Source organism: Bacteroides sp. AM44-19 (assembly GCF_003603395.1).
Lineage (GTDB): Bacteria > Bacteroidota > Bacteroidia > Bacteroidales > Bacteroidaceae > Bacteroides > Bacteroides uniformis.
In genome coordinates, this window is sequence record NZ_QTNB01000013.1 from 1 (window position 1) to 115,343 (window position 115,343).

General features: G+C 46.9%; 91 protein-coding genes, 3 tRNA genes and 3 pseudogenes. 46 read left to right on the forward strand and 51 right to left on the reverse strand.

All coding sequences use genetic code 11. The annotated features are described in order from the left end of the window. Positions 1-53: 53 nt before the first annotated feature. The 7 genes and pseudogenes from DW947_RS16160 to DW947_RS16190 form a co-directional block, all read right to left on the reverse strand. A pseudogene (locus DW947_RS16160) lies at positions 54-263 on the reverse strand (DUF4141 domain-containing protein); the annotation flags it as partial. Between the two features lie 11 nt (positions 264-274). Further along, a complete protein-coding gene (locus tag DW947_RS16165) occupies positions 275-2,788 on the reverse strand; it encodes a TraG family conjugative transposon ATPase (RefSeq protein WP_118107966.1) in 2,514 nt (837 codons plus the stop codon). After that, positions 2,785-3,120: a DUF4133 domain-containing protein gene (locus tag DW947_RS16170; RefSeq protein ID WP_009291848.1), complete on the reverse strand. Its 336-nt coding sequence runs from the start codon at positions 3,118-3,120 to the stop codon at positions 2,785-2,787. The genes DW947_RS16165 and DW947_RS16170 overlap by 4 nt, the downstream gene beginning before the upstream one ends. A gap of 10 nt (positions 3,121-3,130) precedes the next feature. Further along, positions 3,131-3,427, reverse strand: coding sequence for a DUF4134 domain-containing protein (locus DW947_RS16175; RefSeq protein WP_004308755.1), 297 nt, complete (start codon positions 3,425-3,427; stop codon positions 3,131-3,133). 170 nt (positions 3,428-3,597) lie between these two features. After that, positions 3,598-4,227: a hypothetical protein gene (locus DW947_RS16180; RefSeq protein WP_118107968.1), complete on the reverse strand. Its 630-nt coding sequence runs from the start codon at positions 4,225-4,227 to the stop codon at positions 3,598-3,600. A 2-nt stretch (positions 4,228-4,229) separates the two neighbouring features. Next, on the reverse strand, positions 4,230-4,631 hold the full coding sequence (locus DW947_RS16185) for a DUF3408 domain-containing protein (protein ID WP_118107970.1): 402 nt from the start codon (positions 4,629-4,631) through the stop codon (positions 4,230-4,232). Position 4,632: 1 nt separating this feature from the next. Further along, a complete protein-coding gene (locus tag DW947_RS16190) occupies positions 4,633-5,415 on the reverse strand; it encodes a ParA family protein (protein WP_118442029.1) in 783 nt (260 codons plus the stop codon). A gap of 565 nt (positions 5,416-5,980) precedes the next feature. On the opposite strand from DW947_RS16190, the gene mobA reads away from it, so the two are divergent. From mobA to DW947_RS16230, 6 genes are all read left to right on the forward strand, one after another. Beyond that, the gene (gene mobA, locus DW947_RS16200; RefSeq protein WP_117610787.1) at positions 5,981-6,403 is read left to right on the forward strand and encodes a conjugal transfer protein MobA; all 423 of its coding nucleotides are present in this window, start codon (positions 5,981-5,983) and stop codon (positions 6,401-6,403) included. Continuing rightward, positions 6,388-7,656, forward strand: a complete 1,269-nt coding sequence (gene mobB, locus DW947_RS16205; RefSeq protein WP_117610788.1) for a conjugal transfer protein MobB — start codon at positions 6,388-6,390, stop codon at positions 7,654-7,656. The genes mobA and mobB overlap by 16 nt, the downstream gene beginning before the upstream one ends. Before the next feature lie 18 nt (positions 7,657-7,674). After that, complete coding sequence (gene mobC / locus DW947_RS16210; protein WP_117610789.1) at positions 7,675-9,684, forward strand: conjugal transfer protein MobC; 2,010 nt, start codon at positions 7,675-7,677, stop codon at positions 9,682-9,684. 58 nt (positions 9,685-9,742) lie between these two features. After that, a complete protein-coding gene (locus tag DW947_RS16215; RefSeq protein ID WP_117610790.1) occupies positions 9,743-11,080 on the forward strand; it encodes an ATP-binding protein in 1,338 nt (445 codons plus the stop codon). A 273-nt stretch (positions 11,081-11,353) separates the two neighbouring features. Beyond that, entirely contained in the window at positions 11,354-12,676 is a 1,323-nt protein-coding gene (locus DW947_RS16225) for a DUF3945 domain-containing protein (protein WP_119958569.1), read from the forward strand. A gap of 25 nt (positions 12,677-12,701) precedes the next feature. Then, the gene (locus DW947_RS16230; RefSeq protein ID WP_117610793.1) at positions 12,702-14,789 is read left to right on the forward strand and encodes a type IA DNA topoisomerase; all 2,088 of its coding nucleotides are present in this window, start codon (positions 12,702-12,704) and stop codon (positions 14,787-14,789) included. A 97-nt stretch (positions 14,790-14,886) separates the two neighbouring features. Here the strand turns inward: DW947_RS16230 and DW947_RS16235 are convergent, their stop codons facing one another. The 13 genes from DW947_RS16235 to DW947_RS16305 form a co-directional block, all read right to left on the reverse strand. Then, entirely contained in the window at positions 14,887-15,405 is a 519-nt protein-coding gene (locus DW947_RS16235; protein WP_117610794.1) for a dihydrofolate reductase family protein, read from the reverse strand. 406 nt (positions 15,406-15,811) lie between these two features. Then, a complete protein-coding gene (locus DW947_RS16245) occupies positions 15,812-17,884 on the reverse strand; it encodes a bifunctional DNA primase/helicase (protein ID WP_117610795.1) in 2,073 nt (690 codons plus the stop codon). Beyond that, positions 17,847-18,275 (reverse strand): helix-turn-helix domain-containing protein, encoded by a 429-nt coding sequence (locus DW947_RS16250; protein ID WP_007482646.1) that lies wholly within the window; start codon positions 18,273-18,275, stop codon positions 17,847-17,849. Before DW947_RS16250 ends, DW947_RS16245 begins: the two co-directional genes overlap by 38 nt. Before the next feature lie 35 nt (positions 18,276-18,310). Beyond that, positions 18,311-19,213, reverse strand: a complete 903-nt coding sequence (locus DW947_RS16255; RefSeq protein ID WP_117610796.1) for an RteC domain-containing protein — start codon at positions 19,211-19,213, stop codon at positions 18,311-18,313. 31 nt (positions 19,214-19,244) lie between these two features. After that, positions 19,245-20,087, reverse strand: coding sequence for a helix-turn-helix domain-containing protein (locus tag DW947_RS16260; protein WP_117610797.1), 843 nt, complete (start codon positions 20,085-20,087; stop codon positions 19,245-19,247). 30 nt (positions 20,088-20,117) lie between these two features. Further along, entirely contained in the window at positions 20,118-20,669 is a 552-nt protein-coding gene (locus tag DW947_RS16265; RefSeq protein WP_117610798.1) for a hypothetical protein, read from the reverse strand. A 10-nt stretch (positions 20,670-20,679) separates the two neighbouring features. After that, positions 20,680-20,877, reverse strand: a complete 198-nt coding sequence (locus tag DW947_RS21905; protein ID WP_117610799.1) for a hypothetical protein — start codon at positions 20,875-20,877, stop codon at positions 20,680-20,682. A gap of 56 nt (positions 20,878-20,933) precedes the next feature. Next, positions 20,934-21,683 (reverse strand): hypothetical protein, encoded by a 750-nt coding sequence (locus DW947_RS16275; RefSeq protein WP_117610800.1) that lies wholly within the window; start codon positions 21,681-21,683, stop codon positions 20,934-20,936. Between the two features lie 51 nt (positions 21,684-21,734). Next, a complete protein-coding gene (locus DW947_RS16280) occupies positions 21,735-22,511 on the reverse strand; it encodes a PoNe immunity protein domain-containing protein (RefSeq protein ID WP_117610801.1) in 777 nt (258 codons plus the stop codon). 83 nt (positions 22,512-22,594) lie between these two features. Beyond that, complete coding sequence (locus DW947_RS16285) at positions 22,595-23,359, reverse strand: hypothetical protein (RefSeq protein WP_117610802.1); 765 nt, start codon at positions 23,357-23,359, stop codon at positions 22,595-22,597. Positions 23,360-23,429: 70 nt separating this feature from the next. Then, on the reverse strand, positions 23,430-24,401 hold the full coding sequence (locus DW947_RS16290; RefSeq protein ID WP_117610803.1) for a hypothetical protein: 972 nt from the start codon (positions 24,399-24,401) through the stop codon (positions 23,430-23,432). Positions 24,402-25,123: 722 nt separating this feature from the next. Next, positions 25,124-26,230 (reverse strand): tyrosine-type recombinase/integrase, encoded by a 1,107-nt coding sequence (locus DW947_RS16300; protein WP_165859473.1) that lies wholly within the window; start codon positions 26,228-26,230, stop codon positions 25,124-25,126. Positions 26,231-26,325: 95 nt separating this feature from the next. Then, complete coding sequence (locus tag DW947_RS16305; protein WP_007845701.1) at positions 26,326-26,940, reverse strand: TetR/AcrR family transcriptional regulator; 615 nt, start codon at positions 26,938-26,940, stop codon at positions 26,326-26,328. A 778-nt stretch (positions 26,941-27,718) separates the two neighbouring features. Here DW947_RS16305 and DW947_RS16315 point away from each other — a divergent pair. Further along, a complete protein-coding gene (locus DW947_RS16315; RefSeq protein ID WP_057281715.1) occupies positions 27,719-30,256 on the forward strand; it encodes a beta-mannosidase in 2,538 nt (845 codons plus the stop codon). A gap of 46 nt (positions 30,257-30,302) precedes the next feature. On the opposite strand, the gene DW947_RS16320 is transcribed toward DW947_RS16315, so the two are convergent. Further along, complete coding sequence (locus DW947_RS16320; protein WP_117963301.1) at positions 30,303-33,416, reverse strand: ATP-binding protein; 3,114 nt, start codon at positions 33,414-33,416, stop codon at positions 30,303-30,305. Positions 33,417-33,596: 180 nt separating this feature from the next. Then, the gene (locus DW947_RS16325; protein ID WP_057282053.1) at positions 33,597-34,301 is read right to left on the reverse strand and encodes a NigD-like protein; all 705 of its coding nucleotides are present in this window, start codon (positions 34,299-34,301) and stop codon (positions 33,597-33,599) included. 182 nt (positions 34,302-34,483) lie between these two features. Between DW947_RS16325 and DW947_RS16330 the strand changes: the two genes are divergently transcribed. The 4 genes from DW947_RS16330 to DW947_RS16345 all read left to right on the forward strand — a co-directional run bounded on the left by DW947_RS16330 (position 34,484) and on the right by DW947_RS16345 (position 41,232). Then, entirely contained in the window at positions 34,484-35,032 is a 549-nt protein-coding gene (locus DW947_RS16330) for an RNA polymerase sigma factor (RefSeq protein WP_005831669.1), read from the forward strand. Then, complete coding sequence (locus DW947_RS16335; RefSeq protein WP_117963299.1) at positions 35,033-36,358, forward strand: porin family protein; 1,326 nt, start codon at positions 35,033-35,035, stop codon at positions 36,356-36,358. It abuts the gene before it with no gap. A 176-nt stretch (positions 36,359-36,534) separates the two neighbouring features. After that, positions 36,535-38,997, forward strand: a complete 2,463-nt coding sequence (locus tag DW947_RS16340) for a beta-glucosidase (RefSeq protein WP_117963297.1) — start codon at positions 36,535-36,537, stop codon at positions 38,995-38,997. 30 nt (positions 38,998-39,027) lie between these two features. After that, positions 39,028-41,232, forward strand: a complete 2,205-nt coding sequence (locus tag DW947_RS16345) for a glycoside hydrolase family 3 N-terminal domain-containing protein (RefSeq protein ID WP_117963295.1) — start codon at positions 39,028-39,030, stop codon at positions 41,230-41,232. A gap of 68 nt (positions 41,233-41,300) precedes the next feature. Here DW947_RS16345 and pflA read toward each other — a convergent pair whose 3' ends face one another. Both pflA and pflB read right to left on the reverse strand, forming a co-directional pair. Beyond that, complete coding sequence (gene pflA / locus DW947_RS16350; protein ID WP_005832493.1) at positions 41,301-42,026, reverse strand: pyruvate formate-lyase-activating protein; 726 nt, start codon at positions 42,024-42,026, stop codon at positions 41,301-41,303. Between the two features lies 1 nt (position 42,027). After that, positions 42,028-44,256, reverse strand: a complete 2,229-nt coding sequence (pflB, locus tag DW947_RS16355) for a formate C-acetyltransferase (RefSeq protein WP_005832491.1) — start codon at positions 44,254-44,256, stop codon at positions 42,028-42,030. Between the two features lie 554 nt (positions 44,257-44,810). Between pflB and DW947_RS16360 the strand changes: the two genes are divergently transcribed. The 3 genes from DW947_RS16360 to DW947_RS16370 all read left to right on the forward strand — a co-directional run bounded on the left by DW947_RS16360 (position 44,811) and on the right by DW947_RS16370 (position 46,666). Then, positions 44,811-44,895: transfer RNA gene (locus DW947_RS16360), tRNA-Ser, on the forward strand. 221 nt (positions 44,896-45,116) lie between these two features. Continuing rightward, on the forward strand, positions 45,117-45,992 hold the full coding sequence (locus tag DW947_RS16365) for a helix-turn-helix domain-containing protein (protein ID WP_117963293.1): 876 nt from the start codon (positions 45,117-45,119) through the stop codon (positions 45,990-45,992). Between the two features lie 41 nt (positions 45,993-46,033). Continuing rightward, complete coding sequence (locus DW947_RS16370; protein WP_005831576.1) at positions 46,034-46,666, forward strand: helix-turn-helix domain-containing protein; 633 nt, start codon at positions 46,034-46,036, stop codon at positions 46,664-46,666. Positions 46,667-46,704: 38 nt separating this feature from the next. On the opposite strand, the gene DW947_RS16375 is transcribed toward DW947_RS16370, so the two are convergent. Continuing rightward, positions 46,705-48,618, reverse strand: a complete 1,914-nt coding sequence (locus DW947_RS16375) for an LruC domain-containing protein (RefSeq protein WP_005831574.1) — start codon at positions 48,616-48,618, stop codon at positions 46,705-46,707. Positions 48,619-48,924: 306 nt separating this feature from the next. On the opposite strand from DW947_RS16375, the gene DW947_RS16380 reads away from it, so the two are divergent. Both DW947_RS16380 and DW947_RS16385 read left to right on the forward strand, forming a co-directional pair. After that, positions 48,925-49,926: a beta-ketoacyl-ACP synthase III gene (locus tag DW947_RS16380; protein WP_005831570.1), complete on the forward strand. Its 1,002-nt coding sequence runs from the start codon at positions 48,925-48,927 to the stop codon at positions 49,924-49,926. Positions 49,927-50,067: 141 nt separating this feature from the next. Then, a complete protein-coding gene (locus tag DW947_RS16385) occupies positions 50,068-51,570 on the forward strand; it encodes a glutamine synthetase family protein (RefSeq protein ID WP_005832480.1) in 1,503 nt (500 codons plus the stop codon). Between the two features lie 61 nt (positions 51,571-51,631). Here the strand turns inward: DW947_RS16385 and DW947_RS16390 are convergent, their stop codons facing one another. The 7 genes from DW947_RS16390 to rho form a co-directional block, all read right to left on the reverse strand. Next, positions 51,632-53,326, reverse strand: a complete 1,695-nt coding sequence (locus DW947_RS16390) for a B12-binding domain-containing radical SAM protein (RefSeq protein WP_005831566.1) — start codon at positions 53,324-53,326, stop codon at positions 51,632-51,634. A 460-nt stretch (positions 53,327-53,786) separates the two neighbouring features. Further along, positions 53,787-53,860 (reverse strand) — tRNA-His (locus tag DW947_RS16395). 90 nt (positions 53,861-53,950) lie between these two features. Beyond that, positions 53,951-55,096 (reverse strand): CapA family protein, encoded by a 1,146-nt coding sequence (locus DW947_RS16400; protein WP_005831561.1) that lies wholly within the window; start codon positions 55,094-55,096, stop codon positions 53,951-53,953. A gap of 7 nt (positions 55,097-55,103) precedes the next feature. Beyond that, a complete protein-coding gene (gene folD, locus DW947_RS16405) occupies positions 55,104-55,985 on the reverse strand; it encodes a bifunctional methylenetetrahydrofolate dehydrogenase/methenyltetrahydrofolate cyclohydrolase FolD (RefSeq protein ID WP_005831560.1) in 882 nt (293 codons plus the stop codon). 11 nt (positions 55,986-55,996) lie between these two features. Continuing rightward, positions 55,997-57,319 carry a signal recognition particle protein gene (ffh, locus tag DW947_RS16410; RefSeq protein ID WP_005831559.1) on the reverse strand — a complete coding sequence of 441 codons (1,323 nt, stop codon included), beginning with the start codon at positions 57,317-57,319 and terminating at the stop codon, positions 55,997-55,999. Between the two features lie 193 nt (positions 57,320-57,512). Then, complete coding sequence (locus tag DW947_RS16415) at positions 57,513-58,979, reverse strand: sulfatase (RefSeq protein ID WP_005831557.1); 1,467 nt, start codon at positions 58,977-58,979, stop codon at positions 57,513-57,515. Between the two features lie 133 nt (positions 58,980-59,112). Further along, on the reverse strand, positions 59,113-61,152 hold the full coding sequence (gene rho, locus DW947_RS16420) for a transcription termination factor Rho (protein ID WP_005832474.1): 2,040 nt from the start codon (positions 61,150-61,152) through the stop codon (positions 59,113-59,115). Positions 61,153-61,444: 292 nt separating this feature from the next. Here rho and DW947_RS16425 point away from each other — a divergent pair, with 292 nt between their 5' ends. Further along, positions 61,445-62,278: a 4Fe-4S binding protein gene (locus DW947_RS16425; RefSeq protein WP_025834852.1), complete on the forward strand. Its 834-nt coding sequence runs from the start codon at positions 61,445-61,447 to the stop codon at positions 62,276-62,278. A gap of 3 nt (positions 62,279-62,281) precedes the next feature. On the opposite strand, the gene tilS is transcribed toward DW947_RS16425, so the two are convergent. Then, the gene (tilS, locus tag DW947_RS16430; protein WP_117963305.1) at positions 62,282-63,550 is read right to left on the reverse strand and encodes a tRNA lysidine(34) synthetase TilS; all 1,269 of its coding nucleotides are present in this window, start codon (positions 63,548-63,550) and stop codon (positions 62,282-62,284) included. A 346-nt stretch (positions 63,551-63,896) separates the two neighbouring features. Here tilS and feoB point away from each other — a divergent pair, with 346 nt between their 5' ends. The 4 genes from feoB to DW947_RS16450 all read left to right on the forward strand — a co-directional run bounded on the left by feoB (position 63,897) and on the right by DW947_RS16450 (position 67,389). Then, positions 63,897-66,368, forward strand: coding sequence for a ferrous iron transport protein B (gene feoB, locus DW947_RS16435; RefSeq protein WP_117963303.1), 2,472 nt, complete (start codon positions 63,897-63,899; stop codon positions 66,366-66,368). Continuing rightward, positions 66,368-66,583, forward strand: coding sequence for a hypothetical protein (locus DW947_RS21910; RefSeq protein WP_369739527.1), 216 nt, complete (start codon positions 66,368-66,370; stop codon positions 66,581-66,583). The genes feoB and DW947_RS21910 overlap by 1 nt, the downstream gene beginning before the upstream one ends. Before the next feature lie 68 nt (positions 66,584-66,651). Further along, a tRNA-Cys gene (locus DW947_RS16445) sits at positions 66,652-66,723 on the forward strand. 129 nt (positions 66,724-66,852) lie between these two features. Further along, positions 66,853-67,389 carry a TlpA family protein disulfide reductase gene (locus tag DW947_RS16450; protein WP_005831535.1) on the forward strand — a complete coding sequence of 179 codons (537 nt, stop codon included), beginning with the start codon at positions 66,853-66,855 and terminating at the stop codon, positions 67,387-67,389. A gap of 74 nt (positions 67,390-67,463) precedes the next feature. Here DW947_RS16450 and DW947_RS16455 read toward each other — a convergent pair whose 3' ends face one another. The 7 genes from DW947_RS16455 to DW947_RS16485 form a co-directional block, all read right to left on the reverse strand. Continuing rightward, positions 67,464-68,201: a class I SAM-dependent methyltransferase gene (locus DW947_RS16455; RefSeq protein WP_022402010.1), complete on the reverse strand. Its 738-nt coding sequence runs from the start codon at positions 68,199-68,201 to the stop codon at positions 67,464-67,466. Then, entirely contained in the window at positions 68,198-68,383 is a 186-nt protein-coding gene (locus DW947_RS16460) for a hypothetical protein (protein ID WP_008664928.1), read from the reverse strand. Before DW947_RS16460 ends, DW947_RS16455 begins: the two co-directional genes overlap by 4 nt. Before the next feature lie 29 nt (positions 68,384-68,412). Further along, the gene (locus DW947_RS16465; RefSeq protein ID WP_119958570.1) at positions 68,413-68,790 is read right to left on the reverse strand and encodes a VOC family protein; all 378 of its coding nucleotides are present in this window, start codon (positions 68,788-68,790) and stop codon (positions 68,413-68,415) included. Positions 68,791-68,839: 49 nt separating this feature from the next. Next, entirely contained in the window at positions 68,840-69,985 is a 1,146-nt protein-coding gene (locus DW947_RS16470; RefSeq protein WP_044468423.1) for a DUF4468 domain-containing protein, read from the reverse strand. A 39-nt stretch (positions 69,986-70,024) separates the two neighbouring features. Then, entirely contained in the window at positions 70,025-70,759 is a 735-nt protein-coding gene (locus DW947_RS16475) for an MBL fold metallo-hydrolase (protein WP_057097809.1), read from the reverse strand. An 82-nt stretch (positions 70,760-70,841) separates the two neighbouring features. Continuing rightward, on the reverse strand, positions 70,842-71,546 hold the full coding sequence (locus tag DW947_RS16480) for a pirin family protein (RefSeq protein WP_117963291.1): 705 nt from the start codon (positions 71,544-71,546) through the stop codon (positions 70,842-70,844). A gap of 99 nt (positions 71,547-71,645) precedes the next feature. Further along, the gene (locus DW947_RS16485) at positions 71,646-72,647 is read right to left on the reverse strand and encodes a 2-hydroxyacid dehydrogenase (RefSeq protein ID WP_005831522.1); all 1,002 of its coding nucleotides are present in this window, start codon (positions 72,645-72,647) and stop codon (positions 71,646-71,648) included. A 235-nt stretch (positions 72,648-72,882) separates the two neighbouring features. Between DW947_RS16485 and DW947_RS16490 the strand changes: the two genes are divergently transcribed. Next, complete coding sequence (locus DW947_RS16490; protein WP_005831520.1) at positions 72,883-74,208, forward strand: OmpP1/FadL family transporter; 1,326 nt, start codon at positions 72,883-72,885, stop codon at positions 74,206-74,208. Between the two features lie 80 nt (positions 74,209-74,288). Here the strand turns inward: DW947_RS16490 and DW947_RS16495 are convergent, their stop codons facing one another. The 5 genes from DW947_RS16495 to DW947_RS16515 form a co-directional block, all read right to left on the reverse strand. After that, complete coding sequence (locus DW947_RS16495) at positions 74,289-75,569, reverse strand: hypothetical protein (RefSeq protein WP_009038185.1); 1,281 nt, start codon at positions 75,567-75,569, stop codon at positions 74,289-74,291. Between the two features lie 176 nt (positions 75,570-75,745). Continuing rightward, positions 75,746-76,873, reverse strand: coding sequence for a glycosyl hydrolase family 18 protein (locus tag DW947_RS16500; protein ID WP_009038186.1), 1,128 nt, complete (start codon positions 76,871-76,873; stop codon positions 75,746-75,748). A gap of 12 nt (positions 76,874-76,885) precedes the next feature. After that, positions 76,886-77,821, reverse strand: a complete 936-nt coding sequence (locus DW947_RS16505; RefSeq protein WP_057097813.1) for a hypothetical protein — start codon at positions 77,819-77,821, stop codon at positions 76,886-76,888. A 27-nt stretch (positions 77,822-77,848) separates the two neighbouring features. Then, positions 77,849-79,639, reverse strand: coding sequence for a RagB/SusD family nutrient uptake outer membrane protein (locus DW947_RS16510; protein WP_005832449.1), 1,791 nt, complete (start codon positions 79,637-79,639; stop codon positions 77,849-77,851). Between the two features lie 15 nt (positions 79,640-79,654). Then, positions 79,655-82,888, reverse strand: a complete 3,234-nt coding sequence (locus DW947_RS16515; RefSeq protein WP_016274293.1) for a SusC/RagA family TonB-linked outer membrane protein — start codon at positions 82,886-82,888, stop codon at positions 79,655-79,657. A gap of 622 nt (positions 82,889-83,510) precedes the next feature. Here DW947_RS16515 and DW947_RS16520 point away from each other — a divergent pair. The 3 genes from DW947_RS16520 to queF all read left to right on the forward strand — a co-directional run bounded on the left by DW947_RS16520 (position 83,511) and on the right by queF (position 85,448). Next, the gene (locus tag DW947_RS16520) at positions 83,511-84,191 is read left to right on the forward strand and encodes a queuosine precursor transporter (RefSeq protein ID WP_005831504.1); all 681 of its coding nucleotides are present in this window, start codon (positions 83,511-83,513) and stop codon (positions 84,189-84,191) included. A 113-nt stretch (positions 84,192-84,304) separates the two neighbouring features. Then, positions 84,305-84,961: a 7-cyano-7-deazaguanine synthase QueC gene (queC, locus tag DW947_RS16525; protein ID WP_117959265.1), complete on the forward strand. Its 657-nt coding sequence runs from the start codon at positions 84,305-84,307 to the stop codon at positions 84,959-84,961. A gap of 31 nt (positions 84,962-84,992) precedes the next feature. Then, positions 84,993-85,448: a preQ(1) synthase gene (queF, locus tag DW947_RS16530; RefSeq protein WP_008664917.1), complete on the forward strand. Its 456-nt coding sequence runs from the start codon at positions 84,993-84,995 to the stop codon at positions 85,446-85,448. Between the two features lie 355 nt (positions 85,449-85,803). Here queF and eno read toward each other — a convergent pair whose 3' ends face one another. After that, a complete protein-coding gene (gene eno, locus DW947_RS16535; RefSeq protein WP_117963285.1) occupies positions 85,804-87,084 on the reverse strand; it encodes a phosphopyruvate hydratase in 1,281 nt (426 codons plus the stop codon). Positions 87,085-87,448: 364 nt separating this feature from the next. Between eno and DW947_RS16540 the strand changes: the two genes are divergently transcribed. From DW947_RS16540 to DW947_RS16575, 8 genes are all read left to right on the forward strand, one after another. Then, positions 87,449-89,755 (forward strand): TonB-dependent receptor, encoded by a 2,307-nt coding sequence (locus DW947_RS16540; protein WP_009038190.1) that lies wholly within the window; start codon positions 87,449-87,451, stop codon positions 89,753-89,755. Positions 89,756-89,798: 43 nt separating this feature from the next. Then, positions 89,799-91,202, forward strand: coding sequence for a DUF4374 domain-containing protein (locus DW947_RS16545; RefSeq protein WP_005831492.1), 1,404 nt, complete (start codon positions 89,799-89,801; stop codon positions 91,200-91,202). Positions 91,203-91,237: 35 nt separating this feature from the next. Further along, positions 91,238-92,419 carry a PepSY-associated TM helix domain-containing protein gene (locus tag DW947_RS16550; protein ID WP_005832435.1) on the forward strand — a complete coding sequence of 394 codons (1,182 nt, stop codon included), beginning with the start codon at positions 91,238-91,240 and terminating at the stop codon, positions 92,417-92,419. Between the two features lie 196 nt (positions 92,420-92,615). Then, a complete protein-coding gene (gene nrfH / locus DW947_RS16555) occupies positions 92,616-93,206 on the forward strand; it encodes a cytochrome c nitrite reductase small subunit (RefSeq protein ID WP_005832432.1) in 591 nt (196 codons plus the stop codon). 192 nt (positions 93,207-93,398) lie between these two features. Continuing rightward, positions 93,399-94,880, forward strand: a complete 1,482-nt coding sequence (nrfA, locus tag DW947_RS16560) for an ammonia-forming cytochrome c nitrite reductase (protein ID WP_009038191.1) — start codon at positions 93,399-93,401, stop codon at positions 94,878-94,880. 129 nt (positions 94,881-95,009) lie between these two features. Next, positions 95,010-96,254: a cytochrome c biogenesis protein ResB gene (locus tag DW947_RS16565; protein WP_005832426.1), complete on the forward strand. Its 1,245-nt coding sequence runs from the start codon at positions 95,010-95,012 to the stop codon at positions 96,252-96,254. Further along, positions 96,251-97,042: a cytochrome c biogenesis protein gene (locus DW947_RS16570; RefSeq protein ID WP_009038192.1), complete on the forward strand. Its 792-nt coding sequence runs from the start codon at positions 96,251-96,253 to the stop codon at positions 97,040-97,042. The genes DW947_RS16565 and DW947_RS16570 overlap by 4 nt, the downstream gene beginning before the upstream one ends. A gap of 7 nt (positions 97,043-97,049) precedes the next feature. Next, positions 97,050-98,330: an alginate export family protein gene (locus DW947_RS16575; protein ID WP_117963283.1), complete on the forward strand. Its 1,281-nt coding sequence runs from the start codon at positions 97,050-97,052 to the stop codon at positions 98,328-98,330. A 1-nt stretch (position 98,331) separates the two neighbouring features. On the opposite strand, the gene DW947_RS16580 is transcribed toward DW947_RS16575, so the two are convergent. Together DW947_RS16580 and DW947_RS16585 are read right to left on the reverse strand one after the other, a co-directional pair. Beyond that, positions 98,332-99,021: a Crp/Fnr family transcriptional regulator gene (locus DW947_RS16580; protein WP_005832420.1), complete on the reverse strand. Its 690-nt coding sequence runs from the start codon at positions 99,019-99,021 to the stop codon at positions 98,332-98,334. Between the two features lie 52 nt (positions 99,022-99,073). Further along, complete coding sequence (locus DW947_RS16585; RefSeq protein WP_005832417.1) at positions 99,074-99,712, reverse strand: Crp/Fnr family transcriptional regulator; 639 nt, start codon at positions 99,710-99,712, stop codon at positions 99,074-99,076. 182 nt (positions 99,713-99,894) lie between these two features. On the opposite strand from DW947_RS16585, the gene hcp reads away from it, so the two are divergent. After that, positions 99,895-101,544, forward strand: coding sequence for a hydroxylamine reductase (gene hcp, locus DW947_RS16590; protein WP_117963281.1), 1,650 nt, complete (start codon positions 99,895-99,897; stop codon positions 101,542-101,544). A 35-nt stretch (positions 101,545-101,579) separates the two neighbouring features. Here hcp and DW947_RS16595 read toward each other — a convergent pair whose 3' ends face one another. Next, positions 101,580-102,455 (reverse strand): PfkB family carbohydrate kinase, encoded by an 876-nt coding sequence (locus DW947_RS16595; RefSeq protein WP_005832412.1) that lies wholly within the window; start codon positions 102,453-102,455, stop codon positions 101,580-101,582. Between the two features lie 114 nt (positions 102,456-102,569). Between DW947_RS16595 and DW947_RS16600 the strand changes: the two genes are divergently transcribed. Together DW947_RS16600 and DW947_RS16605 are read left to right on the forward strand one after the other, a co-directional pair. Further along, positions 102,570-103,658, forward strand: a complete 1,089-nt coding sequence (locus DW947_RS16600) for an MBL fold metallo-hydrolase (RefSeq protein WP_310591726.1) — start codon at positions 102,570-102,572, stop codon at positions 103,656-103,658. Between the two features lie 75 nt (positions 103,659-103,733). Next, entirely contained in the window at positions 103,734-104,567 is an 834-nt protein-coding gene (locus tag DW947_RS16605; protein ID WP_005832407.1) for a DNA-formamidopyrimidine glycosylase family protein, read from the forward strand. 179 nt (positions 104,568-104,746) lie between these two features. Here the strand turns inward: DW947_RS16605 and DW947_RS16610 are convergent, their stop codons facing one another. Both DW947_RS16610 and DW947_RS16615 read right to left on the reverse strand, forming a co-directional pair. Next, positions 104,747-105,322: a DUF4251 domain-containing protein gene (locus DW947_RS16610; RefSeq protein ID WP_008664890.1), complete on the reverse strand. Its 576-nt coding sequence runs from the start codon at positions 105,320-105,322 to the stop codon at positions 104,747-104,749. 125 nt (positions 105,323-105,447) lie between these two features. Continuing rightward, the gene (locus DW947_RS16615) at positions 105,448-106,173 is read right to left on the reverse strand and encodes an RDD family protein (protein ID WP_005832400.1); all 726 of its coding nucleotides are present in this window, start codon (positions 106,171-106,173) and stop codon (positions 105,448-105,450) included. A gap of 100 nt (positions 106,174-106,273) precedes the next feature. Between DW947_RS16615 and DW947_RS16620 the strand changes: the two genes are divergently transcribed. The 10 genes and pseudogenes from DW947_RS16620 to DW947_RS16665 all read left to right on the forward strand — a co-directional run bounded on the left by DW947_RS16620 (position 106,274) and on the right by DW947_RS16665 (position 115,293). Beyond that, positions 106,274-107,236, forward strand: coding sequence for a stage II sporulation protein M (locus DW947_RS16620; RefSeq protein WP_005832397.1), 963 nt, complete (start codon positions 106,274-106,276; stop codon positions 107,234-107,236). Beyond that, positions 107,217-108,161 carry a hypothetical protein gene (locus DW947_RS16625; RefSeq protein WP_005832395.1) on the forward strand — a complete coding sequence of 315 codons (945 nt, stop codon included), beginning with the start codon at positions 107,217-107,219 and terminating at the stop codon, positions 108,159-108,161. The genes DW947_RS16620 and DW947_RS16625 overlap by 20 nt, the downstream gene beginning before the upstream one ends. A 9-nt stretch (positions 108,162-108,170) precedes the next feature. Next, positions 108,171-108,785: a DUF4129 domain-containing protein gene (locus DW947_RS16630; protein WP_009038199.1), complete on the forward strand. Its 615-nt coding sequence runs from the start codon at positions 108,171-108,173 to the stop codon at positions 108,783-108,785. Then, on the forward strand, positions 108,782-110,005 hold the full coding sequence (locus tag DW947_RS16635) for a DUF4350 domain-containing protein (RefSeq protein WP_117866752.1): 1,224 nt from the start codon (positions 108,782-108,784) through the stop codon (positions 110,003-110,005). Before DW947_RS16630 ends, DW947_RS16635 begins: the two co-directional genes overlap by 4 nt. 11 nt (positions 110,006-110,016) lie before the next feature. Further along, on the forward strand, positions 110,017-110,991 hold the full coding sequence (locus tag DW947_RS16640) for an AAA family ATPase (RefSeq protein WP_005831454.1): 975 nt from the start codon (positions 110,017-110,019) through the stop codon (positions 110,989-110,991). Next, on the forward strand, positions 110,988-112,298 hold the full coding sequence (locus DW947_RS16645) for a DUF58 domain-containing protein (protein WP_005831453.1): 1,311 nt from the start codon (positions 110,988-110,990) through the stop codon (positions 112,296-112,298). Before DW947_RS16640 ends, DW947_RS16645 begins: the two co-directional genes overlap by 4 nt. 156 nt (positions 112,299-112,454) lie before the next feature. Further along, positions 112,455-113,354, forward strand: a complete 900-nt coding sequence (locus DW947_RS16650) for a helix-turn-helix domain-containing protein (RefSeq protein ID WP_005831452.1) — start codon at positions 112,455-112,457, stop codon at positions 113,352-113,354. Between the two features lie 44 nt (positions 113,355-113,398). Next, entirely contained in the window at positions 113,399-114,181 is a 783-nt protein-coding gene (locus DW947_RS16655) for a Cof-type HAD-IIB family hydrolase (protein WP_009038203.1), read from the forward strand. A 39-nt stretch (positions 114,182-114,220) separates the two neighbouring features. Further along, positions 114,221-114,805, forward strand: a pseudogene (locus DW947_RS21915) (Crp/Fnr family transcriptional regulator). Between the two features lie 64 nt (positions 114,806-114,869). Beyond that, a pseudogene (locus DW947_RS16665) lies at positions 114,870-115,293 on the forward strand (GNAT family N-acetyltransferase). Positions 115,294-115,343 lie beyond the last annotated feature (50 nt).

The following is a 115,343-nucleotide window of genomic DNA, read 5'->3' on the forward strand; positions in this document are numbered from 1 at the left end:
TACCTAATAGCTTGCCAATGCTATATTTATTATATCGCCTATACGGGCGCACCATCGTAATATTTTTTACCCTGCTGGAAAATCTTCTGCGCTTCCATGAAGCCGTCCAGCGTGTTCTTGGCAGTGGTGGAAGTCTGCACTATCTGCTTGGTGGTGTTGATGATGCCCTGTGCCAAGTTGCCGGGGTCTGACACCACCCACTGTGCGGATGCCTTGCCGATGAAGCAAAGGCATACCGCCATAAGGAGAATTGTTCTTTTCATGTTCCTAATTTTTAAGTTGTTGATGATTGGGGATTACGTTTGCTTTCTGCAAGCCGCTTGATAGCCAGTTCAAGGTTGCCGCCCAGCTTGTCGGCAAGTGCGAACAGTTCCATTTTCTCGCTTTCCTCTGTCGTGAAGGTGTAATATTCTTCCAATGAAACTTCTGTGGCATATACCGCCGACTGCGTGCCGCCCAGCGAGAAGAAAACTTCCTTGTACTTCCGTCCGGGGTGGTTCGCCATGTTGATAGACAATATCTGCGAACGCTCCTTGTCGGTCAGTCCCAAGAGGTTCTGTATGCTGTCGAACTTGTTGAGATATTTTCTTTGGTCTAACAGTATTTTGCAGTCCGAGTTATTGATGATACTCTCTTTCACGATAGGGGAAGAAATAATATCTTCAATCTCTTGCGTGACTACAATCGCTTCCCCGAAATATTTTCGGACGGTTTTGTAGAGGTAGCGGATATAGTCTGCCATGTTCGCCGATGCAATCGCTTTCCACGCTTCCTCGATTAGTATTAACTTCCTTATTCCCTTTAACTTGCGCATCTTGTTTATAAAGGCTTCCATGATGATGATAGTCGTTATCGGGAATAAAATCTTGTGGTCTTTGATGTTGTCCAACTCAAAGACTATGAAGCGTTTATGCAGTAAATCCAGCTCCTTGTCGGAGTTCAGTAAATAGTCATATTCGCCACCCTTGTAATATGGTTCAAGCACGTTCAGGAAGCCCGCAATGTCAAAATCCTTTTCCCTGACGTTCTTCTGTTCAAGCTGTCGGCGGTAATTATTACGGATAAATTCGTAAAATGTATTGAAGCAGGGCGTTACCGAACGGTCTTTGCCTATCAACTCGATATAGGCACTTACCGCATTTGACAACGCCACTTCTTCCGACCGCTTGGGGGCTTCATCGTCCCGTTTCCACAGGGTGAGTATAAGGGTTTTTATACTTTCTTTCTTCTCGATGTCAAATACCCCGTCCTCGACATAGAAAGGGTTGAACGCTATCGGGTTTTCGTTGGTGTAGGTGAAATAAATCCCGTCCTCGCCGTGCGTGCGGTTGTGGATAAGCTGGGACAGCCCCAAGTAGCTGTTACCCGTATCTACCAGCAGCACGTGCGCACCCTGCTCGTAATACTGGCGCACCATGTGGTTGGTGAAGAAAGACTTACCCGACCCGCTCGGCCCAAGTATGAACTTGTTGCGGTTGGTGGTGATGCCTTTCTTCATGGGCAAATCCGATATGTCGATATGCAGCGGGCGACCGCTCACCCTGTCCACCATTTTGATGCCGAACGGCGAAAGCGAACTCTTGTAGTTCGTTTCTTCCACGAACAGGCAGAGAGCCTGCCCCAAGAACGTGTAGAAACTTTCCTCTGCGGGGAAGTCCGCTTCGTTTCCGGGTATGCCCGCCCAAAAGAGCGTGGGCGTATCGACCGTGTTGTGGCGTGGCTTGCACTCCATTAGCGCAAGCTGGCTTCCCACATCGTTGCGTATGCGTTTGAGTTCGTCCCGGTCGTCACTCCATGCCATAACGTTGCAGTGGCAGCGTACCGAGATAAGCCCCTTGCTGTGCGCTTCGTTCAGGTACTCGTCTATCCATTCCTTGTTCACTTGGTTGGCACGGGAGTAACGGGAGAGCGATTGCATGTTCCGGGCGGTCTGCTCGAAGTTCTTCAGGTTTTCGGCGTGGTCGTCTATGAAGATGAACTGGTTATAGACGTGGTTGCACGACAACAGCACGCCCACCGGGGCGGCGAATGACAGTCGGCAGTCGCTCCGGTCAGTGGACAGCTTCTCAAACCGTGTGTCCGTCCCGACCTTTCCGGGCAAATCTTCCACGTCCGAAAGCGTGTGCAGGCACAGTATATCGTCCCCGACACGCATTTCTTCCGGGTACAGCCCGATGTCTTTCAGGCAGGTGGTATCTGTCTGCGATAGCGAGAAGTATTTCTCGATGATGCCCGCCTTTCCGTCCTGCCCGGTGATTTCCGATGCCGCCAGCCGGGTAAGGGTGACAAACCCGCTGTCGTTCATAATCCTTTCAAACTGCCCGACCGCTTCGATGAACTTTGCCGCCGCTTCCTTGTCGGCTATCTCCTGCGGTACAATCCTGCCCCGGCATAGGGTGGAGAAGTCGCTCTGTCGGCGGCTTCTCTCCCTTGTCGTCTTTGTCAGGAACAGGTAGCAGTAATGGTTCAGGAACGGGCGTTCATTGAAGTGCCGTTCAAAGGAGCGGCTTAAAAAACTAAGCTCGTCCCTTTCGGTGTCGGGCTGGTAGTTCTCCTTGATGAAGAAGTCCTGCTTGTGTACTATGGAGTAGTCGGGCAGCACCTTGATTGCCTTGTACCATGCCGAATGTATGGCTTCGTACTCGGCACTGGTGACGGTGAACAGTTCGGGCAGTTCCACCCTGAAAGCCACCGTTATGTCCGCATCCTTTGAAATGATGCAGCCGTTCTCCACCGCCAAAAGTGGAAATTTCCTTTCCAGCGTGGTAGCCTTTAATGTATTCCTCATGTTCTTTCTTCCTTTCTTCTTTTGTAGGTGAATAATCGGGGTAACGCCTTTCGGCTGATAATGAAGCGTGGGTGTCTTTTGCGGGCGGCAGCTTTCATCAGCCCGTGCGTGCCGTACCGTGCGTTGAGCCGGAACGTCTGCCACACGAGCAGCAGCGAAGCCGACACGATGAAACCGATACATAGCCACTGGTTCACGCCTGCCATGAACAGGACGATGAACACCACGAAGACGGCGAGCAAGCCGCCGCAAAAGATAAAGAGGTACTGGCTTTTTAACCCCTTGAACTCCACGGGCTTCCCGATACCCCTGTTTACCGGATATTCAGACATAGCCGCCGTTTTAGAGGAAGAACGAGCGCAGGATAGTGGCGGCTACGATAAGGAAGATGCACGCCCCGAACCAACTGGCGGCGGTCTTTGAGGTATCGGGGTCGCCGCTTGAAAACTTGTTATAGACTTTTACCCCGCCAATCAAGCCGCATACCGCCCCGATTGCGTACACCAGTTTTGTTCCGGGGTCGAAATACCCGGTGATTAGGTTCGTGGCTTCGGTGATGCCCGCCTGCCCGTTTCCTTGTGCGTAGGCACTTACCACGGCGGCAAGTATAGCCGCCGACAAGAAGATTTTCTTTCTCATTGTGATTTGTTTTTAATGCCGGGCGGCGGGTGGATAGTCCGCCTTTCCCGGCTGGTGAATAATTTGAAATTTTAGTGGTCGGGGATAGTCCCGTTTGTCTGTTTGGTTTTCAGGTTGCCAATCAACCGTAATCCCGCTGTTTCATGCTGTCAGGCTTATACATTATTATATTACAGGAAATCGTTCATGTCGAACGCTTCGTGTTCCTTGCTTTTATTGTCAGCTTCGGCAGGGACAGCAGCCGCAGCCAGTTCCGCTTCGTTGCGTCCCAGCAGTTCCGCCACCTTTGCCAGCCCGCCGTTGATGTTCTCCACCACCGCATCGTAGAGGTTCGTTCCCTCAATCCTTGCCAGTGTCCCGGCGGCTTGCCGCTGTTCCGTTTCGGTGGGGGTATCGGCGTTCGCCGTGCGTACCGCTTCGCCCAGTTCGTCAAAGCTCACGCCCGTAGCCCGCCCGGTATCATCGTCACCGTCCATGTACCCGGCTATTTCCTCGTCCTCGTAGTCGGGTTCGTCATTCTCGTAACCGGGCGTTTCTTCCGGCAGTCCGTCAGCCTGCGGCGCAAAAATAGTATCATTTTCAGCCGCTTGCGGGAGGTGTCCCGATTTGTCCTGCGCTGTCCCGATTAGTCCACCCTTGTATCGGCTTTCACCTATCAGCGTGTAGCCTGAAACCCCGTTTCGTGGAAGCGGCGCATCATCCGTTCTGCCCGGTGATGTCCGGCTGTCCGTGTAGCGATACCACAGCCACAGGGCGATGTAGTACACCAAAAGCCCGGTAAGTATGCAATAGATTACCATAGTCAGACAGGCTTTTGGAAGTGGCTTTCGTACAGGGTGTTTATCTCGTCTTGGTACTGCTCGAAGTGGCGCAGCAGAATGTTTTCCACGTAGCTGCTTACCGTCACCTTTCGCCCGCCTATCACCGTCACGATACGCATCAGCTTCTCATGCGTGGTTCGGCTCACGTACAAGGGTTGTCGGTCTGCCAGTTCCACTTTCTGAAAGTAGGTTTCCCGGTAGTCGCCCGAACCGCCCTTGCGCTTGCGGGGTGTCGGTTTCTCTACTTGCACCGTTTCTGTTTGTGTTTCTTGCGGTACATCATTCGTCTTATTATTATCTTGTTTACTGGGGACACCCTGCGAGATAAGTTCCCGCATAAAATCCTCGTCTATCTTCGGCATCCCGCCGCTTTGCTTTGCCATATCATTGTAATTTGATGTAGTACGTTATTTCGGTTATCAGTTCTTCCAAGTTGCTTCCCCTCACCAGCGGGCGGCTGGCGGGAAAGAGCGTGGAGCGGAACACCGCCTTTTTATCCGCCACCAGTTCCTTTTTGTAGCGTTTGGTGTCGGGGATAAAGGTTTTCATCAGCGGCAGTTCCAGTTCCTTAATGGTCTTGTCATAGGCGGCGTAGAGGTCTGTTTTCTCCCGCCCGTCCACCATGTTCCAAAAGAGGTACAGCCCGGCAAGTCGGCAGGCTTCATTCCTCACCAGCAGTTTTTGGATAGCCATTGCGAACGACAGGCTGCTTTCCAGCACCACCTTGTCGGCTGAAATGGGGGTGAAGATGTAGTCCATGCCCGCAAGGGAGTTTATCACGCCCTCGCTGTTCACCGTACCGGGCAGGTCGAAAAAGACAATATCCGGCACGTGTCCGGCGGCTATATATTCGTCAGCCGTTGCAATCGCCTTTTCGGGCGAACTGCACAGTACCGGGTAGGCTTTCTTCCCCAGCCGGGTGAACTGTTCATACGCCATGCGCTTGTAATCTTCATCCGCCCCGACCTGCTCGGCATCCCGCTTGCGCATCCCGGCAATGGAGTGCTGGGGGTAGTCGCAATCGACCACCGCCACATTGTAGCCTTTGAGGTAGTATAGGTAACTCGCCGCCAGCACGGTAAAGGTGGTTTTGCCGACCCCGCCCTTTTGTGTGGAAAAGGCGACATAAAGGGGTGTTTTCTCGTTTTCCATATTGCTTTCGTTCATTATTGGTTGATAGATAGATTTATTTATTGCTTTCATTCATTCTTTCCATATTGCAATCTTGAAATATTGAAAGACTGTTTTATTTCAATCTTGTTTTCCTGCTTTCATTCTTTCTTGAAATATTGAAATCCTGCAATCATGCTTTCTTGAAATCATGCTTTCAATCATTCTTTCCTGATTGGAATATTTCTTTCAATCTTGCTTTCAATCTTGAAATCCGATGCAAAAAAAGGGAGAAAAAACGTCCCCTGAAAACCTTGTCCCGATTTGTCCTGCACTGTCCCGATTTGTCCATCAACTACCTATTTTACAGCATTATAAATCACCGTTACTTTGCAGCGGAGTAACGAACCGCTGGGGGCAGGGGTGTAAAATCAGGCTGGTGCATAACCGGGCTTACCGTTTCACGCTAACCCCAATCCGTCACGGACGGATTTCGATTTTCGTCAGAAAATAGCAAGGTGTGTTCTATGGCACATAGAACCGTTTTCCGTGCCTGAAAACGCCTTGCCCCTTGCGGGGGTAAAAATCACTCCGAAGTCGTAATTTTTTAATTGAAAGAAGCATGGAAACAAGAAAACCTAACAAGGGCGGTCGCCCCGCCCTCGCAGACCCGGCGAAGCATCGCCATGTCCTTTACCTGAACGACCGGGAGAACGCCCGCTTCCTCTCGCAGTGGGAGCAGTCGGGCGTTACGAGCAAGTCCCGTTTCATCGCCGCCCGGCTGTTCGGCGAGCCGTTCCGGGTGGTGAAAGTGGACAAATCGGCAGTAGAATATTGTGCCCGGTTGACCGAATTTTACGCACAATTCAGAGCGGTAGCGGTCAATTACAACCAAGTGGTAAAGGCTCTGAATAGTAACTTTTCGGAGAAAAAGGCACTGGCTTTTCTCTATAAACTGGAGAAAGCGACCACCGAATTGGCGGCACTGAACCGCCAAGTTATTGCATTAACCAATGAATGCAGGGAACTATGGTTGCCAAAATAAGCACGGGCGGCAATATGTTCGGCGCACTGGCGTACAACCAAAACAAGGTGGACAGCGGGGAAGCAAAGGTGCTTTTCTCCAACCGGATGCTGTTAAGCGAGGACGGGAATTTCTCTATCGGCGAGTGTATGCGCAGCTTTGAAATGCAGATGCCCGTCCAGCTATCCACCAAGAAGCCGATACTTCATATTTCCATAAACCCGCACCCGGAAGACGTGCTGACCGACCGGCAGCTTTCCGACATTGCCAAAGAGTATATGCGGAAGTTGGGCTATGGCGACCAGCCTTATTTGGTGTACAAGCATACCGACATCGACCGCCACCACATCCACATCGTGGGGTTGCGGGTGGACGAGAACGGCAAGCCGCTGAATGACAGGTTCGAGCATCGGCGCAGCAAGCAAATCACCCGTGAACTGGAGCAGAAATACAACCTGCACCCGGCAGAACGAAAGGAACGTGCCGAACGCCCGGAACTTAAAAAGGTGGACTATGCCGCCGGGGACGTGAAGCACCAAATCGGCAATACCGTGAAAGCGGCTTGTTACGGCTACCGCTTCCAGTCGTTCGGGGAGTACAAGGCTTTGCTTGCCGCTTACAACGTGTGCGCCGAGGAAGTCAAAGGGGAGATAAACGGCAAGCCCTATCAGGGCATAGTCTATTCCGCCATGAATGACAAGGGCGAAAAGGCGGGCAACCCGGTAAAGGCTTCCCGCATCGGCAAGTCGGTAGGTTATGAAGCGGTGCAGCGCAGAATGGAGAAATCGGGCGAAGCAATCAAGAACGGGAAACTGAAAGAGCGCACCCGGAAGATTGTAGCCACTGCCATGCAGACCGCCCGCAGCCGCAAGGAACTGGAACAGCAGCTAAAAAAGCAGGGCATTGACGTGGTATTCCGTCAGAACGACAGCGGGCGCATCTATGGCGTTACGTTCATCGACCATGACAGCCGTGTGGTGCTGAACGGTTCACGCTTGGGCAAGGAGTATTCGGCGAACGTGTTCAACGAACGCTTTTCGGGCGAAACCGGAAAGATGCACCAGCCCGAATTGTCAGCACCGCAGCAAGACCAATCCACGCATCAGGAACAACCGGGCTTCACTCCGAAATCCGACATCGTTTCGGGCATGGCTTCCGTGCTGGGTGCTTTCGGCGGTTTGCTGGGCGGCGGTGCATCAGGCGGTGACGAGCCGCAGGACACCGCCCGCCAAAAGAGAAAGAAGAAAAAGAAGCGCACAAGGCGTATCGACTAACTAAAAAACATTACAATCATGCAACAGGAAGATGATTTGAGAGGGCTTGCAAGGGTCATGGACTTTATGCGGGCTGTCAGTATTCTATTCGTGGGAATAAACGTGTACTGGTTCTGTTACTCCACCTTGAAAGAATGGGGAGTGACGTTTGAGGTGATAGACAAGATACTGTGGAACTTCCAGCGCACCACCGGGCTGTTCTCGTCCGTTCTTTGGACGAAACTTTTTGCGGTGGTGTTCCTCGCCCTGTCGTGTATCGGCACTAAGGGCGTGAAAGAGGAAAAGATAACGTGGACGAAGATACATTGCAGCCTTGCGGCGGGTGTCGTGTTGTTTTTCCTGAACTGGTGGCTGCTGGAACTTCCGCTGCCACATACGGCGGACACTGTGTTTTATATCGCCACGCTGTCGGCGGGCTATATCTGTATGCTCATGGCGGGTACATGGATGTCCCGGCTGTTGAAGAACAACCTAATGGATGATGTCTTTAATACGGAAAATGAAAGTTTCCAGCAGGAAACAAGGCTTATCGAGAACGAGTATTCGGTAAATCTGCCTACCCGGTTCTACTATAAGAAGAAATGGAATAACGGCTGGATAAATGTTGTGAACCCGTTCCGTGCCAGCCTTGTGTTGGGTACGCCGGGCAGCGGCAAATCGTATGCAGTGGTAAATAGTTACATAAAACAGCAAATCGAGAAAGGTTTTGCGCTCTACTGCTATGATTATAAGTTTCCCGATTTATCGGAAATCGCTTATAATCATTTGCTTAACCACTTGGACGGGTATAAGGTAAAGCCCAAATTCTACATTATCAATTTTGACGACCCACGCAAGAGCCACCGATGCAACCCGATAAACGCCAGTTTCATGTCGGACATTGCGGATGCCTACGAAGCAAGCTACACGATAATGCTTAACCTCAATCGAAGTTGGATAAGCAAGCAGGGCGACTTCTTCGTGGAAAGCCCGATTATTCTTTTGGCGGCTATAATTTGGTATCTCCGTATCTATCAAGGCGGTAAGTATTGCACGTTCCCCCATGCCATTGAACTGCTGAACAAGAAATACGCTGATGTTTTCACGATTTTGCGCAGCTATCCTGAACTGGAAAATTATCTTTCCCCGTTCGTGGATGCTTGGGAATCAGACGCTCAAGAGCAGTTGCAGGGGCAGATTGCCAGTGCGAAAATCCCGCTTTCAAGGATGATTTCACCCGCCCTTTACTGGGTAATGACGGGGGATGATTTTTCACTCGACATCAACAACCCGAAAGAGCCTAAAATTTTGGTTGTCGGCAACAATCCCGACCGTCAGAATATCTATTCGGCAGCACTGGGCTTATATAATTCCCGTATCGTGAAGCTGATAAACAAGAAAGGTCAGCTTAAAAGTTCGGTGATAATAGACGAGTTGCCAACGATTTATTTTCGTGGGCTTGACAATTTGATTGCGACCGCCCGAAGCAACAAGGTTGCGGTTCTGCTGGGCTTTCAGGATTACAGCCAGCTTACCCGTGACTACGGGGACAAGGAAAGCCGTGTGATACAAAATACTGTGGGCAACGTGTTCAGCGGTCAGGTAGTCGGTGAAACGGCGAAAATCCTGTCGGAGCGTTTCGGAAAGGTGTTGCAGAAACGGCAGAGCATGACAATCAACCAGCGGGAGAAGTCCACCTCGATAAGCACCCAAATGGACAGCCTGATACCCGCCAGCAAAATATCCAACCTCACGCAAGGTATGTTTGTGGGTGCGGTGGCGGACAACTTCGATGAACGGATAGAACAGAAGATTTTCCACTGTGAAATCGTGGTGGACAATGAAAAGGTGAAGCGGGAAACCGCCCGTTACGTGAAGTTGCCGCAGATTATCGACTTCACCGACAAGGACGGCAACGACCGGATGCAGGAGGAGATACAAGCCAACTATGACCGCATCCGTCAGGAAGTCCGGCAGATTGTCGAGGACGAGATAACCCGGATTAAGAACGACCCGGAACTATGCCACCTTATAAAAGAGGAAGAATAACCGATATTCTTTCCTGACAGACAGTATTTTTACTAATTTTGCAGACAAAGAAATGATTATGAATGAAAACCAAAATACGGAATGGAAAGAAAGCTGGCGTGACGAGTATCTGAAATGGATATGCGGCTTTGCCAACGCCACAGGCGGCAAGATATATATAGGTATGAATGACAACGGTAAGGTAGTCGGCGTTGCCGATGCCGACAAACTGCTGGAGGATATACCGAACAAAGTGCGTGACGTGCTGGGTATCATCGTGGACGTGAACCTGCTGGAAGAAAACGGGCTGAAATATATCGAGATTGACGTACCGCCTTATTCCAATCCTATCAATTACAAAGGTCAGTACCACTATCGCAGCGGCAGCACGAAACAGGAGTTGAAAGGTGCGGCGTTGAACCGTTTTATCCTGCAACGTACTGGCAGGCATTGGGACGAGTTTCCCATAGAGTGGGCAGGCATAGAGGAACTTTCCCCCGGCGCATTGAACCGTTTCCGCAAGGAAGCGGCGAGAAGCGGGCGTGTGGACGAAGATGTGTTGAAAGATACTACCGAAAATTTGCTGCACGATTTGAGGCTGATTGACACCCAAACCAACCGTCCGACCCGTGCCGCCTTGCTGTTGTTCCACCCCGACCCGGAACGCTTTGTAACCGGGGCTTATATCAAGATAGGTTTCTTCCGGGATGATAAGGGTAACTTGGAGTTTCAGGACGAGGTTCACGGCTCTTTAATGGAGCAGGTGGATAAGGCAATGGATTTGATAAAGACCAAATACCTGATTTACCGCATTTCATACGAGGGCATTTCCCGGCGTGAAACACCGCAGTTCCCGGTGGAAGCTGTCAGGGAATCACTGATGAATTGTGTGGCACATAAAGACTATGCCAGTGCCGTACCCATTCAGATTAGCGTGTTCCCCGACCATATCACCTTTTGGAACGCCGGGCAGTTGCCGGAAAGCTGGACGACCGAAAAACTTTTTGAAAGCCACCCGTCCTCTCCTTATAATCCGCTAATCGCCAACGCCTTTTTCAGAAGCGGGGACATTGAAAGCTGGGGACGTGGCTACAAGCGTATCTTGGAAGCCGTCAGCGCATACAAGTTGTTACCGCCCAAACTTGAAATGTTAAGCGGTCTGATGATTACCTATTATACCGATATACGTTCGCAGCTATTGGCGCAGCGGGTGGATGAAAGGTATATTTCAGTTGTCGAGTATGCAGCCAATAACGGACGTGTCACGAACTCGGACGTACAGAACATTTTGGGGGTAAGCAAGCCGACAGCATCCCGCATACTCCAACAAATGAATGGTTGGCTGGAAATGCAGGGTAAAGTGGGAAAAGGAACTTATTATGTTCCTAAATGGCTCACTAACGTATCGCAGGCATAATGCAAATTTTAATAAGCCGTTGATTATAAGGCATAAGGTCTATAATTAAATGGCTCATAAATGGCTCACCCAAAGAGAGTGATTAACTTCGCTCTCTTTTTTTATGCCCTTTTCAATTCTGCAACCAATGGTTGCGGAATTTCATCCCACCCGGACAAATCGGGACAGCGCAGGACAAATTCGGACAGTCCTTGCCGCCCGTCCAAATATAGCATATTTAGTCGCTACCTTTGGGCGGGACTATTCCCGTAACCACTAAAATTCCAATTATTTATGGCAAACAGAATGACCCCGCCCGCAGAGGGGCAGGAAAAAGACGTGCTGCTGGTCTTGGATAAACAGCAGGGAAAGGTGAGTGCCGTTAAGGGTATCGACAAGGACGGCAATTTGCAGACCGTGCCACCCACTACCGGACACGGCGGCGAGTTCATGCAGGTGGACAAGAACAGCGATGTGTTCAGCAACTTCATTTCCAACTTCTACCGCAAGTATCAGGACACTTCCGGGCTGGAGCTGTTCAGCGTCAAGGCTTCCGAAGCGGAGCGGGACGCAAAGGCAATCGAGGACAACCACCGCAACCCTACACCGGAGGGCGACAAGCGGGCTGAAATGCTTCGAGTTCCGAAGCCCGACTTCCACGAGTTCAAGCAGGGTTACCGCTTCGACCCGGCAAAAATCGACTGGGAGAACCTGAAAAAAGTCGGCATCACCGCCGACACCCTGAAAAACACGAAGGACTTCGACCGGGTGATGCGTGGCTACAAGTCCCGCAACACCTACACCGTTTCGGGGACGGTGGGCGGCTTCTACCTCAAACCTACCGATGTCAAGCTCTCTTTCTATCAGGCAAAGGACGGTGCGGTAGTACCCAAGCTGCACGGCGTGCAGCAGGACGAGAAACTGTTGCAACGCCCGTTCCATGAACACGGGTTCACCAAGCAGGAACAGGGCAACTTGCAAGGCACTGGCAACTTGGGCGGCATCGCTGAAATCAAAGACCCGAAAAGCGGCGAGCAAATCCCCGTGTTCGTCAGCCGGGACAGGTACACGCACGAACTGGAGTATATGCGGGCTGACAAGTGGAAATGCCCCGATACAATCTGTAACGTGCAAGTCAGCCCGGAACAGAAAGCCGCCTTTGAAGCCGGGCAAGCGGTGAAAATGGAAAACCTGCAATTCAGGGACGGCACGAAGCGCAGTGCCTATTTGCAGGTCAGCGCGGTGGAGCGTGGCTTGGAGTTCCTGCCCCGTGCCGCCGTCCAGTTCTTGCAGCAGGGGCAGCAGCCCGGAGAGCAGCAGGTAGCCGGGTTAAAGGACGGCAAGGGCGTTGAGTTCAACGGTCATGTACAGCCCGGCGCACAGGGCAAATCCCCCGACAAGGTGCAGCCGAAAGACGTTACCCCCGCCGCCGAGAGCCGGACGCAGGTAGCGGTCAATTCGGGGGGCAAGACCAACGAAGCCACCAAGCAGGGCAAAGAGCCGCTGAAACAGGGTCAGGACAAGCCCACCGCCAAGCAGAAAGAGAAGCAGGACAAGGCGCAGGACAAGAGCCTGAAAGCGGACAAGCCCAAGAAGTCCAGAGGAATGAAAATGTAGTATCCACCTTAAAAAGTAAAGAATTATGATTGCATTGATAGCAGAAAAGCCCAGCGTGGCAAAGGACATCGCCCGCATCATCGGTGCGACCCAGCGTAATGACGGTTATCTTTCCGGCAACGGGTATATGGTGACATGGGCGTTCGGCCACTTAATCCAGCTTGCCATGCCGGAAGCCTATGGCGTGGCGAACTTCCGCCGGGAGAGCCTGCCCATACTGCCGCCCGATTTCCAGCTAATCCCCCGTCAGGTGAAAGCGGAGAAAGGCTGCAAGGCAGACCCCGGCGTGCTGAAACAGTTGAAAGTGATAAAGGAAGTTTTCGACCAGTGCGACAAGATTATTGTCGCCACCGATGCAGGGCGTGAGGGTGAGTTAATCTTCCGCTATATCTTCCATTACCTGAACTGCCGGAAGCCTTTCGTGCGCCTGTGGATAAGCAGCCTTACCGACAAGGCAATCCGTGAGGGGCTGGATAACTTGCAGCCGGGAGAGCGTTACGATAACCTCTACCTCTCTGCCAAGTCCCGTAGCGAAGCGGACTGGCTGATAGGGATAAACGCCACCCAAGCGTTGAGCGTAGCCGCCGGGCAGGGCGTGTTCTCGCTGGGCAGGGTGCAGACACCCACGCTCGTGATGATATGCAGCCGCTATTTGGAGAACAGGAATTTCGTACCCGCCAAGTTTTGGCAACTCAAAGCGGCGACCGCCAGCGGGGGAATAAGTTTCACCGCCCAATCTACCGCCAAGTGGGAACAGCAGCCCGAAGCCATAGCCGCCCTGCAACGGGTAAAGGATGCCGGGCAACTTGTGGTTAAATCCGTTGAGAGGAAAGAAGCCTGCCAAGAACCGCCGCTTTTGTACGACCTTACCACGCTGCAAAAGGAAGCGAACACGAAGCTGAACTTCTCGGCTGACAAGACGCTTTCCATAGCGCAAAGCCTGTATGAAAAGAAAGTGATGTCCTACCCGAGAACCGGAAGCCGCTATATTCCGGAGGACGTTTTCGATGAAATGCCGGAGCGTGTCGCCCTGCTGGGGCAATACTCCCGCTTTGCCGGGTATGCCGCCGGGCTGGACGGTGCGGCACTGAACCGCCGTAGCGTGAACGATAGCAAAGTGACCGACCACCACGCCTTAATCATTACCGAGAACCTGCCCGGCGAACTTTCCAAAGACGAGCGGGCGGTTTACGAACTGGTAGCCGGGCGTATGCTGGAAGCCTTTTCGGGCAAGTGCGTGAAAGACGTTACCACCGCCTTGCTGTCAGGGGGAGATACCGACTTCACGGTGAAAGGGTCTGTGATGAAAGAAGCCGGGTGGCGTGCCGTGTTCGGCGAGCAGGAAACGGGCGGGGATGAAGAAGCCGCCAGCCTGCCGCCACTCCAAGAGGGAGAATATTTGCCACTCTCCGGCGTGGATCTGCTCGAAAAGCAGACCAAGCCGAAACCGCTGCACACGGAAAGCAGCCTGTTGGCGGCAATGGAGAACGCAGGCAGGGAACTGGAAGATGCCGAACTGAAAGCCAGCCTGAAAGATGCCGGGATAGGCACGCCCGCCACCCGTGCGGCGATTATCGAAACGCTGTTCGCCCGCCAGTACATCGTGCGTGAGAAGAAGAACCTTGTACCCACCGACAAGGGGCTTGCCGTTTACAGGATTGTCAGGGACAAGAAGATTGCCGATGTCGAAATGACGGGCATGTGGGAAACCGCCCTTGCCAAGATAGAAGCGGGCAGCATGGATGCCGACACGTTCCGGAAGGGCATCGAGGTGTACGCAACGCAAATCACCGCAGAACTGCTATCGGTGCAGCTATCTGTCGCTACTGGTGAAACCTGCCCCTGCCCGAAATGCGGCAGCGGGCGCATCCTGTTCTACCCGAAAGTGGCGAAGTGTTCCAACGTGGACTGCACGCTTACCATATTCCGCAACAAGTGCGACAAGCAGCTTTCCGACAAGCAGATTGTCGAGCTGGTGACAAAACGCAAGACCGGGCTAATCAAGGGCTTCAAGGGCAAGAACGGCAAGGCTTTCGATGCCTCGCTTGTGCTGGACGAACAGTTCAATGTCGGTTTTTCATTCCCCGAAAAGAAAGCGAAACCGAAGAAATAGCCTATCTTTGCCGCTGGAATTTCATTGTGATAGGTTTTGCCACTTATGATAATTGAAATTTTAGTGGTTGCGCCCGGAGGGAAACCGGGCGCATTTTTTATACGCTCCCGCCAAACAGATAGGTCGAACAGACCACCCCGTTATCCAGCACCCTGCTTTCCGAGAGTTTCCAATGTGAGCCGAATGTTTCCCCGATAAAGCCGATACCTTTGCCCGCCATGACCGGGACGGTGTAGATTGTCAGGCTGTCCAGCAGTCCGGCTTTAATCAATGAAGTAAGCAGCTTGCCGCCGCCCACCACCAGCATGTCGGTTTCCTGTTTCAGTTCATAGACCCTTTGCAGCGGTTCTTCGGTCAGGAACTCCACGCCGCAGTCCGGCGTTACGTTGGTGTCGTAGTGTGACACCACAAAAGACCGCTTGCTTTTGTGCGGCCACCCGCCCCAGTGTTCAAAGATGTAGTTGTAGGTGTTCGCCCCCATAAGCAGGCAATCCGCATCCAAATAGTATTTGCCGATGATAGCTTTCACTTTATCAGGCAACCAGTCCAGTTCTTGGTCTAAGGTGGCGGTATGCCCGTCCAGCGATACGGCGATGTGCGCTCTGATTTGTTCCATATTGTCAGGTATTAAAGTGATATAAATCCCTACTGTCTTTGCACGTTAGCCGCCACCCCAAAAAAGAAAGCGTGGCATGACGCTGTTTCGATGCGAGGTACTGGCATACCCAAATGTGGAAACAGTGCAGCCACGCTATGACAAACGCATAGCATATCCTGCGCTGAATATCCCCACATTTTGAAAAGTGCCAGTTTTCGCATCGGGACGTTCGGCGAACGTATATGTTATATATAAAGGCAATATTCCGGCAACCGCCGTCCTATTGCCGTTACTTTTCCGTGTAACTTCTGCAAAGTTAAGCAAATACCCTGAAAAATCACGTGCAAACAGAAAAAATCCTGCCGTGTTATCACAACAGGGCAGGACACAAGCACCTAAAAATACACAAGTTCAGCCCATACGCCTACGGGCAGCTTGCGTTCCTTTGAAGATTATATGAACCGATGACAAAACAGCTTTGGTTCGCCGTGTCTTTGGTGATGATGTCCCTTTCCCGCATGAAGCGGATATAGCTCTTTGCGGTGCGCTCCTTGATGTCCAAGACCTGCTGCAACTGCTCGCAAAGGTCTATGTAGGTGATGCGTGTCTGCCGCCCGAAGATGTCACGTGCGACATTCACCAGTTCCCTTTCCTTGCGCTTCTCCTTTTCCTCACGTGGTTTCTCGCCCTTGTACACGTGCATCCCGGCTTCCTTGTCCCATGCAAAGAGCATCAGCGGCACGTCCAGCGGGCTTCCGTCACGCACTTTCAGTGCTTTCACGACTGATTGGGTAGGTTCTTCGTCTTTCTCTATCGAAAGGATAGTAGCCGCCTTACGCTGCAACTCGCTGCCCAAATGCCCCCGCAGTTTCAAACCGTTGGGGACGAAGTGCAGCACGCACAGAATACACGTGTTGTAGATGCCCGCCAGCCGATAAAGTTCATCTATCACCGCCACGCTTTCCGCTTCATCGTTGGCACTCTTTACAAGGTCGGCGATGCCGTCAATGACGACCAACTGGATGCCGCCGTACTGGTAGTAGAACTTGTCCATGCTCTGCACAATGGCGTTCAGGCGTTCTTTGCGTGACATGCCGGTAAGACAAAACGCTTTCAGTTCATCGGGTTTGTTCGGCTGTCTGGCACGTGCCAGCAGGTTGCCTACATTTTTGAACAGTTGCACTTCCGACTGTTCGGTGTCATAGAGCAATACCGCCTTGTGCCTGCCGTTGGCGGTTATCTGTATGCCCAGCGTATCTATGTCCGCACCAGCCGGGCAGATGCAGCCCGCCACGATTGCGGCTACATAATTGCTCTTGCCCGTTCCCTCGCCCCCGGTGATGCCGAACAGGTTGCCTTGTGTCCCCAGCGGAACGTCACCCGCCGAAATAATCTCTTGTGCTTTGGCGGGCGGGTTGTTGAAATCTATCTCGCATGATTTAAGCATAATCAATGTGTCGCTATACAGGTTGTCTAAAAATTCGATAAACAGCTTCAGGAAATCTTCACGGGTGTTCCCGGCTTTGAAGTAGTCGGATATGTCCTTTTCCTCTTTCGTTCCCGGAAGCGGGAGCAGCAGGCGTTTCACGCCAAATTCTTCCAATAGTTTTTCCTGCTTGCATGAACTTTCCTTGCCCGTCTTGTCCATGTCAAAGAGCAGGACGATGTGCTTGAAGCGGAACGTCAGCCGATAAATCAGCGTGGACGGTATCGTCACCGTTTCGCTGTTGAAGCAGATAGCGTGAAAACCGTGCGCCGCCAGCGAAAGCACGTCTTTCTCGCCGCCCGTGATGAATAGCGTGTCGCCTTTGGCTGGCAGTTGTTCCAGCCCGAAACAGTAGTTTTCGCCGAAGCTGCCGCCGTAGAGGAAGCGGGGCGTGGAGAACGGGCGGTACAGCTTGATGTGCTGTTTGCCCTTGTAGCCGTACATGGGCTCTGCCACCGATGAAGTGTAGGTGTACGGTTTGCCCTCTGCCGTTTCGCTGTGATACTCCCGGAGCGAGCAGACCTTGTAACGTTCCAGCAGTTCGGGCGTGATGCCGTACTGTTGCCAGTACACCAGTTCGGCAAGCGGGAACTTCTGTTCCCGGAACTGGTAGGGCTTGACGGGCTTTTCGGGCGTTTCTTCGGGTTTGTCCGGCACTGCCCGGCGGACGGTCGCCGGGGGAACGGAAACCGGAGTGCCGGAAGCCAGCCCCAAGCCCAAGTCCCGGTCGATGATTTCCAGTATCTCCACGAAGTCAGCCGCCCGGTTGCAGTCCAGCCCCTTTAACTGCCCCACGAGGAAGAAACAGTCGCCACTGTAACTGTCGTTGCCGAAGTCTTTCATCTTGTAGATACCGCCCCGGCGGTCGAAGTAGATGTTGCAGGAAGCCTTGCTGTCCTCGTACAGCGGGTTAAGGAAGTTGCGACCTATGCGCCAGTTGCCGGGCAGGTAGTGTTTGAATACCGCCAGCCCGTTACTTGTCCTTTCTAAGATTTCCTCTTTCCTTAGCATACAACTGGTGGTTGGTTATCAGGTTGTCGATGTTCTCCTTGTTGCTCCTTATCAGGCGTTCTTCCAGCATCCGGCGTATCTCGCTGACCTTGTAGAAGTAGCGTCCCCTGATGTTGGAATAGGCGATAGTCCCCGACACCCGCAGGCGTTGCAGGGTCTTTTCGCTTATTTTCAGGAACGTGCAGACCTCGTAGCTGTCCACCCACATGTCTTCCTCGCTTTGCCTTGCCGTTTCCATGTGGTTGAAGATGTAGTCGGCAATGGCGGTAATCTTGTTGTCCAGTTCCTTGTAGGCTTTAGACTCGAATGTTATTATTTCCATAACGGTAACTGATTGATTTGCCGCAAAGTTCGGGTGTCCTGAAAAATAAAACGCCACAGATGTACCCACCTGTGGCGAAATAAATTTTGTTAAAGCACGGTTGCCTAATCCTGCTCCCTCATGCGCATCAGCAACCTGTCTTTCAGCGTGGAGAGGAAGCCCGTTCGGTCTTTGGTCTTGGCTTTTAGTTCCATGTAGGTGTGGTAGAAGTCGCCGAGGTCTATGTCGAACACGTATTCAAAATAGGCTACAATCTCCTTAATATCAACCGTTCCCTTGTTCAGACAGCCGCAGGCGTCCAGTGCGTAGATAAGTTCCACCAACGCCCTTTTCGTCCCCGTCCAGCGCAACAGCCTGCCCATGAAGCCGTTCTTCACCCGCTTGCGCTGTTCCCGGCGTTCCAGCTCGTGCAGACGGTTGGTGAGGTATATTTCCAGCAGTTCGTTGGCTAAAATCTTGGCTACCTTGAAATCATGACTGGTGCTGAACTGTGGGTCTGTTTCGTAATAGAAACTGTCCACGATGATTTGTATGTCAGGCTTCCCACGCATGAAATACTGCCTGTCCAAGTAGGTGGCTTTCGTGCGGTGGTACTGGTAGAACGCCAAGTTCCGCTGGAACGACCTTGAAATGCGGTCGGTTTCCGACAGCAGGTAGTCCCTTTGCACTTCCTCGCTGCCGCTGGGGAAGCGCACCTCTATCTTGTAAACGGTGTTGTAATAGATGATTTTGCTCGCTAAAAGCGGTTTCAGTTCCTTGAAGAAGCGTATTTCCTCTTCCGTGCTGGCGAACGGGTAGGAGATTATAAAGTTTTTGAGTTCGCCCAGTATCTCTTGCAGGTAGTCCACGCACAGGCGGCAGAGCGTCAGCGTGTCCGCTGCGGTGTCCTCGTATTCCTGTATCTGCCATTCCGCTTTTTGAAGCAGTCCGGCGAAGTATGTTTCCAACGGTATCTTATGTTCCATAACCTTGTGCTTATCTTTTATGAAGCACAAAGTTACGGGCATAAAAAATCAGTTTTATTCTTGATTTTTCACATTACGTTCTTGTAACTGTGCATTTTCTTGTTTCCTGCGCTTTTCTGCGTATTTCTCCGGGGGTATCTAAAAGATATGCCTTGCAGAAGTCGTTCAGGTTCGATGTCGATGCGAACCCGGTGGTGAACGCCACTTCGGTAAGCGTGAGGTTGGTGTTCGTCAGGTAGTGTTCCACGTCCTTTGCCCGTTCCTTTACCACCCATTCCTTAGCCGTGTACCCGGTCATTTTCTTTACCTTTCGCCGGAACGAGCCGTATTCCATGCCGCATTTCTCCGCCAGTTGTTCGGCATCATAGACCATGTAGCCTTTCAGACGCACCATTTCGGTGAACGTCTGCCTGCCCAGTTCCGGCAGCATCCGTTCGGCGTGGCGCAGTTCCTTTTCCGTCACCAGCAGGCGGTTGTCCCTTACCGGGTTTCTCCGCAGCAGGTGGAAAGCGTGGCATACCGTGTTGTACACGTTGCAGAGGTACTGCCGTCCCGGTCGCATCCAGTGGAGCGCATCGCAGTAGGCGGTCAGTTCGGGTATCTCGTCCCGCTTGCGGTGCTGTTCCGCCAGTTCGTCAAGTATGGCGTAATGTGTGGTGGACATACCCAGCAGGATAATGATTGCCTTGTAGTCCTTGTATGCCGCCAGTGTCGGCGTTTCCGGCAGGCTTTTGAGCGTGTCGCACACGTGGGCGCACAGCCGCCCGTCCTTGCTGAACGGTTCAAATTCCAAGTAGTTGTCCATTTTCCGGCTGTTGTGCAGCAGCCATGTTACCTTTTCGTCCAGTTCCTTGCAGGACGCTTCCAACTCCGCTTCGGGAGCGGGAAGCAATAATGATGTAATCCGTTGTTCCATATTTGAATGAATTGATTTGTTTCCTGTACGTTACCCGGTAGCCCATATCCAGACCTTTTGGATTAGCCACCAAACCACGTGATAAAGGAATATGGCGGCAAGCATAAGAAAACCTGCCCGCAGGAAATATTCTTCAATGCGCTGCCAAACGCTCGTTTTTCGTTCGGGCATCAGTATGTCCGCCATTTCCTCAAAGGTCTTGCAGTCGAAAATCGCTTGCCGGAACTCGTCTGCGCTGTTCCAGCATTCTTCCTTGAACCACCGTGTCTTGGGGTATCGTTCCGCTACCAGTTCTTGCAGTTTTCGTAGTGGGAACGGTTCGGGGTTGTCCCCGTACTCGTATTCAATGGAAATCACACGTCCCTGCATCCTGATACAATATCCGAATATCCCTTGCCACTTCACTTTGTGCGCCCCTTTTTCGACATACTTCGTTCCGGTTGCATCCACAACAATGTAGTTCTTCCGCTTCTTCAACAACTTGGTATTGGTCGTTGTGTATAGTTCTTCCTTGCGAAACACGTATATCATGTTGCCTTTGGGGGCAAAGCTGAATATCGGGTATTTTAGTCGGGCTTTCATTGTAAATCGTTTATTGTTTTATAAAAGCAAAATAAAGCAGGGTAACACCTACCACACCCCCGAAAAAGATACAACCTGTAATAATGAAAGCCCAATCGGGGTAATGGAAATCAAGTTCTTCATAAGGAATGGCAGTTTTCTTTATACATCTGTTCCATACCCATATCAGAACTTTTCCAAATCTATTTACTGTGATAAGGTTACTCATATTGATTAATGGGATAGCGGGGAACGCTGTAAGCGTTATCACGCTTTGTTATAAACTCAATTTACTTTGCATGATTGGCTTTTATTTACCCACCATTCCTGTTCTTCCACCTCACGAGCCTTTTGTATCTCATCCGTTGTCAGATTTTCATTGTGATAGGCATTATATAGATTTTCCCAACCATTCTTACGATATTTCGGTGATACAATCCATTCGCCTGCATCATTAAACAGGCAGAAATTTGCAGGAGTATCGGGTATAATCTCATCTGCCCAAGAACAGACTTTTGTCAGTCCCTTTGCGGATTTCCACTTACCCCGATATTCAGATAAGTTCAATTTCAGTTCTGCTATTTCATTCCGTCCTTTCTCTATTTGCTGTCCGCTCATCCGATACCCCTGCTTGAAAGAACCGGAGAATGTACCGCTATATCGTTTATCTCCGTATTCCGCAAACGAGTAATACCCGTATATGAAACCGTCCAATTCCGTATATTCACTTTTTATCATTTGGGAACAGGAAGAAATGCTATCTATACAAACCTTTCCCTTAAACGGACAGATTACGGATAATCGGGTACGACTGATACCCTTTATCTCATATTCTCTACTATCCATTTTCCGAACTTCGGTAATATGAATATCAATTCGGCTACAATCTTCTCCTAATATGCCAATCATGCTTAAATTGTCAAACAAGCCCGAAAGGTCTTGCTGCAAAATATCCGCTTTGGGATTTTGTGAATAGGCTACTCCACAAAACCAAAAGAGTAAAAAGATAATGATATGGTATATTTTCTGTTTCATATTTTGCATTACTGTTTATAATGGTTCAGCGGGGAACGCTGTAAGGCGTTATCACGCTTCGTTAACATCATATTTAATTTCATTCCAGTGTACCATGTCGTATGGATAGTAGGGTAATCCTTTCAAGCTGCTATCATCCAGCTTCAAAACCTTGACCAATGCACCACTTTCAAAGCTCCAATAGCCGGAGTGTACAGATATATTTATCTTGTGCATGTTGTGCCAACCACAACCGGAATGACCTCTATACCATTCTTGTGAAAGATATTTCTTTAACCTATTTACACTTAAAGCCTTATCTTTATCTGCAAACGAGATAACTTCCTTTGTCGCCGCATAAGGGCGAGGAAATAAAAAATTAACGCTATTCACTGAAACATCTATTTTACATGTGTAGTGAAAAAAATAATTTATTAAGAAATCGTTCAGTTTCTCCTTTTGGGAAACCATTGCTAATTGACAGAATATAGCATCTTCTACACCTAACAATATACCGATAGAAAGCATATTTACCATAAGGATATACCCATTGTCTTTATTCCATGCAATAGGCATCAACGAAACGATTTTTTTGTATAGCGGCAATATCTTATCTATACTCTCTCCCATAGAATAAGTTGCAAGTAGATTATCATATTTATACATTAAAATTGTTTCATGTTTATTCTGAATAACTTCTTTGTTTGGTAGGCTGTATAGTTGAATGCCTTTATCCTCACTGTCTTTCAAATCCTGTATATCCTTTTTACAATCATCAATAAATTCCGTTTGCAACCTAATAAGAGTTGCAAAATTTTCTTTTGTACTAAACTTATCTCTTGCTTCCATAATTATTTCATATTCAGAGTTTTATAATGGTTAGAAAGGAGCATCGTCAGATGCTATCTTTCGTTGTTAGTTGCTGACTATATTTACTTAATGATTTCAATGTCTTGAATAGGTATATAACCTATAGGAGCATTAAAAATGGAATTTATTTTGCACCAGTCATTTGTTAAATTACTTATAACAACAGGCATTCCAAAATTGACTGCTATACCATCTTCGCCTTTGGTGGTTTTTTCTCCATTAGGCAAAGAATAAATGTAAGAACTGCATAGTATGGCACTATTTCCAACTTGTGGCGTAAAAATCGTCCTTTTAGCATTTGGAGGGCTCTGTAATATTATATTATACTGAGCTTCCATGCATTTCGTAGATAAGAATAGATATGCTTCAAAACAGTCATTACATTCATTCTCTTCAGGAAAATGCTCTATATGAAAACCCGGAGCGTCAGCATACAGCTTTCCGTGAGTTTCATCTCCTCTATTATATACCCCATATATCAATCGCCCATTAGAATCATAATATGCGATACTATGCAATGCACCCCCGTCAGCCCATCGCTTGAATACTTTCCTGATTTTGTTATCGCTATCGAAATACATAGTGAACAATATATTGGTATTCTTAATTTGACCATCATCTAAGATTTTGTATGAATGGATTTGATCAAATTCCATATATTCATCCTCTATTACTTTTCCTAAACTATCTAAAGGAACAAGGTATGCAATTCTCAAAGGCATTTTGTTTATTGCATCAATCTCTGTTTGAATAGTTTCCTTATAGTTTTGTGCAAAAGTATAAGGTGAAAGCAAGAATAAAACATAAAGTATAATTACTCTTTTCATATTGCAACTAATGGCTTGACAAGGAGCTGCGTTCAGCAGCTATCTTGGCTCGTTAATAATAATTACAATGTTATTCGTATAAAAGATTCACATTTAGCAGAGGAATACTTTCTTTTAAGCACCCCTCGCTTCTATGAATTAGAAATGAAACTAATACTGTTTCAAATTCAGAATCTTCAAGGATATAAGGAGTTAAGTGTGCTATTTTTCCTTTGCCATTCAATGATATTTTAGTCCATTCTTTTTGTGTAAATTCCGGCCACTTCCTTAATTCGTAGCCCGGAATTAAACTCAACTCTCTTATGTCTTCCTTGATGTAAAAGCGACCCTCTTGCTTATACTCTCGCCCCAATAAAGGACGGATAGAATCAACATTTTCAGAACTGTAAATCGGATAAGAATAGGGATGAATACCCCAAGTTATCATGATTATTTCTTGGCTGAACAGTTCATCGATTAGCTCTGTATTGGAAAATTCGTCTATTAAGTCCAACTTCCGATTGCCATATTTTCGAGTTATTATTTCTTCCATTTTTGCTAAGTCCACAAGAATGAAGCCGAGATAATCATAAGAATCAAAGTATTTGTCAGATATAGAGTAAACCAAATTTTCATTTAGTTTCATTTCTGAAAAATAGAAGTAAATAGTGATAATTTCAACAGGTATTGGAAGAACATCAATAGCGGGCAAGGTGTGAACAGGCTTGTCCTTAAAAATCTTAACACCTATATTAAATTCTCCTTGTAAGCTAAAATCTATTTTATGTTCAGACAAACCACTATTCGGAGAAAGCAATCGTATATCTGACTTGTCATTGATATAGACTTTCCCCAAATAAGTTTGATTTATTAGTTCGCCTAAAATGGAATCACTAAAGGTTAATTGGTTTTCAACCTTTTCAAACACACATCTAACATTATATTGACCTGATATACGATTCATGACATCAGGAATAGTATAACTAATCCGGTCAATACATAGCTGCAAATTGGCAATTAAATCGTTGCCACCTCTAAATGCTATTGTTTTTATTCTTTCCATTTTATGTGAATCTTTTTTACGAACTCAATTATTATTAATGGTTCAGCAGGGAACGGCTTGCCGTTATCCTGCGTTGTTAGCGAAATATTCTTTCTGTTATTTACTTTGTCAAAATGAAACTTAAACTTAAACAACAACAGGCTATAGTCACACTATAAGATATTACATAACAAATAAATAGTTTCCAAAATCCCTGTTTTCTGAATTTCTTGAAATAGGAAACATATTTATCGTTTCTATCTATAAAAGCATTATAAATAAAATATATCATTAAACAATAAACAATTAATAATAATCCTAACACTATTTCATTATTGAACAAGTCATATGCTCCTATATCTGTTATTATCTCTATGACATTTAGCATTGTAAGTAAGTTAATGCCAATGAAGAAAATAATTCCTGTGTCTGCCATACTAAGAATGCGAAAAGGCGGCTTCTTTTTATTCTCAGAACTCCACACCATTTCATTATACTTCTGTTTAACCCTGTTTACATATTCCCAGTAACCATTGCTTTTACAGAACTTTCGTGTACATGTATTGTCCAGTATAGAGAAGAAAAGCCAATCAAAACCTTTTTGTACCTTATAAAAAATCATATAATTACAATAGTATAGCATATTCATAAACAATTCTATCCGTTTCATTTTGACATGTTTTCGCTAATGTTATTTATAACCGCACCTTATGGTGTCGTTCCTACACTTCTATAACTGCACCTCACGAATTATCCAGTGTATCAAGGGGATTAGGGATTTTTGCTTTATGGGTACTTGACACATGAAGATAAATGGTTGTGGTCTTGATGTCGTTGTGTCCCAGCAATTCCTGTATCGTGTGCAGGTCTGTTCCCTGTTCCAGCAAGTGTGTGGCAAAGGAGTGGCGCAGCATGTGTACGTGTACACGGTGTTTGATGCCTGCACGATGTGCGGCTTCTTTCAGCACTTTCACCAATGCACTTGCCGAATATTGCTCTCCGGGTGTTTCGCCCTCAAACAGCCATTTTTGTGGGCGATATTCCCGAAAGTAGTGCCGTAGCTCTTCCAGCAACTTGGGCGAAAGGAGCGAATAACGGCATTTCTTCCCCTTGCCCATAATGCGAACCGACATTGTTTCACTGTTGATGTCCTGCGGGGTCAGGTTAAGCAATTCGCCTCTTCTAAGTCCGGCAGAGTAAACCAACGAAATCATGCAGTGATGCTTGATGTTGGAAATTTGTGCAAGGATGCGCTTAATTTCATTCTTGCTCAACACTTCGGGCAGGCTCTTGTACTCTTTGGCACGGGTGATACCGCCGTAGTATTGCCGCTTGCCGCCTTTCACCTGCTCATAATAGAACTTGATAGCATTGATGCGCATATTCTGTTGCGACACCGAGATTTTCTTCTCGTTCACAAGATAGAGTATGTACTTGTTGATGTCCGGCACTTTCAGGCGGTCGATGTTCCGTCCCTTGTGATATTCCATGAAGTCGCTGAAATAGGCACGGTATGTTTTGACGGTCGAGGGGCTGTAACGCTTCTGTTCCAGCAGTTCGAGGTAGCCTTTCGGCAGTGTGTATTCCCTTTTAGGTTTGGGATGCCGCACGTAAACCCGGCTGTAATCAATATAGGCGTGGGGTGAATAGCGGTCGTAGAAATCCGGCAGGCTGAAAGCGGCTGACGCTATGTATGCAGAGCCGTTGCCAGCCATTTCTATGTCCGTATCTTGGGCGAGCAGCAGGGCGACAGCCTGACTGTTTACATACTCTATTCGTATGTAGTCCGCACCGTTTCTTTCTTCCTTGTACAGAACGATGCTTCCTCTCTGTTTCTGAACCTTATCCATGTCGCTGAATTTTGCTTCGCTCCAAAGATAAGATAAAAATATCACTTTTTGAACATCTGTTCAAAAATAATAGAGGTTAAAAAAACAAAAGAGTATCAGGCTTTAAGCAGCGAATAGATATGGCGAAAATTTTCTGCCAGTTCGTCCACGTTCAGACCGTTCAGAAATGCTTGTTCGTATGACAGTCCTAAAAACATTTGCCGGAACATGATAGCCGTTTTCTTCACGTCCGTGTCACTCCTGATTTCCCCGCTTTCTTTTGCTTTCTGTATGACTTTCTCCCATAGGTCATAGTCTTGTCGGTAGATTTTCTCAATTTTCTGCCTGATACCCGGATAGTACATGCGCACTTGTGACAGAAAGTGAAAGTAGTAGAAGTTAGGACTACAATCATGCGGGCTGCTATTATCGCCAATCAGTTCAACAATCCTTTTCATGGAAGCGGCTACTCCAGCCACGTATTGCCCGATGAACTCTGCCAACGTATCGGCAGGAGCGGCAAACTTGTTTTCCGGTTCGTGCATTTGCAACACGTATTTGTCCGCCACAGCCATGAATAAATCCAACTTGTGCGGAAAATAATAAACGATACCCGTTTTTGTCACCCCGCAGGCTTTGGCAAGCGTGATGATGCTTGCTTTCTCGTAGTTCATCCTGACAAATACGCCGAACGCTTTATCTATTACTTCTTCACGGTTAGTTATTATCATACACGTTTGTTTTTAATCGGTTACGAAGATACGGATTTTGTTTTAAGCATTTGTACCCCAGTGCTTTTTTTTAGTGCAAGGTGCAAGTATATATTTATATATATAGCTTGCACCTTGCACTAACCCAAAAATATTTATTATCAGATATTTGCGAGTTTCAAAAGAAAGCCGTATCTTTGAACCCGAAAGTTAGGCAGACAAACAGCGGTCAAAGTTGGACAAGCCCAACATCTGAAAATCGTTACTGTTTCGTTACCTATTTGAAATTTTGAAAGCGAAGTAGCTGAAATATAAGCGGTTAGAGTTGTAGGTTCAAAACCCTCCCTCTCCGCAACAGTTCTGAATAAGATGGAAAACTAGCGGGTAAAGGTCTACAAATCTATGATTTGTAGACCTTTTTTGCTTGTACTCCGTTTGCTTTGAAAGACTTGGAAACTATGTCTTTGTAAATTAATTATAGATAATGAAAGCTGGATGACATCTCCTTTCATAATAAGGCGATGGGATAATGCATTGCCACTGCAAAGCAAGTGCATGCTTTTTGCAGTGCTACTGCATTCAGCTTTGCAGTGGCGCTGCAACACATATGCAGTGTCACTGCAGCATATATGCAGTAGCGCTGCAACACGTTTGCAGTCACACTGCAGCAGATGTGCAGCGACGCTGACCCGGTAGGTGTGTACGGGATTGTATCATGTTTCGTTAAGAAGATATTATAAAGTATCCTTTGAATGTCGTATTTTTGTCTATCCGTAATTTAGAGTAGTCAAAGAAAACTATGAAACACACTCGTATGAAACTAAAAACAGCGGTAAAGAACCTTCATGAAGGCTGGAAATTCCGGCAGGCGAGACTGACCAATTGGTATCCGGCTACAGTTCCGGGAGTAGTCCACACGGACTTACTGCAGAACAAGATTATTGAAGACCCGTTTTTCCGGTTGAACGAACGGGGATTGCAATGGATTGACAAGGAAGACTGGGTTTATGAAACTTGCTTTACTCTTGCTGCCGACATGATGCGGAAAGAGAATATGGAGCTTGTGTTCGAGGGGCTGGATACTTACGCTGACGTTTATTTGAATGATGAATGTATACTGAAAGCGAACAATATGTTTCGCCGCTGGTCTATCCCCGTCAGGCAGTACATCAGGGAGGAGAATAATATATTGAAGGTGTACTTCCATTCGCCGGTAAAGATAGACGTCCCCAAATGGGATGCACTTCCCTACCAGTATCCGGCATCCAATGACCAGTCTGAAAACGGGGGCTTGTTCAACAAGAAGATAAGCATTTTTGCCCGTAAGGCAGGTTATCATTATGGCTGGGACTGGGGGCCGCGTCTGGTTACCTCCGGCATCTGGCGTCCGGTGTATATCAGGGCTTGGAGCGATTTGAGAATCAACGATGTGTTTATCGAGCAGAAGGAAGTCGGTGCAGGCAGGGCCGTGATTGCCGGACATGTGGAGCTGGATGCCGATAAGGATATGGACGGAGTGCTGGTCACGATAACAGACGAGGCTACCGGAAGAGTGCTTGGCGAGTGGCAAGCGGATTTGAAGCGAGGCACCAATCGGGTGACCGTTGATTTTGTCCTTCACAAGCCGAAGCTGTGGTGGAGTAATGGACTGGGGGAGCCTTTCCTTTACCGTTTCCGTACGGATATCATTGCAGGCGGGGAATTGTTGGACTCTAAAACCGAAAGGGTGGGCATACGCTCTTTGAAGGTGGTGCATCAGCCGGATAAGGACGGGCATACTTTCTATATAGAGCTGAACGGGCGTCCGGTTTTTGCCAAAGGAGCCAATTACATCCCTTTGGATAACTTCCTGCCGCGCGTCACTCCCGAGAATTATAAAAGGACGATTCTCGATGCCGCCGGTGTAAACATGAATATGTTGCGTGTCTGGGGCGGAGGTATCTATGAGAACGATGTCTTCTATGATTTGTGTGATGAGCATGGAATTATGATTTGGCAGGACTTTATGTTTGCCTGCAGCATGTATCCGGCAGAAGGCGCCCTGCTCGATAATATCCATCAGGAGGCGGTGGACAATGTGAAACGTTTGCGCAATCATGCTTGCATTGCTTTGTGGTGTGGAAATAATGAATGCCAGGATGCCTGGCTGGGCTGGGGCTGGAAGCGTGAGATAGAACGGCAGAACAAGGAATATGCCGACAAGATTTGGGCACAGTACCGGCAGCAGTATCATGTCACCTTACCCGGGGTGGTCAGGGAGTATGCACCCGGAACCTTCTATTGGCCTTCTTCTCCGTTCGCATTCGAGGGAGAGATGTCCGGTACTACTGACGGGGACCGTCACTATTGGAGTGTCTGGCATGGTAAAGCACCCATTTCTGATTATGACAGCGAGAAATCCCGCTTTTTCAGCGAGTACGGCTTTCAGTCTTTTCCAGAGTTCGAGTCCGTCAAGCGCTATGCTCCTTACCCCGAAGACTGGGATATACGTTCCGAGGTGATGATGTCCCATCAGCGTGGTGGCGACCATGCCAACGGGCTGATTGAGACTTACCTGTTGAATGAATATAAAAAACCGCGTGATTTCCGGGCATTCCTTTATATGAATCATGTGCTGCAGGGAGATGCCATCAAGACGGCCATCGAGTCGCACCGCCGCCAGATGCCGTATAATATGGGGACACTTTTCTGGCAGCACAATGACTGTTGGCCCGTAGCTTCCTGGGCGAGCCGTGACTATTACGGACGCTGGAAGGCGCAGCACTATTATGTCCGCAAGGCCTATGATGACATCTTGATTTCTCCGGTAGTGGAGGGGGATGATTTGAAAGTATATGCAGTGTCCGACCGCTTGGAGAATACTTCCGGCCGGCTGCAACTCCAGGTCTGCCAGTTCGACGGAACCGTGGTTCATCACTGGGGCAAGTCTGTCGGCATCTCCGGTAATGACAGCCGTGTCTGTTTTTCCGCACCGCTTGCCAAGCTGCTGGAGGGGGCGAATAGAGGAACAGTATATGTCCGCGTAGACTATACGGACAAATCGGGCAGGGTGTACCATAATAACTACTGTCTGGGCAAGCAGAAGGATATGGATTATCCGAAGGTGGATTTGCAGACTGAAGTCCGTTCCATTGAAGGCGGATATGAAGTGACGGTATCGGCAGACAAGTTTGCCCGTGCTGTATGCTTGTCCGTTGCTGACAATGAAAGTGTGTATAGCGACAATTATTTTGATGTCCAGCCGAAGAGCAGCGTGCAGGTGCAGGTCAGGACGCGATTGTCTGCCGAAGCGTTCAACGGTTCGTTGAGGCTGACTTGCCTGAACAATGAATTCTGATACTCGCCATCCGGACGTTGGCATGCTTCTTCCGTCCGGATGTTTTTTACATAAAGATAATATGCTGCTTCAGTATAGCTGATATTTGTGTCCTCAGCTGATTGGCATTGATAGGTTTAGCCATATATGCGTCGAAGCCGTTTTCCATGACCTGCTGTTCATCAGAAGCATAGGCAAAGGCGGTGACGGCTATGATGGGGACTTGTGTAGAGTATTTGCGTATTTCCCTGGTCGCTTCGTAACCATTCATCACCGGCATGTTGATGTCCATCAAAATAAGCTGCGGGTCGTATTCCCTGAACATATTCACGGCTTCCTGACCATTCCACGCATGTATCAGATTGTAGTCTTTTCGTAGGATGGACTCAATCAACCGGAAGTTGCTGTCATGGTCTTCGGCAACCAAGACGGTGATTTTCTGCTTTTTTACTTTTATAGGTTCGGTCTTGCTTTCTGCCTGCCGGATGCGGCTTGCCGGCACATAGGGGAGGGTGAACCAGAAGGTAGAGCCTTCGCCGGGCTTGGAAGTCAGTCCGATATTGCCTCCCATGTGCTGTACCAACATCTGGCAGATGGATAATCCCAGTCCGGTGCCTTGGGCAAAATTATTGAGCTTGACAAAGCGGCCGAATATGCTCTCTTGTTTGTCTTCGGGGATACCGCATCCCGTATCGGATACGTAGAAATAAAGCATCTTGTCGTCTTGCAGCTTGTAGCCAAAACGGATACTGCCTTCTTGGGTAAACTTGATGGCATTGGTCACCAGATTGATGACGAGTTGAGACAAGCGGTTACGCTCGGAATGAATGTGGCATTCGGGCAGTCCGGGCTCAAAGGAGAGGGTGACATTCTTTTCGGGCGATAGCTTCAGGCAGAGCGAACTTTCCAGCTCTCTCATCACTTTGTTCAATTCAAAATCCGTATCAATGAATTCCATTGTGCCTGCTTCTATCTTTGACAAGTCCAGAATGTCACTGATGAGTTGCAGCAGCAAAGTATTGTTGTTCTCAATGATGCTGACGTATTCTTGTTTTTCTTCCTCCTCTTCGGTGGAAGCCAATATTCCGGAGAATCCCACAATGGCATTGAGCGGCGTACGGATTTCATGGCTCATGTTGGCGAGGAATGCGGATTTCAGTTTATTCGACTCTTCCGCACGGTTCTTGGCGGAAACCAGTTCCGTCTCCATCTTTTTCCGTTCGGTGATAACCAGCGAAGAGCCCACCAGGGTCAGCGGCTTATTGTTCTCGTCGTAGGTTTCTACGGCGGCCTGGGCCTCCACCCAGTCGAAGTGTTTGTGTCTGTCGGCATGATTGATGACGCGGTATTCCTCCTTGACTTTCTGGATACGTCCCTCAATCAGGTCTGTATAGGCTTGTTTCACTTTTTCCAGGTCTTCCTTGTGTATTTTGGAGAAATACTGGCTGTCGGGTACGGACAGCTGTTCATCGTCCATGATACCGGCATTATTGCTGAGCTCTATCGGCTTGTTGACATCGCAGAGTATGGTGTGTGTCCGGAGGTTCCATTTCCATGGTACGATGTTGGCAACGTCGAGTGCCATGGAAAGTTTCCGGTTTGTCGACCTCAACTGTATTTGGGTGTGGTGCAACTCGGTGCTGTCAACGCAGAAGACGTGCATGTATTCGCCATTGTCGCTTGCCTTGACTACAATGTCGTAGAAAGTGTCTATCTTCTTGTAATAATAGGGGAAAGTTACGGAACGTTTCTCCTTCAATGCAATATTCATGAAATGGAGGAACTCGTTCATGGATTCGGGAAATAATTCGCTTCCCCGCTTGCCGACAGCCTCTTTGCGCATGATAAATCTGTCTTCGAAGAAATTGTTGACATCTATATATAAGGTGTCAGTAATGCGCCCTTTTTCATCTTTTATAAGTTTCTCATACATGTATAGGATGGGCATGTTGTTTATCAGATTTCGGTATTTGAGATTGCTGTCCAGTTGTTGCTGTTGTAATCTTTTGATTCTACTCAGTGACTGTAGGCGGAGATATTGGAAAAAGAACAGCAGAGTTATGATTGCGGCAGTGATACTGATAATGACATATTCGTACTTCTCCCAGAAGGTGGGAGGCATGTTGTAGAATATGGTACCCTTGGGGCATAGCTTCGGATTCAGGTCACGCTGCAGAAGGGATTTATAGTTGAATACGGGGGCTCCGTCGTCGGGATAGTATAACGGGATGTTGCGTGCCGGGGTACCATCCAATATCTTGTGGATGGTTTCCAGTAGCCGGGCATTATATTTCTCTTTGTTGTAAATGTAGCCGCCTACAATCCCCCCTTCTTCTTCAATACCGATGGCCCTTAGCGAAAACAAAGGGATGGGGGCGGTAGAGATGACCCGGTGGGAATTACTCCTCATGATATTGTCATGGGGAGAGCTCTTGTACAGCCAGGATGAAAAGATGACTCCGGTAGTATGGGGATTCACGTGGTTCAGTATATTGAAAAGGCTGTCCGTTCGGATGTCTTTCGCACTAAGGAACTGGTAATCCAACTCCGGATACTTTTCACGGATAATCTCGGACAAGTCATAGTCGTTCTGCTGGCAGATGTATGTTTCATCCCCTATATACATGACCTTATCCATTTTGGGGATGAGTTGCTTCATGAGTTGCAGGTTCTCGTTCAGGTATACACTGGATTGCATTAAGGTCAGATTGTACTTCTTCTGTAGGTCACTGATGGGAATACGCTCTGTGCGGGGCAGGGCGTGCTCGCGTATCATTGTTTCCTTAGGACCGGTATAATCCCTCTCACCACATAATATCATGGGGATATCGGGCCACTGCCGGTTCAGTTCATCGCACATGATGAAACTTCCGCATCCGATAAGCACGATAAGTTTAGGGTTCTTGTAACTCTTGAACAAGCTCTCTTTGAATGTCTCCAGTTTATTTTCCTCGTCAAGTGTCAGCATTTTCATGTGTGCGGTGTATACTCCGATGTGGCTGTTCTGTGATGCCATGTTCACAATGGAGGTGATGAAATCATTACTCCAGGGATTGGCTTCTGTATAAGTGTTGATTATCAGAATATCGTCGACGTCTGTTGCGGGAGATTTTCCATATAGGGTGTCTGTGCAGGTGAACGAGCAGAGTATTGCAATTACTGCTCCCAGTATGTATTTCATATCCTTTGGACCGTTTTAATGTTTGCTATTGTGAAAATTCTTACAAATGTAGGGGTTTCCCGGTGGATAGACAAAGAAAAAGATGAATTTAAGCGGGATATGGAAAAATAAAGCGGAGCAACATATTGCAATGTCACTCCGCTTCTCATTGAGATGTTGAAAGATGTGTTTTCAGGAGATTTAGTTGTTTTCTTTTTTAATGTCTATGGTCATGAACCGTTCACCGTCATATAGACTTTTGACACGGATGTTCAGTCCTTTTTTCTCTTTCAGCTGTTCCGCTATATTGTCCAGCTTGAAGGAGGCCAGTCCGGTGCCCAGCGTGAGCTGGCTGTCATTGTAGGCATTGTGGCGGAATTCGAGATTGACGTAATCCGGTTTGTCGTTTTCGCCGGTGGATGCTTCATTGATGACCAGGTTCAGCATGTGCTTCTTGTCTTCGTTGTTGCTGTGGTAGAATTGATATTTGATGTTCAGATACTCGCCCGTAATCCATAAATCCGTGGCGTTGATGTTGTCGTCTCCGATACTGTCCGCCTTTTCGGCAGGCATGGAGTAGATGTCTTTGGTCAGAATGTTTTCGATGTGCTTTATTTGGGCATTGTATTCGTAGCCTGGAAGTTTCTCTTCCAGTTCGCGGAAGTAGATGAAAGCCCTCTGGCCGTCTATTACGGCATAGTCGTGAACATAGGTTGTGTCACTGGGATATAGTTTACTGCCTTCGTCCAGTGAGAAATAGTAGTCTTTTCCTTCGATGACCTTTACCGTACCTACGGCGAACAAAGTGTCATATTTGTCATCCCAATCGTCCAGGCATGATTGCAATACAATGGCAGTCAGGAATAAAAGTATGGATGCTGCCAATGTCATTCTCAGTTTCTTCATAAGTGGTAGGTTTTAGCTCTTTTTTCTGTTTAAAACTTATTTTTGTATTCAGAAAATGCGGTGAAAAGCTAAATACTGCGTAGTATACTGTTAAAGAAATGAAAGTATGATTTTCTTCTCTGCCTGATGCAGTATTTTTGCGCCGATTGCATTTATAGGGTAAACACGTGTTAAAAGAGAGAATGGAAGAACAGGAATTGGCAGAACGCTGTAGGCAAGGAGACAATCTTGCCCGCAAAGAACTGTATGAGCGCTATGCGGGACGCATGCTCAGCGTATGCCTCCGTTATGCAGGTGACCGGGAGACTGCCCAAGACCTGATGCATGACGGTTTTCTGAAGCTTTTTGATTCTTTCGATAAGTTCACTTGGCGGGGAGAGGGTTCTCTGCGGGCATGGATGGAACGCGTAATGGTGAATACGGTATTGCAGTATTTGCGGAAAAATGATGTGATGAATCAGTCATCGGCCTTGGAGAATGCACCCGAAGCTTATGAGGAACCGGAAGGTTCGTCAATAGATGTCATTCCTCAAAAAGTACTGATGCAGTTTATCAGTGAATTGCCTGCCGGCTATCGTACCGTATTCAACTTATATATTTTTGAAGAGAAATCCCATAAGGAGATTGCTCGACTATTGGGAATTAATGAAAAATCCTCTGCCTCGCAGTTGACGCGTGCTAAAGCGACTTTAGCGGCAAAAGTACGTGAGTGGATGAAAAGAAATGATTAAATGAAGGAACGTATGGAAGATGAATTGTGGTTGAAAAAGATAAAGGACAAGCTGGAAGACTATTCCGAACCGCTGCCGGTTGCCGGATGGGAGCGGTTGGAGAAGGAATTGTCCGTTTCCGGAGCTCCGATAACCGGACCGCATAGGATGATACCTTTCCGTCGCTGGGCGGTGGCCGCGGCAGCTGTGTTGCTGGTGGCGGTTTCGTCCGTCAGTCTGTGGCTGTTGCAGAGTCCGGTAGGGAATGAAATGCGGCATACGTCAGTGCCCGCTTTGGCTGTGGCTCCGGACGTCTTGCCGGAACAGACAGTACCTGCCATACGGACTAATTCCATAGAGCCTGCTTATCGGGCACATGGAAATGCATCGGCGCCCAATAAGGAGGCAAGTCACCCTTTGGTTGCACAACATATCAGAATATCGGTTGGCGAAGAACAGCAGGAGGAAATGCTGCCGGTTGAAACTGCAGATGAGGTTGTCGGTATTGGACAGCAGGCGGAAGAACCGGTAGTGGAAGATACGGACCATGAAACTACAATGCAGGCCGAGGAACCGGAGACAAGGGAAGACCGCTATCGTCCGTCAGGCCGGGACAAACTGCATCTTCCGGAAAAAAACAGTTCTGGTAGGGATGCTAAAGGATGGGCGGTTGGCTTGTCCGTAGGAAATACGGGAGGTTTTTCATTGGCGAATGAAGGGGAAGCGAATGTGATGTCGGACTACATGCCTGGAAGTCCTATTTATGGCGGTAACGTAGATTTATCCTCTACGGCCAATGGCATTGTTACTATTCCCGACGGGCAGGAACTGGTTTTTAAGGATGGTATGCCCTATCTGCAAAGACGCGAAAAGAAAATTGCGGATATAGACCATAAACAACCGCTCAGTTTCGGTGTTTCGGTGCGGAAAAACTTGGCGAAGGGTTTCTCTGTGGAAAGCGGGCTGACGTATACCTATCTTGCTTCTGACGTAAGGTATGAGGGCAGCTCGGAAAAGATAAGCCAGAAGCTGCATTATATTGGCATTCCGGTACGGGCCAACTGGAACTTTGTGGATACAAAGAACTTTACGATGTATGTTTCGGCGGGGGGTGCCATTGAAAAATGTGTGTATGGCAAGATTGGTACTGAGAGTGAGACTGTGAAACCGGTACAGCTTTCTGTCATGGGTGCTGTCGGTGCCCAGTATAACATAAGCAATAGGGTGGGCCTGTATGTGGAACCGGGAGTATCCTATTTCTTTGATGACGGTTCGTCGATACAGACTATACGCAAGGAGAACCCGTGTAACTTTACGTTGCAGGCCGGTATACGTCTTACTTATTGATAGCAGGACAGACATGTTTTTGTCCACTTTCTTGTAGATTCAGAATTTTCTTAATAACTTTCGGCCGTGTTTCTTCGTTGGTGGATGAAGGGACACGGTTTTTTATTGATTGAGAAGAAAGAAAGTAGGTCGGGACATGCCCGGCAATATAACAAACACGTAGTAAAATAGACAAAATGAAGATTAAAAAGAAAGTAGCCTTAAGCGGGCTATTGCTTTGTTGTGCAATCACGGCAAAAGCACAAGTGTGTATTACTCCCCAGGTGGAGCAGCGTGCCAGGGAGTTGGTTTCTCAAATGACGCTGGAAGAAAAAATCGATTACATTTCCGGTCCCAAATCTTTTTATATCCGGGCTGTACCCCGGCTTGGCATACCCGAAATCAGGATGGCCGATGGTCCGCAAGGCATACGTAACAATACTCAAAGTACCTTGTATCCTTGTGGCATCTTGTCGGCTTCGACATGGAACCGTAAGTTGGCTAGAGAGCTGGGACATGGTTTGGCCCGGGATGCAAAGGCCCGTGGGGTAAGTATTCTGTTGGGGCCTGGAGTCAATATCTACCGCTCTCCTCTATGCGGGCGAAACTATGAGTATTTTGGTGAAGACCCTTATCTGACGGGCGAAACAGCCAAAGAATATATCTTGGGAGTGCAGGAAGAGGGAGTCATGGCTACGGTGAAGCATTTTGCAGCCAATAACCAGGAGTGGAGCAGGCATCATGCCAGCTCGGATGTGGATGAACGCACGTTGCAGGAAATTTATTTTCCCGCGTTCCGAAAAGCTGTGCAGGAAGCAGGAGTAGGAGCGGTCATGGATAGCTATAATCCGCTGAACGGGGTGCATGCCACCGAAAACAGCTGGCTGAACATTGATGTATTACGCAAGCAGTGGGGATTTAAAGGTATCTTGATGTCCGACTGGACATCTGTATATTCCGGTGTGGGAGCCGCTAATGGAGGGTTGGATTTGGAAATGCCCGTCGGTAAATTCATGACCAGGGAGATTCTTATTCCGGCAATAGAGAATGGTATCGTGAGGGAAGAGACCATTGACGCCAAAGTCCGGCATATACTCCAGACATTGATTGCTTTTGGAGCACTTGATACTCCGAGAGAAGATAAATCTATCGATAAAGACAATGCACAGTCTAAGGAAATTGCACTTGACTTGGCGAGGGAAGGAGTAGTGTTATTGAAAAATGACAACGGTACGTTGCCTTACCGGAACGGTAGAACATTGGTAATCGGGCCTAATGCCGATATTATTCCCACAGGAGGAGGAAGCGGATTTGTCACTCCTTATTCGGTAGTGTCGCTCTATGACGGTATGGTTCAGTTGAAGGGCGGCAGACAGATAGAACTGCTGTCTGACAGCCTTCTTTATAAGGATATGTCCCAACAGATTTATACGGATGACAGTTTTACGCAAAACGGTTTTAAGAGCGAATATTATAATACTCGTAATCTTACCGGAGAACTTTTTCAGGCTGTCATAGAGCCTGCCATAGACTATGCCTGGAAATACGGTGCACCGTTCGACGGCATGCCGGTAGATCAGTTTTCTGCCCGTTGGACGGGAGTTTACAAGGCTGACAAGGATGGAACTGTCAAGTTCCAGCTGGCTGGCGATGACGGATACCGTCTGTTTGTAAACGATAAGCTGATTACCGGAGATTGGGGGAACCATTCATTCAGTACCCGCAGTGCATTTATGCAGGTCAGTACAGGGGAGATATACCGGCTGCGTATTGAATATTTTGATAATGTGGGTGAGGCGACTGTCAGTTTCCAGGCAGGAATGATGGATGAGGAGCGTTTGGCCTCTTCACTGAAGCATGCCAGGAATGTTATTGTATGTGCCGGGTTCAACAGCAGTACAGAAGGTGAAGGGTTCGACCGTCCGTTTGCATTGTCATACGGGCAGGAATATCTCATTAATAAAGTGGCTTCACTTCATGATAATGTGACTGTGGTGGTGAATGCCGGAGGTGGAATAGATTTCCGCAATTGGGGGCAGAATGTACAAGCTATTTTGATGGCATGGTATCCGGGGCAGGAGGGTGGAAAGGCCCTTGCCGAAATCATTACGGGCAAGCTTTCGCCAAGTGGCAAACTGCCAGTCAGCATCGAGGAAAAATGGGAAGATAATCCGGTATATGGTAATTATTATGACAATCGCAATGTACCTCATAAACGGGTGCAGTATGCCGAAGGTGTTTTCGTAGGTTATAGGGGATATGACCGGAATGGAAAACAGCCGCTCTATCCTTTCGGGTATGGACTGTCATACAGTAGTTTTGAATACAGTAATCTGAGTGTTGAGAAGACGGGTGGAAACCGGGTTACGGTAAGCTTTGACATCAAGAATACTGGAAAGATGGATGCTGCAGAAGCGGCTCAGGTATATGTGCGGGATGTGGAATGTTCTGTTCCGCGTCCATTGAAGGAGTTGAAAGGCTACGATAAGGTTTACTTGAAGAAGGGGGAAACCAAGCGCATCCGGATATTGCTGGATGAGGAAGCCTTTGCCTACTATGATGTGGAATCACATCGGTTTGTAGTGGAAAAGGGGACTTTTGAGATTCTGGCAGGTCCTTCTTCAGCTGATTTACCATTGAAGGCAACTGTTGTTTTATGATAAAATAAATATCAAAACAAGAATGGCAGTATGAAAAAGATAATAATACTGATGGTTTGTCTGTGGGGACTTGGTAACACCTTTACCTCGGCACAAACTACGGAGAAGGAGAAATTCATCTCAAGCTTGATGAAGCAGATGACGCTGGATGAAAAGATAGGCCAGCTTGCACAATGCACCTACCGAGGGAATTTTACCGGACCCGACGGTGGAAATATTCCTAAAGAAGAGTATGTCCGGCAAGGCAGAATAGGCTCTATGCTGAATGTGATAGGAGTAAAGGATATACGCCGTTATCAAGAGCTTGCTTTGCAATCGCGTTTGCGCATTCCTTTAATTTTCGGACTGGATGTTATCCACGGCTATCGTACCGGATTTCCGCTTCCGCTTGCCGAGGCTGCAAGTTTCGATTTGGCCATGATTGAGGAAGCTGCACGCTACAATGCTTTGGAAAGTGCCGCCGATGGTTTGAACTGGGTTTTTGCCCCGATGGTGGATATTTCGTGGGACGCACGTTGGGGACGCGTCATGGAAGGGGCCGGTGAGGACCCTTATTATGGTTCTCGGGTAGCGGAGGCGCGTGTCAGAGGCTTGCAAGGAGACGATTTGGCGGACACGACGACTGTCATGGCATGTATGAAACATTTTGCCGGATATGGTGCACCGATAGCAGGAAAGGAGTATAATAGTGTGGATATGTCAATGGGCCACTTTGCCAATTTTTATATGCCTCCCTATAAGGCGGCCATAAAGGCAGGAGCAGCTACCGTGATGAGTGCTTTCAATGATTTTAATAATATTCCTTGTACTGCCAATGATTTCTTGCTCAACCGGCTATTGAGAGAGCAGTGGGGATTTAAGGGATTTGTTGTGTCCGATTATAATTCGGTAGAGGAATTGGTGAACCACCGTTATGCTGCTGACAAGAAAGATGCCGCAGCCAAAGCGCTGAATGCTGGTCTGGACATGGAGATGGTAAGTACCTGCTACTTGACTTATCTGAAGGAGCTTGTTCAAGAAGGGAAAGTAAAGGAGAGTGTGCTTGATGATGCAGTACGGCGTATTTTGGAGAAGAAATATGAGTTGGGATTGTTTGAGGACCCTTTTCGCTACTGTAATCCGGAAAGAGCAGCCAGAATACTCAATGCGCCCGAAGTCCGTAATGCTTCGCTCCGTATGGCCGAGCGTTCCGTTGTATTGCTGGAGAATAGGGAATCTGTGCTTCCGTTGACGGCACAGACGAGGAAGATAGCCTTGATAGGAGGACTCTCAAAATCCCAGTACGATATGGCAGGTGCTTGGGCTGCCACTACGGACCGGAACAAAGTGGTGACCTTATATGATGCATTGGTCCGGAAAGGACTGGAGGTGAACTATGCTGAAGGCTATGATATGAAGAGCAATCAATTGACCGGATTGCAGGAAGCATTACAGGCTGCTGAGGCTTCGGATGTCATTGTTGTGGCGGTAGGCGAGAGATTCGGTCAGAGTGGCGAGAAGGCTTCCAAAGTGAATATAGCCATACCCGAGGGGCAGCAGAAGCTGGTGTCGGAACTGGCAAAGACTGGAAAACCTGTCATTGCTCTTGTCATGTGTGGGCGTCCGGTAATCTTCAATGAGATAAGGGAACATGCTGATGCGGTACTGTGTACTTGGTGGCTGGGAAGTGAGGCCGGCAATGCCATATGCAATGTGTTGTGGGGAGAGTATAATCCTTCGGCTAAATTGCCCATGACATTTCCTGCACACGTAGGACAGATTCCCATTTATTATCAGAATAAGAGCACCGGCCGCCCTACCGCATTGAAACAGACCTATAAGGCATCTTATATCGATGCTTCCACTGAGCCTGCCTATCCTTTCGGATATGGGCTTTCGTACACGGATTTTGGATATTCTGATTTGAAACTGCTGCCGGGCAAGGCTGCAGGCGTCCATACGGAGGTGTCGGTAAAAGTGACTAATACCGGTAAGTGTGCAGGAGAGGAAGTAGTTCAATTGTATGTGCAGGATAAGGTAGCCTCTGTTACGCGTCCGATAAAGGAATTGAAGGGCTTCAGGAAAATTCATCTGAATGTGGGTGAAAGCAAAACTGTAGCTTTTCAGATAACTGACGATGCACTGGGATTCTATGACAATGAGATGAATTATATGGTAGAACCTGGTGATTTCGTCTTTATGGTGGGTGGCAGTAGTGATGATGTACAGCAGATTACCTATAACTTGAAAGAATAGGATTCTTACCCTATAAATGAAAAGCAAGGCTGTCTGGAATCATATCCGGACAGCCTTGCTTTTCTGTTTTAGTTGGTTATCACATTCGTGAAATACTCTTTGAACAGTTTTTCTGCCCGTTCCAGTTGTTCCGGAGTATTTTCCTTCACTTCTTTCAATTTGTAATCCCATCCCATGGCTTCGTATTTGTGAACACCCAGACGGTGATAAGGAAGTATTTCCACCCGTTGTATCTGCTGGTATTTGCCAAGACTTTCACCCAGCAGGCGGGTGTCTTCTTCCGAATCGCTGTAACCGGGGACCAGTACATAGCGCAGCCAGAAGGGGTGTTCATGTTCTTCGAGCCAGGCAGCGGTGCGGAGTGTCTGTTCGTTGCTTCGTCCCGTCAGCGTACGGTGGCGTTCGGGATTGAATTGCTTGATGTCCAGCAGCACGAGGTCAGTCAGACTAAAGAGCTCTTCCACCTTTTCATTCCAGATGCCTCCGTTACTGTCCAGACAGATATGGATGTCGTTCGCCTTCAGCTCCTTGAAAAGAGGAATCAGCGCTTCTGCTTGCAGGGTAGGCTCACCGCCGGAGAAAGTAATACCTCCTTTCTTCCCGAAGAATGCCTTTTGGCTGATAGCCATTTGCAGAATCTCTTCCGGAGTGGTGGGAGTGCCTCCTTTTACATCAATCGTATCCGGATTGGCACAATACAGACAACGGAACGGACATCCTTGCAGGAAAACGACGAGCCGGAGACCCGGCCCGTCGAATGTTCCCATACTTTCGTAGGAGTGTACATTTATCATATTACATTCTTTCGTGGAATGAACGGCTGATGACTTCCAACTGATGCTCGCGGCTCAACTTCACGAAGTTCACGGCATAGCCGGAAACGCGGATGGTGAGTTGCGGATACTTTTCAGGATGTTCCATGGCATCTTCCAGCATTTCGCGGTTCAGTACGTTTACGTTCAAATGGTGGGCACCTTTGGTGAAGTAGCCGTCCATCATGGTTACCAGGTTCTCTACACGTTCTTCCGGTGTCGGGCCCAGTGATTTGGGAACAATGGAGAACGTATTGCTGATGCCGTCCTGCGAGTCGCGGTAGCGCAATTTGGCTACGGAGCTCAAGGAAGCGATGGCACCGTTCTTGTCACGTCCGTGCATTGGGTTGGCACCCGGAGCAAAGGCAACACCTTTGGCGCGTCCGTCCGGAGTGGCACCGGTCTTCTTGCCGTACATCACGTTGGAGGTGATAGTCAGCAAGGAAAGGGTGGGACGGGCATTCTTGTAGACAGGCAGCTTTTTCAGTTCTTCGCTGAAATAGTAAACGAGGTCTACTCCCAGGTGGTCCACACGGTCGTCATTATTGCCGAAGCAGGGGAATGAGCCTTCGGTGTCGAAACCTTCGGTCAGGCCGATTTCGTTGCGGCGTGCAGTGACTTTGGCATATTTGATGGCGGACAGTGAGTCTATGGCGATGGAAAGGCCGGCAACACCGTATGCCAGATTGATGCGTGGGTCGGTATCGATGAATGCCATCTGGGCTTTCTCATAATAATACTTATCATGCATGTAGTGGATGATATTCATGGCCTCGTTGTAGACACGGGCTATTTCAGTCAGTACCTTCTTGTAGTTGGCCATAACTTCCTCAAACTTCAGTGTCTCGCCGGTCAATACGGGAATACCTTTCACCATGACAGTTCCGGTGTTTTCGCAACGGCCACCGTTGATGGCAAGCAGCAGGGCCTTGGCAAGGTTGGCACGTGCGCCGAAGAACTGGATTTGCTTGCCGATGGCTTGGTAGGATACACAGCAGGCAATGCCGTAATCGTCGCAGTTGCGCACTTCGCGCATCAGGTTGTCGTTTTCGTACTGGATGGAGCTGGTATCTACAGAAACTTTGGCGCAGAAATCCTTGAAGCCTTCCGGCAGTTCGGGACTCCACAATACGGTCAAGTTCGGTTCCGGAGAAGGACCGAGGTTGTATAGCGTCTGCAAAAAGCGGAAAGAAGTCTTGGTGACCTTCACGCGTCCGTCGTTGAAGCGTCCGCCGATGGCTTCGGTCACCCAAGTCGGGTCGCCGGCAAAGATATCATTGTACGACTGCATGCGCAGATGGCGTACCATACGTAGTTTGATGACGAACTGGTCTATCAGTTCCTGTGCAAACGTCTCGTCAATCTTGCCGTGAGCCAAATCGTATTCGATGAAAATGTCGAGGAACGAAGATACGTTACCCAGTGACATGGCTGCTCCGTCCTGCTCTTTGATGGCAGCAAGATATGCCATGTATACCCATTGCACGGCCTCTTGAGCTGATGTAGCCGGATGGCTGAGGTCGAGTCCGTAATATTCGCCCATAACCTTGATGTCCTTCAAAGCTTTGATTTGTTCTGCCACTTCTTCGCGTAGACGGATGCGTGCTTCGGTCATCGGGCCGGTGAGGTTGCGCAAGTCCTCCTGCTTGGCTTCAATCAGACGGTCGATGCCGTAGAGAGCCAATCGGCGGTAGTCGCCGATGATACGTCCGCGGGCATAGTTGTCGGGCAATCCGGTAAGGAATCCCAGTGAGCGGAAGGAACGGATTTCTTCGGTATATACATCGAATACGCCGTCGTTATGTGTTTTGCGGTAATGGGTGAAGATGTCTTTTACTTTATCGTCCACTTCCACTCCGTTTTCACGGCATGCTTTTGCTACCACGTTGATGCCTCCGAAAGGTTTGATGGATCGTTTCAACAGTTCATCAGTCTGCAAACCGACAATAAGTTCATTGTCCTTATCAATATACCCGGCTTTATGAGAAGTGATGGTAGATACGGTGGTATTGTCCAGTGAACGGACGCCATTGTTGTTCCTTTCTTCTTCGAGAGCCTTCAGACAGATGTCCCAGATACGTTTGGTACGTTCGGTAGGTCCCTGCAAGAAAGATGCATCCCCGGTATAGGGTGCGATGTTTTTACTGACGAAATCACTGACATTGATTTCTTTATTCCAAAGCCCATTGGTAAAGGTTTTGTTCAATTCCATAATATTTGTTTTTGTTAGTAGGTTAGATAATGTTATCCTTTAGAGCGCGCAAAAATACTGAATAAATTCCGTAATTTTATAAGAGATACTTCTCTTTTTATGTTGAACAGCATAAAATAACTATTATTAGGTAGTGAATGTCCGGGGGAGTAGAGATGTTAATACTTTCTTTATATGTGGTTTATGAATTGAAACAAGAACCGAATAATAATCTGCATTATTTACAAATGATGTAGGTTTAAGGAACAGTCGTATTCTGAACCTAATTCAGTCGTATAGTGAATGCCATTCAGTCGTATACTGAATAGGGTTCAATCGTATACTGAATGTGGCTCTTTGTAAATATACTGATAGCCAGTAAGTTATAAAACTCTGTCTTGCCCTTGATAAATTTCAACAAATAGCCTAAATGCCGTTATGTTCGTTCCGTAGTGGGTATAAACAAGAATTTTGGTATAATTGCTCTGTTTTTGTGCAGAAAAGTTTGTAGAATAAAAAATGATTTGTATCTTTGCACCGCTTTAAAAGAAAAGTACTTCTGAAAAAGAAGTTTTGGAGAGGTGGCAGAGTGGTCGATTGCGGCGGTCTTGAAAACCGTTGTGCTGCGAGGCACCCGGGGTTCGAATCCCTGTCTCTCCGCTGAACTAACTGGATAATGAATAGGTAAGTCTCATAAATTCAACGATTTGTGGGACTTTTTTTATTCCATTATCTCTGCCCTATCGGATATTATTTAGCCCTTTATAGAATAAGAATTTATACTTTAGTTTTGACTGAACTTCAGTATATATGTGCAATTTTAGAACAAATAATCTAAAAATGATTTTCTTTTGTAACTTAGCATAATATTTAAAACAAATATGGTAAAAGCTACAAAAGATAATAGGTCTTTTTCAAGTGGTGTGTTTGATTTAGAGGAGTTCAATATTTATACAAAGGTAATTGATTTGCCTCTTGACGGGATTCCGACATATCTAGAAGAAGGGATAAATGGAGTTTGTACCGGAGGCTCTGCTCTTTTTAATGTGTTTTCTAATAAACGCAGGGTTGTGAAGAATGATTTGATAACTATTTTTCCTTATCAGTTGGCAAGTATAACCGAAATCAGTACAGACTTTGCCGTTATTTTCTTTAAAGTACCAAAGAAATTGTTTATGGATACCATTAATGGGCTGGGTAGGCTTACACTTGACTATTTTTTCTATATGAGGAAATATTATAGCTCTCCGCTCAGTGAAGAAGAGTATAAGCGCTTTGTTCATTTCTGTCATATATTGTCATGCCGTGTAGATTTATCTTGTGCCTTTCTTAGGAGGGAATCGGTGATGTATTTATTGAGGGTTTATTATTGGGACTTGTATGTGGGCTATAAGAGTAACCCCAAGGCTATGGCTTCCGTGAAGTTTGTACGTAAAGAGAAGCAGGTTTTTGAATTCTTTTATTTGGTTATAGAGTATCATACTATAAGTCGTGATGTGGCATTTTATGCAGATAAGATGTGTATCTCACCTAAATATCTGACAATGTTAATAACAGATAATACTGGTCGTTCGGCTAAAGAGTGGATTGTGGAATATACCATACTTGAGATAAAAGTCTTATTGAAAGACTCCAATCTTGAAATAAAGGAAGTGGTTTCACGAACTAATTTTCAATCGAATTCTACGATGACACGTTTTTTTCGTAAGCATACAGGCACTACTCCGTCAGAATACCGTGAGAGAATGTTTGTCTGATATTTGGATAATTTGTACTTATACCAAAAGGCAAGAAAGATATGAAAGAATATCTTAAAATAATAGATGAAATAATCGCTCTTGTGGGGTTACATTTAATTCCCAAATTTGTTAATCTATATCAAGGCCAGGTTGACATAAGATGTGAGGAAAATGATACTGGAGTCTTAATTAATATTATTGTGTCTTTACCAGATAAAAATGAACTGCAGGCTTTGCAAAATCAAGTTGGTATGGACTCACTACAAGCCAAACAGATCTTAGAAGGAATATTAAAATTGGAGAAAATGGATTCATGCAAACCATTGGAAAACAGACAACTGGAATTGAAACGAATTTGGCTTAACAAGCTTGTTTCAGTGTTGGAAGAGCATATGGAAAATACAGAGTTTAATGTTGCTATGCTCTGTCAACTGTTGGGAATGAATCGAAAACTGTTGTATCGAAAGATTAAACAGTTGACGGGGGTTACTCCAGTAAGCCTTATTCGGCGTGTTAGGATGATAAGAGCCGCTACACTTTTATTACAAGGCAGATTCACTGTATCGGAAGTAATGTATATGGTAGGCTATTCCAATCCTTCTTATTTTTCCAGGTGTTTCATGGCAGAATATAATATTTCTCCAAGTCAATATGCAATAATTCAAAAAAAAACAGGTGGAGCGTCCGAATAAGGGGGCACTCCACACATGATTCATTGTCTTTTGTTCTGTTATTTTTTATACCAATCCTTACAGTCATTTCCCATTGATTTTGCCCATGTAGCAAAACCGGGATATTGGCTGTCAATTCTGTTCCTTTCTGTTACCGGGGTAAACCCTAGCATCGGTATATCGATAGCAAATGGATATGCTCCTTTACGGTCGATATAGTAAGCATCATCATTGCTGCCAATCAATGACTGATTGGCATAAGCTGTAGCTTTGTGTTTGGGCAGATGAACCTCTGTGCGATTCTGTTCTCCTTGTGAATATTTTACGATGATGTATGGATTATAGGACAATAGCTGATTCTTTAGGAAAGAACCGTTGAATTCTCTGGTGACTACATATTTATTGCCTATATTCTGTTTGGCATTGGACATTACGATAATGGACGAAGTCTCTTTTTCCAATATTGCACCTTCCGGCAAAGTGATTTTATCGCCAATTTGTGCTGCATCTATCTGATAGGCAAATGCGTTAACATATGTAGCGCCATCATGTACCGGAGTGAATTCGTCAACGATCTTCGTTACTATATTCTTTTTGTCGAAATAGACTTTGCGTTCGTATTCTACAATTACGTCATTCATGTCATAATCGCCACCGGAAGGCCAAATATCTTCGAATGCCAGTGTGCCGGTAACATTTTCATCTTCATCGGGTTTGGGTTCTTCTTTATCACCTTCATCGGGAATAGACGGCCTTTCAGGATCGTCAATAGAACTTCCCGGAGTAGCATCTACATAAAATAAAAGGTCACAGTAGCTTTGATTTACACCATCTTCTGCTCCAAGAATCGTCTTGCCGCTTTTTTGGTCTTTAACAGAGACAAAGGCCGACATGTTGTTTTGGGGATTGGAAGTGCGAAGATTTGAATTGTATGGATTATATAAATCAGGCAATTTAAGATAATCTTCTAAATTATTTCCATAACCGTTCTTAAAACCGTCGGCATAAAGAAACCAGCCTACTGTATATCCTGCTGGGAATGTATCATGGGCTTGGCCGTCTTCATCGAAGTAAAGCAGACGAACTTTATTCCCGGATTCTAAAATCAATATTTGGCCGCCATACCAGTCAAAAGACACATTGGGGAATATAATGTATTTCCTCACTTGGTCTACATCGACGGACGTTCCGGTTTTATAAAAATAATATCCGAAAGTATTGTTATAACTTGCACTTCGATTGAGAAAAATGAGATTCAATGCGGTGTTGTCCTCCTTTATCGAAATATTGATAGTTTTTCCATTACCAAGTAATTTTGAATTGTCTTGTCCTCCTTTATTGAAGAATGTTTTCATCCGGTCTGTCAAATCCAAAATACTTTCATTACCAATATTTTTTTCCTTTGTCATATATTGGCTGTTCAGCTGACCTCCTTCTCCCCAATAGCACAGTGAGTATAGATTTTGGGATTTGTTTACTAAATAAGGTACATCAGACGAAGCGCGAGTGACAGACTTTGTTTTAGGATTTGATTTTGCCGACATGTCAAAAATGACAGCATTGTCTTTAATTTCAAGTTCTATGCATCCCGGCAATCCCCATGTCGCAGTATATAAATAAACTTTATTAAGATAGGTAGGAAGCTGCATTTTTCCCTCATACTTACCGCTGTTGTCGGTATAGGTTTTGAACAAGGCTTCTATACCCTCTTTCTTTATCGGCGTACCTTCCACTGTTTCCATCGGATTTTCACCGTAAATTTCTATCAAAGGAGTAAACCCGTAAATGTCATAGTTGACAGAAAGCCGGACATCACTGCGCATCTCAAAGCCGAAATATTTATCCGGGTCAGGAAGAGGTTCTTTTTCACGATTCGGGTCGTATACGTCTTTCTCCATACAACCTGTCATAAGGCCTGAAAGTGCAAGCACTAAAATGAAAGCCCCAATGCTAATTAAGCGGTTTTGTTTCATAAGATATAAAAATGTTATGTTAATTTTATTTGTATGTATTTTTGATTAGTTACTTGCTCTTTAAATACCCGATACATTTTATTATGCAAATTTAGTCTGTATTGCTCAAACTCATTGATACAAAATTGACAAAAGAATGATAGAAAAAGGACAGTTGATCTTTTTTGTATATCCATGTGATAGTTTGTCGGGAGTGTCTTTTTGTTCTTCCTTTATTGGATTTTACCCTCTTTTCAGTATATTTGCGCTCGGCGTTTTAAGAATATTATCTTTGAGCCGATTCCAATACTAAACTAGATAGAATTAATGGAGAAAATAAATGCAGTAATTACGGGAGTGGGAGGGTATGTTCCTGACTATATTCTGACCAATGAAGAAATATCCAAAATGGTAGATACGACAGATGAGTGGATAATGGGGCGTATCGGTATAAAGGAAAGACGTATCTTGCACGAAGAAGGATTGGGGACTTCGTTTATGGCCCGTAAAGCTGTAAAACAATTAATGCAACGTACAAAATCTAATCCTGATGATATTGATTTGGTGATTGTGGCCACTACAACGGCCGATTATCATTTTCCTTCAACAGCATCCATATTATGTGAGAGAGTAAAGCTTAAGAATGCTTTTGCTTTTGATATGCAGGCTGTTTGTAGTGGCTTTTTGTATGCATTGGAAACTGGAGCCAATTTTATCCGTTCGGGAAAATACAAGAAGGTCATTGTAGTAGGGGCTGATAAAATGTCGTCGGTGATTGATTATACCGATCGTGCCACTTGTCCGATTTTTGGTGACGGTGCTGCCGCTTTCATGCTGGAACCCACCCGGGAAGATATGGGAGTAATGGATGCCGTATTGAGAACAGACGGGAAAGGTCTGCCCTTTTTACATATCAAAGCAGGAGGTTCCGTATGTGCTCCATCTTACTATACACTGGACAATCGGATGCATTATATTTATCAGGAAGGACGTACAGTCTTTAAATATGCTGTGGCCAATATGGCGGATGCTTGTGAGGCGGTCATGGAGAGGAATCACTTGACGAAGGAGGACATTGACTGGGTGATTCCCCATCAGGCAAACATGCGTATAATTACTGCAGTTTCGCAACGCTTGGGAGTATCTCCCGAAAAGGTAATGGTCAATATAGAACGGTATGGAAATACAAGTGCCGGCACGCTTCCGTTGTGTGTATGGGATTTCGAGGATAAGCTTAAAAAGGGGGATAAACTGATTTTTACAGCATTCGGAGCAGGATTTGCCTGGGGAGCTATTTACGTGAAGTGGGGATACGACGGAAAAGGTTGAGGCTCACTGATAAGATTTAGGTTGTTTGTTTTTTTTCTGATACAGCTTTTAGTATCTTTGCGAAACAGCAGTTTTTTATTGTGACAGAAAATTGCATGTGTTTTGTTAACCATATAGAAAACTAAAAACAATCAGCGTATTATGAACCAGGAATTATCCATGAGCCCCAATCTATTGGTGGCTGCCCTTCAAAAACCGGCTTCCGAATTTACGAAAGCAGACATTGTTTCCTATATAAAGGAGAACGACATTCGTATGGTGAACTTCATGTATCCTGCGGCAGACGGGAGACTGAAGACACTGAACTTTGTCATCAATAATGAAGCATACCTTGATGCCATACTTACATGTGGTGAACGCGTAGATGGTTCCAGCTTGTTTCCGTTTATAGAGGCCGGTAGCAGTGATTTGTATGTAGTGCCGCGTTTCCGGACCGCTTTTATAGACCCTTTTTCTGAATTGCCCACACTGTCAATGCTCTGTTCTTATTTCAATAAGGATGGTGAACCGCTGGAAAGTTCTCCGGAATATACCCTGCGTAAGGCATGTCAGGCATTCACTACGGTTACGGGGATGGAATTTCAGGCTATGGGAGAATTGGAATATTATGTCATTTCTGAAAATGACGGATTGTTCCCGGCTACCGACCAGCGTGGTTATCACGAATCGGCCCCTTATGCCAAGTTCAATGATTTCCGTACGGAATGTATGTCATATATTGCGCAGGCAGGCGGACAGATAAAGTATGGGCATTCTGAAGTCGGTAATTTTACGCTGGACGATAAGATTTATGAGCAGAATGAAATAGAATTCCTGCCGGTGCGTGCCGAGGAGGCTGCTGACCAACTGGTGATAGCAAAATGGGTTATTCGTAATCTGGCTAGCCAGTATGGATATAACATTACTTTTGCACCGAAAATCACGGCAGGAAAAGCCGGTTCCGGATTACATATACATATGCGTATCATGAAGGACGGGCAGAACCAGATGCTGAAAGATGGGGCACTTTCTGAAACAGCCCGTAAGGCCATTGCGGGCATGATGAAGCTGGCTTCTTCCATTACAGCTTTCGGTAATACAAATCCTACTTCCTATTTTCGTCTGGTTCCTCATCAGGAAGCACCGACCAACATTTGCTGGGGCGACCGCAACCGTTCGGTATTGGTACGCGTTCCGTTGGGCTGGTCGGCAAAAACGGATATGTGCATGTTGGCAAATCCGTTGGAGACCCCAAGTCATTATGATACTACACAGAAACAGACGGTGGAAATGCGTTCGCCTGACGGTTCGGCCGATTTGTATCAATTGATTGCCGGACTTGCTGTAGCTTGCCGTTATGGATTTGAGATAGACGATGCTTTAGGAATTGCAGAAAAAACATATGTCAATGTAAATATCCACAAGAAAGAAAATGAAGATAAGTTGAAACAACTGGAACAGCTTCCTGACAGTTGTGCCGCTTCTGCCGATTGTTTGGAAAGACAGCGTGCTGTCTTTGAGCAATATCATGTGTTCAGTCCTGCAATGGTTGATGGGGTTATTTCCAAACTGCGTTCTTACGAGGATAGAACCTTGCGTGCAGAGATACAAGACAGTCCGGAGGAGATGCTGAAACTGGTCGAGAAGTATTTCCACTGCGGATAGGAGAAGAAATGAGGGCATAACTCGCCGCAGGTTACACAGATTGCTATAGAATTTCTGATAATCAAGAACTTTTATCTGTGTTAATCTGCGGTGATTGTGTATTTTGATACCTCTCCATTATTCCTTTGGCTTTGAATACTGGTTCTGCTTTTTGTATTTCCGATTCGAAGCCGAACCAATAACCATTTTGGGTATTGTCGTCAATGGGTAGAAAACATAAGCGGAGGCTTTCTTTGTAGTTTCCATAGATGACTTCCCAATATTCCGGTGGCATCTGGCGCTTGGTCTTGACTTTCTCTGCTGGTTTTTTCTTTAATGACATGCCTGCCTCTATCCAGGCAATGGTGACCATGATTTTATAGGCCGGATAATGCATACTGCAGAATTCATAGAGTACGAGGCCTCGCTTTTCCAGGCTCATGGGCTGGTCTATAAGATTTTTATCGATTAAAAATTCCAGAAAGCGACGTAGGAAGTCGTTGTCATCCAGAATCAGCTTGCGGGTGATGGCTTGCCAAGCAGTTGTGTTATAGAATCCATCCAGAAGACGTGACAGTTGCCGGGCTGTTTGAAGCTCGTTGACACTGATTTCATTTGTTTGAAGCACTTCATAAGGGGGGAGAGGAGAATATCGGATGCCTAGTTCTTCCGCTCTTCTTCTCATTTCTGTGCCGGGAAGTAACTTCAGGGATTCAAGCTGTATCTCGCCGGCATTGTATCCGGCAAGTGTACGCACATCTTCAAATATTTCGGATAGGCGGTATAGAGGCAAGCCGGCAATGAGGTCGGCGTGTGTTTCCATATTGGGTAGGGAACATAGGAAACGAAGACCTTGCAGTGAGTCCTCCAGGCTTCCCATCCGACGGCTTTTCTGGAGGACCGGTTCGCGCAGGCTTTGAATACCGGCCTCGAGATGGAGCAATCCTTTAGGTAGCTTTTTCAATTCATTTTTCAGCTCTTCGGATAATAGTGCAGGGTGTATTTCTAAGTGAAAGCATATGTCCGGGTTGAATTCCAGGAAAAGTTGCAGTAATTCTTTAGCACGGCGCGGATTATAATTAAAGGTCCGGTCGAGGACGCGTACGTTTTTTATTCCATGACTGTGGATAATTTGAAGGCGTTCACGGATACTTTCAATGGACAGTGTGCGCACCGGTTTTTCTTCACCGCTGACGCAGAATGCGCATGTGTTGAAACAGCCTCGGGTAGTCTCCAGTTGTACGAATGGTTTGCTCCAGTTGAAAAAACAGCTGTTTTCCGGTGGTACGAGCCGTGAAAAGTTAAGTACACGGGCTATGCCGTTGTCTATATATTGCTTTTGAGGATTCATATAGCAGAGTCCCGGAATACTGTTCCATTTTTCCGGCTGGTTCCAGCAAGACAGCCATTGGGGGAATGCTTCTTCTCCCTCTCCCCTGAATACACAGTCGATGAAAGGGTTTTTATGCAGAAAGTCTTCATTGTTTCCTAAGAATTCAGGTCCACCCAAGATGAAGCAGCTATTGGGAAGCAATGCTTTTAATCTCGCTGTGATGTGCAACAGTTGTTCGTGGTTGAACAACCATGTCGTTGCGGCAATGATGTCGGGTTGGTGCCGGTATATTTCGTCGACAATCATTCCTACGTTTTCATTGATGGTGGCAGATACGATTTCCCATTTTACGGAATTGTTCTTTGCTATTTGTGCGTGCAGTGCAGGGAGTGCCAACGAAGAGTGTGCATACGAGCTATTGAGGTCTATCCAGAGAATTTTCATATTTGATTGAATTTCATCTTTGCAAAGATAACTGATTTTGCTTTTCGTATAAACAAAAAGGGTTATATTTGCATGTCGGAAATCGAAAATAGTAGAGTTATTGGTATAGAATGTTTTTTGAAAGATGAAATATTCTTTTTGTATTCTTATTTCTATAAGGTGATAACGGGTTGTCTTATCACTGGCTTGATAAAGTAAGGAAGGAAGTACTATTAAGTGTGATTGATACAGAATGCAAAATATCGGAATAAGTTTCCAGCTATTTTGAACATTTTGAGAAAGTAAACTCTTTTGTACAAGGACTGGTTTAGGTAATTGATTCCTTCCTATGATGTAGGGATACTCTGTGAGGAGTATCCCTACAATTTTTTACATTGATTCCACGTTGCCTCCCTTTGGGGGATTGTTTGGACAATAACAAAAAAAGAGGAATATTCTTTCGAATTTCCTCTTCTTTGCGGGTGGCAGATGGGACTCGAACCCACGACATTCAGAACCACAATCTGACGCTCTAACCAACTGAACTACAGCCACCATGTTAGTGCATTTCTTAAATGCGGTGCAAAGATAGGGATAATCTTTAATATTGCAAAGAATGAGACGAAAATTTTTGAGATTTCTGCATTATTTTTTCTTCTCGTAGATACCTATATTGTGCTGCTGGAGCAGCTTTCGAGAGCTTTTGACAAAGATTTCCAGGTGTTTACGAGCTTCCGGCGTTAAATGTTCTGTAGGAAAACTGGCAGGATAAAGAATGTAATTTTTTTCTTTAGTAAGTTCCGGCCGGCCGGTCCAGACCAGATTATATCCACAATAGGAAACACGACAGTATGGAAAAGGCAGAGGATTGGAGTCTGGCAGGGGCGTCTGACTCTGACCGGTGTAAGAGGGACGGATGGGTTGGGGGAGAGGATGTTTCTCCAACTGCAAAGTGAAGATAAGGCCGCCGTCAGTGTTGGCCTTGCTCATATTGGAAATGAAGTTTCCCAAGGAGTAGACTATGATGTGCTGTTCGGTACCGTTGGTACGTAGTTCCATCGGTTGAATGACGTGAGGGTGTGAACCGATAATATGTGTTACGCCTTGTTGGAGCAACCAGTTGGCCAGTTCGCGTTGCTCACGGTTGGGAAGGGACTGATATTCCTCTCCCCAATGCATGCAGGCAATAATGGCATCCGGTTGGCGTGCCTTGGCACTTTGGATATCTTGCAGGATGGTATTCTTATCAATATAGTTTACGATATTGGGAGAGGTAGCCTTGATACCATTGGTGCCGTAAGTATAGTTGAGTAGGGCAATGCGAAAGCCGTTTCTGTTGATGAACAGGGGATAGCGTTGCCTGCGCTCCGACAGATTCTTGTAGGTGCCTGCGTAACGAATACCGGAGGAGTCAAGCAATTGTATGGTACGCTCCATTCCCTTTTTTCCACGGTCCAGACAGTGGTTGTTGGCTGTCAGTAAAATATCGAATCCGGCGTCCTTTATGGCCTGAAGATATTCATCGGGGGCGCTGAACATTGGATAGCCCCGATAGGGCCTGCCCCCCAATGTGACTTCCAGATTTCCTATGGCGAGGTCTGCCTGGGATATTTGCTCTTTTATGAGGGAGAAGCAGGAGGAGTAGTCATATTTTCCTTCAGATACATGTGCAGCGTCTATTTGTGCCTGGTGCTGCATCAGGTCGCCGACAAATAATAGCGTAATCCTTTCCTGCGAGGAAAGGGTTACGCTATACAGTAGGACAACAATGAAGACGGCGAGCGTTTTCATCGCCTTGTTATTGGTAGATTGCTTTCTTGCCGGCGAGCAATGTATTCTTCATAAGGGAAACGATGGTCATGGGACCTACGCCTCCCGGTACGGGGGTAATGAATGAACATTTGGGAGCTACTTCGTCGAATTTCACATCACCGGTCAACTTGAACCCGGATTTCTTGGAGGTATCGGGCACACGGGTAGTACCTACATCAATAACGACAGCGCCTTCCTTGACCATTTCCGCCTTAACAAAGTTCGGTTGTCCCAACGCAGCAATGATGATGTCCGCTTCCTGGCATTCCTTTACCAGGTCTTTGCTGCGGCTGTGGCATACGGTCACTGTGGCATCACCGGGATAAGCCTTCTGCATCATCAGGGCAGCCATGGGTTTGCCGACAATGTTACTGCGTCCCAATACCACGCATTTCTTGCCTGAAGTCTCTATCTGATAGCGCTTCAGCAGTTCGAGGATACCGTTGGGAGTAGCGGATACATAGCAGGGAAGGCCAATGGACATCCGTCCCACGTTGATGGGATGAAAGCCGTCCACATCCTTGCGGTAGTCGATGGTTTCAATCACTTTCTGCTCGGAGATATGCTTGGGCAAGGGAAGCTGTACGATGAAACCGTCCACATCCGCATCCTCGTTCAATTCGCGTACCTTGGCGAGCAGTTCCTTTTCGGTAACGTCTGCCTCGTAACGGATAAGTGAGGACTTGAATCCGCAAACTTCGCATGCTTTTACTTTGGCGGCAACGTAGGTTTCGCTACCTCCATCGTGTCCTACAAGAATGGCGGCCAGATGCGGGCGTTTACCCCCACGAGCCACTATTTCGGCTACTTCTGCTGCAATCTCTTGCTTTACTTGCTCTGAAATTGCTTTTCCATCAATCAGTGTCATAGGCTGTTATCTTATCTTTTAAGTTTCGGCATCATCTTACCCATCTTGCTGCCAGTGACCATCTTCATCATCTTGCGGGTCTGGTCAAACTGTTTCAGCAGGCGGTTTACTTCCTGAATATTCGTACCGCTACCTTTGGCAATGCGCTGGCGGCGTGAACCGTTCAGAATGGCCGGATTGCTGCGTTCTTCCGGAGTCATGGAGTAGATGATGGCTTCAATGCTCTTGAAGGCATTGTCGTCAATGTCTATATCCTTGATGGCTTTGCCTACGCCCGGTATCATGGAGGCAAGTTCCTTCAAGTTACCCATTTTCTTGATTTGTGCAATCTGGCTCAGGAAGTCGTTGAAGTCGAACTGGTTCTTGGCAATCTTCTTTTGCAGGCGTTTGGCTTCTTCCTCGTCATATTGTTCCTGCGCACGTTCCACCAAAGATACGATGTCACCCATACCGAGAATACGGTCGGCCATACGTGAGGGATGGAACTGGTCGATGGCATCCAGCTTTTCACCGGTACCTACAAACTTGATGGGCTTGTTTACCACCGAACGGATAGAAAGGGCGGCACCACCGCGGGTATCACCATCCAGTTTGGTCAATACTACACCATTGAAGTCGAGCCGTTCGTTGAATTCCTTAGCGGTATTCACTGCATCCTGACCGGTCATTGAATCCACTACGAACAGAATCTCGTCCGGATTGATGGCCTTCTTGATGGCGGCAATCTCGTTCATCATCTCCTCATCCACTGCCAGACGACCGGCTGTATCGACAATTACAAGGTCGTAACCTTTGGCTTTGGCTTCTTGGATGGCATTTTGGGCAATGGCTACCGGATTTTTGCTGTCCGGTTCCGAGTACATCGGTACGTCAATCTGTTCAGCCAGTACACGCAACTGCTCGATAGCGGCAGGACGGTACACGTCACAAGCCACCAATAACGGCTTTTTGTTCTTCTTGCTCTTCAGCATGCGGGCCAGCTTTCCGGAGAAAGTTGTTTTACCGGAGCCTTGCAAACCGGACATTAGGATAATGGCAGGCTTGGAGTCGAGGTTTATTTCAGAAGTCTCGCCGCCCATGAGCTGGGTCAGTTCATCGTGTACGATTTTTACCATCAGCTGGCTGGGCTTAACGGCTGTCAGCACGTTTTGTCCCAAGGCTTTTTCCTTAACGGTATCGGTGAAGTTTTTGGCTACCTTATAGTTCACGTCGGCATCCAAAAGTGCCTTACGTACGTCTTTCAGGGTTTCCGCAACATTGATTTCGGTGATTTTGCCCTCACCTTTCAAAATTTTAAACGACCTTTCAAGTCTCTCGCTTAAATTATCGAACATAGTATCTAATTACAATTACTAAATTACAAATTACTCTTATTGAGGCGCAAAAGTACAAAAAATCCCTTTAACTGCCTTCTTTTGAAGCAGAATATTATTGAAGACTTGCAGCGGGATGGGCGAAAAGAATGGAAGTGCCGGTCAAGGCACTGATAATCATCTATATTATTCTGTTTTTTTTAGTTCTTTTTGCTTACTTTCTATTGATAATGTCTCTGGCGCAGGGTCCTTCGTGGTTGGGATATCCCGGTGCGTGGCTGCGCCATCTCTTGTCGGCTTCAACTTTCAGGCTTCGGTAGTCGTCCTGTGTGCGGCGGATGTAGTCGTCCAGCAGTGCCCGGTGCTCGGCCAGAATCTTTGAGTATTTGGGGTCATGGGCAAGGTTTCGTCTTTCTCCTTTATCCTTCAGCATATCATACAGTTCTTCCCCGTTGCCTTCCAGATAGTGTGTGTATTTGTATCTGGGACTGCGTATCATCCGTCCCGGGCTGACGGTCACTTCGTATTCACTGTGCCATTCGGAGGCTGCATAGGGGTGCTGTCTCTTTTGCTTCTCGCCTTTCAGGAAAGGGGCAAGGCTGATGCCGGGCTTGGAGGAAGGCACCGGAATGCCTGCCAGTTCACAGAGAGTGGGCAGCAGGTCGATAGTGGGTTGGGTCAGTAAATCTTCCACCGGTTTTTGACGGGGATGAATACCGGGACCGGCTATGATGAAGGGCACATTTGTCATTTCTTCGTAAAAGCTGACCTGCTTGGTTACCATGCGGTGTGACCCCATTCCGTCTCCGTGGTCTGCCAGTACAATGACAATTGTATTTTTGCCGGCGGGAGTGGAGTAGAGGGCTTCCAGTACACTCTCTATCTGTCTGGCCACTATCCGCGTGTAATGCTGGAAGGCGGCGACGTAGTGCCGGTAATTGTCCTCGTTCCAGTGGGCGGCTTGCATCATCCTCCGGTGGCTGCAGCAGATGTACTGAATGGGCAACGGAAGTTTTTCCCAGTCTTCCACTTCAAAGTTTTCGGGTAGTAGCGGGAGTGGGGTACTGATGGGGCTATCTATGTGCTCCCCTTTATTTTCGCCTACATATCCGCAGATATTGTGCGGGTTTTGGAAATCGGCTATGCAGATGAAAGGTTCTTGCGGCGGATTGCTGAGATAGGCCACGGCATCCTCGCAGGTTCCTACATCCAGAAAGCTGTCATTGTTGACGGGAAATTCGGGGTCGGTGAAGGGCTTGGCAACCGGTTCCTTGTGGCGGAATCCCCTTAGGGAACCCATGTCATGGGTTTTGCCAAAGTGGACGGCCTCATAACCGTTGGCGGTGAAGAGGCTTCCCAGGGTCGGAATGCTGTCGGGCAGCGGAGGATTGATGTGTTCGGCCGAGTTGGAACGTACATTGGTTTGATGCGGCATCAGTCCGCTCCATAAGGCAGCGCGTGACGGTTGGCTGAGGGGGCATCCCACGTATGCGTTGGCAAATGTTACACCTTGGGAGGCAATTCGGTCTATAGGTGGAGTGCAGCTGGGGTCGGCACCGTATGCGCCTACTACCCGCTGGGTCAGATGGTCGCATTGGATAATAAGAAAATTGGGCGATTGCTGTGCCATTACCGGAAAGCTGCACAATGCCATTCCCATAAAAGAGTGAATCGTTTTCATCAGATTTGGATTTTATTTGTTCAAGGTTATTGTATGGTGGCAAATGTATGAAAAAACGGATATAAAAAAAGCTTCCACCTACGTTTATGAACGTAAATGGAAGCTTTTGTACAATATCTGTATGCAGTTGCTGTTAACTGTTCATGCTCATCAGGAATTCGTCGTTGTCTTTGGTCTTCTCCAGACGGTCTTTTACGAAGTCCATGGCTTCTATCGGATTCATGTCGGCAAGGTACTTGCGGAGAATCCACATGCGGTCCAGTGTCTGCTTGTCTTGCAGCAGGTCGTCGCGGCGGGTGCTGGAGGCAACGATGTTGACAGCCGGGAAGATACGCTTGTTGGACAAGTTGCGGTCGAGCTGCAACTCCATATTACCCGTACCCTTGAATTCTTCGAAGATAACCTCGTCCATCTTTGAGCCAGTGTCAATCAAGGCAGTGGCAAGGATGGTCAGTGAACCGCCGCCCTCGATGTTACGTGCTGCACCGAAGAAGCGTTTGGGCTTATGCAATGCGTTGGCATCCACACCACCGGAAAGCACTTTGCCGGAAGCCGGGGATACGGTGTTGTAGGCACGTGCCAGGCGGGTGATGGAGTCGAGGAAGATGACAACATCGTGTCCGCATTCCACCATGCGTTTTGCTTTTTCAAGGACGATGCCGGCAATCTTCACGTGGCGTTCTGCCGGTTCGTCGAAGGTAGAGGCGATTACTTCCGCATTGACGGTACGCGCCATGTCGGTAACTTCCTCCGGGCGTTCGTCGATGAGCAGCATAATCATGTAGACTTCCGGATGATTGGCGGCAATGGCGTTGGCTATGTCTTTCATCAAGATGGTCTTACCGGTTTTGGGCTGTGCCACAATCAAGGCACGCTGACCTTTGCCGATGGGGGCAAACAAGTCTACGACACGGGCCGACATAGAGTCGGAGTATCCGCCTTTGCAAAGCTTGAACTTCTCGTCCGGGAAGAGGGGGGTGAGGTGCTCGAACGGTACGCGGTCGCGTACGAAAGCCGGGTCACGTCCGTTTATTTTGGATACTTTTACCAGCGGGAAGTACTTTTCGCCTTCTTTCGGGGGACGGATTACGCCTTCTACCACATCACCGGTTTTCAGGCCGAACAATTTGATTTGTGATTGTGATACGTAAATATCGTCCGGTGAGGACAAATAGTTGTAATCGGAGGAACGGAGGAAGCCGTAGCCATCCTGCATGATTTCCAGTACACCGGTTCCGGTGAGGATGTCATCGAATTCGTACGTCTTCTCGCGTTCTATTACGGGTTTGCGTTCCGGAGCGGCGGGATAGTTCTCTCCGTTGTTATACGGTTGTGCAGGGCGCTGCTGCACGGGGCGCTGTTGGTTATAGCCACCGTTGCGGTTGTTATTGTTGTTGTTATTGTATGGGTTGTTGTTGTCGCGGGCGCGGAGGCGCGGGCGTTGTGGCTGTTGCGGTTCGGCTGGGGCAGCGGCAGGAGTGGGAGTGGCGGGAGTTTCTGCTTTGGTCGCTTCGAATTTGCCGATGAGTTCGGATGGCAATTCTATTTTTTCCGTAGGGAGGTCTTCAATGGGGATGAAGTCATCTGCCGCTTCGGCCAGGATAGGGCTTTCGTCCGGTACGATATTCTTTTCTGCTTTGGCTTCTGCCTGAGGTTCTGTTTTCGGAGCTTTAGCCTCGAAATTCAATTCCGGTTCGGCAACCTTCGGGGTTTCTGTTGCTTGGGGTGCAGCAGTCTCTTCCTTTACCTTGCGGGGGCGTCCCGGTTTGCGTTTGGGTACGGCGGCTTCTTTGGCTGGCGCCGGCGTTGCAGCTTCTATGGTCGGTTCTTGGGGTGCTTCCACAGTTTTGGGTTGTTCTTTCGCAGCCGGTGCTTCCTCTGTTTTGGCTTTGGTGAGGTCTCCGTTTTTATTGGCTGAGAACACTTTGTCGGCACCTTCCTTTTTTACGGTCTTTACAGTGACGCGCGAGCGTTTTTGCTTTTCCCCTTTACGCTCTTCCTTCAGCTTGTCGGCGGCAACTTTCTTGGTAGCGCCTGCGATAGCTTGTTCGTCAAGTATCTTGTAAACAAGTTCTTCTTTTTTGAGTGAGTCTGTTTTTTTTATACCCAGTTCTTGGGCAATAGTTTGTAGTTCCGACAAATTTTTGTCGTTCAGTTGAATGATGTTATACATACAGTATATATGTGAATGGTTTAAAATTTACTTTTATTGAAAGGCATAAGTGCACAGTTGCAGTTGTTGTAGGAAGCAACTTGGGCAAGTTTACCTTGTGATATATGATTTATATGGGATATTTATTATTGAACCGGAAATCTGATAAACAATTCTTGCCACAGCAAGAAGTCGCAGAATGTTTCAACGGTGCAAAGGTAATAAATATTTTTGGTTTCATAAACAAATCATCTTTTTTTTAAATTTAAAACTTTATCTTTGGATTATTAACAACAACATGAAGGATTGGTTTATGAATATAGATGAAGTACAGTTGATAACTTTTTCACCTACTTGTACCTCTAAACAAGTGGGAGAGGCAATTGTTCACGGAACGGGAATTTCGTCTGTCTCCAAAGTGGACCTCACCTTGGAGGCGGCGGGTAAAAGGGAGGTACCTTCCCATGCTTTGGCGGTCATCACGGTGCCCGTATATGGCGGTCATGTGGCTCCTTTGGCATTGGAGCGGATGAAGGAGCTTCATGCTGACGGTGCACCTGCCGTGGTTGTGGTGGTGTACGGCAACCGGGCCTATGAGAAGGCTTTGGTGGAATTGGATGCTTTTGTCACGAAGTTGGGCTTCAAGGTAATTGCAGGTGCTACGTTTGTAGGAGAGCACTCTTATAGCAGTGAGAAATATCCGGTGGCATCCGGACGTCCGGATGCGGACGACTTGGAGTATGCAAAGCTTTTTGGTGAAAAAATACGTGCTAAAATTGCGGCGGCCGAAGATATGGAGAAACTGTATGGGGTGGATGTGACCCGTATCCAGCGTCCGCGCCAGCCTTTCTTCCCGTTGCTCCGCTTTTTGCGCAGAGTCGTCAAGTTGCGTAAGAGTGGGGTGCCTATGCCCCGTACTCCGCAAGTGGATGCGGAACGTTGTACGCATTGCGGATATTGCGTGAAGCATTGTCCTGCAGGAGCCATTATAAAAGGAGACGAGTGCAATACGGTTGCAGAGAAATGCATCAAATGTTGTGCTTGTGTGAAAGGCTGTCCGCAGAAGGCGCGCACGTATGACACGCCGTTTGCCGTATTGCTTTCCGATTGCTTCAAGAAACAGAAGGAGGACAGAATCATTCTGTGATGGCTACTGGTCGATGGTTGATACGACCAACACTTTCCGGGTTTTTTCGTCTATTCTGAAACGGTTGTCCACCCGTTCTCCCACCAGCCAGATGATGTCATCTCCGCAGCAAAGCACCCATTGCCGTTCTTTGCGCAGAAGGGAGAACTTGCGGTCGGTCAGGTAGTCGCTTACCTTCTTCCGGCCTTTCATGCCGAAGGGCACGAAGCTGTCTCCCTGCCTGCAAAGGCGCAGTGATAGGGGATGCTGGAGTTTGTCGGCATCAAAGCAGGCGGTAGCTTTGTCGCGTGGAATCATGAAATCCGGTGCATAGGGATGCTCTTTCATTTCCAATAACGGCTTTACGGCTTCCTGTACGGGTTCTATCAACAACGAGCCGCGGTCTTTGATGACACGCCAGCCGGGGGTGGCAAAGACTTTGCCGGGCTGTCCGTCCAATGTCCGGCAGATGTCCCTTACTTGTGCGGCGTTGAATCCAAGCGGATGCAGAATTTCAAATAAGACCGTTTCCGGTGCCGCTTCTTGCCTCAGGGCGCCGATACTTATGCCTTCCGGTGTCTTGACTCGCAGTTTGGCTTCTTCTATACCTATATTATATATAGAGGCGGCATCGTCCATATGCTCTGCCGTTTTGAGGATGCTTTCCTTGACGGAGGGGTTTATCTCCTGCATCATGGGAAGCAGGTTCAAGCGTATTTTGTTGCGGGTATATTCGTCCTGCAGATTGGTGCTGTCCGTCACGTAGGCTTGCCCGATACTTTCCAGATAACCGACGATTTCCTTTCTGTCCAGGCAGAGCAAGGGGCGGACTATATGTCCGTTTCGGGGGCGTATACCCCGCAATCCGTTGATGCCGGTACCGCGAATCAGATTGAGCAGCAATGTCTCTACACTGTCATCTTGATGGTGGGCGACGGCAATGACAGCTGCACTGCATGCTTCCCTTGTTTTTTCGAACCACGCGTAGCGCAATTCCCTTGCAGCCATTTCGATGGAGATATGCCGTTCCTTTGCTTCCTGCTCCGTGTTGAAGTGGACGGTGTGCAGCGTCACCCGGTGCTCCAGGCAGAGCTGGCGTACAAAGTGCTCGTCGCGGTCGGATTCCGCTCCGCGCAGATGGAAGTTGCAATGGGCGGCTTCGCATGTGTATCCCAGGCTGAGGAGCAGGCGCAGCAACGCCACGGAGTCCGCCCCGCCGCTCAGTGCCACAAGTATCTTGTCGTCCAGCGAGAAGAGCTTGTGGCGCTCGATGTATTGTACTACCTTCTGCATATTCAACTATAGAGTGGTGCAAAGATAGTGCAAACGATTTTTATTGCCATATCTGCAAGTATCTATTTTCAGAATCTCTATCGGCTAAGGTCGTATTTGCTAAAAGCTAATCTTACCACAGCTGTGTTTTATGCATACCACACCTTTGTTCTTTTCTTACCACAGCTGTGGTAAGAAAAGAACAAAGGTGTGGTGAAGTTACGATTTAGTATCTCTGGAAGTAGTGTTTTGCCTTCTGGGCATTATTGTTTAGTGTCTCTTATTTAAAAACATTCTAAATTATTTGTGCCTTGCGGACATAAGTATTATCTTTGCCCCCAAAATAGAAAAGAAAGGCAGAAAGACTATGCGTTTGTCCGAATTGAATACCGGTGAAAAAGGTGTAATCGTAAAAGTGCTGGGACACGGTGGTTTCCGCAAACGGATTGTGGAAATGGGATTTATTAAAGGTAAAACAGTGGAGGTCTTGCTGAATGCCCCACTACGCGACCCTATCAAATACAAAGTAATGGGATATGAGATTTCTCTTCGTCGGCAGGAGGCTGAGATGATAGAGATTATCAGTGAGCAGGAAGCTAAGGAGCAGGCTGTGCAGCCCGATTACCACGAGGGGTTGGGCGAAAACATGCATCTGGGCGAAGATGAGCTGAAGCAACTGGCCCTCGGCAAACGCCGCACCATAAATGTGGCTTTGGTGGGAAATCCCAACTGTGGTAAAACTTCTCTTTTCAACATCGCTTCCGGTTCGCACGAGCATGTGGGCAATTACAGTGGCGTTACGGTAGATGCCAAGGAGGGGTATTTTGATTTCCAAGGTTACCACTTCCGTATTGTCGACCTTCCCGGAACCTATTCCCTCTCGGCCTACTCCCCTGAAGAAATCTATGTCCGCCGGCACATTATCAATGAAACGCCGGATATCATTATCAATGTTGTGGACTCTTCCAACCTGGAACGCAATCTCTATCTCACCACCCAGCTGATTGACATGAACGTGCGCATGGTGATTGCACTGAACATGTACGATGAGCTGGAAGCCAGTGGAAACACGCTGGACTATGTAAAGCTCAGCCAGTTGTTCGGAGTTCCGATGTTGCCTACGGTCAGCCGTAGCGGAAAAGGCATTGAACAGCTGTTCCATGTGATTATCAATATTTACGAAGGCGGCGACTTCCTCGACCATAAGGGCAGGATGCGCAGCGAGATATTGAGTGACCTTCGCAGCTGGCATCAGGAGTATGTTCCCGACCATGACTTCGGCAGCCATAAAGAAGAGATAGAACAGCCGCGTGGCTTCTACCGTCATATCCATATCAATCACGGTCCCGAGCTGGAACGTAGCATTGAGGAGGTGAAGCGCGTCATCAGCGTCAATGAGAACATCCGCCACAAATATTCCACGCGTTTCCTTGCCATCAAGTTGCTGGAGAACGACGAAGACTTGAAAAAGATTGTGGAGGAGTTGCCCAATGGAAAGGAGATTCTTGTTGTCCGCGACCGGGAAGAGGCACGGATTGCCGAGGTGGTGAACGAGGAGAGCGAGCAGGCCATCACCGATGCCAAGTATGGTTTTATAGCCGGTGCCCTGCGCGAGACCTATGTGGACAATCATCAGGATACGTCGCGCACTACTCAAATCATAGACTCAATCGTTACTCACCGTGTATGGGGTTATCCCATTTTCTTCCTTTTCCTTTATCTGATGTTCGAAGGCACCTTTGTGCTGGGCGACTATCCTATGCAGGGGATTGAATGGCTGGTAGGCGAATTGGGCGACCTGATATGCAACAACATGTCCGAAGGACCGCTGAAGGACCTTCTGGTGGATGGTATTATCGGAGGTGTGGGCGGTGTCATTGTTTTCCTGCCGAATATTCTGTTGCTCTATTTCTTTATTTCCTTGATGGAAGACTCGGGCTATATGGCACGTGCCGCTTTCATTATGGATAAGATTATGCATAAAATGGGGCTGCATGGAAAGTCTTTCATTCCGCTGATTATGGGCTTTGGGTGTAATGTGCCCGCCATTATGGCTTCGCGTACCATTGAGAACCGCAAGAGCCGTCTGGTGACGATGCTCATCAATCCGCTGATGTCGTGCAGCGCTCGTCTACCCATCTATTTATTGCTGGTAGGCGCCTTCTTCCCGAACAATGCGAGCTTTGTGCTGTTAGTAATCTATGCCATCGGCATTCTGTTGGCAGTGGTCATGGCACGTCTTTTCTGCCGCTTTCTGGTGAAAGGAGACGATACGCCGTTTGTCATGGAGCTGCCGCCTTATCGTATGCCGACGTCCAAGGCCATCTTCCGCCATACGTGGGAGAAGGGGGCGCAGTATCTCCGCAAGATGGGAGGCATCATTATGGTGGCATCCATCGTTATCTGGGCATTGGGATATTATCCCAACCACGATGAATATGAAAGTGTGACGGAACAGCAGGAGAATTCCTACATCGGCCGGATTGGTAAAGCCATGGAACCGGTCATCGAACCGTTGGGATTCGACTGGAAGCTGGGCATCGGCATCCTTTCCGGCGTGGGCGCCAAGGAGCTGGTGGTAAGCACGCTCGGAGTGCTTTATGCCGACGATGCCGAGGCAGATGCCGTAAGCTTGGGTGAACGCATTCCGATAACGCCCCTGGTGGCTTTCGGTTACATGGTGTTTGTGCTGATTTATTTTCCGTGCATCGCCACGTTGGCAGCCATTAAAGGGGAGTCGGGCAGTTGGAAGTGGGCCGTGTTTGCGGGGCTTTATACTACTGCGCTGGCCTGGCTGATGTCTTTCGCAATTTATCAGATAGGAGGTCTGTTTTTATGATGAATAGTTGGCAGGAGTGGGTAGTAGCCTTATTGTTGTTGCTCTGCGCTGTGCGGATTGGCATGAGTATTTATTCTTTTTCTCATCGGGTCAAAGAAAATGGTAATCCGTGTGATAGTTGTGCAAGTGGCTGTGAACTAAAGAATTTGTATGATAAGAAGCGTGCGGAGTGCAGTGGAGTGACGAAAAAAAAGAAGAAAAGTTGTTGCGGATAGTTGGTAGTTTCAAAAAAAGTGCTACCTTTGCATCCGCAAACGAGAAATAAAGAGTTCTTGTAAGAACCGGTACCTTGGATGAGTGGCTTAGTCAGCGGTCTGCAAAACCGTGTACGGCAGTTCGAATCTGCCAGGTACCTCGAAGAATAAAACTCCGAAACTGCTTTTTAAAAGTGTTTCGGAGTTTTTTGTTATAGGGAATTGTTTGCCCATTCTATAAAATATCATTCGCTGAATAGTTACAGCTTACTTATTAAAGATTGAATAAAATGAAAAAAGTTGGATTTCTGATTTTCTGTCTGTTTGCTATGTGCAGCATGGCAGGCAAGGCGCAGGATGTAGTGGCGGACAGTACCGGCTACATCGTTAAGGTAGGGGAGATGGCTCCAGATTTTACAGTGAAGCTGACGGATGGGAAAAGCATTACCCTTTCGGGACTTCGTGGGAAGGTGGTCATGTTGCAGTTTACCGCGAGCTGGTGTGGGGTATGCCGTAAGGAGATGCCTTTCATTGAGAAGGATATATGGCTGAAGCATAAGTCGAATCCGGATTTTATGCTGATTGGCATCGACCGTGACGAGCCGTTGGAGAAAGTGATTGCTTTTGGTAAGTCAACCGGAGTGACCTATCCTTTGGGGCTGGACCCGGGAGCGGATATATTTGCGAAGTATGCGCTCCGCAAGGCAGGCATCACACGCAATGTCCTAATTGATAAGGAAGGGCGTATTGTGAAGCTGACACGTTTGTATAACCCTGAAGAATTTGCTTCTCTGGTGAAGGAGATTGACGGGATGCTTTCTGAATAGCAGGCATAGGCAAGATATAAAAAAAAGAAGTGCCCCCTAAAAGTTTTTGTCTAACCTTTAGGGGGCACTTCATTTTATGCTTGTCGGGATAGTTTGGCAAGATAGTCATAATGTGTACCCTCTTTCACCAGTTTTGCAGTAAAGCCGTTTTCGGCAGCATAAAGGCTCAGGGTTTGGAAGTCGATGTAGAGCCAGTCAAAGGAGTCTCCTTTGACATTCTTGTATTGCATCTGGAAGTCTACCTCTCCGTAGTAATCACCGGCAAGGTCGATAACAATACTGCCATCTTCCTCTTCGAACAGATAGCTCAGGTTGCTGGAATCCATTAAAACGCAGCCTCCAGGCCGGAGCAGCAGCTTCATCTTCCGGAAAAAATCAGGCAGATTCTCCAACTTTCCGATAATGCCGGAACCGTTCATCAGCATCAGGATAGTGTCGTATTCATCGGCAAACTGTTCATTGAACAGATTGGTTTGTGACACGCTACGCACACCTCGCTGCTTCATCACCTCCACGGAAAGCGGGGAAATGTCGATGGCATGGACCTCTTTTCCGGCTTCTTGCAGGGCAAGGCTATGGCAACCGCTACCGGCACCCACATCCAGAATCTTTCCGGTCGCCATTTGCAGAGCAGTACGCTCCAGCAAGGGCATTTGCTTTTCTGTGCGGAATAGCTCTTCGACGGGAATTTCGTCCTCATCGAATTGTGAAGAGAACACGCGTAGGCGGTCGGCTTTATGCCGTTTAAAGTAATCGGCTATGGCTGCGCCCATCGGGTCCTTGTCGGCAGGCAATAAGGCTGTATTTATCATTTCTTATGTCTGTTAGCGCGTTTGCGGCGGATTTCTGCTTTCATTTTGGCTGAGGCGGAACCGTGTTGCCCGGTAATGTAGGTTTTCTTCTTGGCTTTGGTCTTTATCTTGTTTTCTTCTTTAGGTTTGTCCTTTTTGCCTTTGAAGACAATACCACCCATCATCGCTTCTTCTATACTCATATATTTCGTTGTTTTAGTGATGTAAAATATCATTTCTCCGGCAGTATCTCAATCCAATAGTCATCCGGGTCATTGATAAAGTACAGTCCCATTGCTGTGTTTTCGAAACATACCCATCCGTTTTCCTTATGGTATTGGCGTATGGCGTCGTAATTGCCGGATACGCGGAAGCAGAGGTGACTCTCGTTCTCTCCTAATTCGTAGGCTTGTGGGTGCTCCTTCAAGCAGGTCAGTTCCAGCAGAAAGCCGGTACTGCCGTCGGTCAGATAGACCAAAGTGAAAGAGCCGTCGGACGACTCTTTCCTATGATGTTCTTTCAGCCCCAGTGCCTTTTCGTAGAATGCGATGCTACGTTCCAGGTTGGTGACATTGATATTAAAATGGTCGAATTTACTTTTTATTTCCATTTGTTTATTCCTGATTTGATTATTTACAATTTGCAGTCTGCGTGTGCGGTCATTTGACCATTGCTTTCAGAATTTCGCCTACATACGTGCGTGGCATACCTTCCATCGTTGCCGGTGAAGGCAGCTTCTTACATTCCAGAATGACCGTAGGCTCTGTCTGTCCCGTAGGATAGAAACGGATGGTATAGCTTTCTGCTTTTTCCATTTGTTCATACGGCTGGTCGGGCGACAGTATGCTGAATACAACTGGTTTGCCGTTGACTTTGCCCAAAGAACCTCCGGAGTTTGCTGTCATCATGGTCATGTTGAAAGGCTCTTGGCCGATGACGATAACCAATTTGCCTGCTCCGGTCTGGATGGCATCGGCTGACAATTGCTCGGGGGCTATGGTTTTGTATTCTTGCTGCTGGCTCTTTTGGGCAGGAACCAGTGCGGCAGGTTTCTTGACTTGGGGCACTTCGATGACTTGGGCATCTTTCACGATGCCTTCGGATGCCTTTTCAGCAGCCTGGGCAGGTTCCACGGTAACTTGTTTCTTCGGGGTGATTACCGTCGGACCGGAATTGACGACAGCCTTCACCTCTTTCTTTTCTTCCTTCTTTTCTTCTACCGGAGCTTTGGCAGTGGTGGCGCTCAATGCTTCTGCTGCTCCCAGGCAAAGGTCATCAACGAAGTCTACGGTTTTTCTGCGCCACTTGGCAAGTCCGCGTACCAGTTTGGTCTTCGCCTTGTTCAAGGCATACTTGTCTACAATCCACTCCTCGGCGGTATATTTTTCTTTTCCTTCGCGGTAGTTAAACCGTATCTTTTCTACTTCGAGCACGCTCTTTTCGGGTTGGCAGGTCACAGTCAGCTGGTAAAGGATTTTGGTACGGTCTAATGACAGAGCCGTAGAACTGAATACAATCCATTCATCCCCGATACCTACAATTTGTCCTTTCTCTTTGTCTGAGAATACTACACGGCTGGTATTTTCATTCTCTTTCAGACGGGCATCCATCCAGCCGAGCAGACGTTCGTAGATTTCATCCTGAGACATGCCGGGGATGCTGAACTCTTTGGTGAATACCACTTTGCCGTCCACCTCGGGAACAGCACCGGCCAGATATTTACTGTCGTCCTTATCCTGCGCCTGCAGCATGGCCGGCAGACAAAGGCAAAACAGTGTAAAAAGAAGTTGTGTCAAATTTTTCATAATAGTATGTGTTTTAATTATTAATTTACGAATTATGGGCTACAAGTTGGGGAGTTCGAAACTTTCACCACGGTGTGCAATGCTCAGAAAGCGGCATCCCTTGCTCTCGGCAAACTGCCGGAAGGCGTTGCCTCCCTGATAATCTTCGCTGAAGTGCATCGGTACAAATATAGTGATTTTTATTCGTTCCACGAATTGTTCTGCTCCACGCATATAATCTTTTCCGATACGGCTGTCCACCGGAAACATGACTACATCTACGGCAGGTGCAGTTTGCTGCAGCTCTCTCACTTCGGCCAGAAAGTCACCTTCGGCCTTGCGTATTTCCTGCGGAGTAGATTCCTCGCTCCAGTGCCAGTTGTTTAGGTCACCGGCATGGAACAGTCGCCTGCCCTGCAGGTCTATCAGGAAGGAGATACCCACATCGGTAGAACCGAAGGCCTGGATACGGATATGTTCGTCTTCGTAGGTGTCGCCCTTATTGATGTAGGTGGCATCTTCCGCTGAGGCGCGGCGGTGCTTCAGGATGTCTTTGGAGAATATGTAGCGGATGTCGGGCCGCAGTTTTTTCCATGAAAGAACTTCGCGATTGAAGTGGTCGGGATGGAAATGCGAGCATAGTACGTAGAGTACGCCCGGCTTTTCCAAGAGATAGTCGTGCACGATACCTTTATTGAAAACCTCTTCCGAGGAATCTTTATAGTAATCGATAATGACCGTCACTCCGTCCGCTTCAATCGCGAAGCCGCTATGGTAGATGTAATCAAGTTTCATTTACGGATTGAATTATAGCGCAATATTACAAAAAACGCTACACAAACTTCCGGTTTAAGCTGTTATTTTATGCAAAAGCACGCTACATCGGTACTTCTATGAAGAGAATGTGAGAGTCTTTCAATGTTTCCAGCTCAAAACTGCCGGTTTCGTATACTCCCATTCCGTCACGGCGTGAGAGTATTGTGCCGTCCACTTTGACTTCACCCTCCATTACGAAGATGTAGACACCGGAATGCGATTGGTGCATGTGGTAGTCAATCTTCTTTCTGGCTTCTATTTCACCGATAGAGAACCAGGTCTGTTGTAGCAATCTGGCAGGAGCATCGCCGTCAGGGGATACTATTAGTGCCATTTCATTTTTGCGCAGAAGTGGACGTACGTCGAAGTCCTGGTATGCGGGTGGTGTGTTCAGCTTTTCGGGCATCACCCAGATTTGCAGGAATTCTACCGCTTCAGTGTCACTGCCGTTCATTTCGCTGTGGTAGATGCCGGTGCCGGCACTCATGGTTTGTATATCTCCCGGAGTGATGACGCGGCTGTTCTGATGATTGTCCCCATGTTTCAGTTTCCCTTTCAGGGGAATGGAGATGATTTCCATATTTTTATGAGGATGTGTGCCGAAGCCCTTTCCCGGAGCCACACGGTCGTCGTTCAGTACACGCAAGGCGCCGAAATTCATCCGGCGGGGATTGTAATACTCGTCGAAACTGAAGGTGTGGTGGCTGTCAAGCCAATCATATAGGGAATGACCTCTGCTGTCTGATTTGTCTATAACTTTTTTCATAATTTATTCCTTTTCTTAAAATGGTTTATGTACTAGTAACGCTTTGGAAAGCTATAAAGTTTAAAAACCGATGTCTAAGAATTTATAAATGAGTGGGGACTATGCCTTGACCTCGTTCTCCAGTGGCTTATGGTTCATAAAATCTTTGATGTTCTGCAAGGTTGTCGAAGCAATGTTTGCCAGTGCCTCGCGTGTGAAAAAGGCCTGGTGCGAAGTGACGATGACATTATTGAAGGACAGTAGCCGCGCCAGGGTATCGTCATCAATGATTTTGTCCGATTGGTCTTCATAGAAGTATTCGCTTTCCTCTTCGTACACATCCAGGCCGGCAGAGCCGATTTTCTTGTTTTTTAGTCCTTCAATCAGGGCGTTGGTATGGATGAGTTGTCCACGTCCGGTATTGATAATCATTACTCCGTCCTTCATTTTACTGATGGAATAGTCGTTGATGAGATATTTGGTCTGTTCAGTCAGCGGGCAGTGCAGGGAGATGATATCCGAATTGTGATATAGCTCATCCAGGCTGGTATATACCACTTGATGTTCACGGGCGAAATTATAGTCGGGATAGAGGTCGTAGGCAAGAATATTCATGCCGAATCCACGCAGGATACATATCAGTTTCTTGGCTATTTTTCCCGTGCCGATGATGCCTGCAGTTTTTCCGTACATGTCGAAGCCCAGAAGTCCGTGCAGCGAGAAGTTTCCGTCTCGTGTCCGCCAGGTAGCACGTGGAATTTTACGGTTGAGGGATAACATCAGGGCAACGGTATATTCTGCTACGGCATAAGGGGAGTAAGCAGGGACACGCACTACGGTAATGCCACGGTCGGCAGCTGCCTTTAAATCTACATTGTTGTAGCCGGCGCAGCGCAACGCCAATAATTTCACGCCGTTGTCTGCCATCAGACGGATAACTTCGGTATCGGCCGTGTCGTTCACGAAAATACAGACTGCGTCTACTCCTTGGGTTAAAATAACGTTGTGCTTGTTAAGATGCCCTTTATAGTAGCGGAGCTCAAAACCATATTCCTTGTTTTTTTCGTTGAAAGACGCTTCATCATAAGGTTTGCTGCCAAAAAATGCGATAGTGTATGCCATGGGATTTGTTGTTTTTTAAAATGTTACATAATTATAGGGAGATAACAAGTGGAAAGTTGATATGGTTCAGTGGCCGGAAGGATTCATAAAATGATAATTATTTCTATTTGTTTCATCAGAAACTATTTGGTATTTCAATTAAAGTTCTATATTAGGATAACTTTATGCACAAAATTCTTTTTCATGTGCAATATTATTGTACCTTTGCGCCCGAAAACAATTAAAAAAGATTTAGATGAGAAAATTTTCGTTGATTGGCATTGCGATGTTAATCGTTTCAATTCCAACTTTTGCGGGTGGTATCCTAACAAATACAAATCAGCATGTATCTTTTCTTAGAATGTTAGCGCGTGGTGCTTCCATTGATATTGACGGTGTCTATTCTAATCCGGCCGGTTTGGCCTTCTTGCCGGAAGATGGTCTCTATTTGTCTTTGAATGGACAAAGTGCTTATCAGACCCGTAACATAAAGGCGACATTTCCCTTGTTTATTGAAGATGGGAATACACGTTATTATAAAGGAAAAGCTTCTGCTCCTTTCATTCCTAGTTTTCAAGGTGCATATAAAAAAGGAGACTGGACTATTTCCGGTAGCTTTGCTGTTGTAGGTGGTGGCGGTAAGGCATCGTTTGATGATGGTTTGGGTATGTTCGATTCAATGGTGATGGGACAAGTCCATACTATTTCGGGTGGTCAAATCACTCCCAATATGTATTCTATCAATAGTGCAATGGATGGAAGCCAGTTTATTTATGGTGTGCAATTGGGGTTGTCGTATCAAGTTAATGATTGGTTAGGTGTGTTTGCCGGTGGACGTATGAATTATTTTACCGGTGGGTATGAAGGATTTCTGACTGCAACAGCACACAGTAATATTCCTACTTATGGTGGCATGGAATTGGTTGGTATCGATTTAGACTGCGACCAGACCGGCTGGGGATTGACCCCTATCTTGGGAGCTGATGTGAAGTTGGGCAAATGGAATATTGGGTTGAAGTACGAGTTTATGACAAGTCTTAATCTCGAAAATAAAACCAAAAAAGCTGAAGTGCGTGCAATGGGAACTGCTATGGGAGATGAAGGGAATCCTTTGGCTGACTATAAGGATGGTGTGAATACTCCGAGTGATATCCCTGCATTATTGACTGCAGCTGTTGGTTATGAATTCCTTCCTACGCTTCGTGCAACGCTGGAATATCACCATTTTTTTGATAAAGCGGCAGGGATGGCCAATGATAAGCAGAAAGCGTTGAAGCATGGCACACATGAAATTTTGATTGGTGCAGAATGGGATATAGCTAAACAGCTGACCATCAGTGGTGGTTATCAGCGTACAGATTATGGCTTGGCTGATGATTTTCAGAGTGATATAAGTTTTTCATGTGACTCTTATTCACTGGGGTTTGGTGCTGCCATCAAAATGACAAAGCATTTGACTATGAATATAGCCTATTTTTGGACAAACTATGATGATTATACAAAGAAGATAAGTGAAACCACCAAGAATGTTTATAGCCGTACTAATAAAGTGTTTGGTCTTGGTGTTGACTATAAGTTCTGATTTCACAATCCTACCTTTATATATTAAGAAGCCGTCTCAAATATCGATTTGAGGCGGCTTCTTTCTTATTTTATATTGGATTAGAAAGAATACTGTACAAGCAGGTTCATACGGTTGGCATGGTTGGTGGAATTGTCGAAGTTGGTGCGCCAGCCACGCAGATATTCAGCGCCTACCTGCATGTTCGGGGTTACGTTCCAGAATACGTTGGCTACGAAATACTGTCCGTAGCGGTAGGTACTTGGCAGGTCGTTGGGATAACCGTCTTCAGAGTAAAGGCGGGACATGCTGTAAGTGCTTGAAAGGAATACCTTTGGAGAAATGTTATATTGTAGACCTGCATACCAGCCCAGCATGGGCAATGCCTGCATTTTGCCTTCCTTTTCGGGATTGGGGACAATATCGACGTTCAGATTACTGATGTCATTCAGGTATTGCCCGATACCTTTACCATAGTTGATTTGTCCGAATGCCTGCCATTTTTTACCGAGGTTAAAGGTCGTTGAGGCTTGTACACCGTATCCGGTGACGCTGGAAGCCTTGTCCCTTTCCGTGCTGGTATATGTCATGCTGCGGATGATACCTCCTACACGCAGATGACTGCTGCTGTTCCAACTGTATTGTGCCGAAGCTGTGAAGTCCGGCATGCGTTGCTGGGCAATTTCGAATTGGCTGCTTGTTGTGCCGTCAACGGCAGGCGCCTCGATGGAAGCTTGGAAACGAAAGTCTTTCAGCCCTTTATAAGTATATGACAATTGTGTAGCGCGGTAGAACGTGGCACCGTTGGGCCCCTGGAAGTCAATGGTGGAGGGGAGGGCGCCTAAGTCCATGAAACCGCCGTAAGTATATCCCACCGTTATATTTCGGAATGACATATAAGCATTCCGTAGCTGGAATGTTTTGTCTCCTCCTCGGAAATTTCCGGCTGTATAGACTGTGAAGTCACCCAATAGCCGGGTGTGTCCGACTAATTTCAGAAAGATAGTGGCCGTACTGGCATCCATTTGAAATTGATTTTTGATTTTACTAATGCTTGGAATGTTGGCAGGAACAAAGTCAATATCATCCACAATACCTCCAAAATCATACTCGCCGGTGGCACGGACATACCCTCCGATACCCAGGGCGAATTTGCCTTGTTTGTCCATCAATAGGAAGCGGGGAGCTTTCGGGTCATGGATGTAAGGCAATTGTGACTCATTCATGATGCGGATAATCTCGTCGCCCGCTTTGTCGATGGTAACTATGACAATGCCGTTGGGGGCTTCGTCATCGATGATCTCTTTTTTTTGTGCATGGATAGTGGACAAGGGAAGTCCGGCTACGCACAACAGAAACATTGCTTTTAAGATTGTTTTCATTTAAGTTAGGTTTTGATGAATGTGCTTTCAACAACTTAAATGAAAAAAGGTTTTGTAGTCTTGGAGGAGGAAAGGAGGTTATTCCGTCAGTATTCTTGCCTTGAATGAAGATCGTATGCAAAATTACCCTTACCCTAATTTCCGGAATAACCTCCTGAGAATGTGTGTTAAGTTACTTATTTTTTCATGACGGCATTCCACAGCGCTTTGCGTAGAGTTCCCATAGTGTCATCGCCTTCATAATCCCAGAACATCATGCCTTTCATGCCATTTTTTAATATCCATTCACCTTTTGCGGCAATACTGCGGGGATTGTCGTAACCACAGTAGAAACTGCCGTTTTTGGTGACATAGGGGACATTGCCTTCTGTATCCCAATTTTCGATGACATAGCCGTCATCCTTACTCAGGTTGAGAATATCCCGATAATTGATGCTGCCGCCGGCATTGAAATCGGCTCTTCCGTAGAACGGAATTCCCAACACTAATTTGTCGGCAGATACCCCTGCATTCAGGTATTCGTCTACGGAACGCTGGCAGTCCCAGTAATTACTTGGCTTGTTCAATGCTGATTGATGCTGGGGGGCACCAACCAGATCATAGGCCATGATATTGACGAAATCTACATACGGGTCTACAGCCTTTACATCAATATATTTGTAGCCTTCGCCTTGGGGACGCTTGTCCATGCAATAACCTGCATAGGTCAATAGGGTGGACTGCCCCAACTCTGCACGCAAGTCTTTCATCAATAGGGTGAAGTTCTCCACATCTACCAACTCGTCATAGGCATTGCTGCTGAAAGTCATACCGGGAAATTCCCAGTCAATGTCAATACCGTCTATGCCCTCACTCAGAACAAAGGCTCTGCAGTCTTGTGCGAATTGCTTGCGCATTTCCGGACTCTTCGCCAGGGCGGAGAAGCCTCCGTCCTGGGAATTGTCAGAATTGGAAACGCTATTGGTAAAAGAGAGTAATATCTTCACATGTGGATACTGGCTCTTTATTTTCTTTACCTTATCAAAACGGGATTTATCACCTTGCAGGCCAAACTTTTCATAAATTCCGTTTTTAACATATAATTCTGCAAAAGCGTAGTTTATGTGGGTCAGGTATTTGGCATCGGGTATGGATGTGCCATAATAAGTGACGTAGCCCAATGCAACCCGGCCTGCAACCTGCTCGGCCATTTCGGTCTCGTTGTCTTCATTTCCCGGAGCTGGCAGTCCGGGAATGTAGTCGTCATTGTGACATGCGGCTACTAGAAAGACAGTAGCTATTATAAATAGCAGTTTCTTTTTCATAGAGAGTGCATATTATTCAGAATCGGTTCCTGCTTCAGTCTTGAAGTAAGCATACCAGCCGCTGTCGTCCCAATCCACACCACCGCTATACTTGCCGGGATGATAGATTGTGATATAGTTCTCATCCAGTGTCAGCAGCCAGAATTTGTTGCTGCCTACGCTTTGTCCGTTGTCGTCATAATTCCCTCCGATGGTGGGGATGCTCGTTATCAGTTCACCCAGTACTCCGTCTTCCGGTTTTTCGTGTGTGAAGGAGAAAGTACCTTCTGCCTTCAGGTTTCCGCTGGCATCATAGGTTTTCATCTTGTTTCCGTCGAATTCGAATACCATGGACTGGTCTCCCGCTTCGGCGGCAGTGACATTGGCCCACCAGGCAAAATTTGATTCGGGAGTATAGCCTGCACTGGTATATTTCCAGCCTCCATGAGCCCCCATATTGCAGACGGAACCCCAGCTGACTTCACGGAATTTCCAGGTCTTCTTGGCAGATTTGTCACTCTTGTCGGTTGCACCGGTGAAGTAAGTGGACCAATCGTCGAATACATTGGTCACAGTCACTACAACCGGATCTGTCTTGATAATCTGATTGGCGGAAATGCCCATATAGTAGATGGAATAGTCCGCATTGGACTCCATGATGACCGTAGCGTTGTCCGTGACCAGAGTCTTACTTTGTTTACTTCCTTCGCCCCCCCATTCTATGTGCCATGAACCGCCAATGTCCGGGCGGGAGTTTTTCAGGGCTATATACTGGTCGCCTTCCACTACTCCGTCTTGGTTGGGGAAGGGTTGGGTAATGGATATGGCGGCTTGTAATGCCTCTTTGGTTATGGGTGTACCGGCATCAGTCACATATTTGTCTCGCAAGTCTTCGTCTTCGATAGGATCGCATGCAGTAACGATGAAGGCTGAAGCAAGCATTGCTATCAATATTTTTGTTACTTTCATATTGTCTTTATTTATAGGTTAATACTCTTACATATTGTTCCAATCCGAGAACTGGGCAGATGCATCCCAGCCTGGATTCTGCTCAAGGACTCCATTGGAGATGTCGATTTCGTCTTGCGGAATGGGCCAGTAGCCTTGGGTTGCTTGTAGGCGTTTCTTATAGTCGAATTTTACCATCGGTACCACCGTAGCGGCATTTATTATATTGAACCCGGTCTGTTTGTTGAGTATGTCACCGGCTTCCTCAAGCGAAGGACCCGACCAGCGAAGGATATCCCACCAGCGGATGGACTCGAATGCAAGTTCCCAGCGGCGTTCCTGCTTGATGGCTTCCAGGGAGTAGGCCACCGGAGCCAAGTGGGAGCGGGCACGTACCTTGTTCAGACCCGTAGCGTCTTGTTTCAGCTCGGACTGCATGAGCAGAACGTCGGCAAAACGGATATGAATCAAGTCGGCAATTTGGAGTAGCTGTTGGGATGTCTGCGAAGATATTCCGGGGAACATCTGCTTGCCGAAAGGTTCGATTTTGCCTTCATTGTAGGAATTGATATTGATGTATTTTTTCTGGAAATAGCCGGTTTGTTCATAGTAACGATAGGATACGGTATATTCCGGTTCACCCTCGTCCATGGTGCAGTCCATCAGCACATTGCCGGCAACATTCGGATCAAGTGCTTTGTACGACCATATGGAACCGGTCAGACGGGGATCCTCCTTGTAACCGTCTGTATAGGTCTGCTTGGCGGCCCAGTCTTTCCATTCGTTGACCATGGCCGGAGATACTGGGCCAGCTCCCCAACCGGTGCCGAAGGGGTAGCTGTCTTTGTTGGAATAGTTGTCGGCAGACGGTGAATAGAATTGGGCGCAAGTGTTGGAGAACCAAGTATAGGTCCAGTCGGATTTCAGGTTATGCTTGTTGGCGAACAAAGTTTCGTCGGAACTGTTTCCTTCCCATTTCAAGTTATGGTTGATGACGTATTGGTAACGGAACCCTTCGGTATTGTCTTCGGTAGCATCGTTGGTATAGGCCCAAATGTTGCGTTGGTCGGACACCAGTTTATGACCGGAGTTGTTTACACAGTCATCTATCCAAGAGATGACCTCCTCTTTGGTAGTTCCGTTGGGAAGCTCGGTTTTTTCGTAGCGTCCGGTATAGAAAAGGAATACACGTGCCATCATGGCTTCGGCGGCATATTTTGTAGCGTGTCCGGTCATGTCTGAGCCTTTCGGATAAATCTTTGCGGGCATCATTTCGATAGCATTTTTCAAGTCTGCTGCAATCTGGGCGTAGATTTCGTCTACGGATGCACGCGGCAGGTTGGTGCTTTCCAGTGTGGTGCGTAAAGGAACTCCGCCAAAAACTTGTGCCAGTTCATAATAAGCCATGGCACGCAGGAAGTAGGACTCACCGAAAAGCCGGTTGCGTTCGCTCTCGCTGGACCATGATTTCACGTTCTCCATTGTGTTGATGGCATTGTTGGCACGGTTGATAAGGGTGTAGCAACGGTCCCAGATGCCGGCAAATGTATTCAGATTGCCACTGTACATAAGGAAGTTGGTGGCACAGTTGTTGGAGTAGGAGAGGTTGCCTCCCAGACAGTCGTCACCTGCCAACTGGGCAATGTAATACTGGGAAGAGGTTTCAGGACTTTCAAACAACAGATGGGCGTATATGGCCGTCACCATCTCTTGGGCATCCTTTTCTGTCTCCGGGAAGTTGGCGGTTGTCTTTTCGGTCAAAAGTTCCGAATCGAGGAAGTTTTCGCATCCTGAAAGAAGAATCAGTATTGCTGATGCTATGAATAATATCTTTTTCATAATTTCTTCGGTTAATTAGAATTTTACATTTAAGCCTATCATATAGGTACGTGCACTGGGGTAGTAGCCCAGGTCGATGCCTGATGCCCAACCATAATCGTCGCCGCCGTAACCGATTTCCGGGTCCATACCGGAATAGCCGGTGAAGGTAAAGAGGTTCTGTGCGGTCAGATACAGACGCAGCTGTTGTACCGGTAACTTTTTGAATGCTTTCTTGAAGTCGAACCCCACAGTGATGTTCTTTATCTTGAGATAGTCTCCATCTTCGATATAAATGTCTGATACTCTGTTCCAGTTGGAGCTGGAAGCGCTGGACAGTCTCGGGAACTTGTCGGACGTACCTTCGCCGTGCCAGCGTTGGAATATCTCTGCTGTATAGTTATTCAAGGGTGAGGAGGAGAAGTCACGATAACACTTCAGAATCTGCTGGCCGAATGCGCCGTAAGTAGTGATTGAGAAGTCAATGGCCTTCCAGCTGGCATTCAGGGAAAGTCCCATTGTCAGGTCGGGATTCGGGTTACCTATCATAGTACGGTCATTGGCATCGAGCGTACCGCTATTGTCGGTGTCTGCCCAGATTACGTCACCCGGCTGTGTCTTGTCGCCGTTCAGTTTCGGACCTTTGTAGTTGTCTATCTGTTCCTGGTTCTGGAATATGCCGTTACTCTTGTAGCCGTAGAAGTAGCCGATGGGTTTGCCTACTTCAGCACGGAAGCACTCTTCGGCTCCTTCCCACAGAACGCTGCCGCTACCGTGGATGATTCCGTCTTTGTTGGCAATCTTGGTCACTTCATTCTTGTTGTGAGCAAGGGTCAGGTTGGCTCCATATTGGAAATCCTTTCCGATGTTGTCGTTCCAGTGGAGTCCTACTTCAATACCCGTGTTCTTTACATTACCGCCATTGACGGACACTGCATTGGCACCGAAGGAAGAGAGTACCGGAGCCGTAACCAGCCAGTCTCTGGTATTTTTGTTATACCAGTCGAATTCAAAGCCCAGGCGGTTGTTCAAGAAGCGTGCATCGATACCGAAATTCAATTGCTCCTGTGTTTCCCAGGTAAGGTCCGGGTTGGTCAGTCGGTAGGCGTATGAACCGGTACTGATGAGGTCCATGGAGTCGCCGAACGTATAACCGCCATATCCGTTGTTGGAAGTTATCAGTGAAAGATATTGGAAAGTAGATACATTACAGTTACCGTTTTGCCCCCAGGAAGCGCGTAGCTTTAAGAAGTCCAGCCATTTGATTCCTGACATGAAGGACTCGTTGCTGATAACCCATCCGGCGGATACTGAAGGGAAGTATCCCCAGCGGTGTCCGCGGGCAAAAGTGGAGGAACCGTCCGCACGCATGATGACAGAAGCCATGTATTTCTCCTGGTAGTTGTAGTTGACGCGTCCGAAGAAGGAAGCGATGGAACCTTCCCCGTTAGGCTTGCCAGTCAAGGAGGACACACTGTTGGCGGTCAATGGAACATTGGACAAATAAGCGTGCTTGAAGTCATAGAAGTTTGAGCCTATGGCTGAACCGCTCATTTCTTCTCCCATACCCCATTTTTCAATACTCTGACCTACCAGGACGTCGATGTTGTGGTCATCGATATTGAAGATGTAGTTGGCTGTATTGTCCCATGACCAACGGTTATACATAGACATGGATTGGGTAACCTTGTCTTCTGCGTTGTTGAGTGACGCACTCAGATAATCGAATCTCGGCAAATAGGAACGATAACTGGAGGCTCCCATGATGTAACCGAACTGGCTCTTGATACGCAGGTTCTTGATGGGTTGCAGTTCTGCATAGAAGCTGCTCTGCATGTAATGGGACTTGCTTAGGTTCTGGTTCATATAGTAGTCCAGATAAGCTATCGGGTTTTTATTGGCTCCGTTGGAGATATCCCATTTGTAGTTGTCCTTTTCCTGGTCTGCGTAGAGGTAGTAGTCTCCGTCTGAATTGTAAGGGTGCATCAACGGGCTCATGATGAGCATATTGTGCACTCCGTTCCAATAAATGCCGCCGGTTCCGAATGAACCTTGCGTTTGCGAATATTTGTAGTTGATGGTTTCGCCTACTTTCAGGAAGTCAAGATTGCCTTTTTTCATGACTACGTGGTCCGAGTTGACGCGGAAGTTGTAGCGGTTCATTTCTGGAAATTCGCCGGGAACTCCCATGGTGGCTTCTTGGTTGGTGTATGAAATACCTATGGCATATCTGGAACGGTCTGTTCCTCCGGTGATGTTGACTGCGTGGTTCTGTACCAATGCATCTTCATTCAGCACTTCCTTCAGCCAGTTTGTCCCTTTCCATGTTCCGTTCTGTATGGCCTGCAAATCCCTTTCCGGAATATAGGTCGCCCAGTTGTACGGACTCAATCCGTCCATTACACGGCCTTCATCCTGCATCATCATGTACTCTTGGGCATTGAGGATAGTAGGGATTTTGTAAAGGTTCTGCACGCCGACATAGCCGTCGTAACTGACTTCGGCAACGCCGGTTTTACCTCGTTTGGTGGTAATCAGGATAACGCCGTTGGCAGCACGCGCACCATAGATGGCGGCAGAAGCGGCATCCTTCAAGACGTCCAAAGATTCAATGTCACTCGGGTTCAGTCCGTCGATGCTACCGTTGGCAACTCCATCTACCACATAAAGCGGGGAGAAGGTTCCGGTAGTACCGATACCGCGGATATTCACCTTAAAGCCCGAACCCAGGAAGCCGTTGTTTTGCGTGATGTTGACACCCGGTGACTGGCTCTGCAAAGCGCCCAGGGCATCCACAGTGTTCAGCTTGGCTATGTCTTCTCCTTTCACTTGTACAGTGGCGCCGGTGACAAGTTTCTTTTTCTGTACACCGTAACCGACAACAACTACTTCATCCAGTAGTTCGGAATCTTCTGTAAGGGTGATTTTCATGTTGGCATCTGCTTTGGCTTCCTGCGTCTTATAACCGATGTAGGAAATGACCAGGGTGGCACCTCTTTTTACGTTTAGCGAGAATTTACCGTATAAGTCGGTGGTAACTCCATTGGTAGTACCTTTTTCCAAGATACTTGCTCCGATGATAGGCTCTCCATTCTGGTCGACAATGATACCGCGGGCTGTTTGTGCCTGCATCTGTTCTGTCACTCCGAATGAATTTTCCGAGTAGGTCTCTATTGCCATGATTTTGCTGCTTCCTATAAATAGGGAGGCGATGGCAATTGCTGTGAGGATTTTGTTGTTCGATGTTCCTCGTTTACGATTTTCATTCATAATAGATGTTTTTTGTTTAAGCTAATGGATCTCAAAATAAATAGGTTGAATAGAAGATGACACTAATAGTGTCTTGGGGCTTTCGGGTAAATCATAGGCATTCATTGTTTTTCTAAGGTTACTATATATAATATGGTATATTCTTGGTTAATATCAATGTGCTTTCCAGAGCTTCCGGATTGTTGTTATCAAATATAATCCTAATTTTCATTATTTAAAATATAGAATCGCATGTATTAAAATATGTTGTCCATTATTTTATTTGCTTAAGAAATTTGCGTGAATGAAATCTTGTTTGAGGACAAACTTGGTTGCATGTTTTTGATTTTGTGCTAAAATCAGTTAATATATTGATTTTTATGCTATTGGTTTATGTTTTTTAAAACTATTGTAAATAATATTCTTGGTTTGGGAAATCTTATTTAAGTCTCGTTAACTAAATATGCACTGTCTGTAATTACTTCGAATAAAAAAAAGGAGCTTTGTCTTGCTTGAGTTTTAGTTAAAATATATGTTGTTTGTTCATTTGCAAAACTTGTTGTACCTTTGCAACCGGATTTAAAATGTATGATGCCGTGAATAGCGGTCGTGTATTCTAGAACACCACGTAAAAAACAGGAGTATGAAACAAAAAGTATCTGTACCTTTTATGTTGCTGGGCATTCTGTTCAATGTATGCCTGATTGCAGCCAATCTTCTTGAGACTAAAGTTATCCAGGTTTTTGGTATTACCGTAACAGCCGGATTGCTGGTCTTCCCGATTTCTTATATTATCAACGATTGCATAGCCGAGGTTTGGGGCTTTCGTAAAGCCCGCCTGATTATCTGGAGCGGTTTTGCCATGAACTTTTTTGTGGTAATGCTGGGACTGATAGCCGTGGCGTTGCCTGCCGCCCCTTTCTGGGATGGTGCCGCGCATTTCAATTTCGTTTTTGGAATGGCGCCCCGTATTGTCATAGCCAGTCTGACGGCATTCTTGGTGGGCTCTTTTCTGAATGCCTACGTAATGAGCCGCATGAAACTGGCAAGCAACGGGCGTAATTTCTCCGCACGTGCCATTTGGTCGACGGTGGTTGGTGAGACGGCAGACTCGTTGATTTTCTTTCCGGTTGCGTTCGGAGGAATCATTGCATGGCGGGAGTTGCTGGTGATGATGTGTATCCAGATTCTGCTGAAGTCCATGTACGAGGTATTGATACTGCCTGTGACTATCCGTGTGGTAAAAGCTATTAAGCGGATAGACGGTAGTGATGTCTATGATGAAGGCATCTCCTATAAAGTATGGAAAATAGGCGATATTTAAAGCCCCTTACCCGTAGTGAGGGGAAATCAGTTATTATGTCAAACAAATAATTAGCAATGCCCTCTCTGTTTCCCTCCCTACGGGGGAGGGCAAGGGGAGAGGCTTTTAACAAGATGAATAGGGACACTGCTTTGGTGGTATTCAGTGGCGGGCAGGACTCGACCACTTGCCTCTTTTGGGCAAAACGTGAATTTAAGAAAGTGTATGCGCTGAGTTTTCTGTATGGACAGAAACATCAGAAGGAAGTGGACTTGGCGAGGGCCATTGCCCGTAAGGCAGGTGTGGAGTTCGAAGTAATGGATGTTTCCTTTATCGGCCGGCTGGGACATAACTCATTGACAGATGCCGGCATGGAGATGGACCAGGAGAAGCCGGCAGACAGCTTTCCGAATACTTTTGTGCCGGGACGCAATCTGTTTTTCCTGAGTATAGCCGCCGTCTACGCCCGCGAGCGGGGGATTAGTCATATTGTGACGGGGGTGTCGCAGACCGATTTCAGCGGTTATCCCGATTGCCGGGATGCTTTCATCAAGTCGCTTAACGTGACGCTGAACCTGGCTATGGACGAGCAATTCGTACTGCACACACCACTGATGTGGATTGACAAAGCGGAGACCTGGGCGCTGGCAGACGAGCTTGGAGTGCTCGAACTTATACGTCACGAAACGCTGACTTGTTATAACGGTATCCCGGGAGATGGTTGTGGACACTGCCCGGCATGCACGTTGCGCAGAGAAGGATTGGAAAAGTTTTTGGCTTCTACTAAATGAGGCACACTTGTATCACTAAAAATATATGGCTATGACAGAATTGAAAGACCAACTTTCCCTTTTGGGGAGAAAGACAGAATACCGTCAGGACTATGCCCCCGAAGTATTGGAGGCATTTGATAACAAGCATCCCGGCAATGACTACTGGGTGCGTTTCAACTGCCCCGAATTCACCAGCCTCTGTCCCATCACGGGGCAACCGGACTTTGCAGAAATCCGTATTTGCTATATCCCCGATGTCAAGATGGTAGAGAGCAAGAGTTTGAAACTCTACTTGTTCAGCTTCCGCAATCATGGTGCTTTCCACGAGGATTGCGTGAACATCATAATGAAAGACCTCATTCATTTGATGAACCCTAAGTATATTGAGGTGACGGGTATCTTCACCCCGCGCGGAGGCATCTCCATTTATCCGTATGCCAATTACGGACGTCCCGGCACGAAGTTCGAGCAGATGGCAGAGCATCGTTTGATGAACCGTGAATGAGGACTGTTTTTGAAGGCCTCCGTAAATAATAAAGGGAGGCTTTGGGAGCAAATGATTGTTGCGCCGCTATATTTTATATTCTTGCTTACTAAAAACTATTCGTCCGACATATGTTTAATTATCGTCCAACAGCTATCGGACGATAATTAAACATATGTCGGACGATAATGTAACGACTGTCGGACGAATAGTCTTTAGTCAATGAAACATTAACCTGCTACCATCTTGGAAAGAATCTTTCCTATAGAGGATAGTAGGGGATGACTTTTGCAAAGATATAGACGATTCTTTAATAAAAATAGCGCCTTTTCCCAAAGACGCTATTCCCTCTTTATGACTTATTCACTACAAAGGGTTATTTTATTCTTTTGTAGCCATAGACAGCAAGGTTACCCAGTTCTTCTTCGATGCGCAACAGTTGGTTGTACTTCGCCATGCGGTCGGAGCGGCTCAGAGAACCGGTCTTGATTTGTCCGCTGTTGGTGGCAACGGCAATGTCTGCAATGGTGGCGTCCTCGGTTTCGCCGGAACGGTGAGAAGTCACTGTGGTATAACCGTGGCGGTGTGCCATTTCGATAGCATCCAGCGTTTCACTGAGTGAACCGATTTGATTGACTTTGATAAGGATGGAATTGGCGCAGCCCATGGCAATGCCTTTTTCAAGGAATTCCACGTTAGTCACGAACAGGTCGTCGCCAACCAGCTGGCAACGGTTGCCGATGCGTTCGGTCAACTTCTTCCAGCCTTCCCAGTCGTTTTCGCTCATGCCATCCTCGATGGAGTCAATCGGGTAGTTATTAATCAAATCTTCCAAGTAAGCTATTTGTTCGTCGGCAGTACGTTTTTTACCATTTTCGCCTTCAAAGATGGAGTAGTCATAGATACCGTTCTTAAAGAACTCGGATGAGGCACAGTCCATACCGATTTTCACATCCTTGCCCGGTTCGTAGCCGGCAGCCTTGATGGCGCTCATGATGGAGTCCAGCGCATCTTCTGTGCCTGCCAGTGCCGGTGCAAAACCGCCTTCGTCACCTACGGCAGTGCTGAGGCCGCGGTCGTGCAACACTTTTTTCAAGGCGTGGAATACTTCGGCTCCCATGCGCAGGCCTTCACGGAAGGAAGAGGCGCCTACCGGCCGAATCATAAATTCTTGGAAAGCGATAGGAGCGTCGCTGTGTGAACCTCCATTGATGATATTCATCATCGGGACCGGCATTACGTAGGTATTTACTCCACCGATATATCTGTATAAAGGTATATCGAGATAATTGGCGGCGGCTTTGGCTACTGCCAGTGAGACACCCAGAATGGCATTGGCACCCAGCTTGGATTTGGTAGGCGTGCCGTCCAACTCAAGCATCTTGTGGTCGATGGCACGCTGTTCCAGTGACGACCAGCCAATCAGTGCCGGTGCGATTATCTTGTTGACGTTTTCTACTGCTTTCAGTGTACCTTTACCACCGTAGCGTTGCTTGTCGCCATCGCGAAGTTCCAGCGCTTCGTGCTCGCCGGTAGAAGCACCGGAAGGCACTGCTGCGCGTCCCATAACACCACATTCCAGAATAACGTCCACTTCTACTGTGGGATTGCCGCGTGAATCAAGGATTTCACGGGCTACAATCTTTTCAATTTTCATACTTAAACTTTAATAATTTATTGTCCGTTGTCTTGTTTTAATTTGCAGCAAAGGTCGTACAAAAAGGCATATTGGGCAATACCTATAAATAGGGGTTTTTCATTTCCCGGCTCCTCTTTTTTTAGATTTATTATTGATAATACCCATCAATGGTGATTGCGTAATATGATATATACGATAAATCCACTCCATATAATTACCTACAATAAGCGATTGCACAGCTGGCTGTTAATAATGACCTTTGCACCGGTTTACTAACAACATTATAATTATTATAAAATTGAAAGCATATACACTTAAATTCTCGCTGCTGTTTTTCCTTCTGTTGGCTTCTCTGTCTGTACATGCGCAGAGGAGAGGAGGGATGATTTCGGGTAGAATCATTTCTACGGAAAAAGAAACGGTGGATTTTGCGACTGTTTATCTGAAAGGGACGAGTTATGGAGGAACCACGAATCAGGAAGGCCTCTATCACATCAAGGCGCCTGCCGGCGACTATACGCTGGTGGTGTCTGCCGTAGGTTATACAAAGGTGGAGAAAAAGGTGAAACTGGTCAATGATGAGCGGATGAAGCTGAACATAACCATCGCTCCCGAAACGCAACAGCTGGACGAGGTGACTATCGTTTCTACCGGAGTAAGCCGGGTGAAGAGGTCGGCATTCAATGCTGTGGCAGTCGATACAAAGGAACTCCAGAACACCACGAAGAATCTGAGCGATGCCTTGACCAAGGCTCCGGGCATGAAACTCCGTGAGTCGGGTGGGGTAGGTTCGGATATGCAGTTGATGCTGGACGGTTTTAGCGGAAAGCACGTCAAGGTGTTCATTGACGGTGTGCCGCAGGAAGGTGTGGGAAGCTCCTTCAGCCTGAACAATATTCCGGTGAGCTTTGCCGACCGTATAGAGGTATATAAGGGTGTAGTTCCCGTGGGCTTCGGTACGGATGCCATTGGCGGTGTCATCAATATTGTTACCAACAAGAAACGCCGGAACTGGTTCCTGGATGCTTCTTATTCTTACGGCTCGTTCAATACCCACCGCTCATACGTTAACTTCGGACAGACTTTCAAGAACGGTTTCAGCTATGAAATCAATGCCTTTCAAAACTACTCGGACAACGATTATCATGTAGATGCGCCGGTAAAGGATTTTGAGACGGGCAGTTTCAACGAAAGTGAGAAGGTGCGCGTGAAGCGTTTCAATGATACTTACCACAACGAAGCCATTGTGGCCAAAGCGGGTATTGTGGACAAAAGTTGGGCAGACCGGCTGATGTTCGGTTTCACCTATTCGCACATGTACAAGGACATACAGACCGGTGTACGCCAGAAGACAGTCTTCGGAGAAAAGCACCGCTTCGGCCATTCACTAATGCCTTCGATGGAATACAGCAAACGCAACTTGATAATCAAGGGGCTGGATATGGTGTTGACAGCCAACTACAATCGCAATGCCACTACGAATGTGGATACTGCCCGCTATGAATACAACTGGCTTGGTGAGAAACATCCGCTGAACAGTCCCGGCGAACAGTCCCGCCAGTATTCCCGTGCCGATAATGACAATTGGAACGGTACATTGACCTTGAATTACCGCATTGCCAGAGTCCACATGCTGACTTTCAATCATGTGTTGAGTGCATTCCAGCGTGATAATACTTCACTGTTGGCGGTGGAAGAACAGACGGATGCCATTGCCAAGCAGACCCGCAAGAATATCTCCGGTTTGTCATACCGCCTGATGCCTTCCGAAAAGTGGAACTTCTCGGCATTCGGCAAATACTACCGCCAGTATGTGGCAGGACCTATGGCCGAGGATGATACCGGTAGTAATTATGTACGCACCAGCCGTACGGTAGACTCTTGGGGATATGGTGCTGCCGGAACCTATTTCATCCTGCCCGGCTTGCAGGCGAAGCTCTCTTATGAAAAAGCTTACCGCCTGCCCACTATCGAAGAGATGTTTGGTGACGAAGACCTGGAGAGTGGAGACATCGGCATCCGTCCCGAGAAAAGTGACAACATCAACTTGAACCTGAGTTATTCCCGGAGTTTTGGAAAACATTCCGTCTACGTGGAAGGCGGTGTGGTATACCGCAATACGAAGGATTATATCCAGCGCAATATCCAGGACTTGAGCGGAGGAAAAGAAGGGGCCACTTATACCAACTACGGCAAGGTGCTGACGAAGGGATACAATGTATCGGCACGCTATGGCTTCGGACGCTGGCTGAGTGTGGGCGGCAACTTCACGCAGATGAATGTGCGTGACAATGAGAAGATGCAAATCGGCAGTACCGGCAACTCTGTGGAAAATCTCGGTTACAAGGCACGCATTCCCAATGTGCCCTATCAGTTTGCTGATTTTGACGTAAACTTCTATTGGCGCGACCTCTGGAAGAAAGGGAATATGCTGTCCGTGACTTACGACAACCAGTACATGCACAGCTTCTCCTACTATTCGCAGGCCATCGGTAGCAAGAACAAGGATTTCATGGTACCCGACCAGTTCTCCCATAACCTGACATTGAGCTATAGTCTGAAGAATGGCCGCTATAATATCTCGTTTGAATGCCGCAACTTCACGAACGAGGATTTGTACGACAATTTCAGTCTTCAGAAAGCCGGGCGTGCGTTCTATGGCAAGGTACGTGTACATTTTGGTGATTAATAAATATAATGGTTTTAATAGGTGTAATTAATAAGAAGAACAAATGAAGAAGAATTATCTTTTGTCCGGCCTCTTGGCAATGGCAATGACCGGAATGGCTTTAATTTCTTGTACAGACACAGACGAACCGGGTTCCGGCTCCGGTTCCGGTTCAAAGGGTAACTATGTGATAGCTGCCACGGCTACAGTTTCAGGTAGCTCCGTTCCTGTCCTGCTGACAGCCGAGTCACTGGAAAGCGGTGAAATTACTGCTGCCGGCAATGGCCTTGTGAACGATGGGGCTACTTACTGGGTGTTCTACGGAAACAAATATCTGTATGCCTTGAACTATCACCAGGGAAATGCAGGCACTACCCAGTCGTTCATTATGAATACAAACGGTGAACTGGAAAAACGTAGCCAGGAGTATAACGTCAATCGTTTCACTACCTACGGCTATTATGACCAATTTATAATGACGACTTCTACCGGCGACGGCCCTACGGAACTGAATGATGCAAATGGATATACTCCCCAATCTTTTTTGATTTCCTATCTGGATGTCGAGAAACAGACTTATACAAAGAACTCGGTAACAAAGGATACTCCATTTCTTGCCGAAAATTTCCTTGAAAATGGTGAATACGTAACACTGGCCGGTATAGAACAAGTGGGCAGTAAGGTTTATGCAGCAGCCATTCCCATGGGGCTTAGCCAGTATGGTTGCATGCAGAAGAACGAAGACGGTAGCTACAAGTGGGTGCTTTCCGGTAATGAGGATTTAATAAAGACAGAATCCGGCGGGCAGGGTAGCGGTGCCTATGAGAAGGACGAATTGCAATGGACCCAGTATCCTAATGAATGCCATATCGCTATCTTTGGTGATCAGACACTGAATTCTCATAAGGTCATCACTACAGACAAAATCAGTTATGCTGCCGGACGTAACCGTTCACAGTACTACCAGATGAACTGGCTTGCCGACGACGGCTATGTATATGTATTTTCTCCGAGCTATGCCAAGACCATGAGTGATTCGCGTCAGCAGACTACATTGCCTGCTGGAGTTGTACGCATCGATACCAAAGCAGAAGAATTTGATGCCGCTTATTACTATAATCTTGAAGAGAAAGCCAATGGCGCCTCTTTCTTGCGGACTTGGTATATTTCAGGTAATTATTTCCTGCTGCTGATGTATGATAAGGCAATTACGGCATCAGACAAGGTTGCCAACCAACTTGCCGTCTTCAATGCCTCCACCGGAGCTTTGACTTATGTGAACGGCCTTCCAAGCGATGTCTCTGGCTTTGGTAATACCCCGTACATGGAAAATGGCAACGCATATGTGGCAGTCACTACCTCTTCCGGCTATCCTGCCATCTATAAGGTAGACCCTGCCAATGCAACGGCTACCAAAGGGCTGGTGGTCAATGCAACCCAACTGAACGGTGTAGGTAAACTGGAATAAAGGTTCTGATATGAAATGAATAAGAGAACATACTTATGAAGAAAATTTTCAGTAAGATACATTTATGGCTTTCAGTCCCCTTCGGACTGTTGATTACCCTTATCTGCTTCTCCGGTGCCATGCTGGTATTCGAGACGGAAGTGATGGAGCTTTGCCGCCGCGACCTCTACTATGTAGAAAAAGCCGGACCGGCACCGCTTCCCATGAGCCGGTTGGCCGAAAAAGTAGCCGCTACTTTGCCGGATAGTGTCTCTGTGACGGGTATCACTGCATCGTCCAATCCGGAACGTGCCTGGCAGGTGAATCTTTCCAAACCTCGTCGTGCCTCCGTCTATGTGGACCAGTACACGGGTGAGGTGAAGGGCCGGTATGAGCGTGCGCCGTTTTTCATGACCATGTTCCGCCTGCACCGCTGGCTGTTGGACAGCATGAAGCCCGATGGAAGTATCTTCTGGGGGAAAATGATTGTGGGCACTGCCACACTGATGCTTGTCTTTGTGCTGCTGTCAGGCGTTGTCATCTGGTGGCCCCGTACAAAAAAGGCTTTAAAGAACAGTCTGAAGATTGTTGCCGGTAAAGGTTGGCGCCGGTTCTGGTACGACCTGCATGTGGCAGGCGGCATGTACACGCTGATTTTTCTGTTGGCGATGGCACTTACGGGACTGACATGGTCTTTCTCCTGGTATCGCACCGGCTTCTACAAAGTTTTTGGAGTGGAAACCATGCAAGGGGGTGGAGGACATGGTGCTCAGGCACAAACTGCTGCCCACGGAGGAGATAGGGCTCAAGGCAGGTCTGGTGGCGAGAATCGTGAAAGAAAGCCTTTCTCTCCTTTTGCAAACTGGCAGAAGGTTTACGAAGAACTGAAGGAGCTTAGTCCTGATTATAAACAGATAACCGTATCGCGTGGCTCTGCTACAGTCTCCTTCAATCGGTTGGGCAACCGTCGTGCTGCCGACCGCTATACGTTCAATCCCCGTAATGGTGAAATCACCGGGACTACCTTATATAAGGATGCCGACACTTCCGGGAAAATCCGTGGCTGGATATACTCCGTCCATGTAGGCAGTTGGGGAGGATGGGCCACCCGCATCTTGAGCTTTCTGGCCGCTTTGATTGGCGCAAGCCTGCCGTTGACGGGCTATTATCTTTGGATTCGAAGATTGGTCCGGAAGAGTGGCAGAAAAGTGAATGTTCAATTAAAGAAAGCAGCTTAAAAAAAGCAGGCAGTTTTATAAAAGGATGAAGATGTCCACAAGATGCGCAGGCGTGCGTGTTTTGTGGACATCTTCATATAGGTATGCGTGAGAATGAATGCTTTATTAAAAATACCGAAAAATAAATGGAAAAATGTAATCATGATTACACTTTTTTAGATTGTAACTGCCTATTTTTGCTGAAAATATTCATTTTATGGCGAAGTTACCAATCATAAGTAAACTATTTCCATCCTACAGGTGGAAAGTAACGGCACTCATTGTTTGCGGTGTCCTCGTCGGCAGCGGAGGCTTGTTTATGTATCTTCTCCGGGCGCACACTTATCTGGGAGATGACCCTGCGGCATGTGTCAACTGCCACATCATGGCTCCCTATTATGCAACCTGGATGCACAGCTCCCACAGCCGGGATGCCACTTGCAACGATTGCCATGTCCCTCATGAGAATATGGTAAAGAAATGGATGTTTAAGGGAATGGACGGCATGAAGCACGTAGGTGCCTTTCTCACTAAAAGCGAACCGCAGGCCATCCAAGCCGAGGAAGCCAGTGCGCAGGTCATTATGAATAATTGCATCCGTTGCCATACGCAACTGACCAACGAGTTTGTGGATGTCGGCAGGATAGACTACATGATGACCCTCATCGGCGACGGAAAGGCATGCTGGGACTGCCACCGTGATGTGCCTCATGGTGGAATGAACAGCCTCTCGTCCACGCCCGCTGCACTGGTACCCTATCCGGAATCTCCCGTACCGGAGTGGTTGCAGAAACTGATAAAGGAATAATGACAACTCAAGTTTCGCAAGTTCAAGAACTTGCTTTCAGTGAACAAGTACACAAGGCTTTTCCTTGTAATCACTTTAAAAAGCAAGATATAGACAAAGGGCTGTTTATCCCTCCTTGTAGCCTTGTCAATTTGTTCACTGAAAGCAGGTCAAAGACATGAGAAACTTGAATAACAATAAATCTTCATATATATGGAAAAGAGATTAAAATCATGGCAAGGATGGCTGTTGTTCGGTGGTTCAATGGTCGTTGTATTTGTCTTGGGTCTATGCGTTTCTGCCTTGATGGAGCGCAGGGCCGAGCTGGCAAGTGTATTCAATAACCGCAAAACTGTGATTGAAGGAATTGAGGCACGCAACGAAGTCTTCAAGAGTGACTTTCCACGTGAGTATCAGACGTGGACTGAAACCGCCAAGACCGACTTCCAGAGTGAATTCAATGGAAATGTGGCTGTGGATGTATTGGAACAGCGTCCCGAAATGGTGATACTTTGGGCTGGATATGCCTTCTCCAAAGACTATTCCACTCCGCGCGGACACATGCATGCCATCGAGGATATTACGGCAACCCTGCGTACCGGTGCGCCTGCCACTGATGCAGATGGTCCGCAACCGTCCACTTGCTGGACTTGCAAGAGTCCCGATGTCCCCCGTATGATGGAAGCCATCGGTGTGGATGCTTTCTATAATAATAAGTGGGGCGCTTTGGGTGGTGAAATTGTAAATCCGATTGGTTGTGCGGACTGCCACGAACCGGAAAATATGAATCTGCATATCAGCCGTCCGGCTCTGATAGAAGCTTTTGAACGTCAGGGCAAGGATATTACCGAGGCCACTCCGCAGGAGATGCGCTCGCTGGTATGTGCACAGTGCCACGTGGAATATTACTTCAAGGGTGACGGCAAGTACCTGACTTTCCCCTGGGACAAAGGTTTTACGGTGGAAGACATGGAAGCCTATTATGATGAGGCCGGTTTCTACGACTATATACATAAGTTGAGCCGTACCCCCATCCTGAAAGCGCAACACCCCGATTTTGAAATAGCCCGGATGGGCATTCACGGTCAGCGTGGCGTATCGTGTGCGGACTGCCACATGCCCTATAAGAGTGAAGGTGGCGTGAAGTTCAGCGACCACCATATACAAAGTCCGTTGGCTATGATAGACCGTACCTGCCAAACCTGCCATCGCGAAAGTGAGGAGACTTTGCGCAACAATGTCTACGAACGCCAGCGCAAGGCCAATGAAATCCGCAACCGCCTTGAACAGGAACTTGCCAAAGCTCATATCGAAGCTAAATTTGCCTGGGACAAGGGAGCTACGGAAGAGCAGATGAAAGAAGTGCTGGCACTGATTCGCCAGGCGCAATGGCGTTGGGACTTCGGTGTGGCATCTCACGGAGGTGCTTTCCATGCACCACAGGAAATCCAGCGTGTCTTGTCTCACGGCTTGGATAGAGCTATGCAGGCGCGTTTGGCTGTCTCCAAAGTGCTGGCAAAGCATGGATATACGGACAATGTTCCCATGCCGGATATCTCTACCAAAGACAAGGCGCAGGAATATATCGGCCTCGATATGGATGCCGAAAGAGCTGCAAAGGACAAATTCTTGAAGACTACCGTACCGGCTTGGTTGGAAAAAGCCAAAGCCAACAACCGGTTAGCACTAAAATAAATTTATTTACGATTGGACGATTTACGATGTACGATTGGGATTACTCCCCGATATGTACATCCCGGATTGACTCTATCAACAATCTAACTCCAATCGTACATCGTACATCGTCAAATCGTAAATCAGAAGATGTGGAAGAAACCGTGGAGGTATAAGGAAGGTTTTATCTGTGGGGCAGGACTGTTCGTCACGGGCTTGCTGTTGCAGTGGAGCGTTGGAGATATTCGTTGGGGCTTGTTTGCGTGGCCGGTCAATGTCATCGTTCTGGTGTTGTTCCTGCTATTGTTGGCATGCATGCATGGATTTCGTAGACGGGTGTACTGTTTCGGATGGCTCAGTCATTATACGGCTGCAGTTTCTTCCCTGGTATGTGTGGCGGTTGTCACTGTCGTTATGGGATTGGTGCGGCAGGTTCCTTCTACCCAGCCTTCGGCAGATGTCATCGGCTTTTCGAAGATGCTTTCTTTCTGGCCGTTCGTGTTGCTTTATATCTGGCTGGTTACTGTCTTGGGACTGACCATTCTCCGTGTATGTATTCCTTTAAAATTGCGTAAGATTCCTTTTCTGCTGAATCATGTCGGCTTGTTTGTCGCCCTCTTGACGGCAACGCTGGGCAATGCAGATATGCAACGACTGAGAATGATTACCCAATTGGGCAAGACTGAATGGCGTGCCACGAATGAGGATGGCAAGCTGACGGAGCTTCCGCTTGCCATTGAACTGAAAGAATTCACCATACATGAATACCCTCCCAAGCTGATGCTGATAAATAATGAGACCGGGCAGGCACTGCCGAAGGATGTGCCGGAACATTTGCTGTTGGAAGAGAAGGTAGAACGGGGGAGGTTGCTGGATTGGGACATCTCTATCCTTCAATCCATTCCGATGGCTGCCTCTGTAGCTGCGGAAGATACCTTGAAGTTTACCGAATTCCATTCGATGGGAGCTACCTATGCTGTTTATCTGAAGGCGGTGAATGCTACCTCCGGACAGTCGAAGGAGGGATGGGTGAGTTGCGGTAGTTTCATGTTTCCTTATAAGGCATTGCGCTTGTCGGAACAGACCAGTCTGGTGATGCCCGAACGTGAGCCGCAGCGATTTGTTTCTGCTGTAACGGTTTATACGCAGTCAGGAGAGGTAGTGGAAGACACAATCGAAGTGAACCGTCCTTTGAAGATATTCGGATGGAACATTTATCAATTAAGCTATGACGAAACGAAAGGACGGTGGAGTGATGTCAGTGTTTTTGAACTGGTACGCGATCCCTGGCTTCCGGCTGTATATGCCGGCATCATAATGATGGTGCTGGGGGCAGTCTGCTTGTTTGTCAATGCACCGAAAGGAACAGAAGAAAGAAAGGAGGAGACGGTATGAGTTGGGATTATTTTGCTCTGTTTGCCATTGTCGCTTTACTTTTCTGGGGATTGGGAGCTTTCGCTGCATGGCGTGGTAAACGTCCGGTAGTGGTATACACTTTGACTTGTCTGGGCTTGGCTGTCTTTTTCAGCTTCATTGTCGGCATGTGGATTTCTTTGGAGCGTCCTCCGATGCGGACGATGGGGGAGACGCGTTTGTGGTATTCATTCTTTCTTCCATTGGCAGGAATCATCACTTACAGTCGTTGGAGGTACAAATGGATTCTCGGTTTCAGTTCCGTCTTGTCCTTGGTGTTTGTCTGCATCAATATTTTTAGGCCCGAAATACACAACAAGACGTTGATGCCCGCTTTGCAGAGTCCGTGGTTCACTCCTCATGTCATTGTCTATATGTTTGCCTATGCCATGCTGGGTGCCGCTACGGTGATGGCTGTCTACCTGCTGTGGTTCAAGAAAAAAGGAATTGAACGGCATGAGATGGCTTTGTGCGATAATCTGACTTATGTAGGACTTGCCTTCATGACACTGGGTATGCTGTCCGGTGCTGTCTGGGCGAAAGCTGCTTGGGGACACTATTGGGCATGGGATCCCAAGGAGACTTGGGCGGCGGCTACCTGGTTCTCCTATCTGGCATATATCCATTTCCGATTGGGATGCCCCGCGGCCTATCGTAAGGCACTGTTTGGCTTGCTTGTATCTTTTCTGTTGTTGCAAATGTGTTGGTATGGCATCAATTACTTGCCCTCGGCACAAGGAGTGAGTGTACATACGTATAACTTAAATTAAAATACTTATGAAAACAGTTTATTTGGCATTAGGCTTATTGCTGTTGCCCGGAATGTTGTGGGCACAAGGTTCGGAGAAAGAGAACGAATTCACCATGTCGATGCAAATCAGACCCCGTGCAGAATACCGTAACGGAGCACAGTTACCACGTTTCGAGGGAGACAAGGCTGCTTCATTTATCAACAACCGTGCACGTCTTTCCATGGAGTATAAACGTTCGGATTTGAGTATGAAGATTTCGGCCCAACATGTAGGCGTATGGGGGCAGGACCCGCAGATAGACACTAACGGGCGTTTCATTATGAACGAAGCATGGGCAAAACTCAACTTTGGTGCCGGTTTCTTTGCACAACTGGGGCGCCAGACCTTGTCTTATGACGACGAACGTATTTTGGGAGGGCTGGACTGGAATGTGGCCGGTCGCTATCACGATGCATTGAAGTTGGGCTATGCCAAGAATGCCCACCAACTGCATTTCATTCTTGCCTTCAACCAGAACAAGGAAAAGGCAAAAGGCGGTACCTATTATTATGACGGTGCACAACCTTATAAGAATATGCAGACCCTTTGGTATCATTATGCGGCGCAAACCCCCAACCTTGATGTCTCTTTGTTATTCATGAATCTGGGCCTGGAAACCGGTGATGCAGAAACAGAAACTTCCCATACCCGCTATTTGCAGACGTTCGGTACTTACGTGACTTATCAGCCGGAATCGGGAAATTGGCTACCTGTGCAGGCTGCTTTCTATTATCAGACCGGAAAGAACAAGAATGCGCAGAGTGTATCTGCCTTTATGGTAAACGTGAAGGCTGCCTATGCCATAGACAAGCAATGGAGTGTGAGCTTGGGTTATGATTATCTGAGTGGCAGTGACGGGAAAGGTGACAAGTTCAAAGCATTCGATCCTCTTTACGGAACACATCATAAGTTCTATGGAGCGATGGACTATTTCTATGCTTCTGCTTGGCAGGGAGTAGCTCCCGGTTTGCAGGATGCCCAGTTGGGTGTCAACTTCAAGACATCCAAGCAGGTGAGTATGCAACTGAATTATCACTATTTTGCTACTGCTGCCAAGCTGGATGATGTAAAAAAGGGATTGGGTTCGGAGATGGACTATCAGCTTGACTGGAATGTGATGAAGGACGTGAAGCTTTCTGCCGGTTACTCCATTATGCGGGGTACGAAGTCTATGGACGTGGTGAAAGGCGGCGACCATAAACGCTGGCAGGATTGGGGCTGGGTATCTGTCAACATCAATCCGAGAATCTTGTTTGTAAAATGGTAGTTTAGATATACTCTTTCAGAGCTGCTTCATTCAATACCTCAATTTTCTTACCCGTCATTAGGATAATACCTTCTTTGGTCATCTTATTGATTTCCTTTGAAAGTGCCGGGCGGGTTACATTGAGGTATTCTGCCAGCTCAGATTGGGTATGCGCAATGGTGATGCTGGTAGAGTTGGAAATTCTGTTTTCAAACAGATAGACGACAAACCTTTCGCGGACTGTTTTGCGGGAAAGGGTTTTTAATCGCGAAACCGTGCAGGCATTGCAATTTCCCGTTATGCAAAGGAAGTTGTGCAGCACTTTGGGATCCTGGCTGATAAGCTTGAAGGTGGATTCTTTGGTGGCAGTGAATAGGATACAGTCTTCAATGGCAGTAAAAGTTGCCGGCAGTGTGGTGTTGCTGCCGAAGAGATGGGGAGTGGCAAAGGCCCGGGGGGCAACGATGTATTCTACCATAACTTTATTGCCCAGACCGTCTATAATATCTACACGCAATTTACCTTCCAATAGTATATATAGCTTCTTGCAGGGGGTGCCTTGCCGGGCAACTATATCTTTCTTGTCTATAGAATAGACTGAATATTCCAGTTTCTCAAGCAGCGATTGCTTGATATTATGTGGCAAATCCCTTAGTAGAGGGATTTGGAACAACAACTGTTCGTACTTTTCATCCAGTAGAATCTTTTCCATAGCTTTTTATTCTTGGACAAAGGTAAGAATAATATATAAGTGCGAACGTTTTTTATAAATACTTTTGGGCGGAGACTGCATTTATCCGCATTTCCTTCTCTTCCATTCGGATGCACCCTTCGCTTGCCAGTTCCGATAAGGCACGTGCCAGCGAGGGACGCGCCACTCCCAGTATTTGTGCCACTTCCTGCTGGTTGAGTATCGTGCCATGCATGCGTAGATAGTTCAGTATACGCGATTTCAGACTTTGTAGGGCAAAGGCATTTAGCTTTTTGGAGAGAAATAGGGTTCTGTCCGATACCAGTTGCAGAAAGTTGCGCATCACAGCGGGGTGTTGATGCAGGAATTCCAGGAAAATGTTCTTGTTTATAACGAGTATCTCACATTTCTCTTTAGCTTCGATATTTACCGGGAAGCGGTTTTCGGAGGCAAAGACAAAAGCCGGGGCAAGCAGTTGCGGGGCTTTCAGCGTTTCGATGGTGAGTTGCTTCCCCTCCGCACTGACCATTTGGGTACGCACACTGCCGTTGCACAATATGAATAGAGAACGATATGCTTCTCCCTGCATGGCAATGAAGTCAGCAGGTTTGTATTGCCTGTGTGCATGTTCGGGTGCCAGGATGAGGGATAATAATTCTTCTTCTGTTATGTCTTGGAAAGGAGGCATTTCCAATAATGTATGGATTTCCATTCTTTTTTTACTTTTTTGTGATTCGATGTAACATTCGTGACAGTTTGTGCGTTGTAGAACTCTCATCTTTGCACAAAGATAATGCAAATCGAATGCAATAGAACATAAGCCTGCTTATTTTTATTGCTGAGGTGCTGCTTATCTTATCAAAAGATTATGCAAACTTTTAAATGAATAGGAATATGGAACCAAACATGTTTTGTTATCAATGTCAGGAGACAGCCAAAGGAACCGGCTGTATATTGAAAGGTGTATGTGGAAAAGAAAGTCATACGGCTCAAGCTATGGACTTGTTACTGTTTGTAGTCAGGGGTATCTCTGTTGTTGCCGATACATTACGCAAGGCAGATTCTCCAGTCTCTGAAGAAGTGAATATTTTTGTGACGGATGCTTTGTTTTGTACTATCACGAATGCGAATTTCGATGATGAAAGCATCTTGAAACGGGTGGATAGGGGACTTGCTTTGCGTAATGGATTGATTCAAGAGACCAAGCACAACAAAGTGTTCCTACCCCAAGTAGATGAACTGACTTGGCAGGGAACGCGTGACGACTATGCCGAGAAAGCGAAGACAGTAGGTGTTCTGCGTGAACAGAATGAAGACCTCCGTTCGTTGAAAGAATTGCTTGTCTATGGTTTGAAAGGTATGGCAGCTTATCTGGAGCATGCTATGCGCTTGGGATTCAATGATGATACAGTTCATGTTTTCATGCAGCGTGCACTGGCTACCATTGCGGTTGAGTCTCTATCGGCAGAGGAATGGGTGAAGCTGGTTCTCGAAGCTGGTGAGTTCGGAGTAAAGACAATGGCTCTACTGGATGCTGCCAATACCGGTACTTACGGTAATCCCGAAATTACAAAGGTGAATATCGGTGTGAAGAATCGTCCGGGAATTTTGATTAGCGGCCATGACTTGAAGGATATGGAAGAATTATTGAGACAGACAGAAGGTACGGGGATAGACGTCTATACACATGGTGAAATGCTGCCTGCCCACTATTATCCTGCTTTCAAGAAATATTCTCATTTTGTAGGCAACTATGGCAATGCCTGGTGGAAACAGCGTGAAGAATTCACTTCCTTCAACGGACCGATTCTGTTTACCACCAACTGCATCGTTCCTCCTTTGGCTAATGCAGTGTATAAAGAGCGTATGTTCATCACCAACTCTACCGGTTATCCGGGTTGCAAGTATATCGATAAGGATGCGGAAGGCAGGAAAGACTTCTCTGAAATCATAGAGATTGCCAAACAATGCCAGCCGCCGGTGGAGATAGAGCATGGAGAGATTATCGGTGGTTTTGCCCATAACCAGGTACTGCAACTGGCAGACAAGGTGGTAGATGCCGTGAAGACCGGAGCCATACGCCGCTTTATCGTAATGGCAGGCTGTGACGGACGTATGAAGAGCCGCGATTACTATACGGAGTTTGCCAAAGCCTTGCCGCAAGATACCGTTATCCTGACCGCAGGTTGTGCCAAATACCGTTATAATAAACTTGGTTTGGGAGACATCAACGGCATTCCCCGTGTATTGGATGCCGGACAGTGCAATGACAGTTATTCACTGGCCGTGATAGCCATGAAGCTGAAAGAAGTATTCCGGCTGAATGACATCAACGAACTTCCCATTGTCTACAACATAGCATGGTACGAACAGAAGGCGGTTATTGTATTGTTGGCATTACTGAGTCTCGGGGTGAAGGATATTCACTTAGGCCCCACATTGCCCGCTTTCCTTTCTCCGAATGTTGTGAAGGTACTGGTTGATATGTTTCATATCGCAGGTATCGGTAGTGTGGAAGATGATTTGAAAAAATTCGGATTATAAATAAAGATGGTAGGGTGTTATATCACCCTATCACTTTATCCTTTTATCACGTTATTTATCGCTTCTTCCGTTCCGCAGAATGGCCCGTGTGATTGTAGTTTTATGGTGCACATGGCGGCAGCAAAGCATCCCGCTTCCCGGTGGGATGCACCTTTGTTGCGCATATACAGATACCCCACCATATAGGTGTCTCCACATCCTGTTGCATCTGTAATCTGAAGGGCAGGATAGGCGGGGATTTCGTGAAATTCTCCTTGGGCATATATCAGCGAACCTTTATCTCCCAGGGTCAGCAGCACTTCCTTGACGCCCCAGTCTGCAATCAGCAATGCGGCTTCGTGCGGTTCACTGCATCCGGTCAGTACTTCCATTTCAGCTTCGTTGGCTTTCAGAATATGGATATACTTCAATGCTTCTTTCTTTTCCGGCCAGTCTACTGCCAGCACTTTTTCATTATCCACTTTGCGGAGAAATCCCTGCACATCTACCGAGAGGAGTCCCTTTCCGGACAAGAACTTGATGACCTCCAAAGAGAAGTCGTCGGCAAGCAGACTGCCCAAGTGGATAATCCGTGCATCGGTATCTTTCAAACCTTCCACGGTGAAAGGGTCTGCTTTTGCCGTGACACGTTGTGTACGTTCGTTCTGGTTTTCTCCATAAATATTCTCGAAACAGACGGAATGTGTGCTGTGCAAGGCTTTGACGGAAATACCTTCTTTCCGAATGTCTTCCACAATGCCCATGTCAGTATCAGCCAAAGCTGTTACCAATAAAAAATCGTTAGCATTCAAGTGCTTGATGGCATGTGCGAAGTAGAAGGAGGTGCCTCCCGGCATATATATGGTATTTTTAGGGGTTACGACTTTATCTTGGGTAATATAACCGATGCAACATAGACTGTGTGTGTTCATTTCTTTGTTGGCTTTTTATTGCTTTATTGTATTGATTCCGTAAATTGGGCGCGAAGATAGTGATTTAATAACAATTCGACTATATTTGCAGCTGTAAATGTAGCCTCATTGAATATGAATTCATTAAAAACGAAAAGAGTACGTATGATAGTTGGCATTATAGTGGGTATTGTGGCTGTTGCGGTCATAGTGGGATTCGTTTTTGTCAATCAGCCGAGTTTCGGGAGGGCTCCTCAAGGAGAACGGTTGGAGAGGATTAAGAAGTCGCCTCATTACAAAGACGGAGAATTCCGGAATCTGCACAGTACGATGATGATGACTTCCCAAAAGGGACGTTTGGGAGCTTTCTGGGGATTCTTATTTAAGAAAGAAACCGATTTGCGTCCTGAAACGGAGATTCCGGTTATAAAGACGGACCTCAGCAAGATAAGCAAGGACGAGAATGTATTGGTATGGTTCGGACATTCATCCTATTTTATCCAGATAGACGGAAAGCGTATACTGGTAGACCCCGTATTTTGTGGGGCTTCTCCGGTTTCGTTTGTAAACAAGCCGTTCAAGGGGGCGGATGCCTACAAGCCTGCCGATATGCCGGAGATTGACTATCTGGTGATATCACATGACCATTGGGATCATCTGGATTATGAAACGGTGATGCAGCTGAAAAATCGGGTAGATAAGGTGGTCTGTCCTTTGGGGGTAGGTGAACATTTCGAGTATTGGGGATTTGACAAATCATCCCTGGTTGAGCTAGATTGGTTTGAAGATACTGTACTGGATAAGGGATTTCTGCTTCATTGCTTGCCCGCCCGGCATTTTTCGGGCCGCTCGTTGAAAGCGAATCAGGCACTATGGGCCTCTTTCCTTATCGAAACCCCTTCGCAGAAGATTTATATGGGCGGTGATAGTGGATATGATACGCATTTTGCCGAAATAGGCAAGCAATATCCTGGCATTGACCTTGCCATATTGGAGAATGGGCAGTATAACGAAGATTGGAAATATATCCATACCATGCCCCAATATTTGGGACAAGTGGCCAGGGACTTGAATGCGGAAAAGATTCTGACTGTCCATCATTCCAAATATGCTTTGGCTAGACACCGCTGGGACGAACCGTTGAAGAATGCCATGAATCTGAAAGAGAAAGACTCTTTGAACGTGTTGATGCCTATTATAGGGGAAGTGGTCCGGTTAAAATAATGAACGATATTGATTAGCTATTGACGAGTTATTAACGGAAATATATATCCCTATCGAAAATAAAAGTAAGATAATATGTTGGAATTACCCGAAGTTATCACCCTGAGCAAACAAGTGAACAACGCCTTGAGCGGTAAAACAATCACGCAGGTATTCAATGCCACCAAACCGCATAAGTTTACGTTCTATAACGGCAATCCGTCGGAGTATGGTAAACTGCTCGTAGGTAAAACCATCCTTTCATCCGAAGGATATGGCATGTTTGTCAATTTCAATCTTTCGGATAATGTGATCATGAATATAGGCGACGGAGTCAGTGTCCGTTATTACAATGCGGGAGATAAGATTCCTGCCAATTACCAGTTGTTGCTGACGTTTAATGATGATTCATTCCTTGTCTTCACGGTTGTAATGTATGGTTTTATCAATGTTTATCCTGATAGCTATATCGACAATAAGTACTATAAATTGAGTCGGGAAAGCATTTCGCCGTTGAGCGATAAATACACCGAAGCGGAATTTGAGAAACTCGTTGCCGAAGCAAAGAAGACCCTCTCTGCTAAAGCTCTATTAGCAACCAATCAGCGTATTCCCGGTGTAGGTAACGGCGTAACGCAGGATATTCTGTTCAATGCACGGATAAATCCCAAACAGAAAGTGCTACTTCTGTCGGATAATCAGAAAGACGTTCTTTTTAATGCTCTAAAAGAAACATTGGTGGATATGACGTTCGAGGGCGGACGCGATACGCAAACAGATCTTTATGGCAACGCCGGAGGTTACAAAACCATTCTTTCTGCCAAAACATGGAAGAATCCTTGTCTCCGTTGTGGCAGTACCATCATAAAAGAGGCTTATATGGGTGGTTCGGTATATTATTGCCCAACGTGTCAACAGATAAAAGAATAAATGTCCACATTCTGTTAGCTCCCTTTATGTACGATGCAAGGAATTAATATTCTGTATAACAGTTTATTAATTCCTTGTATCGCATTCTGTTAATATCGTGTCTACACGATATTCGTATCCTGCGAACACGATATGAATATCTTCTTTTCTTTATACTTTGTACGGACAAAAGGGGTGTTTTATAAAGCCCGCCCTTTGTAAACGTTTGACTGGGACAATGGAACCAGGACTCCGTTCAGCGTCAGGGTATTCGAATTGAAGTTCGGGCTGATTCTTGCCGATGCATTATTGCCGCCGTTGGTCAGTGTGATATACACTTGTGCGGATATTCCGATGCCTTGTACGCTGAAGCTGCAATTCACGTTTCCCTTTTTGTCGGTCGTGATTTTCATTTCCTTTCTGCTGCCGTCCACTGTGATGCCGCCTATTCCGTTGGGGCCTGCAAGGGCATTGTTGGCAGCTATTTGTACGGATGCGTGTTCACCGTCCATCAGAACGAAGTTTGTTGTCGATGAAACAAATGCGCTCCGTCCTCTCTTGAACACCAGCTGGTCTGCTTCCAATACAAACTTGCCCTCTTTCAATGCCTGGACGGCAATGGCATAGTTCCTTTCATTTTCTGCTTTTTCGCGTGCTTTCTGGGCTTCGCGTTGGGCTTTACGCTCTGCTTGGCGTGTTTCGCTGCTACTCTGTGCATACATCAGGGTCGATGCACTTACCAACACCAGTGTGATTAATGTAATGATTCGTTTCATAATTGTTCTTTGTTATTTAGTTAAGACCTTCTGGTTGATTAACAAATGAAAAGCCAAAAAGATGCAGCTTGAATCTTAAATAAGCGTAAGACTTAACACTTCTTTGGTTTTGTTGGAAGTTCGTATTAAATTTCTTCCAAGGCATAATACTGGTAATCCCGGAGAATGGTCTGAAGAAAGTTTTCCGGGTTACTGTCATGAGGAGTGATGGAGAGAAGTTCCTGCACTTTTTTCGCAAGGGAGGCAATGCGGCGTGTACGGTCTTTTTTACCCGATTGCAGGGTCCGGGTAATGACGTTGATTTGCTCCAATGACAAGTCGGAAGCTTGTGGATAGGTAGGTCGGTAGTCTTTGGTCAGGTAGTCGAACTCATCGAGGCTGACGTGTATCTTGCGGTAATTCTTTTCCTTGATTACCATGGTGCCGGCGGCAAGGTCTCCCATTCGCTGGCTGTTTTTGGTCAAAAGGACGACCAGAAGTCCCAGACCACCGGTCACCGGTCCGTCGATAGGGAAGAGAAGCCATCGGAGCAGGTACGAGCCTATGCCGGGCGTGGAGCCGTCTGCCTTTACGACACGAATGTTCATCAGCCGCTTGCCGAAACTTTGTCCCTGGTTGAACATTTCGCAGAGAAATGCATAAAGCAAGACTGGCAGGTAGACAATGGTAAAAAAGAAAAGCATCGTGAAATCAGAGGGTAGATGAATCCGTGAAAACAAGGCCAAAGTAGAAAATACATAGAATCCGAGCAGAATATAATCTATGGCCAGTGCAATGAGCCGCTCACCGATACTGGCAGGCGTTTGACTGATGCGGACAAATTGTCCGGTGATAATTGTAGATTCTGCCATTCCTGATAAAACATTTTTAGTATTTCATTGCAAATATATCATTATTCTCTTATTTTTGTTACCTATTTCAGACAAAACTTCTCTGAAATAGTCATGGGGTATGAAAGAAGTGACGTTTATCCGGCAGAACATCGAAAAATGGAAACGAGCAGAAACAATGGTGGAGCAGGCGGAAAGTCTGTCTCCCGATGAACTTGCCGACGCATATACGGAGCTTACGGCAGATCTGGCTTTTGCCCAAACGCATTTCCCCGCTTCCCGCATCACTATCTATCTGAACAATCTTGCCTCGGCATTGCACAACCGCATTTATAGAAACAAGCGCGAGAAATGGTCAAGAATTATCACCTACTGGACCCGTGAAGTGCCTTCGGCCATGCACGATGCACGCCGTGAGCTGGTGGCTTCCTTCATTATATTTGTGGTCAGCGCATTGATAGGAGTGGTATCCGCTGCCGGAGACCCCGATTTTGTGCGTTTGATTTTAGGAAACTCCTATGTGGATATGACTTTGAACAATATCGCTAATGGTGAACCTATGGCTGTATATAACGGTTCCTCCGAGTTCCCCATGTTTCTGAGTATCACGCTGAACAATATCATGGTCTCCTTCAACTGCTTTGCCATGGGGTTGCTGACCAGTTTTGGCACCGGATACATGCTCCTTAACAATGGTATCATGATAGGGGCTTTCCAAACCTTCTTTTATCAGCACGACTTGCTTTGGGAGTCCTTCCTTGCCATTTGGCTGCACGGGACACTCGAAATCTGGGCGATTATTGTAGCCGGTGCCGCCGGTCTTGCCCTGGGCAACGGATGGCTCTTTCCCGGAACCTATTCAAGGCTGGAATCTTTCAAACGGGGAGCCAAAAAAGGACTGAAAATAGTGGTGGGTACGGTACCCGTATTCATCATGGCAGGATTTATAGAAGGATTCGTTACCCGCCATACCGAACTTCCGGATGCTTTGAGGTTCGGCTTTATTCTACTCTCTTTGTCGTTTATCTTTTTTTATTATATTTATTTACCTAACAGAAAGAAGCATGGAAGCACAGAAACCTAAAATCGCACTGTATGTACAACGTTCTTTTGGAGAGAAACTAACTGCTACCTTTGATTTTATCAAAGAGAATTGGAAGCCGTTGATGAAATTCACCACATATCTGATGTTGCCGCTTTGTCTGCTTCAGGGACTGAGCTTGAACGGGCTGATGAGCGGTACAATGGCTCTGGGTGATATGACCGGAGGCTCGTTCGACTCTTCTGTTGTCGGAGCGTCCATCATGGCACTGGTGACTTATTACAGTCTGTATGCCGTTCTCTATCTGCTAGGAACTGTCATGCTGACCTCTTTGGTCTACGCATTGGTCCGTACTTACAATGAACGGGAAGAACGCTTGGAGGGAGTGACGTTAGGGATGCTGAAGCCCTTGTTGTTCCGTAATGTCAGAAGGGTATTTCTGATAATGATTATCGGTGTGCTTTTGGTGCTGTTTGTAGGGCTTATTGTTGGTTTTATAGCCACCGTCATTCCGTTCATGGCGATTGCGTTCTTGTTCGTTCTGCTCGTTGTGGTGGTGTCTGTGCCACTTGCTATTTGGGCTCCAGTCTATCTGTTCGAAGATATCTATATCATAGATGCCTTGAAGAAGGCCTACCGACTGGGTTTCGCTACCTGGGGAGGTATCGTACTGATTTCCATTGTTATGGGATTCATCGCCGCCATCTTGCAGGGAGTGACGATGATTCCATGGTATATCGGGACTATTGTGAAATATATCTTTGCAATGACTGATGCAGGTGGCGGTGCCACTGTATCGGCAGCCTATAGCTTTGTGCTTTATCTGCTGGCGGTGGTCCAGGCATTCGGCGTTTATATGTCCATGATTTTCTCATTGCTGGGACTGGCTTATCAATACGGTCATGCTTCGGAAAAGATAGATTATGTGATGGTGGAGAGTGATATTGACAATTTTGATAAACTCTGATAACGGACTATGAATATGGCTCCGGCTGATACACTGGTTTGTGATACTGCACAGGTTGCCGCTTGGCAGTCTGACCCGGCGTTTGCTTACAGTCGTGAGTTGATAGCTCCCGAAATTAATGTACTTGAGTGGTTCAGCAGATGGTTCGGCAAGCTGCTGGACAAGATATTCGGGAATACGTTGGTGGCAGAATATTCGGAGGTCGTATTGATATGCATTGCCGTTCTTATCCTGGTATTGGTCATTTGGTTTGTGTACAAGAAGCGTCCGGAACTGTTCATGCGTTCGCGCAAGAGTACCCTGCCCTATACAGTGGGGGAGGACACCATCTATGGAGTGGATTTTGCGGAAAGAATTGCCGATGCGCTTGCCCGGACGGATTATCGGGAGGCGGTGCGTTTGCTCTATCTGCAGACGCTGAAACAGCTCAGCGATGGAAAACGTATAGACTGGCAGTTATATAAAACGCCAACACAATATATCTATGAAGTCCGTCTGCCAGCTTTCCGCCAAATGACCAACCATTTTCTACGAGTACGTTACGGAAATTTTGAAGCGACCGAAACTTTGTTCCATGCGATGCGGGATTTGCAGAAAGAAGTGGAGAAAGGAGGGGCGGCATGAAGGGGAACCATTGGTTTATAGCCGGTATCATTGTTTTTCTGGTGTTGATGTTTGCGATAGAGTGCCGTCTGCCAAAGAAGTTTGTCTGGAACCCTACGTTCAGCCATTATGACAAGCAACCGTTCGGCTGTGCCGTGTTCGATAGCCTGCTGTCTTCATCGTTGCCGAAGGGATATTCGTTGTCGAGAAAGACTTTTTATGAACTGGAGCAGGAAGATACGACGCTCCGCCGCGGAATACTGGTTGTTACCGATAACCTGCATTTGACGGATGTAGATGTGGAGGCGATGTTGAAGATGGCGGGACGGGGAGACCGGATTATGCTGGCGGGGAGCTCTTTCAGCCGTATTTTGAAAGATACGCTGGGATTTGAGTGCAGCTATTCCTATTTCAGTCCGTCGGCTTTGAAAAAATATGCCACTGCATTGCTTTCGAAAGACAGTTTGTGCTGGGTGGGGGATTCGGCGGTTTATCCGCAGCAGACTTTCTGTTTCTATCCCCAACTTTGTCAGTCTTATTTCTTTGCAGATTCCATTTCTAGTAAAGTGTTGGCGGAAAAAACTGTTACCGGAGAAGCTGCTCATCCGGTTGCCATGTCGGTTTCTTGGGGAAAGGGGGAAGTTATACTGGCTTCCACTCCCCTGCTTTTTACGAACTATGGTGTGCTGGATGGGAAGAATGCGGCTTATCTTTTTCGTATATTGTCCCAGATGGGTGGATTTCCCATTGTCCGTACCGAAGGCTATATGAAAGAAACAGCCCAGGTACAGATGTCTCCTTTTCGCTATTTCCTTTCGCAGCCGCCGCTTCGCTGGGCATTGTACTTGAGTATGGTTTCCATCCTGCTCTTTATGATATTTACAGCCCGCAGGAAGCAGCGCGCCATTCCGGTTATCCGCGAACCGGAAAATAAGTCTTTGGAGTTTGCAGAGTTGATAGGTACTCTTTATTATCAGAAGAAGGACCATGCTGACTTAGTCCGCAAGAAATATCTCTATTTTGCGGAGGAACTGAGGAGGGAAATACAAGTGGATGTGGAGGAAGTGGCAGAGGATGAGCGCTCTTTCGGCAGGATTGCCCGGAAGACGGGTATGGAAGCGGGGGAAATAGCCGCGTTCATCCGCGAGGTGAGGCCGGTGGTGTACGGAGGGCGCAGTATCTCTGAGGAAGAGATGAAACGGCTTATTGATAGAATGAATGAAATAATCAATCATATATAAAGAAGATATTTATGGAAGAGAACACAGAAAAACGGGTGGACTTGACTCTCTTTTCCGAGAAGATACAAGCGTTGAAGGACCGGATTGCTACGGTCATAGTGGGGCAGGAGCAGACGGTGGACCTGGTGCTGACGGTTGTCCTGGCAAACGGTCATGTGTTGCTGGAGGGAGTGCCGGGGGTGGCAAAGACACTGCTTGCCCGTCTGGTGGCACGCTTGATTAAGGCGGACTTCAGCCGCATTCAGTTTACTCCGGACTTGATGCCGAGTGACGTGTTGGGTACTACGGTCTTCAACATGAAAACCAATGACTTTGACTTTCATCAAGGACCGGTGTTTGCCGACCTCGTGCTGGTGGACGAGATAAACCGCGCTCCCGCCAAGACGCAGGCAGCCTTGTTCGAGGTTATGGAAGAACGGCAGGTCAGCATTGACGGTACCACGCATCAGATGGGAGAACTCTATACGATTCTGGCAACCCAGAATCCGGTGGAGCAGGAGGGGACTTATAAGTTGCCTGAAGCGCAACTGGACCGCTTCCTGATGAAAATAACCATGGGATATCCCTCATTGGAGGAGGAGGTGGACATCCTGGAGCGCCACCACGCCAATGCTTCGTTGGTGAAGTTGGAGAGCCTGGCGCCCGTGCTCACAAAAGAAGAACTGCTTTCGTTGCGCAGGCTGATGGAACACGTGTTTGTAGACCGCACGCTGCTTCAGTACATCGCGTTGATTGTACAGCAGACGCGTACCAGCAAGGCTGTATATTTAGGAGCTTCTCCGCGTGCGTCCGTGGCAATGATGCAGGCCTCCAAGGCATATGCACTGTTGCAGGGACGTGACTTTGTGACACCGGAGGATATTAAGTTCGTTGCTCCGTATGTGCTTCAGCATCGCTTGATATTGACAGCGGAAGCCGAGATGGAAGGCTATTCGCCGGTAAAGGTGACGCAACGTCTGATTGATAAGGTGGAAGTGCCGAAATGAGATTAGGCCGCCGATTCTATATTGCTCTTGTTCTGATAGTCCTGCTGATGGGTATCGGGTACGTCTTTGCTCCATTCTTTGCAATCGGGCAGTGGGCGCTTTTTGTTTTGGCGGTGTCGGCGCTGGTGGATGGGGTGATGCTCTATCGCATTCGCGGCATCCGGGCATTCCGCCAGTGTGCTACCCGCTTCTCCAACGGAGATGAGAACACCGTGAACATACGTGTGGAGAGCAGTTATCCGCATCCGGTGGCTGTGGAAGTGGTGGATGAGATTCCTTTTGCATTCCAGTTGCGGAATATTGATTTCCGGATGAGGCTCCAGGCGAATGAGGGCAGGACGATTACGTATCATCTGCGTCCCACGCGGCGGGGGATTTACTCTTTCGGACGGATTCGGGTGTTTGTGGCAGGCAGAATGGGATTGCTTTCCCGCAGATATACTTGCGATGCTCCGCTGGATGTCAAGGTATATCCGTCCTATCTGATGCTCCATCGGTATGAGTTGCTTGCTATCAGCGACAACTTGACGGAATTGGGCATCAAACGTATCCGCAGGGTGGGGCATCATACGGAGTTCGAACAGATAAAGGAGTATGTGAAAGGCGACGATTACCGCACGATAAACTGGAAAGCAAGCGCCCGGAGGCACGAACTTATGGTAAATGTCTATCAAGACGAGCGTTCCCAGCAAATCTATAACGTGATAGACAAGGGGCGGATTATGCAGCAGGCATTTCGCGGGATGACCTTGCTGGACTATGCTATTAATGCCTCCCTGGTTCTTTCGTACGTTGTCATGCGGAAGGAGGATAAAGCCGGACTGGTAACGTTTAATGAGCACTTTGATACATTTATCCCCGCCTCCCGACAGCCCGGACAAATGCAGGCGTTATTGGAGAACCTTTACAGCCAGCAGACTACTTTTGGGGAGACCGACTTTTCCTCATTGTGCGTACATTTGAACAAGCGCGTCAACAAACGCAGTCTTTTGGTGCTGTATACCAATTTTTCCGGCATCGGCAGCTTGAATCGCCAGTTGGCTTATTTGCAGCAGTTGAACCGCCAGCACCGGTTGCTGGTCATCTTCTTCGAAGATGCCGCTCTGAAAGAGTACGTCGCCACTCCTGCGAGGGATACGGAAGGGTATTACCGCCATGTCATTGCCGAGAAATTTGTATTCGAGAAACGGCTGATAGTCTCCACCTTGAAGCAGCACGGCATCAGTTCTGTGCTGACTACACCGGAAAATCTTTCTGTGGACGTGATAAACAAGTATCTGGAGATGAAGTCACGTAGCCAGATATAAAAACAGTAACTAAGGTTATATAATCCGTAATAAGGGTAGTGAAGATGTCTGGATTTTCCTCTAATTTTGTAATTGGTATATTGTGAAGGTGTGGAAAACATATCCTTAAGATTTTATATATCTGAAGTTACAATAATGAGAATGACTTTATAGGTGATGAAAGACAATACATTGGACATAAAGACCGTATGTGAATGTAACCGGTGCCTGGGATGTAAAACGTTGCATCCTCAGGTAAGCATTATTAATCTGGAAAATCCTAGTGTGTATCAGGATGCTGTGAAGTTTGAATTCTATGCCATCCTACTGATTGAGGACTGTGAAGGGGATTGTGACTGCTGCGGACGGAAATATTATGATTATTCCAATGCTACGATGGTATTTCTTACTCCCGGCGAGATATTCCGGATGAACAAGAACAATACGCTTCCGGACAAAGGTTGGCTGCTGGCATTTCATCCCGATTTATTGCTTTGTACTACGTTAAAGAATCATATCGACAACTATACTTTCTTTTTCTACCGCAAGGAGGAGGCGTTGCATCTGTCACAGCGCGAAACGGCCAAAGTGACGTGTTGCCTTGAGAATATTGATGATGAACTTCATCATTCCATTGATACGCATAGCAATACCATCCTGTCCCGTCACATCGAATTGCTGCTGGATTATTGCTCACGTTACTATGAGCGGCAATTCATCACCCGTGAGAATAAGAACAAGATGATTCTGGGGAAAATGGAAGGGATATTGGACGAGTATATCACTTCCGGAAAGTTGCAGGAGGGGAAGCTGCCCACTTCCGGATGCTGTGCCGAAAAACTGAATCTTTCGACGGCTTACTTTGATGATTTGCTAAGGTTTGAGACGGGTAAGACATTGGCTGAATACTTCCAGTTCAAATGCTTGTACACGGCCAAGAAAATGTTATCGGAAGGCGGTAATACACCTGCTGCCGTAGCGCGTCGGCTGGGCTATCCGAGTGTGCAATATTTCAGTCTGGTGTTTAAGAAAGCAACGGGAGTTGCACCGAATGAATATAGATATTCACAAAATTGAGATGATGCAGATAGAATGAATTTATTAGACCAAAATATTTTATAATGGAGACCAAAGCTATATTTTTAGATGTAGACGGAACATTGGTGAGTTTCGACACTCACCGCGTTCCGCAGTCGGCTATCGAAGCGTTGCAGCAAGTTCATGAATCCGGTATAAAAATCATAATAGCAACTGGGAGGGCGTTTACCGATCTTCACGAACTTGAAGAGATTCCATACGATGCAGTGATAGCTTTGAATGGGTCCGATTGTGTACTGAGAGATGGCACTCCTATATCTCGTAAACAGATTCCCGAAAAGGATTTTCAGAGGGTACTGGTATTGGCTCAACATTATGGGTTTGCTCTGGCTATCGAAACGAATAAAGGTATTTTTGTCAACGAACTCAACCCGACCGTCATCGAATTGGCCAGGCTGGTCAATCACCCTACACCGCCGGTGGCAGACATCGAAAAAGAGTTTATGGGAGGCGAATGTTGTCAGTTATGCATATATTGTGATGAAGAAATGGAAAAAGAAGTAATGGCACAACTTCCCGGACTTTCTGTTTCCAGATGGAACCCTTTCTTCGCGGATGTCAATGTGGCGGGAGTAAACAAGGCTATGGGTATCAATGAGTTTGCTTCCTATTATGGATTTGATGTTTCAAGAACCATCGCTTTTGGTGATGGCGGGAATGATATTTCCATGATTCGTGCAGCCGGGATGGGAATAGCTATGGGAGGAGCTTCCGAGGCTGTGAAAAGCGTTGCCGATTATATAACGGAGGCGGTGGATGAGAATGGTGTCCGGAACGCCTTGGTTCGTTTCGGTATTCTGGAATAAAAATCGGCTATCAAAACTGATGAAAACTATAGTCTGTAAATATTATGCTTTTTAGAAAAATTACTTAAAGGATTTAATTTTAGCATCAATATTTTTAATTTGGAGGAATCTAAGTCATTTGACCAATATTTTGAGCGGATATTGATTAGTAAAGATACATTTTTGATTAAGGAAGGAGAAATAGAAAGATATAGTTATTTCGTTTTTGATGGGATGTTGCGTTGTTGGCTTTTGAATCATAAAGGGGAAGAGTAAATTTTTTGGTTTTGTAAAGAAGGTACGTTTTCAATGTCGAACATGTCTTTTACCTTACAAACAAGATCTGCATTTAATGTGCAGACAATTGTAGATAGCGTTATTTACCGAATAGACAAGAAGCGAGTAGATGAACTGTATACTGCTATTCCTAAGGTAAAAACTGTATTTGAAGATTTGAATGCTATACTACTGAGTAAACTCTTGAAAAGAAATATCGACTTGATTAAATATTCTCCTGAATAGTATTATCTACAGATGATTGAAGGATATGGCATTACATTAAACTATATACCACTCAAAGATATAGCTTCTTATTTGGGTATCATGCCACAAGTACTAAGCAAAATCCGTAAATGTATTTTTTAACTTGGGTTCAGTGTATTGAATGTATAAGTTCCGAACTTTGCGGTTTTAAATAGCAATTACAATTATGATTAGAAAAATTAAAGTTACGGATTATCCACGTTTGATAGAAATTTGGGAAACTGCAGTATTGAGTACACATGATTTTCTTACAGAGGAAGATTTTCTATTACTATAAGGAACAGCTTTCGGTATATTTTCAGTATGTCGCTCTATTCGGGTTTGAACAGGAGGGAATCTTAATCGGATTTATGAGAATTGCAGAAGGAAATCTTGAAATGTTGTTTATTACCAATAATTATTGAGGCACAGGAATTGGGGAAAAACTGGTTACTTATGCCATAAATCATTTGCAGGTAACGAAAGTCGATGTGAACGAGCAGAATATTCAAGCTGTCGGTTTTTATAAATATATAGGCTTTAGCGTATACAAAAGGTCCGATTTGGACGGAGAAGGTAAAGAATATCCTATTTTACACATGCAGTTGTAGTTCGTAAGTCAGACCCCGATTTTAAAAATCATCATTTTTGCCAGCACTAC

What these genes read in the sequence shown, in the direction of transcription:
- DW947_RS16635 (WP_117866752.1), top strand. Translation starts at nt 108,782, where the DNA reads ATGAAGGGGAACCATTGGTTTATAGCCGGTATCATTGTTTTTCTGGTG.
- hcp (WP_117963281.1), top strand. Translation starts at nt 99,895, where the DNA reads ATGGAACCAAACATGTTTTGTTATCAATGTCAGGAGACAGCCAAAGGA.
- DW947_RS16565 (WP_005832426.1), top strand. Translation starts at nt 95,010, where the DNA reads ATGTGGAAGAAACCGTGGAGGTATAAGGAAGGTTTTATCTGTGGGGCA.
- DW947_RS16285 (WP_117610802.1), bottom strand. Translation starts at nt 23,359, where the DNA reads ATGAAAAGAGTAATTATACTTTATGTTTTATTCTTGCTTTCACCTTAT.
- DW947_RS16575 (WP_117963283.1), top strand. Translation starts at nt 97,050, where the DNA reads ATGAAAACAGTTTATTTGGCATTAGGCTTATTGCTGTTGCCCGGAATG.
- DW947_RS16275 (WP_117610800.1), bottom strand. Translation starts at nt 21,683, where the DNA reads ATGAAACAGAAAATATACCATATCATTATCTTTTTACTCTTTTGGTTT.
- DW947_RS16640 (WP_005831454.1), top strand. Translation starts at nt 110,017, where the DNA reads ATGGAAGAGAACACAGAAAAACGGGTGGACTTGACTCTCTTTTCCGAG.
- DW947_RS16305 (WP_007845701.1), bottom strand. Translation starts at nt 26,940, where the DNA reads ATGATAATAACTAACCGTGAAGAAGTAATAGATAAAGCGTTCGGCGTA.
- DW947_RS16495 (WP_009038185.1), bottom strand. Translation starts at nt 75,569, where the DNA reads ATGAAAACAATCTTAAAAGCAATGTTTCTGTTGTGCGTAGCCGGACTT.
- DW947_RS16500 (WP_009038186.1), bottom strand. Translation starts at nt 76,873, where the DNA reads ATGAAAAAGAAACTGCTATTTATAATAGCTACTGTCTTTCTAGTAGCC.
- tilS (WP_117963305.1), bottom strand. Translation starts at nt 63,550, where the DNA reads ATGCAGAAGGTAGTACAATACATCGAGCGCCACAAGCTCTTCTCGCTG.
- DW947_RS16605 (WP_005832407.1), top strand. Translation starts at nt 103,734, where the DNA reads ATGTTGGAATTACCCGAAGTTATCACCCTGAGCAAACAAGTGAACAAC.
- DW947_RS16570 (WP_009038192.1), top strand. Translation starts at nt 96,251, where the DNA reads ATGAGTTGGGATTATTTTGCTCTGTTTGCCATTGTCGCTTTACTTTTC.
- DW947_RS16515 (WP_016274293.1), bottom strand. Translation starts at nt 82,888, where the DNA reads ATGAATGAAAATCGTAAACGAGGAACATCGAACAACAAAATCCTCACA.
- DW947_RS16505 (WP_057097813.1), bottom strand. Translation starts at nt 77,821, where the DNA reads ATGAAAGTAACAAAAATATTGATAGCAATGCTTGCTTCAGCCTTCATC.
- DW947_RS16510 (WP_005832449.1), bottom strand. Translation starts at nt 79,639, where the DNA reads ATGAAAAAGATATTATTCATAGCATCAGCAATACTGATTCTTCTTTCA.
- eno (WP_117963285.1), bottom strand. Translation starts at nt 87,084, where the DNA reads ATGAAAATTGAAAAGATTGTAGCCCGTGAAATCCTTGATTCACGCGGC.
- DW947_RS16475 (WP_057097809.1), bottom strand. Translation starts at nt 70,759, where the DNA reads ATGAAACTTGATTACATCTACCATAGCGGCTTCGCGATTGAAGCGGAC.
- DW947_RS16265 (WP_117610798.1), bottom strand. Translation starts at nt 20,669, where the DNA reads ATGAAAGCCCGACTAAAATACCCGATATTCAGCTTTGCCCCCAAAGGC.
- queC (WP_117959265.1), top strand. Translation starts at nt 84,305, where the DNA reads ATGAATAGGGACACTGCTTTGGTGGTATTCAGTGGCGGGCAGGACTCG.
- DW947_RS16365 (WP_117963293.1), top strand. Translation starts at nt 45,117, where the DNA reads ATGGTAAAAGCTACAAAAGATAATAGGTCTTTTTCAAGTGGTGTGTTT.
- DW947_RS16380 (WP_005831570.1), top strand. Translation starts at nt 48,925, where the DNA reads ATGGAGAAAATAAATGCAGTAATTACGGGAGTGGGAGGGTATGTTCCT.
- nrfA (WP_009038191.1), top strand. Translation starts at nt 93,399, where the DNA reads ATGGAAAAGAGATTAAAATCATGGCAAGGATGGCTGTTGTTCGGTGGT.
- DW947_RS16280 (WP_117610801.1), bottom strand. Translation starts at nt 22,511, where the DNA reads ATGGAAGCAAGAGATAAGTTTAGTACAAAAGAAAATTTTGCAACTCTT.
- ffh (WP_005831559.1), bottom strand. Translation starts at nt 57,319, where the DNA reads ATGTTCGATAATTTAAGCGAGAGACTTGAAAGGTCGTTTAAAATTTTG.
- DW947_RS16260 (WP_117610797.1), bottom strand. Translation starts at nt 20,087, where the DNA reads ATGGAACAACGGATTACATCATTATTGCTTCCCGCTCCCGAAGCGGAG.
- DW947_RS16585 (WP_005832417.1), bottom strand. Translation starts at nt 99,712, where the DNA reads ATGGAAATCCATACATTATTGGAAATGCCTCCTTTCCAAGACATAACA.
- nrfH (WP_005832432.1), top strand. Translation starts at nt 92,616, where the DNA reads ATGGCGAAGTTACCAATCATAAGTAAACTATTTCCATCCTACAGGTGG.
- DW947_RS16370 (WP_005831576.1), top strand. Translation starts at nt 46,034, where the DNA reads ATGAAAGAATATCTTAAAATAATAGATGAAATAATCGCTCTTGTGGGG.
- DW947_RS16595 (WP_005832412.1), bottom strand. Translation starts at nt 102,455, where the DNA reads ATGAACACACACAGTCTATGTTGCATCGGTTATATTACCCAAGATAAA.
- DW947_RS16550 (WP_005832435.1), top strand. Translation starts at nt 91,238, where the DNA reads ATGAAGAAAATTTTCAGTAAGATACATTTATGGCTTTCAGTCCCCTTC.
- DW947_RS16610 (WP_008664890.1), bottom strand. Translation starts at nt 105,322, where the DNA reads ATGAAACGAATCATTACATTAATCACACTGGTGTTGGTAAGTGCATCG.
- DW947_RS16375 (WP_005831574.1), bottom strand. Translation starts at nt 48,618, where the DNA reads ATGAAACAAAACCGCTTAATTAGCATTGGGGCTTTCATTTTAGTGCTT.
- mobB (WP_117610788.1), top strand. Translation starts at nt 6,388, where the DNA reads ATGGTTGCCAAAATAAGCACGGGCGGCAATATGTTCGGCGCACTGGCG.
- DW947_RS16215 (WP_117610790.1), top strand. Translation starts at nt 9,743, where the DNA reads ATGAATGAAAACCAAAATACGGAATGGAAAGAAAGCTGGCGTGACGAG.
- mobC (WP_117610789.1), top strand. Translation starts at nt 7,675, where the DNA reads ATGCAACAGGAAGATGATTTGAGAGGGCTTGCAAGGGTCATGGACTTT.
- DW947_RS16580 (WP_005832420.1), bottom strand. Translation starts at nt 99,021, where the DNA reads ATGGAAAAGATTCTACTGGATGAAAAGTACGAACAGTTGTTGTTCCAA.
- DW947_RS21905 (WP_117610799.1), bottom strand. Translation starts at nt 20,877, where the DNA reads ATGAGTAACCTTATCACAGTAAATAGATTTGGAAAAGTTCTGATATGG.
- folD (WP_005831560.1), bottom strand. Translation starts at nt 55,985, where the DNA reads ATGACACTGATTGATGGAAAAGCAATTTCAGAGCAAGTAAAGCAAGAG.
- DW947_RS16165 (WP_118107966.1), bottom strand. Translation starts at nt 2,788, where the DNA reads ATGAGGAATACATTAAAGGCTACCACGCTGGAAAGGAAATTTCCACTT.
- DW947_RS16185 (WP_118107970.1), bottom strand. Translation starts at nt 4,631, where the DNA reads ATGGCAAAGCAAAGCGGCGGGATGCCGAAGATAGACGAGGATTTTATG.
- DW947_RS16230 (WP_117610793.1), top strand. Translation starts at nt 12,702, where the DNA reads ATGATTGCATTGATAGCAGAAAAGCCCAGCGTGGCAAAGGACATCGCC.
- DW947_RS16490 (WP_005831520.1), top strand. Translation starts at nt 72,883, where the DNA reads ATGAGAAAATTTTCGTTGATTGGCATTGCGATGTTAATCGTTTCAATT.
- DW947_RS16400 (WP_005831561.1), bottom strand. Translation starts at nt 55,096, where the DNA reads ATGAAAACGCTCGCCGTCTTCATTGTTGTCCTACTGTATAGCGTAACC.
- DW947_RS16325 (WP_057282053.1), bottom strand. Translation starts at nt 34,301, where the DNA reads ATGAAGAAACTGAGAATGACATTGGCAGCATCCATACTTTTATTCCTG.
- DW947_RS16625 (WP_005832395.1), top strand. Translation starts at nt 107,217, where the DNA reads ATGGAAGCACAGAAACCTAAAATCGCACTGTATGTACAACGTTCTTTT.
- DW947_RS16175 (WP_004308755.1), bottom strand. Translation starts at nt 3,427, where the DNA reads ATGAGAAAGAAAATCTTCTTGTCGGCGGCTATACTTGCCGCCGTGGTA.
- DW947_RS16170 (WP_009291848.1), bottom strand. Translation starts at nt 3,120, where the DNA reads ATGTCTGAATATCCGGTAAACAGGGGTATCGGGAAGCCCGTGGAGTTC.
- DW947_RS16330 (WP_005831669.1), top strand. Translation starts at nt 34,484, where the DNA reads ATGGAAGAACAGGAATTGGCAGAACGCTGTAGGCAAGGAGACAATCTT.
- DW947_RS16630 (WP_009038199.1), top strand. Translation starts at nt 108,171, where the DNA reads ATGAATATGGCTCCGGCTGATACACTGGTTTGTGATACTGCACAGGTT.
- feoB (WP_117963303.1), top strand. Translation starts at nt 63,897, where the DNA reads ATGCGTTTGTCCGAATTGAATACCGGTGAAAAAGGTGTAATCGTAAAA.
- DW947_RS16425 (WP_025834852.1), top strand. Translation starts at nt 61,445, where the DNA reads ATGAATATAGATGAAGTACAGTTGATAACTTTTTCACCTACTTGTACC.
- DW947_RS21910 (WP_369739527.1), top strand. Translation starts at nt 66,368, where the DNA reads ATGAATAGTTGGCAGGAGTGGGTAGTAGCCTTATTGTTGTTGCTCTGC.
- queF (WP_008664917.1), top strand. Translation starts at nt 84,993, where the DNA reads ATGACAGAATTGAAAGACCAACTTTCCCTTTTGGGGAGAAAGACAGAA.
- DW947_RS16300 (WP_165859473.1), bottom strand. Translation starts at nt 26,230, where the DNA reads ATGGATAAGGTTCAGAAACAGAGAGGAAGCATCGTTCTGTACAAGGAA.
- DW947_RS16540 (WP_009038190.1), top strand. Translation starts at nt 87,449, where the DNA reads ATGATTTCGGGTAGAATCATTTCTACGGAAAAAGAAACGGTGGATTTT.
- DW947_RS16650 (WP_005831452.1), top strand. Translation starts at nt 112,455, where the DNA reads ATGAAAGACAATACATTGGACATAAAGACCGTATGTGAATGTAACCGG.
- DW947_RS16470 (WP_044468423.1), bottom strand. Translation starts at nt 69,985, where the DNA reads ATGAAAAATTTGACACAACTTCTTTTTACACTGTTTTGCCTTTGTCTG.
- mobA (WP_117610787.1), top strand. Translation starts at nt 5,981, where the DNA reads ATGGAAACAAGAAAACCTAACAAGGGCGGTCGCCCCGCCCTCGCAGAC.
- DW947_RS16450 (WP_005831535.1), top strand. Translation starts at nt 66,853, where the DNA reads ATGAAAAAAGTTGGATTTCTGATTTTCTGTCTGTTTGCTATGTGCAGC.
- DW947_RS16460 (WP_008664928.1), bottom strand. Translation starts at nt 68,383, where the DNA reads ATGAGTATAGAAGAAGCGATGATGGGTGGTATTGTCTTCAAAGGCAAA.
- DW947_RS16520 (WP_005831504.1), top strand. Translation starts at nt 83,511, where the DNA reads ATGAAACAAAAAGTATCTGTACCTTTTATGTTGCTGGGCATTCTGTTC.
- DW947_RS16480 (WP_117963291.1), bottom strand. Translation starts at nt 71,546, where the DNA reads ATGAAAAAAGTTATAGACAAATCAGACAGCAGAGGTCATTCCCTATAT.
- DW947_RS16320 (WP_117963301.1), bottom strand. Translation starts at nt 33,416, where the DNA reads ATGAAATACATACTGGGAGCAGTAATTGCAATACTCTGCTCGTTCACC.
- DW947_RS16600 (WP_310591726.1), top strand. Translation starts at nt 102,570, where the DNA reads ATGAATTCATTAAAAACGAAAAGAGTACGTATGATAGTTGGCATTATA.
- pflA (WP_005832493.1), bottom strand. Translation starts at nt 42,026, where the DNA reads ATGATAAATGTACACTCCTACGAAAGTATGGGAACATTCGACGGGCCG.
- DW947_RS16335 (WP_117963299.1), top strand. Translation starts at nt 35,033, where the DNA reads ATGAAGGAACGTATGGAAGATGAATTGTGGTTGAAAAAGATAAAGGAC.
- DW947_RS16615 (WP_005832400.1), bottom strand. Translation starts at nt 106,173, where the DNA reads ATGGCAGAATCTACAATTATCACCGGACAATTTGTCCGCATCAGTCAA.
- DW947_RS16225 (WP_119958569.1), top strand. Translation starts at nt 11,354, where the DNA reads ATGGCAAACAGAATGACCCCGCCCGCAGAGGGGCAGGAAAAAGACGTG.
- DW947_RS16390 (WP_005831566.1), bottom strand. Translation starts at nt 53,326, where the DNA reads ATGAAAATTCTCTGGATAGACCTCAATAGCTCGTATGCACACTCTTCG.
- DW947_RS16235 (WP_117610794.1), bottom strand. Translation starts at nt 15,405, where the DNA reads ATGGAACAAATCAGAGCGCACATCGCCGTATCGCTGGACGGGCATACC.
- DW947_RS16340 (WP_117963297.1), top strand. Translation starts at nt 36,535, where the DNA reads ATGAAGATTAAAAAGAAAGTAGCCTTAAGCGGGCTATTGCTTTGTTGT.
- DW947_RS16180 (WP_118107968.1), bottom strand. Translation starts at nt 4,227, where the DNA reads ATGGTAATCTATTGCATACTTACCGGGCTTTTGGTGTACTACATCGCC.
- DW947_RS16385 (WP_005832480.1), top strand. Translation starts at nt 50,068, where the DNA reads ATGAACCAGGAATTATCCATGAGCCCCAATCTATTGGTGGCTGCCCTT.
- DW947_RS16190 (WP_118442029.1), bottom strand. Translation starts at nt 5,415, where the DNA reads ATGAACGAAAGCAATATGGAAAACGAGAAAACACCCCTTTATGTCGCC.
- DW947_RS16645 (WP_005831453.1), top strand. Translation starts at nt 110,988, where the DNA reads ATGAGATTAGGCCGCCGATTCTATATTGCTCTTGTTCTGATAGTCCTG.
- DW947_RS16655 (WP_009038203.1), top strand. Translation starts at nt 113,399, where the DNA reads ATGGAGACCAAAGCTATATTTTTAGATGTAGACGGAACATTGGTGAGT.
- DW947_RS16465 (WP_119958570.1), bottom strand. Translation starts at nt 68,790, where the DNA reads ATGGAAATAAAAAGTAAATTCGACCATTTTAATATCAATGTCACCAAC.
- DW947_RS16485 (WP_005831522.1), bottom strand. Translation starts at nt 72,647, where the DNA reads ATGGCATACACTATCGCATTTTTTGGCAGCAAACCTTATGATGAAGCG.
- DW947_RS16290 (WP_117610803.1), bottom strand. Translation starts at nt 24,401, where the DNA reads ATGGAAAGAATAAAAACAATAGCATTTAGAGGTGGCAACGATTTAATT.
- DW947_RS16415 (WP_005831557.1), bottom strand. Translation starts at nt 58,979, where the DNA reads ATGAAAACGATTCACTCTTTTATGGGAATGGCATTGTGCAGCTTTCCG.
- DW947_RS16345 (WP_117963295.1), top strand. Translation starts at nt 39,028, where the DNA reads ATGAAAAAGATAATAATACTGATGGTTTGTCTGTGGGGACTTGGTAAC.
- DW947_RS16255 (WP_117610796.1), bottom strand. Translation starts at nt 19,213, where the DNA reads ATGCCCGTAACTTTGTGCTTCATAAAAGATAAGCACAAGGTTATGGAA.
- rho (WP_005832474.1), bottom strand. Translation starts at nt 61,152, where the DNA reads ATGTATAACATCATTCAACTGAACGACAAAAATTTGTCGGAACTACAA.
- DW947_RS16620 (WP_005832397.1), top strand. Translation starts at nt 106,274, where the DNA reads ATGAAAGAAGTGACGTTTATCCGGCAGAACATCGAAAAATGGAAACGA.
- pflB (WP_005832491.1), bottom strand. Translation starts at nt 44,256, where the DNA reads ATGGAATTGAACAAAACCTTTACCAATGGGCTTTGGAATAAAGAAATC.
- DW947_RS16545 (WP_005831492.1), top strand. Translation starts at nt 89,799, where the DNA reads ATGAAGAAGAATTATCTTTTGTCCGGCCTCTTGGCAATGGCAATGACC.
- DW947_RS16245 (WP_117610795.1), bottom strand. Translation starts at nt 17,884, where the DNA reads ATGCTAAGGAAAGAGGAAATCTTAGAAAGGACAAGTAACGGGCTGGCG.
- DW947_RS16315 (WP_057281715.1), top strand. Translation starts at nt 27,719, where the DNA reads ATGAAACACACTCGTATGAAACTAAAAACAGCGGTAAAGAACCTTCAT.
- DW947_RS16455 (WP_022402010.1), bottom strand. Translation starts at nt 68,201, where the DNA reads ATGATAAATACAGCCTTATTGCCTGCCGACAAGGACCCGATGGGCGCA.